General features: G+C 51.7%; 112 protein-coding genes, 4 tRNA genes, 4 rRNA genes and 1 pseudogene (1 of these 121 only partly in view). 59 read left to right on the forward strand and 62 right to left on the reverse strand.

Annotated elements, in window-relative coordinates:
- Both pheT and MCP_RS07125 read left to right on the forward strand, forming a co-directional pair.
- A protein-coding gene (gene pheT / locus MCP_RS07120; RefSeq protein ID WP_012900162.1) for a phenylalanine--tRNA ligase subunit beta crosses the window boundary here: on the forward strand, positions 1–1,503 show its 3' portion. It extends 159 nt beyond the left edge of the window; only the last 1,503 of its 1,662 coding nucleotides appear in the window; its start codon lies beyond the left edge, outside the window; it ends in the stop codon at positions 1,501–1,503.
- A gap of 41 nt (positions 1,504–1,544) precedes the next feature.
- On the forward strand, positions 1,545–1,991 hold the full coding sequence (locus MCP_RS07125) for a flavodoxin domain-containing protein (protein WP_012900163.1): 447 nt from the start codon (positions 1,545–1,547) through the stop codon (positions 1,989–1,991).
- Here MCP_RS07125 and MCP_RS07130 read toward each other — a convergent pair.
- A complete protein-coding gene (locus MCP_RS07130) occupies positions 1,988–3,625 on the reverse strand; it encodes a PAS domain-containing protein (protein WP_012900164.1) in 1,638 nt (545 codons plus the stop codon). The genes MCP_RS07125 and MCP_RS07130 overlap by 4 nt on opposite strands.
- 187 nt (positions 3,626–3,812) lie before the next feature.
- Between MCP_RS07130 and MCP_RS07135 the strand changes: the two genes are divergently transcribed.
- The 3 genes from MCP_RS07135 to MCP_RS16160 all read left to right on the forward strand — a co-directional run bounded on the left by MCP_RS07135 (position 3,813) and on the right by MCP_RS16160 (position 5,308).
- The gene (locus MCP_RS07135) at positions 3,813–4,277 is read left to right on the forward strand and encodes a flavodoxin domain-containing protein (RefSeq protein ID WP_012900165.1); all 465 of its coding nucleotides are present in this window, start codon (positions 3,813–3,815) and stop codon (positions 4,275–4,277) included.
- 76 nt (positions 4,278–4,353) lie between these two features.
- Positions 4,354–4,578, forward strand: coding sequence for an LSM domain-containing protein (locus MCP_RS07140; RefSeq protein ID WP_012900166.1), 225 nt, complete (start codon positions 4,354–4,356; stop codon positions 4,576–4,578).
- A 7-nt stretch (positions 4,579–4,585) separates the two neighbouring features.
- Complete coding sequence (locus MCP_RS16160; RefSeq protein WP_012900167.1) at positions 4,586–5,308, forward strand: helix-turn-helix transcriptional regulator; 723 nt, start codon at positions 4,586–4,588, stop codon at positions 5,306–5,308.
- Between the two features lie 5 nt (positions 5,309–5,313).
- Here MCP_RS16160 and MCP_RS07150 read toward each other — a convergent pair whose 3' ends face one another.
- Positions 5,314–6,882 (reverse strand): ATP-binding protein, encoded by a 1,569-nt coding sequence (locus MCP_RS07150; protein WP_012900168.1) that lies wholly within the window; start codon positions 6,880–6,882, stop codon positions 5,314–5,316.
- Positions 6,879–7,415, reverse strand: coding sequence for a hypothetical protein (locus MCP_RS07155; RefSeq protein ID WP_012900169.1), 537 nt, complete (start codon positions 7,413–7,415; stop codon positions 6,879–6,881). Before MCP_RS07155 ends, MCP_RS07150 begins: the two co-directional genes overlap by 4 nt.
- Positions 7,416–7,572: 157 nt before the next feature.
- Between MCP_RS07155 and MCP_RS07160 the strand changes: the two genes are divergently transcribed.
- A complete protein-coding gene (locus MCP_RS07160) occupies positions 7,573–7,932 on the forward strand; it encodes a hypothetical protein (RefSeq protein ID WP_012900170.1) in 360 nt (119 codons plus the stop codon).
- Positions 7,922–8,611: a hypothetical protein gene (locus MCP_RS07165; protein WP_012900171.1), complete on the forward strand. Its 690-nt coding sequence runs from the start codon at positions 7,922–7,924 to the stop codon at positions 8,609–8,611. The genes MCP_RS07160 and MCP_RS07165 overlap by 11 nt, the downstream gene beginning before the upstream one ends.
- 7 nt (positions 8,612–8,618) lie before the next feature.
- Here MCP_RS07165 and MCP_RS07170 read toward each other — a convergent pair whose 3' ends face one another.
- The 5 genes from MCP_RS07170 to MCP_RS07190 all read right to left on the reverse strand — a co-directional run bounded on the left by MCP_RS07170 (position 8,619) and on the right by MCP_RS07190 (position 14,658).
- Positions 8,619–9,773 (reverse strand): DNA double-strand break repair nuclease NurA, encoded by a 1,155-nt coding sequence (locus MCP_RS07170; RefSeq protein ID WP_012900172.1) that lies wholly within the window; start codon positions 9,771–9,773, stop codon positions 8,619–8,621.
- A complete protein-coding gene (locus MCP_RS07175) occupies positions 9,745–12,108 on the reverse strand; it encodes an AAA family ATPase (RefSeq protein ID WP_012900173.1) in 2,364 nt (787 codons plus the stop codon). The genes MCP_RS07170 and MCP_RS07175 overlap by 29 nt, the downstream gene beginning before the upstream one ends.
- The gene (locus MCP_RS07180; RefSeq protein WP_158301461.1) at positions 12,105–13,457 is read right to left on the reverse strand and encodes a metallophosphoesterase family protein; all 1,353 of its coding nucleotides are present in this window, start codon (positions 13,455–13,457) and stop codon (positions 12,105–12,107) included. Before MCP_RS07180 ends, MCP_RS07175 begins: the two co-directional genes overlap by 4 nt.
- 82 nt (positions 13,458–13,539) lie before the next feature.
- Positions 13,540–14,082, reverse strand: coding sequence for a hypothetical protein (locus MCP_RS07185; RefSeq protein ID WP_012900175.1), 543 nt, complete (start codon positions 14,080–14,082; stop codon positions 13,540–13,542).
- 9 nt (positions 14,083–14,091) lie between these two features.
- Entirely contained in the window at positions 14,092–14,658 is a 567-nt protein-coding gene (locus MCP_RS07190; RefSeq protein ID WP_012900176.1) for a hypothetical protein, read from the reverse strand.
- Between the two features lie 236 nt (positions 14,659–14,894).
- Between MCP_RS07190 and MCP_RS07195 the strand changes: the two genes are divergently transcribed.
- From MCP_RS07195 to thiL, 5 genes are all read left to right on the forward strand, one after another.
- Positions 14,895–16,205: a sensor histidine kinase gene (locus MCP_RS07195; RefSeq protein WP_012900177.1), complete on the forward strand. Its 1,311-nt coding sequence runs from the start codon at positions 14,895–14,897 to the stop codon at positions 16,203–16,205.
- A gap of 41 nt (positions 16,206–16,246) precedes the next feature.
- Positions 16,247–17,299 carry a hypothetical protein gene (locus MCP_RS07200; RefSeq protein WP_012900178.1) on the forward strand — a complete coding sequence of 351 codons (1,053 nt, stop codon included), beginning with the start codon at positions 16,247–16,249 and terminating at the stop codon, positions 17,297–17,299.
- A 64-nt stretch (positions 17,300–17,363) separates the two neighbouring features.
- The gene (locus tag MCP_RS07205; protein ID WP_012900179.1) at positions 17,364–17,930 is read left to right on the forward strand and encodes a flavodoxin family protein; all 567 of its coding nucleotides are present in this window, start codon (positions 17,364–17,366) and stop codon (positions 17,928–17,930) included.
- Entirely contained in the window at positions 17,903–18,856 is a 954-nt protein-coding gene (locus tag MCP_RS07210; protein WP_012900180.1) for a GNAT family N-acetyltransferase, read from the forward strand. The genes MCP_RS07205 and MCP_RS07210 overlap by 28 nt, the downstream gene beginning before the upstream one ends.
- Before the next feature lie 47 nt (positions 18,857–18,903).
- Complete coding sequence (thiL, locus tag MCP_RS07215; RefSeq protein WP_231845199.1) at positions 18,904–19,821, forward strand: thiamine-phosphate kinase; 918 nt, start codon at positions 18,904–18,906, stop codon at positions 19,819–19,821.
- Between the two features lie 3 nt (positions 19,822–19,824).
- Here thiL and MCP_RS07220 read toward each other — a convergent pair whose 3' ends face one another.
- The 3 genes from MCP_RS07220 to MCP_RS07230 all read right to left on the reverse strand — a co-directional run bounded on the left by MCP_RS07220 (position 19,825) and on the right by MCP_RS07230 (position 21,254).
- Entirely contained in the window at positions 19,825–20,151 is a 327-nt protein-coding gene (locus MCP_RS07220; RefSeq protein ID WP_012900182.1) for a hypothetical protein, read from the reverse strand.
- Positions 20,152–20,236: 85 nt separating this feature from the next.
- On the reverse strand, positions 20,237–20,689 hold the full coding sequence (locus tag MCP_RS07225) for a hypothetical protein (protein ID WP_012900183.1): 453 nt from the start codon (positions 20,687–20,689) through the stop codon (positions 20,237–20,239).
- 1 nt (position 20,690) lies between these two features.
- Positions 20,691–21,254, reverse strand: a complete 564-nt coding sequence (locus MCP_RS07230; RefSeq protein WP_012900184.1) for a nucleotidyltransferase domain-containing protein — start codon at positions 21,252–21,254, stop codon at positions 20,691–20,693.
- Between the two features lie 142 nt (positions 21,255–21,396).
- On the opposite strand from MCP_RS07230, the gene MCP_RS07235 reads away from it, so the two are divergent.
- The gene (locus MCP_RS07235) at positions 21,397–23,724 is read left to right on the forward strand and encodes a DNA polymerase domain-containing protein (RefSeq protein ID WP_128859988.1); all 2,328 of its coding nucleotides are present in this window, start codon (positions 21,397–21,399) and stop codon (positions 23,722–23,724) included.
- A gap of 6 nt (positions 23,725–23,730) precedes the next feature.
- Here the strand turns inward: MCP_RS07235 and MCP_RS07240 are convergent, their stop codons facing one another.
- Together MCP_RS07240 and MCP_RS07245 are read right to left on the reverse strand one after the other, a co-directional pair.
- Positions 23,731–25,920, reverse strand: coding sequence for a PAS domain S-box protein (locus tag MCP_RS07240; RefSeq protein ID WP_012900186.1), 2,190 nt, complete (start codon positions 25,918–25,920; stop codon positions 23,731–23,733).
- 184 nt (positions 25,921–26,104) lie between these two features.
- Positions 26,105–26,929: an ion transporter gene (locus MCP_RS07245; RefSeq protein ID WP_012900187.1), complete on the reverse strand. Its 825-nt coding sequence runs from the start codon at positions 26,927–26,929 to the stop codon at positions 26,105–26,107.
- 275 nt (positions 26,930–27,204) lie between these two features.
- On the opposite strand from MCP_RS07245, the gene MCP_RS07250 reads away from it, so the two are divergent.
- Positions 27,205–28,536, forward strand: coding sequence for a S8 family serine peptidase (locus MCP_RS07250; RefSeq protein WP_012900188.1), 1,332 nt, complete (start codon positions 27,205–27,207; stop codon positions 28,534–28,536).
- A gap of 593 nt (positions 28,537–29,129) precedes the next feature.
- Positions 29,130–29,216: pseudogene (locus MCP_RS16235) on the forward strand (nickel-responsive transcriptional regulator NikR); the annotation flags it as partial.
- Between the two features lie 72 nt (positions 29,217–29,288).
- Here the strand turns inward: MCP_RS16235 and MCP_RS07260 are convergent.
- The gene (locus MCP_RS07260; protein ID WP_012900190.1) at positions 29,289–29,789 is read right to left on the reverse strand and encodes a nitroreductase family protein; all 501 of its coding nucleotides are present in this window, start codon (positions 29,787–29,789) and stop codon (positions 29,289–29,291) included.
- Between the two features lie 40 nt (positions 29,790–29,829).
- Positions 29,830–30,744: an ATP-binding cassette domain-containing protein gene (locus MCP_RS07265; protein ID WP_012900191.1), complete on the reverse strand. Its 915-nt coding sequence runs from the start codon at positions 30,742–30,744 to the stop codon at positions 29,830–29,832.
- A gap of 141 nt (positions 30,745–30,885) precedes the next feature.
- On the opposite strand from MCP_RS07265, the gene MCP_RS07270 reads away from it, so the two are divergent.
- Positions 30,886–31,818 (forward strand): deoxyhypusine synthase, encoded by a 933-nt coding sequence (locus MCP_RS07270; protein ID WP_012900192.1) that lies wholly within the window; start codon positions 30,886–30,888, stop codon positions 31,816–31,818.
- Positions 31,819–31,828: 10 nt separating this feature from the next.
- Positions 31,829–32,215: a hypothetical protein gene (locus MCP_RS07275; RefSeq protein WP_012900193.1), complete on the forward strand. Its 387-nt coding sequence runs from the start codon at positions 31,829–31,831 to the stop codon at positions 32,213–32,215.
- A gap of 512 nt (positions 32,216–32,727) precedes the next feature.
- Here MCP_RS07275 and MCP_RS07280 read toward each other — a convergent pair.
- Both MCP_RS07280 and MCP_RS07285 read right to left on the reverse strand, forming a co-directional pair.
- Positions 32,728–34,245: a PAS domain-containing sensor histidine kinase gene (locus tag MCP_RS07280; RefSeq protein ID WP_128567091.1), complete on the reverse strand. Its 1,518-nt coding sequence runs from the start codon at positions 34,243–34,245 to the stop codon at positions 32,728–32,730.
- Positions 34,246–34,345: 100 nt separating this feature from the next.
- On the reverse strand, positions 34,346–37,306 hold the full coding sequence (locus MCP_RS07285) for a CheR family methyltransferase (protein WP_012900195.1): 2,961 nt from the start codon (positions 37,304–37,306) through the stop codon (positions 34,346–34,348).
- A gap of 189 nt (positions 37,307–37,495) precedes the next feature.
- Here MCP_RS07285 and nucS point away from each other — a divergent pair, with 189 nt between their 5' ends.
- Positions 37,496–38,248: an endonuclease NucS gene (nucS, locus tag MCP_RS07290; protein WP_012900196.1), complete on the forward strand. Its 753-nt coding sequence runs from the start codon at positions 37,496–37,498 to the stop codon at positions 38,246–38,248.
- A 725-nt stretch (positions 38,249–38,973) separates the two neighbouring features.
- Here the strand turns inward: nucS and MCP_RS07295 are convergent.
- The 11 genes from MCP_RS07295 to MCP_RS07345 all read right to left on the reverse strand — a co-directional run bounded on the left by MCP_RS07295 (position 38,974) and on the right by MCP_RS07345 (position 48,917).
- The gene (locus MCP_RS07295; RefSeq protein WP_012900197.1) at positions 38,974–39,594 is read right to left on the reverse strand and encodes a hypothetical protein; all 621 of its coding nucleotides are present in this window, start codon (positions 39,592–39,594) and stop codon (positions 38,974–38,976) included.
- A gap of 43 nt (positions 39,595–39,637) precedes the next feature.
- Positions 39,638–41,089, reverse strand: a complete 1,452-nt coding sequence (locus tag MCP_RS07300; RefSeq protein WP_012900198.1) for a hypothetical protein — start codon at positions 41,087–41,089, stop codon at positions 39,638–39,640.
- 88 nt (positions 41,090–41,177) lie between these two features.
- Positions 41,178–42,074 (reverse strand): pyridoxal 5'-phosphate synthase lyase subunit PdxS, encoded by an 897-nt coding sequence (pdxS, locus tag MCP_RS07305; protein ID WP_012900199.1) that lies wholly within the window; start codon positions 42,072–42,074, stop codon positions 41,178–41,180.
- 267 nt (positions 42,075–42,341) lie between these two features.
- Positions 42,342–42,860: a Mut7-C RNAse domain-containing protein gene (locus tag MCP_RS07310; protein WP_012900200.1), complete on the reverse strand. Its 519-nt coding sequence runs from the start codon at positions 42,858–42,860 to the stop codon at positions 42,342–42,344.
- Positions 42,861–42,893: 33 nt separating this feature from the next.
- On the reverse strand, positions 42,894–44,159 hold the full coding sequence (locus tag MCP_RS07315) for an MFS transporter (protein WP_012900201.1): 1,266 nt from the start codon (positions 44,157–44,159) through the stop codon (positions 42,894–42,896).
- A gap of 58 nt (positions 44,160–44,217) precedes the next feature.
- Positions 44,218–44,895 (reverse strand): endonuclease III domain-containing protein, encoded by a 678-nt coding sequence (nth, locus tag MCP_RS07320; RefSeq protein ID WP_012900202.1) that lies wholly within the window; start codon positions 44,893–44,895, stop codon positions 44,218–44,220.
- 70 nt (positions 44,896–44,965) lie between these two features.
- On the reverse strand, positions 44,966–46,093 hold the full coding sequence (locus MCP_RS07325) for a pyridoxal phosphate-dependent aminotransferase (protein WP_012900203.1): 1,128 nt from the start codon (positions 46,091–46,093) through the stop codon (positions 44,966–44,968).
- A gap of 17 nt (positions 46,094–46,110) precedes the next feature.
- A complete protein-coding gene (gene ribH, locus MCP_RS07330; RefSeq protein ID WP_128567271.1) occupies positions 46,111–46,542 on the reverse strand; it encodes a 6,7-dimethyl-8-ribityllumazine synthase in 432 nt (143 codons plus the stop codon).
- A 23-nt stretch (positions 46,543–46,565) separates the two neighbouring features.
- Positions 46,566–47,030, reverse strand: a complete 465-nt coding sequence (ribC, locus tag MCP_RS07335) for a riboflavin synthase (protein WP_012900205.1) — start codon at positions 47,028–47,030, stop codon at positions 46,566–46,568.
- A gap of 18 nt (positions 47,031–47,048) precedes the next feature.
- A complete protein-coding gene (locus MCP_RS07340; RefSeq protein WP_012900206.1) occupies positions 47,049–48,194 on the reverse strand; it encodes a pyridoxal-phosphate-dependent aminotransferase family protein in 1,146 nt (381 codons plus the stop codon).
- 93 nt (positions 48,195–48,287) lie between these two features.
- The gene (locus MCP_RS07345; protein WP_012900207.1) at positions 48,288–48,917 is read right to left on the reverse strand and encodes a hypothetical protein; all 630 of its coding nucleotides are present in this window, start codon (positions 48,915–48,917) and stop codon (positions 48,288–48,290) included.
- Positions 48,918–48,998: 81 nt separating this feature from the next.
- Between MCP_RS07345 and sepS the strand changes: the two genes are divergently transcribed.
- The 3 genes from sepS (at position 48,999) to MCP_RS07360 (ending at position 52,973) form a co-directional block, all read left to right on the forward strand.
- Positions 48,999–50,597 carry an O-phosphoserine--tRNA ligase gene (sepS, locus tag MCP_RS07350; protein ID WP_012900208.1) on the forward strand — a complete coding sequence of 533 codons (1,599 nt, stop codon included), beginning with the start codon at positions 48,999–49,001 and terminating at the stop codon, positions 50,595–50,597.
- A 1-nt stretch (position 50,598) separates the two neighbouring features.
- Positions 50,599–51,258 (forward strand): endonuclease V, encoded by a 660-nt coding sequence (locus MCP_RS07355; RefSeq protein ID WP_012900209.1) that lies wholly within the window; start codon positions 50,599–50,601, stop codon positions 51,256–51,258.
- Positions 51,259–51,332: 74 nt separating this feature from the next.
- Positions 51,333–52,973, forward strand: coding sequence for a hypothetical protein (locus MCP_RS07360; RefSeq protein ID WP_012900210.1), 1,641 nt, complete (start codon positions 51,333–51,335; stop codon positions 52,971–52,973).
- A 25-nt stretch (positions 52,974–52,998) separates the two neighbouring features.
- On the opposite strand, the gene MCP_RS07365 is transcribed toward MCP_RS07360, so the two are convergent.
- Both MCP_RS07365 and MCP_RS07370 read right to left on the reverse strand, forming a co-directional pair.
- Positions 52,999–53,511: a 3-isopropylmalate dehydratase gene (locus tag MCP_RS07365; protein WP_012900211.1), complete on the reverse strand. Its 513-nt coding sequence runs from the start codon at positions 53,509–53,511 to the stop codon at positions 52,999–53,001.
- Positions 53,512–54,765 (reverse strand): 3-isopropylmalate dehydratase large subunit, encoded by a 1,254-nt coding sequence (locus MCP_RS07370; protein WP_012900212.1) that lies wholly within the window; start codon positions 54,763–54,765, stop codon positions 53,512–53,514.
- Positions 54,766–55,384: 619 nt separating this feature from the next.
- On the opposite strand from MCP_RS07370, the gene MCP_RS07375 reads away from it, so the two are divergent.
- The 3 genes from MCP_RS07375 (at position 55,385) to MCP_RS07385 (ending at position 58,181) form a co-directional block, all read left to right on the forward strand.
- Entirely contained in the window at positions 55,385–56,254 is an 870-nt protein-coding gene (locus tag MCP_RS07375; protein WP_012900213.1) for a DNA integrity scanning protein DisA nucleotide-binding domain protein, read from the forward strand.
- Positions 56,255–56,351: 97 nt separating this feature from the next.
- The gene (gene metK, locus MCP_RS07380) at positions 56,352–57,500 is read left to right on the forward strand and encodes a methionine adenosyltransferase (protein WP_012900214.1); all 1,149 of its coding nucleotides are present in this window, start codon (positions 56,352–56,354) and stop codon (positions 57,498–57,500) included.
- 276 nt (positions 57,501–57,776) lie between these two features.
- The gene (locus tag MCP_RS07385; RefSeq protein ID WP_128567272.1) at positions 57,777–58,181 is read left to right on the forward strand and encodes a GxxExxY protein; all 405 of its coding nucleotides are present in this window, start codon (positions 57,777–57,779) and stop codon (positions 58,179–58,181) included.
- A gap of 195 nt (positions 58,182–58,376) precedes the next feature.
- Here MCP_RS07385 and MCP_RS07390 read toward each other — a convergent pair whose 3' ends face one another.
- Both MCP_RS07390 and MCP_RS07395 read right to left on the reverse strand, forming a co-directional pair.
- Positions 58,377–59,246, reverse strand: coding sequence for an RIO1 family regulatory kinase/ATPase (locus MCP_RS07390; protein ID WP_012900216.1), 870 nt, complete (start codon positions 59,244–59,246; stop codon positions 58,377–58,379).
- 59 nt (positions 59,247–59,305) lie between these two features.
- Complete coding sequence (locus tag MCP_RS07395; protein ID WP_012900217.1) at positions 59,306–59,632, reverse strand: DUF5611 family protein; 327 nt, start codon at positions 59,630–59,632, stop codon at positions 59,306–59,308.
- A gap of 163 nt (positions 59,633–59,795) precedes the next feature.
- Here MCP_RS07395 and MCP_RS07400 point away from each other — a divergent pair, with 163 nt between their 5' ends.
- The 7 genes from MCP_RS07400 to MCP_RS07425 all read left to right on the forward strand — a co-directional run bounded on the left by MCP_RS07400 (position 59,796) and on the right by MCP_RS07425 (position 63,601).
- A complete protein-coding gene (locus MCP_RS07400; RefSeq protein ID WP_012900218.1) occupies positions 59,796–60,530 on the forward strand; it encodes a proteasome assembly chaperone family protein in 735 nt (244 codons plus the stop codon).
- 4 nt (positions 60,531–60,534) lie between these two features.
- Positions 60,535–60,924 carry a DUF473 domain-containing protein gene (locus tag MCP_RS07405; protein ID WP_012900219.1) on the forward strand — a complete coding sequence of 130 codons (390 nt, stop codon included), beginning with the start codon at positions 60,535–60,537 and terminating at the stop codon, positions 60,922–60,924.
- The gene (locus MCP_RS07410; RefSeq protein ID WP_012900220.1) at positions 60,924–61,259 is read left to right on the forward strand and encodes a gamma-glutamylcyclotransferase family protein; all 336 of its coding nucleotides are present in this window, start codon (positions 60,924–60,926) and stop codon (positions 61,257–61,259) included. Before MCP_RS07405 ends, MCP_RS07410 begins: the two co-directional genes overlap by 1 nt.
- A gap of 87 nt (positions 61,260–61,346) precedes the next feature.
- On the forward strand, positions 61,347–62,357 hold the full coding sequence (locus MCP_RS07415) for a TIGR03557 family F420-dependent LLM class oxidoreductase (RefSeq protein ID WP_012900221.1): 1,011 nt from the start codon (positions 61,347–61,349) through the stop codon (positions 62,355–62,357).
- A 251-nt stretch (positions 62,358–62,608) separates the two neighbouring features.
- A tRNA-Arg gene (locus MCP_RS07420) sits at positions 62,609–62,683 on the forward strand.
- Between the two features lie 89 nt (positions 62,684–62,772).
- Positions 62,773–63,014: transfer RNA gene (locus MCP_RS15550), tRNA-Trp, on the forward strand.
- A 359-nt stretch (positions 63,015–63,373) separates the two neighbouring features.
- Positions 63,374–63,601 carry a hypothetical protein gene (locus MCP_RS07425; RefSeq protein ID WP_012900222.1) on the forward strand — a complete coding sequence of 76 codons (228 nt, stop codon included), beginning with the start codon at positions 63,374–63,376 and terminating at the stop codon, positions 63,599–63,601.
- A gap of 104 nt (positions 63,602–63,705) precedes the next feature.
- Here MCP_RS07425 and MCP_RS07430 read toward each other — a convergent pair whose 3' ends face one another.
- Positions 63,706–63,909 (reverse strand): YwbE family protein, encoded by a 204-nt coding sequence (locus MCP_RS07430; RefSeq protein WP_012900223.1) that lies wholly within the window; start codon positions 63,907–63,909, stop codon positions 63,706–63,708.
- A gap of 301 nt (positions 63,910–64,210) precedes the next feature.
- Between MCP_RS07430 and MCP_RS07435 the strand changes: the two genes are divergently transcribed.
- Together MCP_RS07435 and MCP_RS07440 are read left to right on the forward strand one after the other, a co-directional pair.
- Positions 64,211–64,489, forward strand: coding sequence for a hypothetical protein (locus MCP_RS07435; RefSeq protein ID WP_012900224.1), 279 nt, complete (start codon positions 64,211–64,213; stop codon positions 64,487–64,489).
- Between the two features lie 60 nt (positions 64,490–64,549).
- Positions 64,550–65,734 carry an alanyl-tRNA editing protein gene (locus MCP_RS07440; protein ID WP_128859989.1) on the forward strand — a complete coding sequence of 395 codons (1,185 nt, stop codon included), beginning with the start codon at positions 64,550–64,552 and terminating at the stop codon, positions 65,732–65,734.
- On the opposite strand, the gene MCP_RS07445 is transcribed toward MCP_RS07440, so the two are convergent.
- Positions 65,731–66,342 (reverse strand): TIGR00730 family Rossman fold protein, encoded by a 612-nt coding sequence (locus MCP_RS07445; RefSeq protein WP_012900226.1) that lies wholly within the window; start codon positions 66,340–66,342, stop codon positions 65,731–65,733. The genes MCP_RS07440 and MCP_RS07445 overlap by 4 nt on opposite strands.
- A gap of 167 nt (positions 66,343–66,509) precedes the next feature.
- A complete protein-coding gene (locus MCP_RS07450) occupies positions 66,510–67,556 on the reverse strand; it encodes a tetratricopeptide repeat protein (RefSeq protein ID WP_012900227.1) in 1,047 nt (348 codons plus the stop codon).
- A gap of 104 nt (positions 67,557–67,660) precedes the next feature.
- Here MCP_RS07450 and MCP_RS15860 point away from each other — a divergent pair, with 104 nt between their 5' ends.
- Positions 67,661–67,831 (forward strand): hypothetical protein, encoded by a 171-nt coding sequence (locus tag MCP_RS15860; RefSeq protein WP_012900228.1) that lies wholly within the window; start codon positions 67,661–67,663, stop codon positions 67,829–67,831.
- A 10-nt stretch (positions 67,832–67,841) separates the two neighbouring features.
- Here MCP_RS15860 and MCP_RS07455 read toward each other — a convergent pair whose 3' ends face one another.
- Complete coding sequence (locus tag MCP_RS07455) at positions 67,842–68,195, reverse strand: cupin domain-containing protein (RefSeq protein ID WP_128567274.1); 354 nt, start codon at positions 68,193–68,195, stop codon at positions 67,842–67,844.
- A 99-nt stretch (positions 68,196–68,294) separates the two neighbouring features.
- Between MCP_RS07455 and MCP_RS07460 the strand changes: the two genes are divergently transcribed.
- Positions 68,295–69,716: an MFS transporter gene (locus MCP_RS07460; RefSeq protein ID WP_231845032.1), complete on the forward strand. Its 1,422-nt coding sequence runs from the start codon at positions 68,295–68,297 to the stop codon at positions 69,714–69,716.
- Here MCP_RS07460 and MCP_RS07465 read toward each other — a convergent pair.
- Genes MCP_RS07465 through MCP_RS07475 form a run of 3 tightly spaced genes read right to left on the reverse strand, consistent with a single transcriptional unit; the run spans position 69,713 to position 74,458 of the window.
- Positions 69,713–70,882 carry a geranylgeranyl reductase family protein gene (locus MCP_RS07465; RefSeq protein WP_012900231.1) on the reverse strand — a complete coding sequence of 390 codons (1,170 nt, stop codon included), beginning with the start codon at positions 70,880–70,882 and terminating at the stop codon, positions 69,713–69,715. The two genes, MCP_RS07460 and MCP_RS07465, sit on opposite strands and share 4 nt — an antisense overlap.
- A 9-nt stretch (positions 70,883–70,891) precedes the next feature.
- Positions 70,892–71,800 (reverse strand): DUF7065 domain-containing protein, encoded by a 909-nt coding sequence (locus MCP_RS07470; protein ID WP_012900232.1) that lies wholly within the window; start codon positions 71,798–71,800, stop codon positions 70,892–70,894.
- 3 nt (positions 71,801–71,803) lie between these two features.
- Complete coding sequence (locus MCP_RS07475) at positions 71,804–74,458, reverse strand: PEP/pyruvate-binding domain-containing protein (protein ID WP_012900233.1); 2,655 nt, start codon at positions 74,456–74,458, stop codon at positions 71,804–71,806.
- Between the two features lie 131 nt (positions 74,459–74,589).
- Between MCP_RS07475 and MCP_RS07480 the strand changes: the two genes are divergently transcribed.
- Positions 74,590–74,919: a rhodanese-like domain-containing protein gene (locus tag MCP_RS07480; RefSeq protein ID WP_012900234.1), complete on the forward strand. Its 330-nt coding sequence runs from the start codon at positions 74,590–74,592 to the stop codon at positions 74,917–74,919.
- Here the strand turns inward: MCP_RS07480 and MCP_RS07485 are convergent.
- Both MCP_RS07485 and MCP_RS07490 read right to left on the reverse strand, forming a co-directional pair.
- The gene (locus tag MCP_RS07485; protein ID WP_012900235.1) at positions 74,909–75,652 is read right to left on the reverse strand and encodes a hypothetical protein; all 744 of its coding nucleotides are present in this window, start codon (positions 75,650–75,652) and stop codon (positions 74,909–74,911) included. The genes MCP_RS07480 and MCP_RS07485 overlap by 11 nt on opposite strands.
- Positions 75,653–75,776: 124 nt before the next feature.
- Entirely contained in the window at positions 75,777–76,382 is a 606-nt protein-coding gene (locus tag MCP_RS07490; protein ID WP_231845033.1) for a pentapeptide repeat-containing protein, read from the reverse strand.
- A 647-nt stretch (positions 76,383–77,029) separates the two neighbouring features.
- Here MCP_RS07490 and xerA point away from each other — a divergent pair.
- From xerA to MCP_RS07505, 3 genes are all read left to right on the forward strand, one after another.
- Positions 77,030–77,848, forward strand: coding sequence for a site-specific tyrosine recombinase/integron integrase (gene xerA, locus MCP_RS07495; RefSeq protein ID WP_012900237.1), 819 nt, complete (start codon positions 77,030–77,032; stop codon positions 77,846–77,848).
- 100 nt (positions 77,849–77,948) lie between these two features.
- Positions 77,949–78,512, forward strand: a complete 564-nt coding sequence (locus MCP_RS07500) for a YkgJ family cysteine cluster protein (RefSeq protein WP_012900238.1) — start codon at positions 77,949–77,951, stop codon at positions 78,510–78,512.
- A 380-nt stretch (positions 78,513–78,892) separates the two neighbouring features.
- Positions 78,893–80,116: an IS256 family transposase gene (locus tag MCP_RS07505; RefSeq protein ID WP_012900239.1), complete on the forward strand. Its 1,224-nt coding sequence runs from the start codon at positions 78,893–78,895 to the stop codon at positions 80,114–80,116.
- A gap of 334 nt (positions 80,117–80,450) precedes the next feature.
- On the opposite strand, the gene MCP_RS07510 is transcribed toward MCP_RS07505, so the two are convergent.
- Entirely contained in the window at positions 80,451–82,262 is a 1,812-nt protein-coding gene (locus MCP_RS07510) for a YgiQ family radical SAM protein (RefSeq protein ID WP_012900240.1), read from the reverse strand.
- 178 nt (positions 82,263–82,440) lie between these two features.
- On the opposite strand from MCP_RS07510, the gene MCP_RS07515 reads away from it, so the two are divergent.
- From MCP_RS07515 to MCP_RS07525, 3 genes are all read left to right on the forward strand, one after another.
- Positions 82,441–83,112, forward strand: a complete 672-nt coding sequence (locus MCP_RS07515; RefSeq protein WP_231845034.1) for a mechanosensitive ion channel domain-containing protein — start codon at positions 82,441–82,443, stop codon at positions 83,110–83,112.
- A gap of 4 nt (positions 83,113–83,116) precedes the next feature.
- On the forward strand, positions 83,117–84,925 hold the full coding sequence (locus MCP_RS07520) for a universal stress protein (protein ID WP_012900242.1): 1,809 nt from the start codon (positions 83,117–83,119) through the stop codon (positions 84,923–84,925).
- Positions 84,926–85,096: 171 nt separating this feature from the next.
- A complete protein-coding gene (locus MCP_RS07525; protein ID WP_012900243.1) occupies positions 85,097–85,348 on the forward strand; it encodes a hypothetical protein in 252 nt (83 codons plus the stop codon).
- Positions 85,349–85,542: 194 nt separating this feature from the next.
- On the opposite strand, the gene pyrF is transcribed toward MCP_RS07525, so the two are convergent.
- The 4 genes from pyrF to MCP_RS15665 are packed head-to-tail and all read right to left on the reverse strand — an operon-like array spanning position 85,543 to position 88,350.
- Positions 85,543–86,193: an orotidine-5'-phosphate decarboxylase gene (gene pyrF, locus MCP_RS07530; RefSeq protein WP_012900244.1), complete on the reverse strand. Its 651-nt coding sequence runs from the start codon at positions 86,191–86,193 to the stop codon at positions 85,543–85,545.
- A gap of 33 nt (positions 86,194–86,226) precedes the next feature.
- Entirely contained in the window at positions 86,227–87,198 is a 972-nt protein-coding gene (locus MCP_RS07535; protein WP_012900245.1) for a Clp1/GlmU family protein, read from the reverse strand.
- A 26-nt stretch (positions 87,199–87,224) separates the two neighbouring features.
- On the reverse strand, positions 87,225–88,106 hold the full coding sequence (gene sppA / locus MCP_RS07540) for a signal peptide peptidase SppA (protein WP_012900246.1): 882 nt from the start codon (positions 88,104–88,106) through the stop codon (positions 87,225–87,227).
- A gap of 46 nt (positions 88,107–88,152) precedes the next feature.
- Positions 88,153–88,350 (reverse strand): hypothetical protein, encoded by a 198-nt coding sequence (locus MCP_RS15665; protein ID WP_158301462.1) that lies wholly within the window; start codon positions 88,348–88,350, stop codon positions 88,153–88,155.
- Positions 88,351–88,712: 362 nt separating this feature from the next.
- Between MCP_RS15665 and MCP_RS07545 the strand changes: the two genes are divergently transcribed.
- Together MCP_RS07545 and MCP_RS07550 are read left to right on the forward strand one after the other, a co-directional pair.
- Positions 88,713–88,785, forward strand: a tRNA-Cys gene (locus MCP_RS07545).
- 437 nt (positions 88,786–89,222) lie between these two features.
- Complete coding sequence (locus MCP_RS07550; RefSeq protein WP_158301463.1) at positions 89,223–89,969, forward strand: matrixin family metalloprotease; 747 nt, start codon at positions 89,223–89,225, stop codon at positions 89,967–89,969.
- Between the two features lie 408 nt (positions 89,970–90,377).
- On the opposite strand, the gene MCP_RS07560 is transcribed toward MCP_RS07550, so the two are convergent.
- Positions 90,378–90,575 (reverse strand): hypothetical protein, encoded by a 198-nt coding sequence (locus MCP_RS07560; RefSeq protein ID WP_128859990.1) that lies wholly within the window; start codon positions 90,573–90,575, stop codon positions 90,378–90,380.
- A 57-nt stretch (positions 90,576–90,632) separates the two neighbouring features.
- Here MCP_RS07560 and MCP_RS07565 point away from each other — a divergent pair, with 57 nt between their 5' ends.
- A complete protein-coding gene (locus MCP_RS07565; protein ID WP_012900250.1) occupies positions 90,633–90,812 on the forward strand; it encodes a hypothetical protein in 180 nt (59 codons plus the stop codon).
- A 193-nt stretch (positions 90,813–91,005) separates the two neighbouring features.
- On the opposite strand, the gene MCP_RS07570 is transcribed toward MCP_RS07565, so the two are convergent.
- The 4 genes from MCP_RS07570 to MCP_RS07585 form a co-directional block, all read right to left on the reverse strand.
- The gene (locus tag MCP_RS07570; RefSeq protein WP_012900251.1) at positions 91,006–91,173 is read right to left on the reverse strand and encodes a KGG domain-containing protein; all 168 of its coding nucleotides are present in this window, start codon (positions 91,171–91,173) and stop codon (positions 91,006–91,008) included.
- A gap of 101 nt (positions 91,174–91,274) precedes the next feature.
- Positions 91,275–91,676: a non-histone chromosomal MC1 family protein gene (locus tag MCP_RS07575; protein ID WP_128860177.1), complete on the reverse strand. Its 402-nt coding sequence runs from the start codon at positions 91,674–91,676 to the stop codon at positions 91,275–91,277.
- A gap of 117 nt (positions 91,677–91,793) precedes the next feature.
- Positions 91,794–92,408 (reverse strand): hypothetical protein, encoded by a 615-nt coding sequence (locus MCP_RS07580; protein ID WP_012900253.1) that lies wholly within the window; start codon positions 92,406–92,408, stop codon positions 91,794–91,796.
- Positions 92,409–92,452: 44 nt separating this feature from the next.
- Positions 92,453–93,271, reverse strand: a complete 819-nt coding sequence (locus MCP_RS07585; RefSeq protein ID WP_012900254.1) for a peptidase MA family metallohydrolase — start codon at positions 93,269–93,271, stop codon at positions 92,453–92,455.
- Positions 93,272–93,410: 139 nt separating this feature from the next.
- Here MCP_RS07585 and MCP_RS07590 point away from each other — a divergent pair, with 139 nt between their 5' ends.
- The 7 genes from MCP_RS07590 (at position 93,411) to MCP_RS07620 (ending at position 97,827) form a co-directional block, all read left to right on the forward strand.
- A complete protein-coding gene (locus MCP_RS07590) occupies positions 93,411–94,004 on the forward strand; it encodes an METTL5 family protein (protein ID WP_012900255.1) in 594 nt (197 codons plus the stop codon).
- Positions 94,005–94,018: 14 nt separating this feature from the next.
- The gene (locus tag MCP_RS07595; RefSeq protein WP_012900256.1) at positions 94,019–94,585 is read left to right on the forward strand and encodes an exosome complex RNA-binding protein Csl4; all 567 of its coding nucleotides are present in this window, start codon (positions 94,019–94,021) and stop codon (positions 94,583–94,585) included.
- 10 nt (positions 94,586–94,595) lie between these two features.
- Positions 94,596–94,883: a DNA-directed RNA polymerase subunit L gene (locus MCP_RS07600; protein WP_012900257.1), complete on the forward strand. Its 288-nt coding sequence runs from the start codon at positions 94,596–94,598 to the stop codon at positions 94,881–94,883.
- Between the two features lie 36 nt (positions 94,884–94,919).
- Positions 94,920–95,453 (forward strand): tRNA (cytidine(56)-2'-O)-methyltransferase, encoded by a 534-nt coding sequence (locus MCP_RS07605; protein ID WP_012900258.1) that lies wholly within the window; start codon positions 94,920–94,922, stop codon positions 95,451–95,453.
- Positions 95,454–95,458: 5 nt separating this feature from the next.
- Positions 95,459–96,532 carry an ATP-grasp domain-containing protein gene (locus MCP_RS07610; RefSeq protein WP_012900259.1) on the forward strand — a complete coding sequence of 358 codons (1,074 nt, stop codon included), beginning with the start codon at positions 95,459–95,461 and terminating at the stop codon, positions 96,530–96,532.
- Between the two features lie 74 nt (positions 96,533–96,606).
- Positions 96,607–97,119 carry a transcription factor gene (locus MCP_RS07615; RefSeq protein ID WP_012900260.1) on the forward strand — a complete coding sequence of 171 codons (513 nt, stop codon included), beginning with the start codon at positions 96,607–96,609 and terminating at the stop codon, positions 97,117–97,119.
- Positions 97,120–97,125: 6 nt separating this feature from the next.
- Positions 97,126–97,827: a TIGR00295 family protein gene (locus MCP_RS07620; protein WP_012900261.1), complete on the forward strand. Its 702-nt coding sequence runs from the start codon at positions 97,126–97,128 to the stop codon at positions 97,825–97,827.
- Here the strand turns inward: MCP_RS07620 and MCP_RS07625 are convergent.
- The 6 genes from MCP_RS07625 to arcS form a co-directional block, all read right to left on the reverse strand.
- The gene (locus MCP_RS07625) at positions 97,814–98,119 is read right to left on the reverse strand and encodes a hypothetical protein (protein WP_012900262.1); all 306 of its coding nucleotides are present in this window, start codon (positions 98,117–98,119) and stop codon (positions 97,814–97,816) included. The two genes, MCP_RS07620 and MCP_RS07625, sit on opposite strands and share 14 nt — an antisense overlap.
- Positions 98,120–98,199: 80 nt before the next feature.
- Positions 98,200–98,802, reverse strand: coding sequence for a nitroreductase family protein (locus MCP_RS07630; RefSeq protein ID WP_012900263.1), 603 nt, complete (start codon positions 98,800–98,802; stop codon positions 98,200–98,202).
- Between the two features lie 165 nt (positions 98,803–98,967).
- A complete protein-coding gene (locus MCP_RS07635; protein WP_012900264.1) occupies positions 98,968–99,471 on the reverse strand; it encodes an amino acid-binding protein in 504 nt (167 codons plus the stop codon).
- Between the two features lie 52 nt (positions 99,472–99,523).
- Positions 99,524–100,081: a nitroreductase family protein gene (locus tag MCP_RS07640; RefSeq protein ID WP_012900265.1), complete on the reverse strand. Its 558-nt coding sequence runs from the start codon at positions 100,079–100,081 to the stop codon at positions 99,524–99,526.
- A gap of 13 nt (positions 100,082–100,094) precedes the next feature.
- Positions 100,095–101,114: an archaeosine biosynthesis radical SAM protein RaSEA gene (locus MCP_RS07645; RefSeq protein ID WP_012900266.1), complete on the reverse strand. Its 1,020-nt coding sequence runs from the start codon at positions 101,112–101,114 to the stop codon at positions 100,095–100,097.
- Positions 101,111–102,901: an archaeosine synthase subunit alpha gene (gene arcS / locus MCP_RS07650; protein ID WP_012900267.1), complete on the reverse strand. Its 1,791-nt coding sequence runs from the start codon at positions 102,899–102,901 to the stop codon at positions 101,111–101,113. Before arcS ends, MCP_RS07645 begins: the two co-directional genes overlap by 4 nt.
- Before the next feature lie 276 nt (positions 102,902–103,177).
- On the opposite strand from arcS, the gene MCP_RS07655 reads away from it, so the two are divergent.
- Positions 103,178–103,351: a hypothetical protein gene (locus MCP_RS07655; RefSeq protein ID WP_012900268.1), complete on the forward strand. Its 174-nt coding sequence runs from the start codon at positions 103,178–103,180 to the stop codon at positions 103,349–103,351.
- A 148-nt stretch (positions 103,352–103,499) separates the two neighbouring features.
- Positions 103,500–104,438, forward strand: a complete 939-nt coding sequence (locus tag MCP_RS07660) for a carboxypeptidase-like regulatory domain-containing protein (RefSeq protein WP_012900269.1) — start codon at positions 103,500–103,502, stop codon at positions 104,436–104,438.
- An 82-nt stretch (positions 104,439–104,520) separates the two neighbouring features.
- On the opposite strand, the gene rrf (MCP_RS07665) is transcribed toward MCP_RS07660, so the two are convergent.
- Positions 104,521–104,641: ribosomal RNA gene (gene rrf / locus MCP_RS07665) — 5S ribosomal RNA — on the reverse strand.
- Between the two features lie 445 nt (positions 104,642–105,086).
- On the opposite strand from rrf (MCP_RS07665), the gene MCP_RS15390 reads away from it, so the two are divergent.
- Together MCP_RS15390 and MCP_RS07670 are read left to right on the forward strand one after the other, a co-directional pair.
- Positions 105,087–105,977, forward strand: coding sequence for a hypothetical protein (locus MCP_RS15390; protein ID WP_012900270.1), 891 nt, complete (start codon positions 105,087–105,089; stop codon positions 105,975–105,977).
- 66 nt (positions 105,978–106,043) lie between these two features.
- Complete coding sequence (locus MCP_RS07670; RefSeq protein WP_012900271.1) at positions 106,044–106,763, forward strand: hypothetical protein; 720 nt, start codon at positions 106,044–106,046, stop codon at positions 106,761–106,763.
- Positions 106,764–107,065: 302 nt separating this feature from the next.
- Here MCP_RS07670 and rrf (MCP_RS07675) read toward each other — a convergent pair.
- Positions 107,066–107,186 (reverse strand): 5S ribosomal RNA (gene rrf / locus MCP_RS07675).
- Between the two features lie 295 nt (positions 107,187–107,481).
- Between rrf (MCP_RS07675) and MCP_RS07680 the strand changes: the two genes are divergently transcribed.
- The 3 genes from MCP_RS07680 (at position 107,482) to MCP_RS07690 (ending at position 109,108) form a co-directional block, all read left to right on the forward strand.
- Positions 107,482–108,057: a hypothetical protein gene (locus MCP_RS07680; protein WP_012900272.1), complete on the forward strand. Its 576-nt coding sequence runs from the start codon at positions 107,482–107,484 to the stop codon at positions 108,055–108,057.
- A gap of 27 nt (positions 108,058–108,084) precedes the next feature.
- Positions 108,085–108,474 (forward strand): hypothetical protein, encoded by a 390-nt coding sequence (locus MCP_RS07685; protein ID WP_012900273.1) that lies wholly within the window; start codon positions 108,085–108,087, stop codon positions 108,472–108,474.
- Positions 108,475–108,553: 79 nt separating this feature from the next.
- Positions 108,554–109,108, forward strand: a complete 555-nt coding sequence (locus MCP_RS07690; protein WP_012900274.1) for a hypothetical protein — start codon at positions 108,554–108,556, stop codon at positions 109,106–109,108.
- Positions 109,109–109,140: 32 nt separating this feature from the next.
- On the opposite strand, the gene rrf (MCP_RS07695) is transcribed toward MCP_RS07690, so the two are convergent.
- From rrf (MCP_RS07695) to MCP_RS07705, 3 genes are all read right to left on the reverse strand, one after another.
- Positions 109,141–109,261 (reverse strand): 5S ribosomal RNA (gene rrf / locus MCP_RS07695).
- A 165-nt stretch (positions 109,262–109,426) separates the two neighbouring features.
- Positions 109,427–112,335 (reverse strand): 23S ribosomal RNA (locus MCP_RS07700).
- 482 nt (positions 112,336–112,817) lie between these two features.
- A tRNA-Ala gene (locus tag MCP_RS07705) sits at positions 112,818–112,890 on the reverse strand.
- Between the last annotated feature and the right edge of the window lie 125 nt (positions 112,891–113,015).

Consider the following 113,015-nt stretch of genomic DNA (forward strand, 5'->3'; position numbering starts at 1 on the left):
CTGCTTTGCGAGGAGGGCATCGCCCTCATGCTGCGGGCCTACTACGGCATCAAGACGGGATTAACCATACCGCCTGTCGAGCCTTCGGATTACCGCATCATCGTGGAACGCGAGCTGGAGCATGTCAGGCCTTTCGTCACGGGCGCTATCGTTAAGGACCTCCACTTCACGGACGAATCGATCAAGTCCATCATGCACCTGCAGGAAAAGCTGCATGGTACCTTCGGCCGCCGCAGGAAAAAGGGAGCGATCGGCATCCACGACCTGTCGAAGATCAAGGGCAAGGACATCTATTATAAGGCTGTGGCCCGGGATGCGGTCAAGTTCGTCCCGCTCCAGAGCAATGAGGTCATGACGCCCGGCGAGGTGCTGGAGCGCCACGACAAGGGCAAGGACTACGCCTACGTGCTCGAGGACAAGCCGCTCGTGCCGGTCATCTACGATGCGGAGGGCCTGTTCTCGTTCCCGCCCATCATCAACTCTAAACGGACGGAAGTCACCATCGACACTCATGAGCTGCTCATCGAGCTAACGGGCGAAGACCTCGGCACGATCGATTATATGCTCAATATCGCCCTGTACGCACTCTATTTGCGCGGCGCAAAGATATACGGCCTTAAGGTCGAATACCCCGACCACACGCTCGAAAGGCCCAATCTGGAAGTGCGCACGATGCGCATCGGGCTTTCCGAGATCAACACGGTACTCGGCCTTGACCTGACGGCCATGCAGGCGAAAGACCTGCTGTTACGCATGGGCAACGGCATTGCGGAAACGGGCAGCGACTACCTGGTCGTCGAGATACCGCCATACAGGACGGATATCATTCAGCTAAGGGACATCGTGGACGACGTCGGCCGCGTTTACGGCTTCAACAACATGCCCCCGGTCTATCCCAACACGCCATCGGTCGGCCAGCTTGCGGAAAAGAACAAGCTCAACGATGCCGTAAGGGAGGTCATGATCGGCCTGGGCTGCCAGGACACGCTCAACTTCATCCTTATCGGCAAAGAGGAGACGTACACGAAGATGTGCCAGCCCGAGGACGGCAGAGCTGTCGAGCTTTCCAACCCGTACACCGACCAGTATAATATCATGCGCACATGGATCGCGCCGTCGCTCATGATTGTGCTATCGAACAACCTGCACCGCGAGTACCCGCAGAACATCTTGGAAGTAGGCACCACGGCACACCTGGACAATTTCGAGAGCACGGGCGTTAAGGAAGAAGAGCACGTTGCGTGCGCCTTATGCTATTCGAAGGCCGGCTTCAACGAGATCAAGACAAAGCTGCAGTCGCTCTGCTATAATTTCGGCCTCGCCGATAAGTTGAGGACGGCCGCCGTCGAGCATCCGTCGTTCATAACTGGCAGGTGCGCCGAGATATTCATCGGCGATAAAAAAGCCGGCATCATCGGCGAGATTCACCCTCAGGTCCTGAAGAACTGGGGCATCGAGATGCCGATAGCGCTATTCGAGATGGACGTTTCCTCGTTAAAATAAGAATAAAAAATAATTAAAAACACTTTTTTTATCTTCTTTATATGCTAGACCTATTGCTCGTGTATGTCACGAAATCGGGTAATACGAGGCTCGTAGCGGAAGCGATCGCGGACGGCGCCAGGTCGATGGGCCTAGAGGCAAGAGCCGCCGACCTCCGTGACATCGAGACCGCAGATATTTTGGGCGCGGACGTCGTAGCCATCGGATCCCCGACGTATGAGCAGCGAATGCTCCCGCTTATAGAAAAGCTCATCGACAGCCTTGATAGTAAAAAATGCAGGGGAAAGCCCGGGATAGCTTTCGGCTCATACGGCTGGAGTGGAGAAGCCCCGATCTTCATAGCAAAGCGAATGCGTGAGCTCGGGTTCGACGTGCTGGACCCGGTCATGCGAGTCCAGTATAAGCCGAACGATAAGGATATCGAAGCATGCGAGCGCCTTGGCAAAGACATTGCGCTGAAACTCAAAAGCCTTACGCGAAGGACCTAAGTGATCGCCGGCAGCATTATTACGAACTTACTGCCCTTCCCGTACTCCCCGGGCACGCGGTCCTCGGCCCATACTTTGCCGCCGAAGTCATCGATGAGCGTCTTGACCAGGTAAAGCCCGAGGCCACGGCCCCTGGCTTTCGTATCGCCGCGCTTATACCGCTCAAAAATATCCTTCTTTTTCTCGTCGGGTATGCCCGGGCCGTTGTCTTCGATGAATATCCGGTAATATTTTTTACCGTCCTCTATTACCTCCGCGTCTTCAATATTAATTAGCAAAGGCCCTGTCGAGTGTTTTATTGCATTGTCTATGATGTTTACTATAACATCCTGGAATAATTCACATGCCTTTACCATATATCCAAAAACGGGCGTATAATGGATCTTCACGTCCCGGCCCGGAATATTTTCATAAGCTTTAATGACTTCGGCGATCATGAGTCCGGTGTCTACGACCTCCGGCCTGATCATGCCGGACTTGAGACTTTGTATCTTTCTCACGTTATCGATCAGCCTTGAAATGCTCTGGAGCGTGAGATACGAAGATCGCAGTAGTTTCAAGTCTTCACCCTCGATCTTTTTACCCGTCTGTGATCGATCGAGGAATAATTCAAGGCTGCCCATGGCGATCTGGTTCATGTTGTTGATGTCATGGCTCATGAGGTCGATATATACCTCCGCCTGGGCTCTGGCTTCGGACAGGGTCTCCTCCGCCAGCTTTTGTTCGGTGATGTCGATCATCGTGACGAGCACGGCGGGCTTTCTCTCGAACATGATATTGGCCGCGTTGATATCGATCCATCGCCCATCTCCGCTCTTCGTAATGATCTTTATCTGGTATCGTGCTGGGACCGTCACCCCCTTCTGCCTTTTTATTCCCCTCTCCTTGACGAGCTCCCGGTAGTCCGGATGGGCAATATCCCAGTAGCTCATATTGATGAATTCATCCCGCGTATACCCGGTAAGCGCCTCCGCCGCCGGGTTCACGTAGCAGCAATTTTTTTCCCCGCGATAGATATAAATGGCGAAAGGTGCCCTTTCCAGCAGGTTCTGGAACTTTTTTTCACTCTTGCGAAGCGCTTCCTCCAGGCGCTTCTTCTCGATAATACTTTCCTTACACATATCTCCATAATCTTTCGATATTTCCGCCTGCGCCTTATAACGCGTCTCGAGCTCTTTATATGACGCGAGTAGTTCTGTTTCCGCCATCTTACGCCGCGTGATATCGATATGGGTAACTACAAGGTACTTGCGGCTGTTTTCCATAAAGCGCGTGGCCCGCATTAAAAACCAGCGTTTCTTATCCGGAGAATCACAGGGATATTCCAGCTCAAAATAACTGATATTGCCTTTAAGGACCGACAGTAATCCGTCCAGCGCGACGGGGGCCTCATCCGAATGCTCGCCATGGGCTTTTCGGCAGACCTCAAAATAGCTGACGCCCACGCCGACCTTATCGAGGGACTTTATGCCATTCTGTAATGCAAAACGATCCCATGAATCGTTTATATCGATGATGATGCCCGAATCGTTTAATATTGCGATGTTCGAAGTGAGCGAATCCAGTATCGAATGATAGAAAGTTTCCGGCCTATCACCGATTTTTATGTCAGTATGAATTAGTATTCCCCGCAACTGAAACTAACGAATTATTAATTTGCAAAGTGAAATATATTCGGGCAAAATAATTTTAATAATAGTCATTTATACCTTATATAACGTTTATATTACCCTGGTTCTGGTAGAAGGGCCCTATCCCGGGCATGGCCATAAGATACGCAAAAGTATTATTGCCTAATAAAATAAAATAACATTGATATTTATGGCCAGGCCTAAATTAGTCGTGGTATACCTCAGCACACAGGGTAATACGAAAAAAATGGCGGACGCGATCGCGGAAGGGGCGGAGGACAGGGGCATAGACACCCACTCGGTCAGCTTCTACGAGGCCGACATGAACGAGCTCAAGGACGCTAACGCGATAGCGCTGGGCAGCTCGACCTTCTGGTACAAGATGCACGCGCCCATGGAGCACTTCATCGAGCGCATGGGCAAGGAGCTCGGCGACGGCCTCAAGGGCAAGGTCGGTGCGGCCTTTGGGTCGTACGGATGGAGCGGCGAAGCGCCGGCCGATATAGCGAAGATGCTGCGGGCCCTCGGCATGGAAGTCGTCGACCCAGTACTGCGCGTGCAGTTCACGCCCACGGAAAAGGACATCGAGGAATGCAAGCGCCTGGGCAAGGACATCGCGAACACGGTCAAAAAGACTAAAAGAGCAGTAGGCTGAGCGATAAAAAAATACAAATACCTAATGCGTGGAATATAGACTGTCATCTTTAATTTACTAAAGGAGGATTAATTTTTTGTTCCCTAATAAAAAAGTTCAGGCACTCGTTGGCCAGAAAATTCAGGTAGAAATGAAAGGCGAGAAGAACATTCTGGAAGGTACCCTGGTCAGTGCCGACGATTATCTGAACCTTCACATGGTCGATACGACTGAGATACAGGGCGGCCAGAAGCTGAGGACCCTCGGCTCGGTAGTCCTGAGAGGCAATAACATCATCCTGTTAAACCCATTGAAGGAGTAATCGTATTTTGAGCGAGGATAGCTTAGAGGAGAAAGCGCTGGCTCTTATCAAGTCCCGCCCCAACGGCGTCCTCCAGAGCGACCTTTGGAAAGACCTCGACATCGACAGCCGTAAGTGCTCCCGCATCATCGCGAAGCTGGAGGAGGACGGCAAGATCAAGCGCACCTGGGAGACGGTAAAAGGCACTCGCACCTACCGTATCTCCTATCTGCCCCAGAAGAAGGAGGCCCCCCGGAAAGAGGTCGACTTTAGCCTTATCATCGTCGACGGCGGTATCGCCCCGTGCATCGGCTGTACGTATGAGTGCGAGCCCGATTATTGCCCGGACCTCGGTAACTGGATCGAGCTGCTTACTCGTATGCCTGAGCGGGAGGTGCCGAAGCCTGCGCCGAAACCTAAAGTTGTAGAGGTTGAGGCCCCCGTTAAGGAAGAAGTCGCCCCTGTTAAGGTGAAGAAGGGTAAGGCTGCCGCTAAGGCTCCCGCTGAAGAACCGGAGATGCCTCCCGTGAAGCCACCTGAAAAGGTTCCCGTGAAGGCCGCTAAGCCCACTAAAGCTGCTAAACCCTCTAAGGCGGAGAAGCCCGTCGAAGAGGTAAAGCCGCCGGCAAAAGCTCCTGCCCGTAAGTCTGCCGTAGGCTCGAAGAAGGCTGCTGCTGAAGAGGTAGCTCCTCCTAAGCCAGCCGCTAAAGCTAAGGCGACGACGAAAGCTAAAAGCACAAAGAAAAAATAATTTTTTTAAAATAGCTTATACTGCTGTTTTTGCGCAGGCGCCACTACCTTCGCAGCTACGGCTTTTTTCGAATATGCGACCCACTCTTCGGGCGCATCCCTGCTAATGCCGCCATGTTCCGTGAGCCTCGCACGCACCTTCACGAGCGTAGGCGTATTAATGGCAACGCCAGATATGATGGCCTCGCCCTTAGCGAGCGCAGGCAGCTCGTCCAGGATATCCTTGCTCATGGTCTCGATACTGGCGGCGATCTGGTTCTTATCGACCGGGTTGATGATCCGCATGGTGATCTGGGACATGCACTGGGACAGGCAGTCGCTGTCGAGCTTGGACGGCCTCTGGGAGACCATGCAGACGCCGATGCCGAATTTACGGCCCTCCGAGAGTATGGTCTTCAGTATATTTTTTGACTTGGCTTCGCCGTTCTGTGGGGCGAAACGGTGGGCCTCTTCGAGCACGACGAACGCCGGGTAGGGCAGGTACTTCTCATCCTTCTCGTGGTACTGTTCGTTAATGGTGCCCTGCCGTGCATCGAATAGCCGGCGTAACAATACCGCCGATATAAGCTGTTGTTCCTTCTGGGAGAGGCCGCTCAGGTCAAGGATGGAAAGCTGTCCGACGCTGAACTGGTCCTTGAGCTGCATGTGCTGGAAGTCGTCGAATATCGGGCGGCTCATGATGTTACTTTCGTAGCGCCAGACGATGCCGTCGATGGTGGACTGGTTGCTCTCGTTCCGCAGCGCCTGGATCTCGTTCAGCAGATCGGCCTTGCGGAAGTTCGCCCTGTCGGGTAATGCATAATAGGCCCGGGCGAAGAACGTCTCCATCTTGTCCGTCATTTCCAGAATGCTCATGAAGTCTTCGAGCTTGAGCTCGGTGATCTTTATCTTGATGTTCTCCTTGCGAAGGACTTTGACTGTTGGGCGATAGTCATCCTCCCTGAATTCTTTGATGTTCTGTAGTGCCGTTAGTGTTGGGTATTCTCCGTGGGGGTCAACTACGAGGACGGCTGCACGGTTGTTCGGGCGCATGAGCTCTTCGAGCAGTACGCCAACGGTATAGCTTTTTCCGCTCCCGGTGGCCGCAATGATGCTCAGGTGCTGACTGACCAGGTCCTTCACGCTTAATACGACGGGCACGTCTGTGCCGAGTACAGAGCCTATTGCGGCAGAGCCGCGCTGGCCTACTGCGGCCTTGCTCACGTCTTTCAGTAGTTCCTGCCCTGCCACGTAGACCGATTCACCATTGTCGGGCATCGTCCTGGGGTGCTTGAACTCCCCGATTGCCTCATTGAAATAGCCGACGATAGAAGCCGTTATAAGGTATTTATCATAGTCCTCAGTGTCCATGCCGCTAAACTCAAGGATCGCCTTCGGGTTCAAGTCACTATTAAATAAAAATTCATCAGGGAAGGGCTTGAGCGACTGAGCATATTTAACCCGGCACAGGATGAAGCGGTCAGGAGTTACCCAGCGGTCCTGGTAGGCGACGAAGTCGCCGTTCTTCAGCTTCATGGACGATATGAAGCTGATGTCGTTCTCCTCGACGCTCTGGACGTTGCCTATGGGCTTCATGCTTTATTCTCCGTGTGCTTTTTGAGGGCTGCCAGCATGGGCTTGCATTCGGGCACTGCCGTAGCCACGTGGTCTATGGTGCAGCATAGTGTCTCCGGGTCAACCGCCGACGATAGCTTACGATAATAGGAAAAGCTCGGCTTCCCGCCCGGTGTGTGGAAAGCCCTTATGCCTTCTTTATCCATAAGCTCGACGACGTCGTTTACAACGGGCGCATAGTCGAGGCTCTGCAAGGCTCTCGTGCCCTGCACGTTCCCGATCCCATGGATCGCAAGATAAGAGCTACGGTAGTCGTTAACATAAGGCGCAAAGACCTCCTGCTTTTCCTCAGACAGGAACGGCAGGACGTCCTCCTTTATCTCGTGTTGCACGCTGGTCACGATGCCGATGACTGAGCCCTGCGCCGTCTTTATTGAAACGAACGTGCCTGCGGGCACCTTCGATGCCGCTACATAGCCGACATTCTCATCCAGCGGCACCTTCGCGATATATTCGGAAAAGGACTTTACTTGTACGATCGACCCTACCTTCATGCCTTATACACCTATAGCTTATAGGATGGCGACGTCAAAACGTTTTCGATTATCCATAGTGAAAGAAATAATCGCTTATAATTCAACCTATTATATAACGATATTTTTTTAAACAAATAAACGCTTAAATATTAATTAAAGTCCATGGGTGATCTTCATGAGCGGCCAAATATACGAAGCAGTTCTTGCAACTAATGATCTACAAATTGATTTAACGGTAAAGGGCAATAACGGCGAAAAGGAGTCTCATTACATTTATAAAGTGTCAGGTTTTGAGCAAGCATATCGAGTAGCCAATAGTTTAAATAATCCAAAAGATGAGAACAAAGATATTGATATGCCTGGATTTGTAAAATTCCTGTTAGATGTTATCAATTACATCGATAGGTATCTAGGGTATCGTGATCCTGTGCCAAATAAAATCGGAACTTTTTCGGGATGCATATCGGATAAAAGTGGCGGGACGTTTTACCAGTTTGAATATGCCGTAAAAGAGGTGTTAAACAATGAAGACTAAGATTATTGTCGACCCTTCCGCCATAGAATTAACTAACAATGATATAGTACCTCCTTGGGAGAAGAAGTGGCTGGACTATGGGCAGGACCTGATAAAAAATTCCCCCGAACTCATGGACAGTATGGCAAAATATCTTATATCGATTATTACAACGGTCACGGGGATCTATACGGCCGCTTTAGCTTTTGTGAGCATCGATGAAAAAACGTTTACTTTCCCGGGAAATATCGCATTGTTATTACCCTATATTGTCTTTTTAATAAGCATTTATTTTTGCATAAATGTTTTAAATCCACGGTTGTTAAATTTTAAATCTGATGATATTCCGGGCATAAAAAAATCATACACGTACATTGCCCACTACAAATTTAACATGTTGAAATGTAGCGTATTTATGTTCGTTTTAGCCATATTATCGGTCGCAGTACTGGTGGTTTTTCTTCCCTTTATCGCATCTGCCATTGCCTCCTTCAACGCTCAAACGACGATGGTCCAATTCTCGGTACCTTCGAACAATATGACAGCTTTTAATGATATGGGGTTCGCCTTCGAAGAGAATACTCATATCACAAAGGCCGTAGAGCTAAAGGACGATACAGGAACGTTCTATGAAGTGAAATTAAATGGTAAAAAGGTCATCTTTAATAAAGATGTAGTCACCGCGGCTATCTATACATAAGACCGCCTCATGTGACCTTTTTATTTATTTCTTTAGCGCTCTTGTATATCTTTATCCGATTCGCTGCTGCGAAGTGGTCCAGTATGCGGCTGAACTGCTCAGCCTCATCCTGGCTGATGGCCGTATACTCGTGCGCCCGGTGGATGATATCCGGGTATCCAGGTCTTATAATACATTCCGCTCTCACGACGTCCGCTATACGATCGGCCATTCCAGCCTCATAGGCCCACTCCGGGAACTCCACCTTCGATGGCAACCCGCCTGACGATTGAATATAAAAGAAGGCGACCGAGTCACGATAGGGCCCATACAGGTCCAGGACCGACTTATTCTCCCTGCTCTTATCGTCCCGGTCGGATATGAAGGTCCGTGTACGGTCTGCCCAGTTGAGTTTTCCACGGATAAGGTGGACGTCTGAAAGGTGCGATACCGGGGGCAGGTGGAAGTATTTTTTCATCAAGGTGACTATGTCCTTATTGAGTGGCATGTCCGTATAGGCGGCCACAGGCGTTTTTGTTTCCTCGGACGTTCTCAGCACAGATACGATAGCGTCAACATAATTCATACGTATCTTCTCGTCGGCCAGCTCGTTGATGAACGATAATACCAGGGACCCGTCAAGGAATACTATGTCGCCAGGATTAGAGCGCATGAACTCGCATATTTGCTCACACTCGAGCTGGTGGCGCCGGAGGGATACGGGCGTCTCGGAAAAGGCCGACGTGCCTTTATAGGCTTCAAACTCCGAGGGCGTGATCAGGGACATTTTATAAGATGTTGAAAATCCATCGACTCCGGTATGCTTGTTAATGACGAGCCCGGCCTGGGTGAGCCCGATGGGCACCGAGTATCGCCTCGAGGCAAATACCTGGCTTCCATCCACGGCCGCCACGGTCTTACCTTTCAGCACTTCCAGGGCCCAGTCCGTAGCATCCGCCCGGTTAACGAATCTCTTCTTAAAAGGCCGAACTAAAGGTCCGTCTTCTAAAAATTTACTCCCGGAATATACCGGAAGCCTGGCATTCGCATTCTTATCGAGCGAATCCAGCATCGGGAGCTTCTCACGATACTTCTCCAGCACGTCGGAATCCTTTTGGTCAAAGTCCAGGATCTCGCTCTTCCGGTCCAGAAGCTCACGAGAGAGTAGCCTGAGGTCTAGCATTTCGCCTCCTAACCTTACTTTCGCCATTCAGCTTCTCGATCTCGATGACGTTCTCCAGGCTGGCGTTGAATGTGTCGTCGTGGGATATGATGATCATCTGTTTGAAGTCTTTGATGCGCATGATCTCCTGGGCCAGCCGTTCCCGGCGGCTCTCGTCCAGGTTCTGGGTCGGCTCGTCCAGGAACACTATGTCGCTGCTCGTGAGTATCTTCAGCACGGCAAGCCGGACGGCGAGCGCGGCGCTCATCTGCTCTCCGCCCGAAAGCTGCCTGAACGTGCGCTCCCGGCCATCCTCGATCAATATAATATCATAGTCTGCCGTCCACCTGATCTCGAAGCGATGGTCCCCTGCGATCTCGCAGTACATCCCGGTGGCCTCTCGAGAGATCAGATCGATATAGACCCGTATGACCTCAGGGCCGGCCATTCGAATTACATCACGGGCTCTCTCGATAAAGGCGAGGTAGTCGATCTCGGCTGTACGTTTCTCTTTTAACGAGGCCATCTGCTTCAGGCTTTCTTCAATATCCTCAAGGTTTTTATCGATCGCCTTAATACGGCTCTCCTCAGCATCGATCCTTGCGCCCAGCGAAGCCAGCCCTGTCCGGAGCTTTTCACAGGAAGACTTCACCGCTACATGAGCATCGGCAACGTATACTGCTTTTTTCTCCTCGAGTTCCCTTTCAAGGCCCTTCAGCTCCGCATCCTTCTTTTCAAGCGCGGCAGAAGCAATGTCAAGCTCCTTTTGCCTCTCGGCGACCTGGCCGGCGATGCGGATATTCTGCTGGTATTCATCGTAGGCGGGCTTGAGCCTGGTAAGCTCTTCATTGATCGTCTTGAACTGGTTCTCCAGCGACGAGAACGTGCTTAACTCCGAGACGAGCTTAACCTGCTCGCCCTGCTTTTCAGTCATCAGGGCCTTCAGCCGATCATGGTCGGATGTCACTTGTGCTTTCTTCTTCAGGCTTTCTTTTTTAACGTTCAGCGAAAGCTTCGGGTTCCCGAGCGCCTTTTGCTTATCGGCGATCTCCTTCTTGCCGGCTTCAAGGCCCGACTTTAACGCCATGAGCCGGGAAAGTTCAGCCTCATAATAGCTCTTGAGGTCGGTGACGCTCTTACATTCGACGCCCGACAGGACGGGGCACATATTGCCCTTTACGGTCTTCAGCGGGCTCATACGCTCCTTTAGCTGGCCAAGCTCGTGGGTGCGGGAGCTGATCTCTGACATAAAGCGCTCCATCTCCGTATCGAGCTTTTCCTGCTCCACAACGAGGGGCTCAAGTGTCTTTATCTCCGCCTCGAATTGGTCCATCTCTTTTATGGATCTCTCGCACTCGCCCAGTCTGCCTTTCATCTCGGCGATAGAATTTTTAACAAAATTTATCTTTGTTATAATGGAGTCCCTTTCGAGCCTCTGCTTTTCGAGCGCCTCTTTTTCGGCCATCTTAGAAGAGTAAAGGCGGTAAGCAGCCTCGTTCTGCTTCAGCTTCCCCATGGCCTCTTCTGACTTTTTAAGCTCGGCCTTGATACGCTCGATATATGCCCGCTTGTTCTGGGCATCGGTGAAGGTGACTTTACGCTTGCTCTCCAGGTCCCTTAGCGCGCTCTCGATCGCATCATAGCGTTCTTTTTCCTTCAACGCAAGCTGGATCTGCTCGTTCTTATCGAGCCTTTCCTTTTTTAGTAAGGATACGTGCCCGGTCAACCCCTCTTTTTCCAGTATTAGCGACTCGCGGGGCTCGCACTTGCCTTCTAAATAGCTTATTTTCTTTTCCATCTCGTCGATCGAGCCCTTCACATAGTTCTTGAGCTGGAGTAGATTCTTGTGGGCCGTATTGTATTCATCGATCCGTAAAAGGGGGTCGAATATGCTTTTCCTTTTACTGGCACTCTCGAGGAACTCTGAGACGAATGTGCCCTGCAGCACGCCTACGGCGTTCTCGAACAGGGAACGGAGCTGGCCGATGTCGGGCACGCGATAGCCCAGAATATCGCAGAGCATCGTGCCCACATACTCCTTGCCCTCCATCTGGATGCCGTTCCCGCCCCGGATAGTGTAGGATTGCGAGGAACCGCACTTCCGCGTGATGGTATACTCCAGGTCATCCATCCCGACGATGGTGACGACGATCTCGCCAGATTTTTCGCCCTTACGAACGAATTCAGACTGGTTGTAGGGCAAGGAGTCAAAAAGCGCATAGCCGATGGATTCGAGCACCGTGGACTTGCCCGCTCCGTTCAGCCCGTGGATACTCGTGATGCCCTCCTGGAACTCGATGACATCCTCCCCGTAGCTTTTGATATTTTTGAGAGCGACTTTTTTAATGATCATCATCCCTCACTCCAGTCTAGCGATACTTGCCCTGACTTTTGTGCTTTTTTTCGGGGCTTTTTAACGGGCTTCACAGGCATCTCGGGCTCAAGCTGTTTAGATACTATCTCAACCGGAGCGGGGGCAGCTTCAGGCACTACGGGGGCGTTTTTGACTTCATGATAGATCTTTCTGAACAGGCTATCCAGCGTCTTCTCGTCGGCACCCTTAACTGCCATGTCCTTAACTTCAGAAAGAGAAGCGGCGAAGAAGTCACAATTACCCGCCAGGACGCTGTCGAACCTGGCGAGCTTACGAAATACTTCCCTCTCGATGCTGGCACGGTCCAGCGCATCCGCATCTATGCTGGCGATCCTGAACTCGTCGTTCACAAGGTCGAATCGTACATCAGCATAGAGTGCGCTCGTTATCTCCTTGACCGCCTCTAAAATAGTATCTACGTTGATGTGGGACTTATCGAACCCGAGTGTCCCTTCGATGATCACATGGACGATGGGGCCGTCGTATTTCCCATATTTTATAAGCGACTCCCTGATATCGTTCAGTAATGATTCAAAGCCCTTATGGCCGTCAGCTTTTATGCGTAAGGGGATGAATTTCCTGGTGCTCATGGGGACGAGCTTCGCTCCGACATCGGTAACATGGTATATGCCCTTTTTCTCATAGGCTTCCACGATAGAGCACGTATCCGGCGAGCCCGGATTGTAGGCCCAATCGTCGATCTCGTAATTGCTATGATAGTGCCCGAGGGCAAGGTAATCGACGGCGCCCTTGAGCTGGCAGAGGTCCTCGTATGTCACTTCGCCGACGACCCCGTACTTCATTTTGCCCTGCACGCCGGCGTGCAGCATAAATATCGTTCTTTCAGGCGGAGACTGAGCGTTAATCGCAGCGATCTCCTCTTTTATCCGGGGAATAGCAGCAGACGTCATCGAGCCGGCAAAGCCCAGGCCGAATATCCTCGTCTTACCCGCGTCTACGAAACCGCCCATCAGGTCGCCATCATAATTTTTAATGACCTTGAGCAGCCCTTCCCATTCCAGCGAATCCAGCCACGACATACCGTCTTTTAAAAATCGCCGGTCATGGTTGCCCTCGATGGCGATACAGGGTATGCCCGCATTCTTAAGCAAGGACAGAACATGGACCGCCTGGATATAGGTAGGAGCATTAATGCTCCGCTTATCGAACAGGTCCCCGGAGATAAGGACAAATTCAACTTTTTGTGCGATGGCGTACTCGACGACCTGCTTGAACGTATAACCGAAATCGAGAAACCGCTCTTCAAGGCCATACTGCCTGTAGCCCAGGTGCATGTCCGCCATATGGATGAAATTCATCAGGAATACCAACCGCTTTTATGGCCCGCTCATATAAACTATTAACGAGCTAGCGCCGTGAAACTATTACACGGTTAATATCCTGCCGCGGCCTTCATGTATCTTGCGGTATAGTCTCGTGGGGCCGTATTTTAGTTTCCAGGTAGTCGAGGCGTTCCTTTGTGCGGGACAGGGCGAGCGCAATGCTCGCGCTGTTGTACCTGGCGGCCTCCTCCCCTAAAGCCGTCCAGCGGCCCGATATTTCATAAAAACGTTTAGCACGGGCTCTTTCGGACTTCTCGTCCTTGATCTCAGACTTGATATTTGTTTCCAGGCGATCGATGCTCTTCTCGAGGTTAGAGAGCTTCTTTAAGACAACCTTACCGTCAAGCAGGCCTTCGACCGACTTCAGTGACCGGGCCAATTCCTTACCCGTGCCGGTTAGCTTCACGTATTTCATCCGGCCCTCGCTGGCCATAACGATCAGCCCATAGGACTCCATATCCGACAAAATGTTCGTCGTATGGGCGAAAGTCGTGTCCGCCTCCTTCATTAAGACAGAGATATACGGCTTATCGAGACGGTAGGCGGCCAGCAGGATCTGGCAGGGCTTCTTTTGCAGGAACATCTGCTTTAGGTCTTTCGCGTCTTTCGGCATGGTATCGCCTCAGATGGTCAGGCTTTCGCGCTCTTTAGAGCAGGCCCAGTCGATGAATTTTTTAGACGGGTATTCGTGCAGCGATGCCGCGATGATGTGGCCCTTGCCATACTGTTTATGGACGAGCACGGGCCTGCCATCGTCCAGCGTCATAATAGTCTCGCCGTCGTGCTCGGTGAAATAGCCGTCGCAGTCCTTTTCCCCGGGCTCGAGAAGCAAAGCGGCCGGGCTATCGGGCTTTATCAGCCTGACGTTCCTCGTCTTGAACTGCATGTTATATTTCAGCTTCATCGGGAGCCAGTCGTACTCGTAATCATCGAGCATGGCACCGAAGGCCAGCACTATGCCCCCATTTTTTATAAACTCGGCGATCTTTTCCTTATTTCTCTTGAGGGCCGGCAGGACCTTATAGTATTTTGGGTCGGCGAATCCGGAGGGCACGATGAGAAGCTTCGAGGGCTGGCAGAACGGCGAGCCGAACGCCTGCGGGACTATTTTCTGGCAGGTGTAGCCGAACTCGTTGAAGGCGGCCTCGAAGACGTTGCCCCTGTCCGAAATAAAGGATGCGTCCGTCACGTTATTTCAGTTCTTTGGCAACGTATTTAAGATTTGTTCTCCCGGGCCTGATTGTAGCTAAATCGTCCAACTGTGGCCCGATAGTTGGATGACGCGGCGACAAATCATTTATAAGCCGGGCTTTAATCAATATATCATGGGCGGAAAACGGCAAGCACTGCGAACGAACCTCTGGAATGTCAATAGTAATAATAATATATTAATAGTACGTTAATATTCACCGGGGGTATTGATTAATGGGTAGTGCGCTATTTCCGGATCCGGATCCGGAAAAGATGGCGAGGGAAGAGCTCGTCGCTTCTTTTTACCGGCTGAAGGCATTTGCCGAACGATACCGGCGTTCCGAGGAGGCGCTACGCCTGGACGAGGCCCGGCTGGAGGCGTTACTGGCGCTGAACGATATGGCCGCCTCCCCGGAAGAGGACATTATCGCGTATTCGCTCGAAGAGGCGATACGCCTGACGGGCAGTAAGATCGGGTGGATGGGCGCCTTGAGCCAGGACGAGAAGATGCTGACCATGCACTGCTGGTCGAAGGGCACGAAAGAGGAGTGTAATATCCTGGACAGGCCTCATTCGATCTGCATCTCGGGCGGCGGCCTCTGGGTCGAGCCCATTTTACGTGGAAAGCCTGTCGTCTATAATGATCTTTCAAGCAATAAGATCCCTTACGGCCACATACCTATAAAACGATTTATGGGTATACCTGTCTATGATAGCGGGCGCATCGTAGCCGTGGCCGAAGTGGGAAATAAAGCCTCGCCCTATGATCGCTCGGACATGCGCCAGCTTACTCTGCTCATGGGCAGCGTCTGGAGGATCATCATGCGAAAGCGTGTCGGCAAAGCACTCTCCGAGTCTAAGGCCCAGGCCGAGCTTTATGTGGACTTCATGAGCCACGATATAAGTAACATGAACCAGGTCGCCATGGGCTACCTGGAGCTGGCGATGGAGAAGCTAGCCGATAAGGGCAGCCTCGATAAGGCCGACATGGTCATGCTCTCTAAGCCGATGGATACGATGAGGAATAGCGCTAAGCTTATCGATAACGTGAAGAAGCTGCAGCGGCTGCGTGACGGCATGCTTGAGCCCATGGTGCTTGACCTGGGGAAAGTGCTTCAGGACATGACCGCTGATGCAGGAAGCATACAGGGCCGTCATATCACTATCGATTATTATCCCGTCCATGGCCGTTCCGTAAAGGCGAATGAGCTTCTCCCGGACGTTTTCGCTAACATCCTGGGGAACTCGATAAAGCATTCAAGCCCCGATAAGCCTCTGGGCATCGTAGTCCGCCTATCCACCTCGGACCAGTGGCATCGTGTCACTATAGAGGATAACGGGCCGGGGATACCTGATGATCGGAAGGGCAAGATCTTTAGCCGGCTATCGCCAGGGAACATGAAGCATATGGGGACAGGGCTGGGGCTGGGGCTCGTGAAAACGCTCGTAGAAAGCTACAATGGCCGCATATGGGCCGAAGACAGGGTCCCTGGAGATTACCGGCAGGGTTGCCGCTTCGTGGTCGAGCTTCCGGAAGCCTGCTGATGACCGAAACCATTTATACGGGCGCCGCTTAACTGCTAATAATGCTCGTGACTCGCAAATGCCCGACATGCGGGAGCCTGGACTGTATACGGCCTGCCGGCGAAGTACAGCAGCAGGCGTTCTCTATGTACGTTCCCTGCGCCCGGTGCCGGGGCGATCAGCCGCTGGATAAGTTCATTCCGCTGGTCGAGCTCGGCCTCGAGCTTGATAGGGACTCGGGCCGCTGCCCGTTCTGCGGTAAGCGTCACCTCGATTATATTATGGCCAGCGTGCTTGATATTCTGATCAAGGAAGGCATTAAGGATGCGGGCGCTGCGCTAAAAGACGTCGGCACGCCCCTCGTCGCCTTCGGTGTCACGATGGTCGATGTCCCCCGGCTGCCGGCGAAAAGCTTGGTCATGGTCATCGATAACGTAAATAAGCACGTAGCAAAACGTATCCTGGATGAAGTACCCGAAGTCAAAGGCGTATTAAATCGAAAGGGCAAGCCTTCCGATAGCGTGGGCATACTGGACACCGGCTCGAAGCCGCATGTCTATCAGCTAATGGCGGGCTGTGACATGAGGGCAGACGTCATCTCATGCATGCTCGGGGACCTGTGCCTGTACCGTGGCCAGTCCGACTGCCATATAGAGTTCTGGCGGAATAACTCGGTCAAAGTGAAGGCCATAGAGAAGCTCTTCCTCGACGGCCTGCTTGACGATAGCGTCGTCGTCGACGGCCTCGCCAGCGTCGGCACGCTGGGCCTCCTTGCAGCGCTGGGCGGGGCAAAAAAGGTCGTCCTGAACGATGCCTGGCTCCCGGCCATAAGGAATCTGTTATTGAATATCGAGGTGAACCAGGATGCCCTCGGGGTCGAGATGGAGCGTATCGTGGACTTGAGCAAGCTGCCCGCAATCGGTGACGAGCCCGTGCTGGTGGCAAAAGCTTCGGGCAATGTTGAGCTTGAAGTCTATATCGGCGATTTCAGGAAGCTGGACAGCGTTGTACCATCCTGCGACGTGTGTATAATAGACACTTTCCCGGGCGTAAGCCCTGAGGAATTTGAGGCGAAGTGGCAGGGCCTGGCTACGAAAAAAATAATTGTTCTCTAAACTCGACAATAACCTTGTAAATTTAATATATCGGAAACACCTACATTTATTGAGAAATCCACTTATGTACAAGGTCATCGGCATCGTCGGAAGCCCGCGCCACGCGGGCAACACGCGTTTCCTGGTCAACGAAGCGCTGGAAACGCTGAAACAGGAAGGCATAGAGGTCGAGCTGATACCGCTCGACGATAAGCGCATCGCGCCCTGCGAGGCCTGCAACGCATGTGAAGAGCTGCTTAATTGCAACATCGAGGACGACTTCCAGGAGATCTTCGAGAAGATGACGGCGGCCGACGGCATCATCGTGGGAAGCCCCGTCTATTTCGGCTCGGCGTCGCCGCAGATAATGGCGCTGCTGGACAGGGCCGGGTTCGTCGGCATGAAGACACGTGCGTTCGAGCGCAAGGCCGGCGCGGCCATCGCCGTCGCCCGCAGGGCAGGCGCCAACTTTACCTTTGCCCAACTGAACTATTTCTTCTTCATCAACGGCATGATCGTGCCGGGCTCGACCTACTGGAACGTGGGCTATGGCCTTGACCCCGAAGACGTAAAGGACGACGAAGAAGCTGTTCGCACAGTGCGTAACCTCGCGAAGAACATGGCATGGCTCATAAAGAAGATAAAGGCATGAAGATCAGGCACGCCGGGCTGGACGATGCGGCCGGTATCTGCGATGTTCATAAGTCGCACATAGAACGATGGTATCGAAAGCTGGGCGCAGAGCACGTCGACGTGGCTTATAAGGATCTCTCGATAGGCGAGCGATGGGGGTTCGGCGGGCCCTGGATGAGCGCCGAGACCTGCTCTGTCCACCTGAATAACCTGTTATTACAGCATCAGTTCCCGTTCGTTGCCCTTGATAAAGACCGTCCGGTCGGCGAGACGGAGTTTTTCGTGGGCGATGAGGGCCCCCACTTCGGGAAAACCTTGCATATCGGTCTTCTCTACGTGTTAAAAAAGCGATCAGGCCATGGGATAGGAAGTGCCCTTGTCGATAAGGCCGTTCGGTTCGCTACCGACCAGGGGTGTGATACTGTCACGGTAGCATCGGCGATGGCGAACGTCGGGTTCTATGAGAAGTGCGGTTTTACCATTGAAGGCAGGATGGTCGAGCTGGAAGCGTCCACTAAGGAATATGATGTGGATATCGTTAAATTGCCGCCCCCTATGAGCCTGTGGGCCTTCACGCGAGGCCTGCCCATGCCGGTAGGGCGCTATCAAAGCTCTGCCTTCCACGTTTTTGAGCAGCTCGACCAGTACGCCGTCCCGGAGTTCATGGATTGCCGGCGTGACCGGGTTTTCGTAAAGATCAACGGGCATCCGTCCATGCTCGCGTTCACCAGGTACGACACGGTACCGGAAAGGGCGGACGTTTACGGCTGGTCGGAGGCCGGGGCAGAGGCGGTGGCGAAGGCCGCGCTGACGCTGCTCCACAAGGAGGGCGTCAGGTACGCAACTATATTACTGGACGGCGACGATTATTATGCGATAGCGGATAGTCTTGACGCCGCGGTCAAAGGCTCGAGGGGCTCACTATTACGAAGGTTAAGGAAGTAAAGGCTACCGATATTGGCGAGATCGGGATCATCAGGCGTATCGCGAAGATACTCGACTCCGGCTACTTAGGCGATGACTGCGCCGTTCTCGAGGACGGCGAGAATTATCTGGTCGTTACTACGGATATGCTCCACAGGACTACGGATTTTCCCGCGGAGATGTCCGGCGAGGACATCGGGTGGATGAGCGTGGCCGTGAGCCTGAGCGATGTGGCTTCCATGGGCGCTAAGCCTATCGGCGTAGTAGCCGCAATGGGCATACCGGGCGGCACGGACGTCGATTTCATCGACGGGCTTGCCCGCGGCATGAGGGACTGCGCGAAAAGATACGGCACCGATATCGTGGGCGGCGATACTGACCAGCATGCCGAGCTGACAATAGTGACCACCGCTCTCGGGCGGGTGGAGAAGGATAAGCTCAAGCTGCGGTCCGGGGCCAGGGTGGGGGACCTGCTATGTGTTACGGGCTACCTGGGCACGCCGGCGGCCGGCTATAAGGTGCTTATCGAAGGCCGTGAAGCGCCTGAACAGGACAAAAAATTGCTCATCGACCGCTTCTTCCGGCCGCAACCCCGTGTGGAAGAAGGCATGCGCCTTTCTGCTTACAAAGAGGTCACCGCCATGATGGACGTTAGCGACGGGCTTGGCAAATCGGTATACGAGCTTTCCAATTCGAGCAAAGTGGGGTTTTTGGTGGATGCGGACAGGCTTCCGTTGCTCGAGGAAACCCGGAGGATCGTAAAAAGCAGAGAAGAGCTGATCGATATGGCCGTCTGCTTCGGCGGCGAGTTCGAGCTCCTCTTCACGCTCGACCCGGCCGGGCTCGATAAAATAAATTGTGTTAAGTTCACCGTCATCGGCAAAGTCGTGGAAACCGGGCTAACGCTCGACGACCGGGGCACGATGAGGCCCATCACGTGCAAAGGCTACGAGCACCTAAAGAAAAAAAGTGATGTAGTGCATTAATACTTAAGTCTGTGGCTCGGTGCCCTTTTTGCCCGCGAGGAAATCCGCCGGGTTCTCCCGGACTTCGGGTATACAGTACCCGCAGACCTGGAAGTTCACGCCCGCGAACGGGACCGTGTCGCACCTGTCCGAGTGTTTCCGGCCGCACGCGTCGCAGACCGGGTATGACGGGTTCGTCTCGCTTAGTCGCTTAATGTCAGCCATAAAGCTCGCCGGGTTCGACCGGGCCCTCTCGGCGCAGTCGCCGCACACCTTATACTTCGTGCCCCCGATGTCCAGCATCTCTCCCCTCGCCGAGTAATCGGTACCACATACCATACAAATTGCCATGTTCTTCCCCCATCGTTTTTTGCGAATATGGATACTTAATATTCTGGAGTAAATATGGCGGAGCTACTTGTTTTAGAATAGCTGTTTATCTGTTTATTTTTGGATTTAGTATCAGGGCTGTGATCCTGACAAATTCTTCTGCACTACCCAATCCCTCATTCGCAATTACTGTGTTAACATAGCTAAAGCGGTACTTCGAATCATTGCGCGTTTTTCTATACCGGTCGAAGTCATCGACAAGCGAATCTCCAAAAACGGCCTTGTATCTATCGTTTATAAAAGCAACGCATGCTTCATGGGAATCTGTGGTGCGGTAACCATCGGCGAACATTATACTATGCGCACATTCCCTGATGACCTCATATAGATCCTCAAATATGAACGTAGCGCATTCTTCATCGATCGTCAGGGACTTAATACATTTGAGCCGCCTTTGAGCTTTCTCGAACATGGCTCGGGCTGCACCATGGTCTTTCCATGTCTCCTTAACATCGCCTCTCGTTATATAGTCCTTGAACGATATTCCATGATAAACCAAGCTAAGCCACATCCAGGTATCCTGACATTACGATGCCATTTATCAGGGTATTGATGAAATTAGCATCCTCCTGCTTCACATTACTAATTAGATGGAGGCCAATCTTTCTCTTTAGTAATTTCTCATATATAATCGTATCTGGTAAATCTTTCATACTGGTGACAATGGCAATATCAATATCGCTATCAGCAGTATCGTCGCCCCTGGAATAGCTGCCAAAAAGGATTATGCATTTAGGATACCTGTAGTAAGCTTCAATTGCCAGGAGCAGGCCGGTCGAATAGAGAGAATACAGGTTTAAAGACCTCTTTAGACCAATAAATTTCTCGTTTTCATAGTTACCCCAATAATTATTAACAACGCCAGTCGACTCGCTGCACAATAATCCACTTTGCTTCAAAGACCTCAATATTTTTTGGGCGCCACGGGGGGTCAGGCCGGAACGGCGGGCGACTTCCCTGACATGAAGCCTGACGTTCGGCCCGTCAAAGAACAATTTTAAAATTCTTATTCGATTATCTTCGTTAATATCATATGGTGGTATATTCGACTCATCAACGGGCATATGTATACTTTTGTTTACATGTGTTACATATAGTTTACTAATGTAAACTAATGTATACATTAGATATGATACACTATAATTCCATTATTTTCACGGCGCCCATGCCTCATGCCTTATGTATTGCCATGCGTTACTGTCGACTATGCAGGGCACACTCGTCGACGCCTGGCACCGGCCCTCCGCGGACGGCCGGCCCGGGGCGTACTTGCTGTGGATACGCACGGAGAAGGGCATCGTCTGCCTGGAGGACCGGGACTTCAGGCCGTCGTTCGCCGTCATACCGGAGCGTAACGTCGGTCTGGTGGAGCAGGCCGTGGGGCAGCACGAGAACGTGTATAGGATCGAGACCGTGCCGCGCTATCCATCGATTTATGCCACCGGGACGACGCCCGTAGTCCGCGCCTTCCTGCTGGATGAGCGCAAGGTCGAGGAGACCATGCGGGAGATAAGGCAGCGCTCGCCGGCCAACGTGAGCTTCGCGGAGGCGAAGATCCGCATTGACCTCCAGTGGCACTACCTGCGGGGCATCCCGCCGCATTCTGCAGTCCGGTTCACGACGGACGGCGGCGTCCTGAAGAGCATATCCGCGGCAGGCCCATGCGACACGTCGAAGCTCAGGGTGCTGGCCGTCAACTGCGCCTTTAGCACCACGGATCCGGCAAAGTGCCGCCTGCTCTCGATATCGCTGTGTGACGGCGCCGGCGAGTCCGTCTTCAGGGGCGGCGAGGCCGCCATGGTCCGGTCGCTCCAGGCGGCGCTGGACGAGCGAGACCCCGATGCCCTGGCCATGTTCGACGCGGATAATACGCAGCTTCCGCTGCTCGGGCTCAGGGCCCGTGCGAACGGTATGGCGCTTCGCCTTGGCCGCGTATCCTGGAGCACAGACCTGCACAATGCTAAAAAACAGCGGATTACGCACTGGCAGGCTGCACAGGCCCGGGCGCCCGGGCGCATCCTGCTCGACCTCTGGAAGGACGCGAGAACCGATGCCGACCTCAAGCGCACCGACCTGAGCCTTGAGTCCGTCTATGATAAGGAGTTCTCCCTGTCGGCCGAAAAGAGCGAGGCGTCCAAGGTGTACGAGCTCGCCGTGGAGCGCCTGCCCATGTTCACCTCCTGGTGCCAGAGGTGCATGATGCCGCTGGACAGCGTGTGCCGGGAGAAGCACGGCTTCATGAACGCCTCCATGGTGAACGCCGCCCTCATCGGCAGCACGGTCATACCCGATACGGCCGAGTACCCGGAGGGCTTCAAGACTCCCCTGGTGGAGAAGGTCAAGGAGAACGGCGGGCTCGTCATAACGCCCGTGGCCGGACTGCACGAGGACGTGGCCATCCTGGACTTTTCCTCTTTATTCCCGCGCATCTTCGTGAAGCACAACATCAGCCCGGAGACGATCAACTGCCGCCACGAAGAGTGCCGCGAGCACGGGGAGCAGGTGCCTTTCCTGGGCTTCCACATCTGTATGAAGCGCAAGGGCGTATACCCCGAAGTGTTCGGCAAGGTGCTGGAAGAAAGGGACCGCGTGAAGCGGGCGATGAAGGCCCTGGACCCGGGCTCGGCGGAGTACCGGAAGCTGGACGTGCTGTACCGCTCCCTTAAAATGCAGCTCGTGAGCCCGTATGGCTATATGCAGTTCGCCCTCAATAATTTCCGCACCGTGGACGGCAACCGCTCCGTTCCGGCCTTCGGCCGGTACTACCTTTTAAAGGCGAGAGACATGGCCGAGGAGGCGGGCTTTTCCGTTATTTACGCCGATACGGATTCGCTCTTTGTTCACCGTAATGACCCCTCCCTGGATTACGGGGAGTTCGGGCGGCTCGTGAGCAGGGAGTTCGACATGGAACTGAAGCTGGAGTACGTGTGCAGGTGGGTACTGTTCCTGCCGGAGCGGCAGGGCTGCTCTAAAGGCCTCAAGAAGAAGTACTTCGCCAGCGTGGACGGCGAGCCGCTGGTCCGGGGCCTGGAGGTGCGCCGGCAGGACCGGGCGCGCATCGCCAAAGACACTCAGGAGCAGGTGCTTGAGATACTGGCCGCCGCCCGCAACAAGAAGGAGTTCGTCGAGGCGATACCCTCCGCCACGGCGTATGTCAGGAAACAGGTAGGCCGGATAATGGAAGGCGACCTGAGGGCCGACGACCTCGCCATAATAAAGAAGCTGTCCCGCCGGCCGGAGGAATATAAGGCGATGACGCACCACTGCGTGGCCGCGGAAAAGCTGGCCGACGGCGGCCGCAGGGTCCGGGTGGGCGGCAAGATCGAGTACGTGGTCACGGGAAAGAACCGCGCCGTGCCGCTGGAGATGGCCCGGGAGGCGCCACTGGCCTATGACGTGGAGTCGTACGTGGATAACGTGGTGCGCCCGATATATATGCTCCTGCGGGAGTTCGGCGTCGAGTACGACGACCTGCTGCCCGGCCCCAGGCAGGCCCGGCTCGAGCGCTTCGGGCAGGTAGAATGTAAGGTGTAATATACGCTATTTTATCATGGGCCGTATAAAGAAAAAGCTATAGCCCCTGCCGTTGAACTCCGCATAGTTCTCAGTGACCTCTACCGGTATAGTCTTACCATCCTTCGACCGGTATGATCCGGTGGACTTCTCGTATCGATGCTGCTTTAGCAGTTCCCAGTGTCCTCGCCATTTAGCCTCGCTATAAGCGGGGTCGATATCGCCCATGCCGATGGCGTTCAGCTCCCGCGTCGTATAGCCCAGCAGAAGGCCGGCCGCGTCGTTCGAGTAGCTGATCTCGGCATCGGCGTTTACACGGAAAGCGGCCAGGTCGGGGTGGGTCATGGAATACGTCATGATATCCACGAGCTCTTCCATGCTCTTCCTCAGCGTAATGTCCCTCGTCACGCCGTGGAACCCCTGGAAAGCGCCTTTATTATCGTAGAACGGCATGCCGTTGACTTCCATCGAATGGATGCTGCCGTCCTTATGGAACATCCTCAAGTGCTCGAGGTTATATGGCCTGGGGCGAGCATAGATACGGCTGAAGCCGTCTGAGAATTTAGGAACGTCCTCCGCGGGCATGAACTCCATGATGACCTTGCCGAGGTAATGTTCCGGGCCATAGCCGAGTATATCCTTGATCTTAGGGTTGACGTAAGTAAATCTGGCCTGCGCGTCCATCTCCCAGGCGATGTCGTTGATGTTCTCGATCAGGTTCTGGTATCGTTCCCTGTCCTTCCGGGCAGATTCCTCGGAACAGCGGCGCTGCTCGACCTCTGCCTTCAGTGCCTCGTTGACGGCCTCGAGCTCGACCGTCCGCTCCTTTACACGCGTCTCCAGCTCAGCGCGCTCATGTTTCAGCGCCTCTTCCATCTGCTTTCGCCCGGTGATGTCGAAGAAGGTCTTGATGAGCGCCGGCCTGCCGTTGAGGGTCATCATACCGATCGAGCCATCGATCCAGCGTTCCTCCCTGTTTTTCTTCAGGATCTTGAACTCTCTGGACACTGAGCTCATCTTTTTCGTCCTTAAGGGATTTTTATATTCACGCCAGTAATCATCGACGATCCGGACGTAGTCCGGGTGTATGAAATCCTCCATTCGTTTATTTAGCAGCTCTTTCACCGAATACCCGGTGATATTCTCGGCGCCCCGGTTCGCGTAGACGATGCGGCCCTCCTGCAATATCAAAATGCCGCTCGTCGTTGTCTCAGCCAGATTACGGAACTTCTCCTCGCTCTCATAGATCGCCTTTTCGGCCTTTTTTAGATCGGTGACGTCCCGGACGATAGCGGCGAGCATGTAGCCTTTTTCCGTTTTTATGGGGAATACGTTCGTCATGACGGATATTATGGTACCGTCCTGCCTCTGGATATTAAAATTATTGTAATTTTGTTTTATGGGCGACTTGCCGGTCTTCAGGATTATTTTCATATTTTCCTCGAGGGAGGCAGGAGGCCTGTCCGTAAATTGCTCATAGCCTTTAATGAAGATCGGTATATCCCACACGTACTTCCCGATGACGTTCTCTCGAGGGAAACCCGCCAGTTTCACCATGCTTTCGTTATATTCTATCAACACGCCGTTCTCATCGCACAGCGCTATGCCCTCGGTGGACTGGCTTATCATGTCCCTGAACTTACGCTCGCTGTCCCTTATCGCGTTCTCTATGCGGCGGTGGCCGGTCACGTCCGTCATGATCAGCGTGACGCCGGTATTCCCATCGTCGAAGACGGTGGGGATGAACTTGACCGTATAATAGACTTCCTCCGAGTCCCTGGTGAAGCTCGTATCCAGTGTCAGGTCCTTGCCGCCCAGGGCTTCACGGATATGGGACATGATGGTCGAAGCGATCGATACCGGCTTTAAGAAATTTTCTATATTCCTGTTTATGCTCTTCTCGCGGATGAGCCCCATGGTCTCCAGGAACCTGTCGTTCGCGTTACGGATGAGCAGGTCCTTATCGATGATAACGATGAGATCCGATGAAAAGCTCAGCATTGCGGAGAGGGGGACTCTCTGGGATAAGTAGTAGACTTTGGACGGGCCGAACGACTTCATGTCGACGTGCCCCGCGGCGACCAGCACTTCCAGGTACTTCGCCACGGAGTGGCGGTTCATGCCGACGGCCTTCGATATTTCCGTTACCGTCATGCCGCGGGGGCTGTCTTTCAACACGTCTTTGATGTCTGAAAGTTCCTTCCTGTTAACGTCCATGGTAAGTTACCGGCCTTGGGTCAGGGCTCTATTTATCCATAATCCATATTAATATTTGTTATACTGAACCGTTATACGGTACTGTTATCCACTGACCGACAAATATAAATAACTTTAGTAGTAATAAGGTATCGATTATGCCCCCCTAGAAATTATGAGGCAGGCGCAGACTACTGTACCTGTCTCATAAATTTCGTTTTTTTCCGGCGTACATCACTGCCTTCTTTATCTTGTTCTTACCCATTTCCCTGGCCTCTTTATTCAGCTCGATCTCCAGCCCTGCAGCTATTACGCCAATAGGAAGGGCGGATACGACGACGCCGATGAATGTGAGCAGGCCGCCTACAGCTTTTCCTTCAGGGGTGACGGGAAATACGTCGCCATAGCCCACTCCTGTCATTGGTATCAGCCCCCACCACATGGCGTCGAATATCGTTGCGAACTTTTGAGGCTGGGCATCGTGCTCCAGATAGTACATGATGCCCGCCGATATCAATAAAAGGACGAACTGTATGGCGAACGTCAATAAGATATACTCTTTTTGCCTCCGCAGGACACGCTCGATTATGTCCATGGAGTCCGAGTACCGTGCCAGCTTGAAGACCCTGAACAGCCTGAATAGCCTTAGGGCCCTCAGGAATATCAGGTCGAAGGTGCCGATGAATGGCAGGTAGAACGGAAGTATTGCCAGGAGGTCGGCGATGGCCAGCACGTTCGTGGACATGTACTTGAGCCGCCCCCTTAGAGGCTGTCGATATTCAGGGTCCAGGTCACAGGACCATACTCTCAATATATATTCGATAGTGAACACTCCCACCGAAAATACCTCGAAGGCAGTAAAAAAGGACGGGTGCAAAGTGAAAATCCTCTCGAAGGTCATCAGGAAGAAAACGACGATGTTGAGGACGATGAGGGTGACAAGGAAATAGTTGGCCAGGACGGTCGCCGGGTCGTCCGGATCCTTGATGTTCAGTATATCGTAGACACGAGCCTTCAGGCCAGGCCTCATAGTCAACCCTTATTAAAATAGGGCGAACGATGTATATTATCATAAATCGCTCATTTAACGTTTATTGAGTAAATGCGGGCTATAATAATGCTATATATTGTTAATTAAACCATATATAACATTTAAAGCTAAAAACAATCAAAATATTGAACTAATAAAGCGTATAATCAAAAATAATTCGTCCATTCAGGAAAGTATTTAAAATATGCAGGGATTTCTAGGCTTACAACCACCGGGAGGAGTAATTAATTAAAAAACTATTACTAACCGCCGTTTTGATATGTACAGTACTGCTGGCAGGCGCCCTGCTCGTGAACGCGAGCTCGCCCGTTATGACGAAGAAGGCTAATACCGATGCGAATACGTATGTCGTGGTCTTCAACGATTCCAGCTCATTCGGCGCGTTAGGCGACCAGGTGACGACTTTCGCATCCGATAACAACGCGGAAGTGCTTTACGAGTATGAGACCCTGAATGGCGTCGCCTTGAAGCTGCCCGATGGCAATGCTGAAAAGCTTAAAGAATTAACGAACGTCAAGTACGTTGAAAAGGACATCACGTTTAACGTCTCGCTCGACGATGCCCCCGGCATCGTGGGCGCCCCTCAGATCTGGGATCTTGGATATACCGGTAAGGGCGTCAAAGTGGCGGTCGTCGACACGGGCATCGATGGAGGCCATCCTGACCTGAAAGGCAGAGTCATCGGATGGAAGGACATGGTCAATGGCAAGGATACGCCATATGACGACTTCGGCCATGGCACCCACTGCGCCGGCATCATCGGCGGCAGCGGCGCCGCCTCGGATGGCAAGTACAAGGGCGTAGCCCCCGAAGTCCAGTTCATCGGCGTCAAGGTGCTCGGCAAGGACGGCTCGGGAAGCCTGTCTACAATTATGGAGGGCTTAGACTATGCAGCCCGGAGCGACGCGAAGATCATTTCCATGTCGCTCGGCTCGAACGAGCACTCCCAGGCAATGGACGACCTCGTGACGAAAGCGGTTAACAATGGCAAGATCGTCGTCTGCGCTGCCGGCAACAGCGGCCCCGACGAGGGCACTGTCGGCTGTCCCGCTGACACTCCCGCCGCACTGACCGTTGGTGCCACAGACAAGAGCGATAATATGGCCTCGTTCAGCTCGAGGGGCCCCACAAAGGACGGCCGGGTCAAGCCCGATATCTGCGCTCCCGGTAAGGATATCATATCCTGTAAGGCCGCCGGCATCATGAAGAACAAGGCCATCGACACGTATTACGTGAGCATGAGCGGCACGTCCATGGCCTGCCCCATGGTCTCCGGCTCCATCGCCCTGATGGTCCAGGCGAACCCGAAGCTGACGCCGGCCCAGGCTAAGGAGATACTCGAGAAGACCGCGCTGCACGCTAAGTCGTACCCGAATAACAACTCGGGCTACGGGCGCATTAACGTGAAGTCCGCTGTCAATCTCCTGGGCGGTAAGCCGACTCCGACGCCGGTTAAGGACCCGGTCGTGACGCCGCAGCCGACGTATCCCTCGTACCCGTCGTACCCGTACCCGAGCTACCCATACCCGTCGTACCCATACTACCCGTACCCGGGCTATGTTCAGTACCCGTACGCTGAAGAGTAACGTTGTGGTATTCGGGCATTGCAAAGCCCGAATATATTCTTTTTAAAATTTTCCTGTGCCTTGCTTAGCGCTTTTCGCTAGATAGTTTGGTTTTAGACACTCCTTGTTTGGAGTTTTCTTATGTCGGGCAAGCGACGTACGCTGAACAGTTCGGTTTCAGACACGAAAACACGAAACGGTTTTTTTAGAGTTTACACTAAATACTCTAAAAACCCTATGGTTCACGGTTAATTCTCTAAATACTCAAATTCCACAATTAAGAATCGAAGGGCACCAAATACTCGGTTTAAAAACAAATAACAAATTGACTTAAGGACACGAACGCCCTCCAACTAAAAATCAAAGAGAACGATAGCACAGGCGAGCGATTGTTTGGTATGCTTCACAAACCTGGAGTAGCGTTTGATTAATTGTTTTAGTTGGTGTGCGCTCGTGCATTTAAGTCAGTTTATTAGTAAATCACAGTATATTAGAATGGCATAAAATTACTGAATAATGAATACTATAGTAAAACATTGCCATCACAATCTATTTTAACGTCAAACGTAATACTAATTAACAAAATATTATTACAAAAGACACGGGGCTTATAAATGGACCAGGAACTAATGCGCATCGGAGTGTCCCTGCCGGACAACCTCCTCGACCGGTTCGACGAGATCATCGCGAATAGAGGTTACTAGTCGAGGTTTGAAGGCATACAGGACGCTATTAGAAATTACATTATTCACTACGAGCATTGACTCGGGGATCTAGGGCTTATACATATTGTGGAATGTGACCTCTTCCAGGGACTTTTTCGTCTTTTTCGGCTGTTCCTCGGGATAGCCCGCCGGTACCATGGAGACTAGCGTGTATTGTTCGGGCACATTGAACATCTTTCGGACATCGTCGACGTATGCTTTCTTATCGCCGGCTACCCAGCAGGTGCTGATACCCTTCGCTGCACAGGCGTAGATAATGTTCATGGTGGCGGCGCAGCCGTCCTCCAGATAGTATTTCTGGTCCTTTTCGCAAAATACGACGAAGCAGGCGGCCGCTCCACGGATGAATTTGCCATGGTCCGCCGTTTCAGCGAGCTGCTGGAGAAGCGCTTTATCCGTTATGCAGCCGATGAGCCAGGGCTGGATGTTGATAGCCGTCGGCGCCAGGCGGGCACACGTCAGCACGTCATCCAGGTCTTTTTGGGGTATGGCCATATCCTGGTAACGGCGAATGCTCCGCCGGCTCTTGATAATGTCCGTGAAGTCCATGATTGAGGATTTATATTTTGTTATATACAATGATTTCCTGTCATTGTCCCGGAGACGGCTCGATCAGAGCGTGGTACATGTCCTCGAGCGACGTCATCGTCTGCCGGGCCTCGTATACCTCGGTAAATGCGGACGCCTGCCGGATGATGTTAGGTATATGCAGGTAATCGTCCACTTCCACTAAAATGTAGTCCTCGCCCACCTGAATGCGGTTGGCGTATATCTGGTGCCTGAGCACCGACTCGACTTTTTGAATGTTGATGGGGCTGACCCGGAGCATGATGCCCGGCCTGCCTATCTTCTCGCGGATGGACAGCATTGACTCGTTCATGAGCGTCATGCCGTCCTTGATGATGGTGACGCTGTCGCACACCTTATCGATGAAGTTCATGTTGTTAGCCGTGAGGACGACGGTCTTATCCCGGGTGGCCTTGAGGGAGTTCATGAACTTGACGCTGAAACCGGGGTCTAGCTCGGCCAGCGAGCCGTCCATCAGGATGACGCTGGCATCGTTTATAAGTCCCAGGCCTAATGAGACACGCCTCTTGATGCCCTTCGACGTATCCCCCACTTTCCTGTCCAGGTCGGCCGTGATGTCGAGCAGTTCCGATAGCACGTCGGTGCGGTACTTGATCTCTTCCCGGGACAGCTTTGCCGCTTTACCGGCGCTTTCCAGTATCCAGCGGGGCGTCCTGTTCTCGGGAATGGTCTGGAGCTCGGGAACGACGCTGATCATGGGCTTGAGCTCACGGACGTTGCTGACGGATATGCCGTCAATGGAAACAAAACCAGAGTCAGGCTTGATCAATAAGGAGAGAATCTTTATGACGGTGCTCTTGCCGCTGCCGTTGGGGCCGACAATGGCGTGCACTGCGTTCTTTTCCACGGACATCTCGAAATTATCCAGCGCCTTCGTGGTGCCGTAATACTTAAAGACATTATGCGCTTCGATCATCCGTCCCACTACCGACAAATCGACGTTTTACAAGCTTAAATAGCTTCTTTGGATGTAGATATAAAGATTATGTATCAATCGATTAAGCGGGGAAAAGACAAAATTGATAATCCCCTGGAACGTTATGTGTCTCGACTTACGATGATGGGTAATAGAATAAAGCCCGCGGAGATCCGCGGCACCATGACAGTTGATCAGCTTATCGGCCAGCTTGATGGCTGCGCCTTCGGCGCGGGCCGTATTGCGAGGGCTTGCGATATCTTAGAGGAAATGCAGGCGGACGACGTAACGAAATTTTTCGGTCTCTCCGGTGCGATGGTGCCGGCAGGCATGCGCAACGTCGTTTCGGACATGATCAGGGATGGATATATTGACATTCTCGTGACGACGGGCGCCAACATGGTGCACGACGTCATCGAGGCGGTCGGCGGATGCCACACGTTCGGCGCGGAGACGGTCGACGACTTCGAATTACGGAACCAGCACATTAACCGCATTTATGATGTTTACCTGGAGGACTCGTGCTTCGAGACCCTTGAGTCCAGGCTGCAGGGCATCTTCGGCGGCCTCGACCAGAATAAGACTTATTCTATCAGGGAACTGCTCACCGAGATCGGCAGGGGCCTGGACGATAAACATTCTATACTGAGGACCGCTTACGAGTGCGACGTGCCCGTCTACTGCCCCGCCATCCAGGACTCGATCATCGGCCTGCAGGCCTGGCTGTATAACCAGACGGGCAAGATGCACGTCGACGCCTTCAAGGACATGCGCGAGCTCATGGACCGCTGCTACGATGCGAAGCGCACCGGCGCCCTGCTTATAGGAGGCGGCGTGCCTAAGAACTATATCCTCCAGTGCATGCTGGTTACGCCAAAACAGGGCTACGACTATGTCATCCAGATCACCATGGACCGTGCGGAGACCGGCGGCCTGTCCGGCGCCACTCTTGAGGAGGCGCGGAGCTGGGGCAAGGTCGGTGAGAACTCCAAGACGGCGCAGGTCTACTGTGACGCTACGATCGCACTGCCTCTGATGGTGGCGGCGGTCAACGAACGCCGGCAGAAAAAGTGATGGTGATACCGTGACCGAGTACCTGAAGAAGTACGTCGACGGCTTCAAGGATGGCCTGGCGGAGGCTGCAGCTATACTCCAGAAGAACGAGCATAAGGACTGGGATATCCAGAAATATGGTGCCTTTTACGAGAATAAGTCTAACGACCTGAAGATCCGGGAGGGGACGGAGAAAGGCTACGACGAGGGCATAAAGGATGCCTATGCCACGGTCGGGCAGGACCTGCACGATAACGAGTTCAAGGAGTATTCCATCGAGGACTACGGTAAGCTATACGAAAATATCGTACGGAAGATCGGCGACTGCCTGAACTGTAAGGACATCGGCAGCGATAAGGGCTGCGAGGTCGGAAAGACCATATGGTGTACCAGGCTGCTGGAAACCCTTAAAGAATAATATTTGACTCTTCCGCGGTTTTGGGATTAACATTTTTATCCTTTTCTCGTTATGCCTTCGTTGAGTGGTCCAACCACAGGGGCACAGAGCTCACGGAGTTTCACAGAGTTATTTTTTAATAATTTGAGGACACGGAGAGCACAGAGCCCGGTTTATTGGCTTACCCGGGGCACAGAGTTTATTGGGGCACGGTTGACGAATAAACAATTACCACATGATTATTTGATAACAGTTTTCCACCTGGACCGGTTTATCGTCAGCTATGCCTCCTTCAACTCTGTGCCCCAGGCATATTATAAACCCGTCCTCCGTGCCCTCTGAGTCTCCATCTATAAGAAATCTCTGTGAACTCTGCGCTCTCCGTGCCCCTGTGGTTGAGGACACTCAACGACCGCATAACGTAAAAGAGCATGGGGATCAGCTACAACAATTACGATCCCAAAAATGCACAAGAGCTTAATATTTTAAATCTTATTTTACACAAATGGGCATTATGAATTATTTTTAAAACATTAAGTATCAGCAGCCGGAAGCATGACAACGAACTTCGCGCCTTTCGTATAGTCGCCAGGTACACGGTCTTCCATCCAGAACTTGCCCCCGAAATCGTCCACGAGCTGCTTTATGAGGTAGAGCCCGAACCCTTTACCCCTGGCCCTAGCGTTCCCGATGTTGAGGCGTTGGAGTAATTTACCCTTGTTACCATCCGATATACCTGGGCCGTTGTCTTCAACGGATACGCGACAATACTCCTTCCCCTCCTCGGTAACCTTATCCATTACGACGTTTATCAATATCGGGCCGCTCGAATGCTTGATCGAGTTCCCTATCAGGTTCACGAATATGTCCTTCAAGAGCTCGTTGGCCGCGACCATGCATTCGCAGTTACTGGTAAGCTTTATCTGGATATCCCTGCCTGCCACACTGGGATGATTATTTTTAATATCCTCGAGGACCTTAAAGATGTCAATAACGCGGTGCTCATAGTGCCCCGATCTTTCAAGCTGGACCTTCCTCACGTTCTCGATGAGCTTCGAGCTATTCAGGAGCATTTCGTATGGCTTTGATATCATGTCTCTATGGTTCTCATCGATCCGGCCATCCGTTCTCATCATATCGAGCGCCAGATCCAGGTATCCTATGGCTACCTGGTTCATGTTGTTGATGTCGTGGCTCATCAGATCGACGTAGAGCTCCGCCTGGGCTTTAGTTTCCATTAAGGCCTTATCGTTTTTTTTACGCGCGGTGATATCGCGGGCGAAGGAAGTGACGTATTCATCTCCATAATAATCCAGGTAGTTACTGGTCATTTCTACAGGGATGATGCGCCCGTCCCTGGCCCTGAAGCTCAATTCTAAGGTGCTGGAACCCCTTATTTTTAAGTCATAAACGAATTCGGCCCACTTATCGGCCGTGAATGACGGATCGATATCGATCGCCTTCAACTTTGTTAATTCTTCATTATTGTATCCCAGCAATTCACGCGAAGCCATGTTAGCGTAGATGATGTGGCCGCCGGGCATAAACCAGAAGATCATGTCCCGGGCGCGATTGACGGAAAATTCGTTCAGCCTTAATAAGCGGTTCACTAGCATTTCCGAAGTAATATCCTCCAGACGGATGAAAATGCCAAAATCAGAAGAATTCGCGGATATCTTATACCATTGATGAAGGTAGTCAGTATATTTATTGACCCAGTTTTGTTTTCCATCCAGAAGTTCTCGGATCATTTGAGGGGATAGCATGCGGCCGAGCTTTCTTGGATAAATTTCTTCAAGTGGCTTGCCTATGAGCGATTCTCTGGTATCCTCGAAAAATTTTACGGCATCATCGTTCAAGTATACGAGCCGCCACTGGCTATCGAGGACAATGAACGCCACCGGGACGGTGCTTAATAAGCCGGCGGTAAGCGCCCTCAGCTCCCCTAGCTCTTCGATCAGCTCTTCCCGGCTCATTTCAGGGTCAGGCTGTTGCTTAATGTTGGCTATCGGGCTCTCCCGCATATTATGCTTATCCGTCCGCATTTTCATGAATACATATCCTTCCGTGTATTATTATAAATCGTTTAGGATGAGCTATTACCTCAGTGCATCCGACATCACTTGCGTCAGGCACTTTATCTAATAAGCTTTAAGCCCGATCCGTCGCATCCTCGATGGACAGCAGAATTAAGCCATCACCGGCGCCAGTCTCTATCATTCTCGCGTTGAGCAGCATCACACGGCGGCCTATACTCGGAAAGTCATGCTCGACTTTAAAGTCATCGAACGATCTTTTGCCGGGAAGTATATTCTCGAGCAGCTTCTTGAGATCGGGAATGTTCCATTGACCGTTGCCAAGTTCATATAATATATGATGCTCAGTCTCTTCGGGGGAGACGTGGAACGTTTTGTAGAATGATTTATTGGCATTAATGACGTGCATCGCATTATCGAGCACCACCAGAGGCTCCCGGATGGTGGCAATAACAGCTTCCGTGTACTCTTTTGCGGCCTTCATAGACTTTTCAAGCTGTTTCATCTGAGTGACGTCATTAAACGTGATCACCACGCCATCGATGACGTTATCCACGGTCCTGTAGGGTAACACACGCATGATATACCAGTCGCCATCCTTAGTCACGATCTGCTTTTCCACAGGAACGAGCTTTTCGAGAACTCTGCGTGATTCCTGTACTATTAGACTATTGCCATTATTCGCATCCTTAATGTTCGTCGAAATATCGGTGATGGGCCGGCCCAGGTCCCCGGGGAGTAAATTGACGATCTTCGTGGCCGAGGACGTAAAGCGCGTTATCTTGAGGTTATTATTTATAAAAATGGTGGCGATGTCGGTGCTGTTGAGCAGGTTCTTCATGTCATTATTCGTGCGGGTCAGGTCGTCCAGCTTGGCCTGAAGCTCCGAGTTGACGGTCACAAGCTCTTCGTTGAGCGATTGCATCTCTTCCTTCGAGGTGGTCAGCTCCTCGTTCGTGCTCTGCAGCTCCTCGTTCGTGCTCTGCAGCTCCTCGTTCATGGACCGGAGCTCTTCCTGCGACGCGCGCATCTCCTCCATCGTGGACTGGAGCTTATCCTTGGTGTATTTGAGCTCCTCGGAAAGCTGGCGGCTCGTCTCGCTCTTCCCGGCGGTCGCGGCCTTTGACGTCCTGGCCTTAGGCGGCTTCTCAGCTTCATGGAACGATACCAAAAAGAGGCCCTTTAAGGCCTCCGGCTGCGTGATGAGCTTCACAGCAACGTCTACAGTCTGGGTATGCGCATTCGTCTGGACTTCAACGCTTTTTATGACCACATCGGCGTTGTTCCTTTTAGCCCTATCGACGGCGATCGAAAGCTCCGTGTCCAGGCCTTTTCTCGCCATGGCGAAGATGTTCATGCTCGCCTTCCCCGGAGCCGGCTCCAGGTATTTACCCGTATGTCCGTGGATATAGATGATATCGCCATTATGGTCGATTATCGCTGCCGGCGGAGATAACAGGTCCAGGAGCGCCTGGTGAGCCAGCTCGACTGTGGGCGGCCTTAATACACGGGCCTGGATGTTCATACGCTCGATCGGATTGGACGTCGCTGCCGGGATTATAGTTTGAACCTCTCTCCTGGTCGCATACTCCTTTCTCCCAAAGAGCTTCCATCGATTGTTGATCGTCGTGAATAAGTCGGAAAATTGGCCGAGGGTCTCGGAAGTGCCCAAGAATAAGATCCCCCTTGGGTTCAGGGAATATGCGAAAGATGATATGATCTTGGTCTGCGCTTCCGGCTTCAGGTATATCAGCAAATTCCTGCAGCTTATCAGGTCCATCCCGGTGAAAGGCGGGTCATGGATGACGTCCTGCTCAGCGAAAATGATCATCTCGCGGACGCGCTTTTTGACCTTGAAATAGCTGTCTTCCTTGGTGAAAAATTCCCGCAGTCGTTCCTCGGATACATCGGCCGCGATATTATCGGGATACACGCCTTTACGGGCATGCTCGATCGCTTCGCTATAGATGTCGGTAGCGAATATTTGAACCTTGTTCGGCCTGCCATCCAGGGATTCAAGCAAGACCATGGCGATGGAATACGCCTCTTCCCCCGTGGAACAGCCGGGCACCCACACCCTTATCAACGAATTCGGGGCCACTTTCTTTAACATCTGTGGAATGGCTTCCTTCTCAAGTGCGTTAAACGCTTCAGGATCCCTGAAGAAGTTGGTTACACCGATAAGCAGCTCTTTAAATAGCGAGTCGACCTCATCGGCATGACCGTTGAGATACTCGATATACCCCTTCAGGTCCTTGATCTTGTGGACGGTCATACGCCGCTCTATCCTGCGGAATACCGTGCTCGGCTTATAGGCCGTGAAATCGTGGCCCGTTCTTCGGAGAATGATCTGAAATATCTTATCTATATCCGACGGCTTCTTAGTTATCTCCGCCACGCTTTTACTCAGCAGCCGCTGGTAATTCTTTCCAAATTCGACGAGTTGCTCGGGGAGATCTGCGGCAGGCGCGACGTAATCGACCATGCCCGTATTGATGGCGCTCTGCGGCATACTATCGAATTTTGCCTCGGACGGTTCCTGCGCCATCACCGTGCCGTTCTTTTCCTTAATGGCCTTGACGCCGAGGACTCCGTCGGTGCCCATTCCGGAGAAGATGAGCGCAATGGACATTTCCCGCCTGTCGGCGGCCAGGCTCCGAAGGAACACGTCGATCGGCATCCGTACGCCTTTCGGCATGGACGGCGTGTGGAGCTTGAGAACGCCTTCTGATAACGTCATGTCATTATTCGGCGGTATGACGTAGACGTGGTTCGGTTCGATCACCATGTCATCTTCTGCCTGCACGACAGGCATCCTCGTATAACGCTGTATCAACTGGGGCATGATGTCCTTCTTGGTCGGGTCGAGATGTGTGATAAGGACATACCCTATTCCGGTATCAGGCGGCAGTTTCTTGAAAAACTCCTCGAATGCTTCGAGCCCGCCGGCGGAGCCGCATAGCCCTGCGATAAAGAATTGGCCTTCCGAATCCTCCTGCTTTCCGGGTATAACGGTCGGCTGGTCCGAGGTCGGCGTCTTCCTGTCACCCTTAATCCTTGAATTATTAGCGCTCATTGTGAATTCCAAATTTTTTTAATAAACTTATAAATTATTAGTCAATTATCAATATAATAATATTGCTGTGTGATTTTTGTACATACTCGCCCCCCCCCCGATGATTTTGGAAAATTTATTGAACTTTTTTTAGATAAAGTGAAATCATCCGCGCATCCTTTAATATCGCGAACGTATGTCTATCGAGCAATGAAGTACCTGGTCTCACCTGTCCCGGAGGAAGCCCTGGAAGCCCTGAACGAAAGTGCAAGCAATATAAAAAAGCGCATGGTGACTATCGTAGGGAACTGCAAAGTCGACTATAACGGCAGGGCCCGCTCTTTCCTTGATTACGGGGACAGGCTGGTCATCGTCAAGGCGGACGGTACAGTAATGGTCCACGGCAACGAGAAGCGCGAGCCCCTGAACTGGCAGCCGCCGGGCACTAAGGTTAAGTACACGATAAATGGCGGCCTGACCATCGAGGCAAAACGCACGAGCCCGCCCGAGTCCATGCACATACACTTTAAGAATATCGAGGCGCTCAGCATTTTTCAGCTACACGATGGCGCCGAGCTCAATATCGTCGGCGAGGAGGCCGACATTGTGGATAAGCTTGAGGCAGACCCGTCCATGATCGAGGAAGGCCTGCGGGTCATGCGCCGTGAACAGGTGACGAACTCGGGATACATCGACCTGCTATGCGAGGATAAAGATGGCACGACCGTCGTCGTCGAGGTCAAGCGCACGGCGATCACGCACAACGCTGTCTACCAGCTGGAGGCGTACCTGGTCGACTTCAAGAGGAAAAACCACAAAACGAAGGTCAGGGGAATACTGTGCGCCCCGAGAGTCACCGAAATGGCAAAAACGCTCCTCGAGGAAAAGGGGCTCGAGTACAGGCAAATAGGCTATGACTTCGAGCTTAAGGACCGAAGTCAGTCCTCGCTGGAAAATTTTTAAAAATGTTAGCTGTGTTGAATTACTATCATCTCGCCCTTGCTGTCAAAGCCCGCGAAGAGGATCAAGTCCGCGAAGACTTATTCGAGCCCAAAGACCGCTAAGTTTACGCGAAGACCGCGAAGACTCTCTTAAAGAATTAATTATGACTTTTTAGCCTTAAAAATTTAAATGTTCTTTTGAGGCAGTATCTCGATTGTTCAGTAATATTATTTTTCTTATTCTCCATCCTTTCTCTATGCCTTCGTTGAGTGTCCAATACACAGGGTCGCAAGGCCACGGAGAACTCACTAATATTTTTAATATGCGAGACACTGAGGAGACAGAGAGGGGTTTATATTTACTTGAGAGACAGAGTATTACGGGGCATGGCTTATCATAAACCGGTTATATATTATAACCATCCTATTAGTCTGTTAGCAGGTTTATTGGCAACCGAGTCTCTATATTCTCTGTCAAGTGCTTTGCGAGTCATCCGTGGCCTTGTTGCCCTGTGTATTGGACACTCCATGAAGGCATAATGTAAAAAGGAGAACGTAGTAACAGAGCCAGACTGGCAAATTACCGAAAAAGCAAGACATTGCCCTTTATATATCTTCGCGGTCTTCGCGCAAGCTTCGCGGTCTTAGGGCTCGAACAGTCTTCGCGGACTTGATCCTCTTCGCGGGCTTAAAATGGGAGCGGCTAGGATAAAAAAGGCTGATTCAACCAGCAAAAAAGCAGGATACTCAGGACGAAATGACCCGGCCCTGCTGGCCGATGAACGTCCTCATCTCAAGGGCTTCGGCCTCAGACCTGCTCTGTTTCGCGAGCGAAATATAGTAATTCGCCTGGCCCACGTAATAATTATACTTGATGGGGTTCTGCTCGGCGAAAGTGCGGGATGCCTGGTACCGGGCCTCCTGGTATGACAGGTTCATGTACTCAAATGCCTGGGTCTCGTAATAGGCAGTCTCGTTCCATTTCTCCGAGAGGGCCGTCTCGTCAGCGGTCGAAGCAAAGGCCTTCATGCTGTTGAACGCCGTGCGGGCCTGCTCCATATACGCCTTCGCCTGGGTGATCTCGGCCGTGGCGGTTTCCCAGTTCGCTGACTCATACGCGATACGGCTCTCGTTCGCCGTGACGATCGCGTTGTTATAGTTCATGAGGCCGGCGTTGAGCCGGTCCGCGTAATTATACTGCCGCTCAATGGACTGGTTGATCGGTATCGGCGTCGAAGTCACAGGAACGGTAGCGGATGGGGTAGGAGAGACGACGTTCCTGTAAGTATCCCTTACGAATCCCACGCAGCCCGAGCTTAACACGATTAGCACTAATAGCGCCACCAGTAATAGCCTGGCAAATTTCATACACGTCACCTCCGGGTGCTGACAATAGAAGTAGAGGATAGATTTAAAGCTTCCTCTCATTCCATATGACAATAAAGCCTATCGCGAGAAGCGCTGCCAGTATCCCGAATCCCGGCGTCACCGTGGACAGCGGGTTCTGGTCCCGCCACTGCTGCTCGGCAACGGACGCGTTCTCGGCAAGCTTCAGCGCCGAGTCCGCATGCAGGATGCTGTCTTTGAAATTGCTCGCGATATAGTCGCGCTGCGACTGGTTATACATCAGGCTGGCATTAGCCAGCGATCCCTTCGCTTCAGGGCTCTTCAGCTCGCCGATCGAGGTTATTTTATTCCGGGCAAGCATCATGCGGTAGCTGGCCTCATCCTCTTCGGCCTGAAGCTCGAGGCTCGTCACGACGTTCGCCGTTATAGTGGCGTTCACGTAATCCTTTTTATCGAACATGACCGTCGCGTCTCCCAGCTTATTCCTGGCATCGTCTAAAATGCTCTGTGAAGACGTGCCTGTCATGTTAGGGGCGTTATTGAGCGCCGCCTGGGCATTATCGAGCGCCGCACGGGCTTTGTTCTTCTCGGCCTCCGTCTGGTTAACCTTCAGGGAATAGTAGAACTGCTGCTGGATCGCCTTATCGGCCGCCCCGTTCGCCAGGTTCGCATAGGTCATGGCGGCAGTGAAATTCTCGGCATCGATATACTGCCTAGTGTAGTTCAGGTAGCCTTCGGCTTCGGATATCGCGCTCGCCGTCGCAGGGTCATCGGTCGAAATGACCGTCTTGAGCTTATCGTTCACCGTAGAGACGACCTTCTCGACGTCCGCGATGCTTTCCCTGTAGTTCCTTTCCTCGATCTTCGCGTTGCTCACGAGGTCGACGGCCTGCTTTGCATCATTGAGCGCCCGGGCATAGTCGCCCGAATTATAAGCGCTCCAGCCGTCATTCAAAAGCCCGGTGGCATTATTGACATTAGCGATGGCCTTTTTGCCCAGGAAACCGCTGCTTTTTGCCTCTGACAGCGTCTTGTTCGCGAACTGAAGCTCCTGAAGGGCCTCGGGCTTCAGCGGCGACTCGACGTATATGGTGCCCGGCTGGACAACGGTCTCGTTCACCCAGGTCGACGTATAGGAGTTATACCAGGTCAGCTCGATCTTATAATAGAATGAGTGGTAACCGGCGGACACGTTGCTGTCGCACTGGATCAGGAGCTGTCCGGGCGAGGTGATGCCGTTGGACTCGACCTGCACGTAGCTGCCCCCGAAATCGACGGATGAGAACAGGCTTTCGGGCATCCAGTCATAGTGGACGCCGACCGAGTATATCCGGACCGGGAAATTTTCGTTATTTTTAACCGTTACGTTCGCCGATACGATCTCTCCCTTGTAGAGGACATCGTAAGGCATCGTCGCGTTGACGAAGACGTTGACCGCCGCGCAGGCCGTACCGGCCCCTAACACGATAAATGCCATAAGGATGATCGGCAGGATGATGGTTCTCATGCCCTTCATAGGCTAAAATAGCGTCGAGTAAGCACTTATGTTTTGTGGTTTCTACTAAAGATCTAAAAAAGGTGTAATACAGGTGACCGCAGGGCTTTTACCAGCCGCGGGCCTGTATCTTCTCTTCGGTGGGCATGGTGCTGATGCCAATGCCCTTCATCGGGTTGCCCGTGCCCTTGGATATTTCGGCCAGCTTCGCCGGGTTGTCATAATTGTTGACCGCTTCGACGATAGCCCTCGCCATCTTGTCCGGGCTTTCGGACTTGAAGATGCCCGAGCCGACGAATACGCCGTCCGCTCCGAGGCGCATCATTAACGCGGCGTCTGCGGGAGTCGCCACGCCGCCTGCGGCGAAGTTCACGACGGGGATGCGCTGCAGCCGGGCCGTCTCGATGACCAGCTCGGAGGGCGCCTCGATCGTCCTTGCATATTTAACGAGCTCTTCATGCGTAAGGCCCCGGAGCTCACGGATCTGGCCCTGGATCTTCTTCATGTGGTTAACGGCCTCGGACACGTCGCCGGTGCCGGCTTCGCCCTTGGTCCTGATCATGGCCGCGCCCTCGTCGATCCGGCGGAGCGCCTCGCCCAGGTCCCGTGCGCCGCATACGAAGGGGACGGTAAATTTCGTCTTCTCGATATGATATTTACTGTCAGCCGGGGTAAGCACCTCGGACTCGTCGATCATGTCCACGCCGATGGCCTCGAGGATCTCCGCCTCGACGAAGTGGCCGATGCGGGCTTTGGCCATAACGGGTATGGTGACCGCGTTGATGATCTCCTCGACGATGGCGGGGTCGGCCATCCGTGCTACGCCGCCGGCCTTCCGGATGTCCGCCGGGACGGCCTGGAGCGCCATGACGGCGACGGCTCCGGCGTTCTCGGCGATGAGGGCCTGGTCCTTGTTGGTGACGTCCATGATGACGCCGCCCTTCTGCATCTTTGCGAACCCTCGCTTCAATAGCGTGGTGCCGTGGCGTAACTCTTCGAGCTTCATGTCTTTACCTTCTTTCTGGCTATTGTAAAATGGTTTTTAATATTTAAATACTACGATTACGGCATCAGGCTGTATTGTAGCTCATAATGCCCCGGAGATATAACAGCAGTATGATCCCTGCCGGTGGGAATATAAAAAGCCCGACTATTGCGGCTATGGAAACGATGATCGTGTGTATGTACGTGACGAATCGGTCGATAATGCGGAACGTTATTACCACCACTTATGAGGATTCGGCCATTTGTTTATATACTTGTTAGTATTGTTTTATTTGGCAGGCTTTTGGGAGTTTCGTACCTGTTCCGCCGTTTTTAATATGTTCCTCCAGTGGCTTCCCTGCCAGTATGCCTTGCCGCACTTTTCGCATACCCACAGCGTCCGCTTATCATTAAGCAGATGTTCCGGAACTTCTTCCGAATTTTTAAGCTTTTCAATGTCCTCTTCCGTGGCTTCTCGCAGAGTCGCATTGCAGACCGTGCATCTGGTCATGTTCGGGTCGATGTCGAGCCTGTAGCTTTCCATCAGCTTTTCAAGTTGCTCCCTGACGTCGTCAGAGCTTACGAGCACGGTCTGGACGCCGGCTTTCTTCGCCCTCTCTATGAGCGCCCTGTCCCGGGAGATGAGTATTCTGCCCTCTGCCTTAGCGATGTCTATCAACCGGGTGTCCTCATCCGGCGTGGGCTCCATGTCCAGCGCACTTTTGGTATCGTAGCCGAATATGCGGAGCCAGGCGATGAGGCGGCCGAGCATGCGGTCCACGAGAAAATGGTAAGCAGAGGCGTCCATCAACAGGATATTTCACCCGTGAACAGAAATAATTTAGTCCGTGTTCGCCTTACACTTATCGGCCTTCGCTGGCATATCGGCATCATCCACCATGCGCTTCTCAAAGATCCACATGAGCCCGGCCCAGAGCAGCGAGATGATGGCCAGCATTAACATAAGGGCCCGCAGCCCGTACTGGTTGACGGAGACTCCAAGTATCGTTCCCATGGAATCGTAGCCGCCATAAGATGCGATCATATAGCCGCAGATGGCGAACCATACGGCATTGGCGATATACATGCCCGTCGCAAAGATGGGGCGTCCAATGTAGGTGCGCTCCCGGAAAGTGTTCTTGATGATGTTCTGGGTGGCGAAGCCCACGGCGGCGACGCCTGCCGAGCCGATGATGCCCTCGAGTATAAAGACGACGACCGGATCGGACGTGAACATGATAAGAGCCATTTCGGCGGCGAAAATAATGATGCCCAGCGATGCGAGGACCTTTCGCGTGGTGAACTGCCAGCGGGCCAGCACGTAGTAAACGGCAATAGTGACCACGCTGACCACGATAGCCAGTAGTCCCAGCCAGTAATCGCGTATGCCCACGTTCGTGAAAAACACCTTTGACAGGGAGCTCCATGTGCTCATCGTCAGCGTGGATAATAGCATGACGAGCATGAACGTGATCAGCGTGTGTCTGTCGTCGAACACCTTTTTGAGGTCGTCTTTGATGGGATATTTGTCATATGTCTTATAATAGATCGGGTCCTTGAGCGCGAATATGATGGCCGTCGATAGCACGAGAAACGCCAGTGCCGAGAGCAGCCATATGCCATAGCCGAAATAGTGGACGATGATGCCGGCGGCCAGGGGAGTCATCGCGCCCATGATGGTCGATATGACGTTGTATTTGGACATGGCGTAGGTCGTCTGGACGCCGTGGGCGTCGATGATCTCGCATATGACCAGGAATGTAAGCGTCCAGAAGCATCCGGCGGCAAGGCCGATAAGCAGCCCGGATATTAGAAGCACTTCGGGCGTCGGGAAAAGATACAGCAGTACCTCATACATGGCCGACACGAAGCCTACCAGAATGAAAATGGTCCGGGTGTTGAACTTCCTTAACAGGAATATGAGTAAAATATTCGATACGGCCGAGCCGACGCTGACCATGGCGAAATGAAGGCTGTAATAGATCGAGGGTATGTTGTAGTCGATGGCATACTGCGGAATGAAAAGAACGACGCTCAGCCGCCCGTAATACATGAGAATGAAAGCGATGAGGAAAAGGTCGAGTACGTTTATCTTACGGGCGGACATGGACTATCTGAAAGGCCAAATGTTTGAAATACTTTTTGCGTCCATCGCGGAAGACGGCTTACTTCGGCGGCTTTTTCCTGATGCCCAGCTTGCGGGCGTAGTCGCAGACGTCAATAAGGAAGCACTCGTCGTGCTTCGGGCTCTGTGCCCTGCATATTTCGCGGCCGAACCTTATGAGGTCGACGTGCACCGAGCCTCGCTTGCCGGCGGGAACATTCTCCATTAATATGCGGTGTGTCTCCTCGTGGTCGGCCTTCTCGGGCACGATGCCCAATCGCTTAGTGACGCGGAATACGTGCGTGTCGACCGGTATGACGTCGTCGCCGCAGGCGAATAGCAGCACGCAGTCCGCCGTCTTAGGCCCGACACCCTCGATGCTCAGGAGCTCTTTCCGGGCGGCCTCCGGGTTCGCCGTGCAGACGAAGTCGATGTCTCCCCCATAATCGTCGAGTATAAGCCGGGATATCTCCTTGATACGCCTGGCCTTGATCGTATAGAGCCCGCCTATCTTGATCAGCTCGGCGATCTTATCTTCAGGGGCGTTCGCCAGCTTTTTGGGCGTATCGTAAACTGAAAAGAGCCTTTGAAAAGCCACGGACGAGTTGCGGTCGGTCGTGTTCTGAGAAAGTATCGTATTGATGAGCACTCCGAATGGCTCGCCCTTTTTACCATTATAGGTTCCGTAGTGTTCGATCAGTCGCTTAGATATTTCCGCTGTCCTCTTTTTATCGTTCATGTTCGGGCCAGATAAGTATCGGATACGTGTCTATTAATACTTTATATGATCGACTACGGCGACCCCGATATCAAGCGCCCGTCACGCACTTTTTCATGCGCTCCAGGCCCTTCTTGATATCATTCATCGAGGATGCATAAGACATGCGTATATGGTCGTCGCTGTGGGGCCCGAACGCGGAGCCCGGGGTCAGGCCCACGCCCGCCTCCAGGAACTTTTCCGCCCACTTCTCAGAGCTTCCCTTGACCTTTGGCCAGGCATAGAAGGCGCCTAAAGGCGTTTCGCACTGCAGGCCCATGTCCCTCAATCCTTTAACGACGACGTCCCGTCTCTCCTTGAACTGGCGGCACATGTTCTCGACACTGTCTTGCGGTCCATTTATAGCCTCAAGAGCGCCATACTGGACGAACGTGGTGGGGCTCGTCGCGGTGTGCTGCTGGACTTTGAGCATGTTCTGGAATACCGGCTTAGGCGCTGCCGCATAGCCTATGCGCCACCCGGCCATCGCATATGCCTTTGAAAAGCCGTTGATCGTCACCGTCTTATCCGGTATCATCGAGCCGATGCTTACCGGCTTAACGTCGTAGACGATCTTCTCATAGATCTCGTCCGACAGAACATATAAGCCATGGTCCTTAGAGAGGTCGGCGACCATCCGGATGTCCTTTGTATCAAGGACGGCACCGGACGGGTTATTCGGGCTGTTAAGAATAATGAGCTTCGTCTTCTTGTTCACGTACTTCGAGAGGTCCCTTGGCAGGGACCCATCCTCGTTCGACTTGACCCAGACCGTCTTACCGCCGCTCATCTTGATGCAGGCATCGTAGGATACCCAGCCGGGGTCGAATACGATGGCCTCGTCGCCTTCTTCCAGCAGGCTGAACGTAACGTAGAACACGGCTTGCTTGGCCCCGGGTGTGACGAGCACGTTCTTACCGGGCACATCGAGCTTATTCTCGTTCTTTAACTTAGCAGCAATAGCATCCCGTAGTTCGGGGATCCCGGCCGCAGGAGCATAGTGCGTCTTACCGGATTTAAGCGCCTTCTCGGCAGCCTCAACAATATTCGATGGAGTATTAAAATCCGGCTCACCCAGGTTAAAGCTCAGGATATCCTTGCCCTGTCTCTTCAGCTCATTCGTCAGGTCGGCAAGCCTCAGGGTCGCGGACTCTTCCACCTGGTCCAGTCTTGAGGACATAAAAGGTCAAAAAAGGATTATTTATTATATTCCTTAAGCCGGCGCACCATCTTCACGGCCGCCTCGACAGCTCTCTTGGAGTAGTCGATACGCTCGCTGGCCTCCAGTCGGGTCATGCCCGGGCCGGCGATGCCCAGCGTTATGGGCTTGTTGTATTCCAGCGCCAGGTCCGTGATCTTACGGGTAGCCTGGGCCACGACGACCTGGTCGTGATCGGTGGCGCCCTCGATGACGCTGCCGATCGTGACGACGGCGTCCAGGGACTTATCCTCGGCCATTTTTTTAACGGCGAGGGGCATGTCGTAGACGCCCGGCACGTAGATGGTCTTGGTGACCTTCGCGCCTAAGAAGGCGGCGTGCTCCTTGCCCAGTAATTCCATCTGCCACGTGAGGTCGCGGTTGAACTCTGCGACCACGAATCCGATAGTGATCTCTTTGCTTTCTGCCATATAAACCATAACCTGTATAACAATTAAATCCTGGCCGGGCCGACGTCCTCGTAGCCCTGCCGCTGGCCGGTTCCGGCCTCTTTCTCCAGTATTTTGGGCTTGAACATGAGCTTGACGACGTTCAGGGCGTGCTCCCTGGCGCGCTTTTCCATGAGCGCTGCGAGCTCCCGGGCATCGGGCGCCTCGTCCTCGTGGACGAAGACCTCGATGATGTGCCTGCCGGTCATTAGCTGGCATATTATAATCCCCATGCTGGCCTCGTGGGCGCAGGTCTTATCGACGGGCTTGCTCCCCGGCATGCCCAGGGCCATCACGATGTCGCAGTGCTGCTCGTCGAAGAGCTTCTTGCACGCGACCGGAAGGTCCTTGATACCGGGCACCGTGTAGCGCACGATCTGCGCGGAGCAATTTCTTTTTAATTCGTCGATGGCCGCCTTGCCCATGTCGAAGCGGGCGAACGTCGTGTCCGCTATCCCGATCTTTACCATTAATTCCTCAATACCCGATTAACTATTATATACCTTTCGAAAAGCGTCTACGCCGGCGTTCTTTTTGCCCTGGTCGAGCGCTTTCAGGCTGATGAGCGTCTTTTCAAGCGAGTCGAACGTCCTCACGAGGTCGGCCTCGGTGAAGGCGTTCATCGAGGGGATGCGGAATATTTTGCCCTTGAGCCTGTCCTGGCCTCCCGCGATCGCGACGCCGTCGTTAGCCTTCATGGGGCTCCTCAGGTCCTTGTCGCCTACTCCCGCGGGTAACTTGATAGCGGTGACGGTGTTGGATAATACGGTCTTTCCATCCGTAACCGGGTATAGCTCAAGGCCCAGCGCCTTAGCGGCCGACCTGATAGCCTCGGCGCCCTTCCTGTGGCGCGCGATACGCTTCTCGATCGTCTCTTCCTTGATCATGCGCATGGCTTCCGTCATGCCATAGAATAAAGTGACCGACGGCGTATACGGGGTCTCCGACCTCTCCGCTTCCGCCGACTTCTTGTACTTCTTAAGGTCCATGTAGTAGGGCGGGTTCTTGACCATCGAGTCCCAGGCTTTCTTGCTGACCGTGACCGACGAGAGGCCCGACGGCGCTCCAAGGCACTTCTGGGCTCCTGTAACGGCGATATCGATGCCCCACTTATCCACTTCGACCAGGTCTCCGCCTGCCGAGGTGATGCAGTCCATCACGAACAGTGCGTTGTACTTCTTCGCCAGCTTGCCGACCTCTTCCGCGGGATTCTTAACGCCGGCCGAGGTCTCGTTGTGGACCATCGTGATGGCTTTTGCGCCCTTCGAGAGCGCGTCCTCTACTTTTGCCAGGTCTATGGGGTTACCCCACTCGAACTCCAGGCTTTCGACGGCGCCGTAGCGGCCCGCTATGTCCCTGAAACGCTCGCCGAATTTACCATTAACGATCGATACGACTTTTTCGCCCTTGACCAGGTTCGAAATAGCGGCTTCCATGGCGCAAGAGCCCGAACCGGTGAGGACGTAAGTATCATTCTTAGTATTCAGGACGTACTGGAGAGCGTTCCTGCACTCGTCGTACATGTCGGAAAATGCCTTATCCCTGTGGTTGATCATCTGCTTCGACATTGCCTGCAATACCCTGGGGTGCAGCATAACCGGCCCCGGGATCATCAATAACGGTTCGTTCGCCATGTTTATCTCCTGTAGTAGGTACTTGTCTAAGATGGTTTAAACCATATATTTCTTTCGGGAATGGGCTGTGGGCGCCTTTTGAAAATAAAAAAGTTAGCGCCTTGCCCGGCTGGCCACGAATATGCCTGCTGCCACTAATGGTAAGGCCAGGGCGATGGCGCATGGCCCGGTGCCCGTCGTGCTCTGCCCGCCAGTGGAGGACGGCGAATTAGTGGCCGTAACTCCGGCGGTAGAAATATCGATGACCTGGTCCTGCCGGCCTTCATAGTCGTATAGAATGACCTTTACGATATTCGTGCCTTTAGGGGCCGCGGCCTCGACGAAGCGCATTTCTGAAGTACTGCCCGGAGCGATGGGATTCATCGTCGAATCGAAGAGCGTCTTATTCTTTCGGCCTTCCTGGTATATGTTGCCCTTATCGTCCATGAACGCAACGTACAGGTTGCCGTTCGCCGCTGCCGTACCTTTGTTCTCGTAAGTGAACCAGAGCTTCGGCCAGATCGAGTTGTCGGGGTCGGCCGAATAGGTATTGCCCTTATACTTATCCGTTATTTCGGCTTTTATTATGTGTACGACCATGTCGCCATACCGGTAGTCCTTGTTGATGGGTATGGTCACATCCGCCGCCGTCGCCGGCGCAACGAGGAGAGCCAGCGCGATGGCCACGACGAATAATGTGAAGGCTCGCATGCGCGATACATTATCATTTACGTATAAAGCCATTGTTCTCTCCCGGAATGATAAACACTATATATTAAAGAGGATAGAAGTAAGCTCAATCATACTTATATCGAGGCCGTTTTCATGAAATTCAACCCTGAAGAGGTCAAGCTAGAGACGCGAGAGGATTTTGATAAGGCGTGGAGCCAGAGCGGTAAGTATCTGACCCCCGTGGACCCGTCTAAAGACTATTCTATTAAGCCTGATAAGGGTAAGCCGTCCCCGGTCTATGATACGATGAACCGCCTGCGGGAGGCCTACCTGAACATGGGCTTCGACGAGATGGTCAACCCGATCATTATCGAGGACACGGATATTTTTAAGCAGTTTAACTATGAGGCGCTGGCCGTGCTGGACCGCGTTTTCTATCTGGGCGGCCTGCCCAGGCCGAACGTCGGGATCTCGGACGAGCGTTTTTTGCAGATCGAGGGTATTATAGCCAGGCCTTTATCGGACGCGGATAAGGAAACCATCCGCACGATCCTGCATAAGTACAAGAAGGGCGAGATCGAGGGCGACGACCTGGTGGCGGACCTGGCGGCCGGGCTTAAGGTGCAGGACTCGAAGATCGCCGTGGTCATCGACCACGTTTTCCCTGAATTTAAGAAGCTGGAGCCTGAGGCTTCGCATAAGACCCTGCGAAGCCACATGACGTCCGGCTGGTTCCTTACTCTTGAAGCTCTTGTTGAGCGGCGTAAGACGCCGGTTAAGCTGTTCTCCGTAGACCTGGTGTTCCGCAGGGAGCAGGAGGAGAACGCCGACCGCCTGCGGGCGTATCACTCGGCATCGTGCGTCATCATGGACCCGGACGTGAACGTGGAGCATGGCAAGGCCGTAGCCGCAGGCCTGCTGAAACAGTTCGGCTTCTCGCAGTTCAAGTTCAAGCCCGACGACAAGCGCAGCAAGTACTACACGCCGGATACCCAGATCGAGGTGTATGGCTATCACCCGGCGCTCAAGGGCAGCAATACCAAGTACAGGGACGGCTGGGTGGAGATCGCCACCTTCGGCATCTACTCCGCAACTGCGCTTTCTCAATATAATATACCCTACCCCGTCATGAACCTGGGGCTGGGCGTTGAGAGGCTGGCCATGATCCTTTACCAGGCGAAGGACATGCGTGACATGGTATACCCCCAGTTCATGCCCGAGTGGGAAATGACCGATCAGGAGCTGGCCCACATGATCTCCATCGAGCGCCTTCCGCATACGCAGGAGGGCCACGAGATGGCCATGGGCATCATCGCCACTGCAGAGAAGAATGGAAGCTCCCCGAGCCCGTGTACTTTCGAGGCATGGTCGGGCAGCATGAACGGTAAAAAACTAAAGGTCACGCTGGTCGAGAAAGAGGAGAACAAGAAGCTCTGCGGCGGAGCATACCTGAACGAGGTATACGTCTATAAGGGCGACGTGCTGGGCATTCCCCTGAACAACCCGAAATTCCAGGAAGTCCAGAATAAGGGCGTTCACGTCGGCATCCGCTACATCGACGCCATCGCCAATGCTGCCGCAAGGAACGCGGAAGAGGGTGTCTATGAGACTACGGTGAAGATGTCCCGTGCCCCGGGCGACGTGAACGTGCTCATCGACCCGGTAGGCCTGCGCTATATCCAGGGCAAAAAGCGCCGCGTGGACTTCCGCGGCCCGGTCTTTACGACTATCAAGGCCGAGCCTGTCGAGTGATATGGACGTTCACGAGCTGTATAATGAGCAAATAGAACTTTCAAAGAAAGCCATACTTACCGACTCCTTCCCGCCTATAAAAAGGGTTGGAGGAGTCGACTGTTCTTATTTAGACGATAAATTCATTATAGCCGGTCTGGTCGTTCTCGACTATGGGACTTTGAAGCCCATCTACCGGACCTTCGATATACAGAGGCTGACTTTTCCGTATATTCCAGGCTTACTTGCCTATCGAGAGGCGGAGGCCATGATGGGCGTCATTAAGAAAGCCAAAGTAAGGCCCGACCTTATCATGGTAGATGGTTTCGGTACGAATCATCCTCGCCGCTGCGGTATTGCCACCCATATCGGTATTAAGCTTGACGTTCCCGCGATCGGCGTGGGAAAGAGCTTCCTGTGCGGCGAAGTGCAGGGGCAGCGGATAATCCAGGACGGCGAAGAGACCGGCAGGCTGGTCCGGGCTATTTCCGGGCAAAAGCCTGTGTATGTATCGCCAGGCCACAAGATATCCCTGAAGACTGCGGTAAAAGTTGTTAAACATTGTATGGCAGGCCACCGCCAGCCCGAGCCCACGAGGCAAGCCCATGAATACGTCACATCGATAAAAAATAGATCTCTATTACGGGAAAATCTTAATCGCGCGAAAAACGGACCGCGTTAATTAATAATCCCTAAGGCGTATATGGACATTCGCTAAGTACATGTGCATGAACTTATTTAGAGGGGTATGTTAAAATGTTCGATAAGGCAATGAAATATTGCATATTTACTCTGGTTTTATTGACCGTGCTTATCACGATGGCCTGTACTCCTTCGATCGCGGCATCAGCCCCCGCAACGGTCCTGGAAAACCACTATGGAGGAGCCGCCGACCAGGTCGCTCATCAGGTATGGCAGACCAGCGACAAAGGCTTTATCATTGTGGGAACGGGACCGGATACGTCCGGGACGGGTAAGAATATGATCCTGGTCAAAACTGACCCGTTCAGTAACGTGGTGTGGAGCAAGAATATCGGCGGCACCTATGGCTACTCCGTCCGGCAGACCGGTGATGGCGGCTTTATCGCCACTGGCGCCCACGGGGATAACCTGTACCTGGTCAAGACAGATGCCAGCGGTAACAAGCTGTGGGAAAAGGACTTCGTGAACTCGACCGGGCAGAGCGAAGGCTTTTCTATCCAGCAGACCGGCGATGGTGGCTACATCATCGTGGGCGAGGTGACAGCAAGTACTGGAAAATGGGAGATGTACCTGCTCAAGACAGATGCCGGCGGCAAAGTACAATGGGACGCCTATTATGGCTCTGCGGATGCCGACGTCCGGACGTATTCCGTCTGGATCACGTCCGATGGCGGCTACGTTGTCGGGGGCTATATTAAGGGCGGCAATAATGAAAAGCCCTTCATACTGAAAGCCGATGCGAACGGCAACATCACATGGGCAAGGTCCTACGAAGGGCCGGGGACCCGGGACACTTTCCTCAGCGACTGGTTCGGCATCCAGCAGACCCGTGACGGCGGCTACATCTACGCCGGTGCCCGAAGCGGCTACATGTACCTGCTTAAGACCGACGCCAGCGGTAACCGGCAGTGGGACCGCAACTATGGCATCAACGGCGCGAATGCGGTCCAGCAGACGTGGGATGACGGCTACATTCTTGCCGGTTCCCATAAGGATACCGGGGGCGTGATATCGGCTTACGTAGTCCGTACGGACGCCGGCGGCAACAAGCTCTGGGATAACATGTATAAAGGCATCGGATACGCGGAGGCGAACTCCGTCATCCAGATCGGCACGGGCGCCTATGTGTTCGCCGGGTCCACGAAGGCCGACCAAAACAGCAACAATAACATCTACTTTATTGAGATCGGCAAAGACATGACGCCGGTGCCGAACGCGAAGCTCGTCTCGGACACGATCCCGGCACAGATGGAGGCCGGCCACACGTATAACGTACAGGTGACCTTCGAGAATACGGGCACGATGCCCTGGACATACCAGGATAACACGGCCTTCGGCTATTCGGGCGATGCCGCGAAGTTCGGCCTTACCGGAGCGAACCAGACCATCCAGATCGGCAGGGTCATCAGGCCCGGGCAGTCGGAGACGTTCACCTTCACGATGACGGCATCTGATGAGATAGGCACGTATAACCCGATGTTCCAGATGATGTGGGAAGGCCATAACGTGTTCGGCGCCCTGGATAATAAGACCGTCGTAGTTATGAATAGCACCGGCCCTTCGGTAACCATCCCCGCATCGGCAAAAACGTCAGATGGAAGCCTGCCATGCCTGCCCGCGCTGGCGCTGCCATTGCTGGTGGTAAGCATCGTGACCGTGAGCTGGACAATAAGGAAAAAGAAGGGAGAACAGTAATAGTGATCTCCCTATTATTTTTATATTATTTATGCTGCGCTTTGAGGTAGGGCATCAGCCCGCCCGCCTCGAGCAGCTGCTGCATGAATTCGGGTATGGGCTTCATGGGCAGTTTCTTGCCGGTGGTCAGGTTCTTGATCACGTTATTCTTAAAGTCGACTTCCAGCTCGTCGCCCTGCTTTGCTGCCTTGTAGATACCCTTGCACTCGATGAGCGGCAGGCCGATGTTGAAGCTGTTCCGGTAAAATATGCGGGCGTAGGACTCGGCGATGATGCACGAGACGCCGCATGCGAGAATAACCTGAGGGGCCTGCTCTCTTGAGGAGCCGCAGCCGAAATTGTTGGCCGCGATCAGGATAGGGTCATTTACCTTCTGAGAGTCGGCGTAGAACGTGGGGTCGATGGACTCGAATGCGTGCACGGCGAGCTTCTTCAGGTCAAGCTCGTCATACTTGTACTTGCCCGAGATGACCTCGTCCGTGTTTGTGTCGGGCGGGTAGACCCGGAGCACTTTTGACTTGATGTTCTTAAGGGCCATTTAGAGTACCTCCCTGGGGTCGGTGATCTTGCCGTATATGGCGCTGACGGCCGCGACCGGCACGTTGGATAAGTAGATCTCGGACTTGTTGTTGCCCATCCGTCCCTTGAAGTTCCGGTTCTGGGTGGACAGTACCTTCTCGCCGTCGCCCAGCGCCACGGTCCTGCCGATGCAGAACCCGCAGCCCGGTGCGCCGACAGCCGCGCCAGCCTCTACAAGAGTCTCGATGTATCCCAGCTTGATGGCCTGGGCGAGCACTTCACGGCTGGCCGGATATACGACAAGCCTCGTATCCTTGTGAGCCTTCTTGCCTTTCAGGATCCTGGCAGCGACTGCAATGTCCTCGATACGGCCGTTGGTACACGAGCCGATGCATACAGAGTCCAGGTGCATGCCGGCGACTTCAGATACAGGCTTCACGTTGTCAACTCTATGGGGCACCGCAATGTAAGGCTCCAGCTTAGCCGCGTCGACCTCAAGCTCATCCGAATAAACGGCATCCTTATCGGCGGCGATCTTCCGATACTCGTTCTCGCGGCCATGGGCCTTCAAATAAGCCTTGACTTTAGCGTCCGCGGGGCAAAGCCCGACCTTACCGCCCGCCTCGACGGCCATGTTCGACAGGACGAGCCTCGATTCCACGGACATCTTATCGACGGTAGAGCCCCTGTACTCCATGGACATGTACGTCGCTCCATCCGCCGTTATTTCTTTAACGATGTGAAGGAAGACGTCCTTGGACGTGACATATTTGGGCAGGTCGCCTTCGATGTTGAACTTAAACGATTCAGGCACTCTGAGCCAGGTCGTGCCATACGCCATTATGGCGCCAACGTCGGTAGAGCCCATGCCGGTGGCGAACGCAGTAAGCGCACCGTGGGTGCAGGTGTGGCTGTCCGCCCCGATGACGATCTTACCCGGAGCGGCGAACTTCTCGGCGACGATCTGGTGGCAGATGCCGTCGCCGTTCTCGAAGAAGTGTATGCCGTTCTCCCGGGCGAACTTGCGCATGAAAATATGAACGTTAGAGACTTGCTCGCTCGGCGAGGGCGAGGCGTGGTCGCAGACGGCCGCGACCTTCTTCGGGTCGAAGACCTTTCTGGTCCCGAGGTCCTTCTCCATCTGCTGGATCGCCAGGGGGAACGTGCCGTCCTGGCCGAAGACGAAATCGACGGGCACGGTGACAAGGTCGCCGGGCACAACGTCTTTCCCGCTCTTTTCCGAAAGTATCTTTTCCGCTAGCGTCTTCCCCATTTCTTTTCACCTTGAGGATGTATCCGCTTATGGGCTCTGGTCATAAATAAAGGTTGTCATGCCCTTTCGAGTTCACTTATAACAGGAGCCCTTGCACTTGCTTGCGATTTGCGTATGACCTTCAAGCTGGTATCGTTTTTCTTCCTTATGCCTTGTTGCCTGTGGAGCTGGATCGCTTCGGTCGGTATCACGAAACCACGAAAGACTTTTTATATCCCACGTAAAGCCCAAAAACACCAAGTTCATGCCGGGCGTTCAAAACACGAAACAACCTCCCTAAGGGCTCCAAAACATTAAAAGATAGAAACACAAGAGACGGCATGAACTCCCATGGTTATGCTTTTCTCGTGTTTCAATCCTTTCGAGAGGTTCGTATTTTAGAGAGGTTGTTTCGTGTTTTGAACCCCAAAGCATCTACCTTTGTGCATTTCGAGCCTTACGTGGGATATAAAAAGTTTCGTGTTTTCGTGATACCGACCGGAGGCGCCCGCTCCACATTAATCTGACATAACCAGAGAGTGAAATACCAATCGAATGGGCTCTAGATATAATAGAAACGAACGGAGTATCATATTATGTACGTGGATTTTATTATCATATATAATAATATAATATTTGTATGAGCATACGGGATGAGGTGGTGGCCTCTGCACTGGGGTTGGCGAGGGACCTGGACGCCGGCTCAATTATCCTTATTTCACCGGAAGCGTCGGCCATCCGTAAAGAACTGGACACGGACATTCCCATAATAATAGCACGCATTCTGGGAGGCCGTGGCGACGGCGACGACATCTTCGTCGACATCATGTCCAAGCTCCCGAAGAACATCGGCAAAAGCTCTCTATTTCTAAAAGTATCCCGTATCGAGCTCATGAGCGAGGCCGTCGAAGTCGCCTATATCAAAGGGATGATACCGAACAAGGTCACCGTGGGCATCGTAAGCATCGGCGATATCAACTCCATTGTCGTCATGGACATCAACGACATCCCGCTCATCAAAAAGATGGCCGAGCTGGCTTCCAGCATGAACTATACCGTGCTCAAGGCCGTGCTCAACCTGGCCATGGACATCGGCCGGGAAGGCCGGGAGGGCAAGAAAGTCGGCACGGCGTTCGTGGTAGGCGATACCGAGAAAGTGCTCGGCATGTCCCATCAGATCGTGCTGAACCCGTACGAGGGCCACCGTAAGAAGGACCGGGATGTCAAGGACGAGAATAGCTGGGAGACCGTCAAGGAGTTCGCCCAGCTCGACGGCATGTTCATCGTGGATGAGGCCGGGTATATCGTGGCAGCCGGGCGATATCTTGACGTTAATGCGAAGAACGTGGAGCTTCCGCCAGGCCTGGGTGGGAGGCACCTCGCCGCCGCGGCCATTTCCAAATGCACGAAGGCCATCGCCATCACCGTATCCGAATCCAGCGGCGTCGTGAGCGTCTACAAGGGTGGAAGGGACGTGTTCACAATAGACCCGAGAGTTTCTATCACTTGAAATATGAGGCGCAGAACACTTTTATAACCCGTAGTTATTTCCTAACCGACAAATATTAATGTAATAGCAAGCTATTAGAGTTGTGGGATGAATTTTAATGAGCTTAGAAAAGCACCTCTTTACCTCCGAGTCCGTCACTGAGGGCCACCCGGATAAGATGGCCGACCAGATATCTGACTCGGTCCTGGACGCCATACTGGCAAAGGACCCGCTCGGAAGGGTCGCCTGCGAGACGCTCGTAAGCACGGGCATGGCAGTCGTCGCTGGCGAGATCACGACTAACTGTTATGTGGATATTCCTAAGATCGTAAGGAATACCATCAAGGAGATCGGCTATACTCGCGCGAAGTTCGGCTTCGACTGCGAGAACTGCGCCGTTCTTACTTCTATTGACGAACAATCGCCGGACATTGCGATGGGCGTCGACGTCCAGGGCGCCGGTGACCAGGGCATGATGTTCGGCTTCGCATGTAACGAGACGCCTGAATTGATGCCCATGCCCATCATGCTGGCCCATAAGCTTGCCATGCGGCTGGCCGAGGTCAGGAAGAACAAGGTAGTTGATTACCTGAGGCCGGACGGCAAGACGCAGGTCACCATCGAGTACGAGGACGACAGGCCTCTGCGCGTTGACACGATCATCGTCTCGACCCAGCACAGCGAGAAGGTCGAGCAGCCCCAGATCAAGAGCGACGTGATCGAGCACGTCATCAAGCCAGTCATACCCGAGGGCTTCTTCGACAAGAAAACGAAGGTGCTGGTAAACCCGACCGGCCGTTTCGTGCTGGGCGGGCCGCACGCCGATACTGGCCTCACAGGCCGTAAGATCATCGTCGATACCTACGGTGGCATGGGCCGCCATGGCGGCGGCGCCTTCTCGGGCAAGGACCCGACGAAGGTGGACCGCTCTGCCTGCTATATGGCTCGCTACATCGCCAAGAATGTCGTGGCCGCCGGCCTGGCTACCCGCTGCGAGGTACAGCTTGCATACGCGATAGGCGTCGCCGAGCCGGTATCCATCATGCTGGACACGTACCGCACCAACACGATCTCCCACAAGAAGATCGTGGAATTAATAAGGGAGAACTTCCAGCTCACGCCCCAGGGCATCATCAAGTCGCTCGACCTGCGCCGGCCGATCTACAGGCAGACGGCAGCTTACGGGCACTTCGGGCGTAACAATAAGGATTTCACCTGGGAGCGGACCGATAAGGCAGAGCAGATGCGGAAGGACGCGGGCTTTTAAGCCTGCGCTTCTTTAATTTTTTGTATACTTTTTTATATCCATAAATTTTTAGTTATGCCTTAGTGGCGTGTCCTTAACCACAGGGGCACGGAGAGCGCAGAGTTCACGGAGACTTTTTTTATAGATGGAGGCTCAGAGGTCACAGAGCCCGGTTTATTGGCTTTCCTGGGGCACAGAGTTTAAAGAGGCAGGGTTGACGAATAAACAATTCATACACAATATATGATTTCAAAATATTGAAATAAAGTTTTTATGTTATTATACATATTTCCCTTTATGAGCAACGTATTGACAAGAGACCCCATACCCAATGAGATTAATAAGATCACCGGACAGATCGTTGACGCAGCGTTCGTCGTGCATACGACATTCGGGCCGGGACTGCTCGAAAGCATTTACGAGGAATGCCTGATACACGAATTAAAACTCAGAGGCATAAAGGTAGAATCACAGATTAACGTGCCTCTCGACTTCAAAGGTTTATACATTGAACGAGGCCTCATCCTGGACGTACTCGTTGAAGGCCAGGTAATCGTGGAAGTAAAATCAGTCAAAGAACTCCACCCCGTCTACGAACAACAATTACTAACATACATGAAAATAACAGGAAAACGAGTTGGATTGCTAATCAACTTTAACGCACCGCTGATAAAAAACGGCATAAAACGAATGGTCCTATAAACCATTTTTCACCACCAGTGCCTCTACAATCTCTGTGCCCCAGGAAAACAAAAATGAACCTCCGAGCTCTCCGTGCCTCAAATTATAAAAAAGTCTCCGTGAAACTCCCGTGCGCTCTGCGCCCCTGTGGTTAAGGACACGCCACGACGGCATACCAGGATAGCTTCGACATATTATGTAATAATATGATAAAGATTAACTAAATTCTTTGATTTTTTTAACAATCTCTTCAGTAAATACTCTAATCCGGTATTTACGAGAAAAATACGTCAATATGTTCCGGACATCCCTTTCCAGCAGCTGGTCGCCTATTTTTGTGCCTGTGGCGACGGCCTGGGGCCAGTCGATTATTGTAACACCGCTCTCGCTGACCATGACATTATACTCCGAAAAGTCGCCGTGGACGTAGCCATTCCTGTATGCCAGCTCGAGCTGCTCGATGATACGATCCAGGTACCACTGCGGGTCCTCTAGCTTAACTCTCGACAGCTCGTGGCCCTCGACGACCTCCATCACGACGGCATGGCGGTTCTGGTCGAAGGGCTCTGGAACACTCACTGCAGGATAGAGCTTTTTTAGCACTTCGAACTCATGCTTCGCGGCCAGTGCCGAAGCGTAAAGCCAGTTCGTGTTATGCAGATCCACGAGATGCTCGCGCTTTCTCTTGACTTGCTTAAAGGCCGTGCGCCCTTCCCGATGAAACTTTATAGCAAGAGGCATGCCGCTCCGGCCCATAGCTGCAATGACGACGGACTCCTTTCCAACGCCGACGAGCCCGCCCAGCGAATTGATCGTGTCACGCCGCAATAAAGCAGAAATGGCCAGAATATCGTAGCCATTATACTTGAGCTGGTAACCCACATAGTGGCCTGTAAAGCGCTCCAAAAGGTCCAGGTCCGTCAAATTCTTAAGGCGGTAGTCGATCTCTTTCTCGCTCAGGCCCGAGCTAGAAGCCATATCCTCGACGGACACCCATTCGTGGGTCTTCATGCCATTCTCGACAGCCCTTAATATCTTAAGCTCTTCAGGCTTCAACGATCTAAAGATTACCGCGTGATCGATCATTTTATAAAAGAAGATATGACGGCCGTGAGGCCTATATATATCTATTCATCAGAATAGACTTACTCTCCAGCGACTGCCTTCTTCGCAGCCTTAAGCCGCTCCTTGGCAGTATAGCCCGTGGCCTCCTCGAGGAAGTCCCGGAACCGCTTATTAGTATCGAGGATGAGCTTTTCATCTTTTACCGAAAGATCCGAGCTGGTCTCGACGAAGAGCTTCTTGTCCTCGACCCAGGCTTTAAGCTCTTTTATGGCGCCATATCTCAAGGTCAGCTTGCCCCCGTTCTCCGCGGGCTTGACCTCGAAGATATCTTCCATGATGCCGCGAATGCGCTCGTTTTCCGGTTTGAATCCGCGCTTGAATTTATACTCGCTGATATTTTCACCCATGCTATGTTGCTTTTTACGAGTAAAAAACATTTTCGATTTCAAGGCACGAAGTTCCGGGGGCTAACTGGGCATATTCCCGGACATCGATATATCCCGTATAGAGATTTGAGATATCCCATATATCGGGATACATTTATAGGCCTCCGGATGAAATTATTCATAGATGCCCGATAAAATGGATGATTTCGTCAAGGTCAACGTGGAAAAACTGGAGTGTAAAAACCCGACCATTATCTGCGGATTTCCCGGGATGGGCCTCGTCGGCAACATCGTGTCCCAGTTTCTCATGGACCAGTTCAAGATGATACCCTGCGGCTATGTCGAGTCCAGGCTGTTCCCTCCCGTTGCCATCGTATATGGCGGGCTCGTAAAAAACCCCGTCCGCCTCTACGAGAACCCGGAACGGGAGATCGTCATCGTCTTTTCCGATATACCTATCGACCCTGTGATAAGCGGTGAAGTGGGGAAAAGTATCGTTAACTGGGCTAAGGACGTGAATCCCAAAGACATCATCGCCATCGCCGGCCTGGCCACGACCGGAGAAGAGCACAGGGTATTTGCCGCCGGCGCAACGTCGGAAGACCTCGAAAGGATTAAGGATAATGCTCAGGTCTTCGAGGTCGGGACCATATCCGGCGTGCCCGGGGTGATCATGAACGAGTGTAAGAATCATAATATCCCGGCGGTCTGCATGCTCGGAGAGACAAGGAGCGCTAATCCCGACCCGAGGGCGGCCGCGGAATTAGTAAAAGCGCTCGCTAAGATATATAGCTGGGACATCAACGTCGACATTCTATTAAAGGAAGCCGACCAGATCGAGCAGATGATGCACAAGCTGTCGGAACAGGTAGGAGAAGCCGAGGCAAAGCCACCGAAGGACTACAGCATGTACGGGTGATGGCATGAGGCTACTAGCGTTAACCGGGCTTAGCAAGGAATCGCTAAGTGAGCTGTCTAAGCGGCACGTGCGCACCTTCGAGTTTCACAGCGCCAATAACGTCATTGCGTTCTCCCATTTGAACGTCGGCGACACGGTATTTTTATGCGAGGTCCCGCCGGCGGACCTGACGCCTGGCCTTTGCGGTGCTATCGCCACTATAAAGGGCTTCGATACTCACATGCAGCATGTGTACTATGCATCCTCGAGCCACCATGAGGAGATGGAGACAATGTCCGCCAGGGCTCAGATGGGCTTCATATCGATCGGGAAGATCAAAAAGGTGGAAATGGGAGGGCTCTATGAGCCTGTCTACGTGGAGATCATCGATGTCAAGTTCTGCGAGGCGCGCTGATGGCCGACGAGACCGTTAACTTATTTGTCTATGGCCCTCTCATGGACAAGTCCCGCCTGAACTCTCTGATCAAGAGGATCCCGGAGATGCACCCGGCGAAGGCGATGGGCTACCGGCAGATCTATGACGAAGCGTTAGGTTCCCAGAGCGCCGAGAGAGATGAGCGCTCCAGCATGAGAGGCATGCTGCTTAAAGGGATCACTCTCATGGAATTAAGGCAGCTAGACTTTTTCGAGGGCGTGGGCGAGGGCTCGTACCGCCGCGTTAAAGTGAAGGCCACGGCGCTCGATACGAGGTCGCAGGCCGAGGCGTTCATGTACGTGAAAAACCAGTAAGCGCCTTACGTACAAGTAAGTGCCCTACTTTTTCCGCGCCATCATTTTTTACATATTAACTTTCCACCGGCTTATGAGGTTATAAAAATGTTGAAGCTGGGATGGAAAGCCGGGCCTGAGCAGTATCAGCCCAACGAGCTTTTGGATTATGTCGTCGCCGCCGAGAATGCCGGTTTCGAGTCGGTCGATGTGAGCGATCATTTTCATCCGTGGTCTGAGCAGGGCCACGCGTGCTTTACCTGGTCGTGGCTGGGCGCCGCTGCCGTGAAGACGAAGAGCATCGAGTTGGGGCCGGGCGTGACGTGCCCGATCCTTCGCTATCATCCCTCTATCATTGCGCAGGCCTCCGCGACCATCGATAATTTTGCGCCAGGGAGGACTTACCTTGCAGTGGGCACGGGGGAGGCGCTGAACGAGTATTCGGCGGCCGGCATGTGGCCCGGCTACGACGAGCGCCAGTCGATGATGCTCGAGGCCATGCAGCTTATCCGCGCGCTCTGGAGCGGCGCCGAGGTGACCTTCGACGGAATTTATTATTCGACACAAAAAGCCCGCCTGTACACGCCGCCCCTGTCAAAGCTGCCCATATATGTCTCGTCTCTCGTGCCAGAGAGCGCCGCATTCGCAGGGCGCTACGGCGATGGCCTAATCACGGTCGCCAATGACCCGAATACCCTGAAGCAGATCGTTAAAAACTTCGAGGAAGGCGCCCTGGACATGGGAAAAGATCCGTCTACTATGCCAAGGCTTCTGGAGGTCAGCGTCGCCTATACTGACGACTTCGACTCTGCAGCACGCTGCTTCAAGGAGTACTGGGCCGGCGCCATGGTCCCCGCGATGTTCAACGAGCGCCTGTATACGCCCGCCCAGTCCGCCAAGAACGGCTCCGTCATCGGTAACGACATCCTGCGGCAAAAGCTCTGCATTTCCGGAGACCCCGAAGCGCACGTTAAATTTGTGCAACAGTTCATCGACATGGGCTTCACGCACCTGTACTTCCATTCCGCGGGTCCGGACCAGCGTGATTTTATCGTGGGCTATGGAAGGGACGTGCTTCCTAAGATCAGGCAGCAGCAGGCGCAGACCGTGACCGCCTAAGCCCCTCAAAAATATTCTAAGAATGCACGAAGACCGTTTCAGCCACGAAGTTACTCGAAGCGGGCCTAAAGCGACACGAAGACATAATTAATTATATAAAAATCTTAGAGAACTTAGAGCTAGCTTCGAGCCGCTTTGAGGCTGAAAGAGTCTTAGCGCATTCTTATTATTTTTAGAGGGGCTTAGCCTGATATGACCGCAATGTTTATACATTACCACTACCCTTATGAAAAAAGGTCGCAGACGGCGTTGGGCTCGTGGCTTAGTCTGGACATAGCACCGGCCTTCTAAGCCGGGGGTCGGGGGTTCAAATCCCCCCGGGCCCGCTCAAAAACGTATAAGCCAATAAAAAAGTAACCGTCTAAAACCAACAAAAACTTATAAGACCTCGCTGGTCTATAATAAACGGTATAGTGGGGCTGTGGCCAAGCCAGGTATGGCGACGGGCTCCAGCGGTGGCCGGTCCGCAAGGGCCGGCAGAAATATGATGAGCAACGGGTCACCTGAAGCTGCCCGACGGGGCGGTTTATGAGGAACCGTTGGAGCGCTGATTTCAGCGCTCTCGGTGAAATACCCACGCGGTAAAATCACCCACGGATGAAATCCTACATCATCGGAGAGACCCGTCGATCGGGAGTTCAAATCTCTCCAGCCCCACATTTTTCCCTGGTAATCGATAGCCAGAATAATAAATCATCTAATTTTAATTTGGTAAATACCTAATATAACCAATAACATCTTAACCATTAGTATAGATATACATTATATTGCTAAAGTTAACATGTTAATAGATTACTGTAGAATCTCCCAATGATAGGGGCCGCCCGCATAAACCAATATACCCACCTTGCCTACCACCAACATACCCCCCGAAAACGTATTTAAAAAGTAAGGGCGGCCCACGTGGTGGCAAGCAACATTATAAAAAATATTAGATTAGTTATTTCTGGAATAATTATCGCATGCTATATGTACTATAAGTCATAAACATATGGCAAAACAAAAGGGGGCATTAGATGAAAGGAATAGCGATAGATGAGCTTATCGCTTTGAATAGCAAGCGCCATATCGAGACGATCATGAAAAAGGCGCCTGTGCAAATAGAAAACGCCATTATGGAGCAGGATTTTGGCTTCGACGAGGTGGCGTTAATCAAGGACATAGAGTTGGACTTTGCGATGCGGGCAGAAGACCTGCTTGAGACGCTACAGTTATCGCACCTTATCACAGCGCCTAAAAAATAAGCAGGCTTAAATTTTTTTTACATTGGTCGATCATACCTCGACGTGATCAGAGCTTCTTCGGGAATGGCAAACGAGCCAATTTAGCATAAAAATTTTTAAGGCTTTTACTCTTTTGAGCCAGGGATCTCCTGGACGCGGCCCACCTGGCCGCTTACCAGCCTGACCTTTATACCATGAGGATGAAAAGATGAATTAGTCAGAATCTCTTTAACGATGCCCCGGGTCCTTTTGCCCGTTCGCTGGTCCTGCTTGAGGACGATGTCTACTTCAAGCCCGGGCCTGATGTCTTTTCTATACTGGCCGTTCATGTTCCTTCGAGCTATAATTAGGTAAAGCTGGTAAAATAGTTATTGAAAGGTTAAATGCTATGGCATTGCATCAGGCTATTTAAGTATAAATATATTATTTATATTTCGCTGTTTTTTCGCCTTTATTTTCTATAGTGTAAAAAGAATTATCGTTTTAAGAACAATTTGTTTGATTTGATAGGCTTTTTCGTTAATTTGAATGAAAATCGTCAAAGATTTACAATACTTAACATTATATCGAAATGTTTATTATCGTATATATCCAAATCAATTATTTAGCAAGTGAATATACAGGTGGCGAATGATGAAGAAGAACCTGGTCATGAGGCCCATCCTGGGCACGTTGAAAGGCTTTACTAAACACTGGAACCCGTTCAACAAACAGGTTTTTGCTCAAGTCCAGCTCGATGAGGAGGACTTTATCAATATCCCCATCGACTACAGGCAGCAACAGTTCATCATGAAGGAGCACCCGGTCGACAGCGCCGTATCTATCATTTTCTATGAGGGCAGGTGGCAGATCACCAGCGAAACTATTCTCGATCAATTCTTCACAGATACGAATACGGTATATACCTGAGCCCTTTTCTTCTTTTAATCGATACTATCAAGATGGTTGAGGCCATACCATCTTCGCAATATGGAGCATCGGCTTTATTGTGATTCGCCGTATACGACGGAGTGGACGGCGGACGTCGTCAGTATCGAGCAAAGGGAAGGGTCGGTTCGGGTCGTGCTGAGCGAGACCGCGTTCTACCCGGGTGGCGGTGGCCAGCCGTCGGACCGCGGCACCATCGACGGGATACCCGTGGACGATGTTATCGAGCAGGATGGGCACGTCGTTCATGTGCTGGGCAAAGCCCCTGCTAATAAAACGGTATCCTGTATTATTGATTTTGACAGGCGGTTCGACCTCATGCAGCAGCACAGCGGCCAGCACCTGCTCTCGGCCGTGCTATTCAAGCTGTACCAGTGTAAGACGTCGAGCCTGCACATGGGCATGGATGAGCTCTCTATTGATGTGGCTATGCCGGATATGCCCGCACAAATGCTTATGACGGTAGAGGAAGAGGTTAACGCCTATATCTATAAGGATCTGCCAGTCGTGATCAGCGTCGTGACGCCTGAAGTCGCCAGCGAGATGACATTACGGAAGACCCCTCCTAAGGAGGGTGAGGTCCGTATCGTGGAGATCACCTCTATCGACCGGTCGCCCTGCTGCGGTACCCATGTCAGGAGAACAGGCGAGATAGGTATTATAAAGATCGTTAAGACGGAGAAGCGGGGCGCCGAGACCCGCGTATACTTTAAATGCGGGAAGCGCGCCCTAAAAGACTACCAGTTTAAGCAGGATATTGTCACTGGCCTCGTTCATCTTTATCGTATGTCCGAGGGCGATGTGCTCGCGAAGACGGAAGCCCTCGCCGCACAGCTCAGGAATACTCAGAAAGAGCTTACGGAGATCAAGGATAAGATGCTCCGGGTGGAAGCGAAGGAGATCTCAGCCTCGGCTACCTCAAAAGTGATCGATAGGTCCTATGGCGATAAGAGCTTTGCCGACATCGGTACTCTTGCCAAATACCTGCTTGAGTCGGGCGAATTCGTCGTTATCCTGGCGTCCGTCCCCGATAAGCGCCTGCTCTTTGCGCACAGCGGTAAATTCGATATTAGCTGCGGTAAGATGCTCAAAGAGAATCTCGTCTCATTTAACGGCAAAGGCGGAGGAAAGGACAACTGGGCGAACGGCGGCTTCAGCACGCTTGAAGACATGGAGAGATTCAAGGCCTTCCTGAAGGACGCGCTCGCAAAAAAGGGCATCAGCTAAGTCTTCGAAATATGGTTATTCGCTAGCGCCAGCGCCCACGCCGCCTTGTCGATCGTCGGGGGCTGGTAGGCCTGGAACTTTTTTAATAATGCCATCGGGTCGTCATCTACAAGTATTAGCGACCTGCCTCCGGGACCGATGAATTGTTCTCTTACGGCGTAATCGATGAACTGGATCATCTTATCATAATAGCCGTCCACGTTCAGGAAGCCGCACGGCTTTTTGTGGATGCCAAGCTGCGCCCAAGTGAGTATCTCGAAGAATTCCTCGATCGTGCCCAGGCCGCCGGGGAGTGCGATGAATGCGTCTGATAACTGGGCCATGAGCGCCTTACGCTCGTGCATAGAATTAACTACTCGAAGGTCCGTTATCCCGGTAAAGGCTACTTCCTTTCTTACGAGATCTCCAGGTATCACGCCGATGACTTCGCCTTTAGCTTCCATAGTCGCCTCTGCCACGGCGCCCATCATTCCGACCTTGCCGCCACCGTAGACAAGCCCGATGTGGCTTTCAGCCAGCACGCGGCCCATTTCTCGGGCTTTTTCTAAATATATGGGCCTTGACCCGGGGCTCGACCCGCAGAAGATACATACACGTTTCACCGGCATACTGTCCAGAATAGGCATTTGAAAAGGATATACTTAACCATAATTCAACAACATACTGGACAAGACCGGTATATCGACAAACGCTTAATAGTTCGGTTATAGACACAAAAACACCAAACCATTGAGCGAAAGTGGCTAATAGAGACAGCTATTATTTAATAAAAAAATTAGGGCTTGTTCAACTTTTTAGCCTGAGCATTCTTCAAGTTATTCTGAGCCTCAAAGTAGCCCGGATCGATCTTCAGCGCCTGCTCGAAAACCTTGATAGCTTCATCATATTGCTCCTGGCCGTAGTACACCATGCCCAGATTATTATAGGCAACGGCAAAGTCAGGATCCAGCTTCACGGCCTCCTCGAGCTCATTGATAGCAGCCCGGGTGAACTCTTTAGCCGTATATATAACGCCCAGCATGTTGTGAGCGTCAGCGAAGGATGGGTCGGCCTTAATGGTCTCCTTTAGCTCAGTGATGGCCTCGTCGAGCCGGTTCTGTTTTGCCAGCATCGAGGCAAGGTTATACCGGGCTTCGACAAAACCCGGGTCCAGGTGGACGGCGATCTGGTACTTCTCGATGGCGTCCATGGTCAGGCCTTTTTCCGACAGCGCAAAGCCCCAGTTATAGAAGACGGAGGGCTCCTCGGGTGATATCGTTGCTGCGATGCGGTACTCCTTGATGGCGTCGTCGACCTCACCCTTATCCATGTATACGCCGGCGAGGAACAGGTGCCCGTCGAAGGAGCGCGGGTCTTTTGCGATAGCCTTCTTCAGCATCTCCTCGGCATCGTCGAGGTATCCGGCCGAGGCCAGCGCAACACCGAAGCTCGCAAAAACTTCAGCCGACTCCGGGTTCTTAGCGATCATGTCCTTGAATAAGCCAAGCGCATCGTCAGCGTTGCCCATGGCCAGGTATGCATTGGCCAGATTTAACATGGCGTCGAGATGATCTGGCTTTAAGCGTAATGTCTCATTATACTCTTTTACAGCATTGTCCAGGTCATCCATCATATTATAGGCAAGTCCGAGGTCAAAGTGGGCTTCCGGGTTCTCCGGCTTCATCTTCACCGCGGCTTCAAGCTCTTTTATCGCTTCCTGGTATTGTCCCCGGGTCCCATAAGCAAGGCCGAGCATCATGCGGGCTTCCTGGTTATTCGGGTCAGCTTCAACCATTTTTTGAAGCTTGCCGATACTCTCTTCAACGTTTGATTCCATAGGCATCAAGTAAAATATGTTCGTCCCACATTATTATAATAACGTTGTCCGCAAAAAAACGGAGAATTATATTAAACACTGCGTGCCAGGCTATGAATGGGTGAACTAAAATGCCGGAAAAGGAGTGGAGCCCTAAGCGGGAGCGCCAGTACGAGCACATAAAGAAGTCCGAGATGGAGAAAGAGGGCCGTCCGGAAGAGACGGCGAAGCGCATCGCAGCCGCTACGGTCAATAAAACCCGAAAAGAGAAGGGGGAGACAAAAGAACAAAAGAAAAAATAGGAACAGTTTTTTATTCTTTTGACCGTATCATGATCAGGAGCATCTTAAATTTTTTTAGCGCCTTGACAGAGTGAGGATGGCCCGCGGGCATGATGATCATGTCGCCGGCCTTCAGGTGATTGGGCTGATCGTCGATGGTTATCTCGACCTCGCCGTCCACGGCGACGACCATCGCATCGAACGGGGCCGAATGCGTGCTCAGTCCCTCGCCCTCGTCGAAGGCAAAGATAGTCACGGTACCGGTCGTCTTATTGATGACCTCGCGGCTCACGACCGAGCCGGGCTGGTAGCCGACCAGGTCGCTCATCTTTATGGCCTTTCCGATCAATTTTTCTTTCTCGGGTGCTTCTTTCTTTGCGGGCATATCGATCACTTACTATCATGCGCTCAAGCGTAAAAAAGCTAATTACTCGTATCTGAGTGAACGATACTATAATATGACGGCAACCAGTATTTGCTTCGAATGCCGACAATGATAACGGAAATAATAAACGAAGACACGGGCGCTTATAAAAACCGCTATATCATCATGGTCATCGTGCTCATGGGCATCATGATGTCCGTCATCGACGGCACCGTGGTGAGCATCGCCCTTCCGACCATTACTGCGTACTTCAATGTCGACGTTTCCTCCTCTCAATGGACGATCACGGCATACCTGCTTACCATGACCAGCCTGCTGCTCATTTTCGGCAGGCTTTCGGAATATTTCGGCAAGGTAAACCTGTTCATGGTAGGGTTTACCATCTTCACCCTGAGCTCTCTGGCCTGCGGCCTGTCGTCCAGCCTCATCATGCTCATTGTTTGCCGGGTGATACAGGGGTTCGGGGCGGCCATGGTCTTTTCCATAAGCGGCGCAATCCTGTTCCAGGCGTTCCCGGAGAACGAAAGGGGCAAAGCTATGGGGTTCCTGGGCTCTGCCGTTGCCATCGGCAGCATCGCCGGCCCTGTGCTCGGTGGCCTCATTGTAGATACGCTTGGGTGGGAATACATTTTCCTTATCAATGTACCCATCGGCATCATTCTGCTGGCCCTTTCCCTGAAATACCTCAATGTCAACGAGCTCAAGTCGGATAAGCTGGATATTGACTGGCCGGGCTCCGCAATTCTCATTGTATCCATGGTATCGCTAATGCTGTTCCTTGGAGACCTGGGGAAAAATGTCTCCATGAGCCCGGTAGCCACCGCACTAGCCGTATTGGCCATAGTCTCCTTTGTAGCTTTCATATACAGGGAATCACACTGTGCCGGGCCGCTTCTGGACCTATCCATATTCCGGATAAAAAAGTTCACCCTGCCCGTGCTGGCCATGATACTCACATTCATCGCCAATTTCATGCTCAGCATAGTAGGCCCGTTCTACTTCCAGGGCGTCCTGCACTATTCGGCGTCCCAGGTCGGCATACTTTACCTTGTGACGCCCATGGTCATGGTCATCGCCGCGCCCGTAACGGGCATGCTCTATGACCGCACGCGCTCAAAGTATTATGCGTGCATCGGGATGGTAATATCCGCGCTCGGATACGTTGCCATGGGCCTGCTCGTCAGGAACTTTAACGTGATGATCGCTGTCGGCATATTCATCCTATCGGGCATCGGGGGCTCCCTCTTCCAGAGCCCGAACAATACCGAAACAATGGGCTCTCTGCCCCCACGCAAGCTGGGCATCGCTTCCAGCGTCACGTCGACTATCAGGAATCTCGGCATGGCGCTGGGCGTATCCATATCGGCCATCCTGGTCACCTTCCAGCTAACCATGGCGGGATATAGCGGGCCTATACTCGAGGCGGGATCGACGCTGATACCTATCGTTAGTAACGTGATGTTCGTTTCGGCGGCACTATGTATGATAGCTGCCGCAGCGTCCCTGCTAAGGAATGTTTAATTGACCATACGGACTACTTTCATGATGGGCAGGCCATTTGTCGTGACCTCTAAAAAGATCTCTGAAACTGGGATGCTCTCCACGTTCAGTTTTTTGGCTGCGGCGATCATCAGGTTCATCTGAAGGTCGCTGGAGCCTACGATGAATTCCTTAACGCGGTAATTGCGACGGATCGCCTTACCTATGGTCGATCTGATCTCATGGTCATACGTTTTCAGCGCTTTTGCTGATACGTCTCCTGCATTTATCGCGTTGGCCGCAATGTTGCCCGCCATCCGTCCGCTGATCATGGCATTCATGATGCCCGCTCCGAGGAGCGGGTCGACGAGCCTGGCGCCGTCGCCGGCGAGCAAGAGCCCGCTCATAGATAAGCGGCCGGGTAAATTGCAAACCGGTACGGCTCCTGAGACGACCTGGATGATCTTACCGTCGGGAAAATGCTCACTTACATACCGTTCAAGGTAATCTATGGGATGTGCCCCATTTAAGCGGTCAGCCAGGTTCGCTACGCCTATATTGGCCTCATTCTTTCCCTTGGGGAATACCCAAAGATATCCTCCCGGGGATAGCTTATTACCGAAGTATAGCTCGAGGCAGTCGGGATCGATGTCGATGCCGGAGACGAGGAATTCCGCGCATGACTCCACGTCTTTTAGCCTGAGAGGGCCTAACAGGCCGGCCTGGCGGCCGATCTTCGATTCTACGCCGTCAGCGCCGATGATGACTTTTGCACGGGCTTCGAACTCCTGCCCTCTGCATTTACCCGTTATGCCTTTTACGCAGCCATCTTCTATGATCAGCCCCGTGGCCTGTGTTTTTACCTGGACTTCCGAGCCCGCATGCGCAGCCGTTTTCGCAAGCGAGCGGTCAAAGATCTTACGGTCCAGGATATATCCGGCAGTGTCCTCCTGGGAAAAGCATAACATGTTGCCATCGGGGGCATGAATACGCCCGCGGCGGACCTCGGCGCATACCCATTTAGGGTCGTATTCTATGAACTCGTCCAGTCCTGCCTTTATCACGCCCTCGGCGCAGCGGACGGGCACTCCGATCTCCTGCCGCTTCTCGATCAAAAGTACGTCGAGCCCCTTTCGTGCTGCTGTCGTAGCTGCTACGGATCCGGCGGGGCCTGCGCCGACTACGATAACATCATAGTTATTTTTCATTGTTAGAGCCTATGACTTTTTAATAAGGTATTCGGCGATGCCATAGCCCGTCTTACCATCCATACGATACCTGGCCAGGGTTTCGTACATGATGGACGATCCTTTCTTATCCGGGCTATCGAAGGGCATCATGACCTGCCGGAGTATCTCGGCATCAATGTAATACTGCTTGCCGTCCTTATCCTTCATTATCATGCGGAACGACTTCGGGCCCCCGTCAGCACCGTATTTCGTATCGATAGAAACGGCGTCCAGCGGCATGCTCATGCCGTTCAGGTGCACGAACCCCGCGTCCACCTCGCCCTGCTCGACTGCGAGCTTCGTGACGTTCAGGCCCTCTTTTTCCGAGAACTGGCATGTAAGCCATATCCACATTTTCGGCGCTGTCCATTCGCGGATGCCCCATGAATGGTCTCTTTCTCCCAGGCCGTTTATATTATAGGACCTATCCCCGATGCTGAGCGTTCCCGTGATACGGCCGAACTGCTCAAGGTGCTCGGAGACGACGCTCTTCGACATCGCCTCTTTTTCGGCGTTTACGCATGACCGGTAGTCGAACATCCGGTTCATTGCCTCGAACTCCAGGTCAAAAGTAGCGCTTACGGGCTGTGGCTGGCTGGCAAGTTTCACCATCATACCCTTAAAATCCAGCTTCCAGTGCTTCTCGGGCATAACCTTCGTGAACGTCAACCCGTTTACCGAAAGCTCAGGGCCGGAATACGGCGTATCACCCTTAAAGCCAACGATGCTGCCGTCAGGCAATAATAAAAAACAAAAAACGCTTTTCTCGTTCTTATTCGGCTTAAGCCCGATACGCATGAAGCCACAAACGTCGCTCGAACGATCATAAAAATTAAAGTAAAAGCTCTCGTTCCACTCCGTGTGGGAGCCGAACTCGTGTATGAGATCAGTATCCAACGCTTATTCCTCCAGTATGTAGATGATACCTTCGTTCCCATCGACCCGGACTTTTTGGCCGGTCTTGAGTAGATGGGTCGCGTTGCGTACGGCCGTAACCGCCGGTATCCTGTATTCTCTCGAAACGACCGCGCCGTGCGACAGGATGCCGCCGGTCTCGGTCACGAGCGCCCCGATGCGAGAAAAGACGGGCGTCCAGCCGGGGTCAGTGTTTTGCGTGACAAGTATGTCGCCATCCTCCACTGAGGAGAGCGCGCTGATCGTATCCACGATCCGGATCCTGCCGGTCGCAATGCCGGGGCTTGATGAGGTCCCGTTTATCACCCGGGTATTTTCATCGAGCGTTTGCGGGTCGTCAAAGTCGACGCCCCCTCTCAGGAACTTCGGCGGCAGAGTATCCCGGTACCTTTCGAAATCCATGCGCCTGGCCCGGATAATGCTTTTAATGCCCTTATCTCCGCTCTTCGCAAGCGCGAATATCTCCTCTTTAGAGAGGAAAAATATGTCATCCTGCCGCTCAATAAGCTTCCGTTCCACGAAGCGCCGCCCGTATTCCATAAAGAGCCGGCGCTGCCGGTAGATCTGGTGGTCGAGATAGAAGCGCTGGTTTTCCCTGAAGATCAGGTATACCTGGGCATAATTTAATACGATATTGAATACAGGGCCCTTTATGAGCCCGAGCTTTTTCGAGACCAGCTTTTGCGTCTCAAGCCGCTCCTCGAGGCGCTGCTGTTCCTGCTCCTCGATGCGGCTATCCTTCCCCTGGGCGAGCGACTTGACGATATCGACGACCAGGGACGGGTCGTTCGCCCACCGCGGGAAGAATATTTCCCTGGTGAATGAGCGGTGGCCATAGTCGGCCAGGAATTGCTCGAGTGAGGATAGGAATTTTTTATACTTCAGATCGCTTTCCAGGTTAGCCATGACGTCGCAGGATGGCGTATTCTTTAAAAGTTGCATGAGCGCCGGGTCAGCCCTGGCATCCCTCGCGAGCCGCTCCAGCGCGATATTAGTCTCGATGGTCTTATTATTGGGAAGACCAGAAATAAGCCTGGCATATAGCTCCCCCGTCCTATCATCTAACCAGTTTGTCAGCCAGCTTTTCGCGATAAGGTTGGTGCCGATGCTGTGCGTGACCATGCCGTACCTGATCAGCCGGTAATGCTTCAGCAGAGCGTTCTCCATCTTGACGAATTCCCTGTGCAGCTCTTCATCGCTAAGGCCTTTAAGGTCAAGCATGTCGAACGGCTTCATTTCGGAGAGGAATTGTTTTGCCCATTTCTTGTAGGCCTTATCCGTAAGCGGCATCGTGCCGTCCGGATCGAGAAGGGCGATCCGCACTTCCGCCAGCGCCCGGCGGAAGAGCTTTGTCGGCTCGTTAGCGATCCTGGCCTTATCCTTTTCCGGGAAATAGTTCAAGAGGTCCCGGGTCCTGGAGAATTTAGGGTTATACGTGAACACGCCTTCGAGGACTTCGGCGTTGAAATAGATGTGGCCTTTATGGATCTTGATCAGCTCTTTACCCGCTAAGTCCTTATAGCCCATGATGCTATTGCCCTCGTCCAGCACGTACTTCGAAAGATAATCGCCAAGGAGCGAGAAGAATAGTGGCGACACGACGTCGGCCCAGTACTCGTCGCCGTAGCCCCGTGTCCAGAGCGTCTGGTCGTTCTCTAGTGTCGTGATAGGCCTCGACTGGAGTAGATAGATAGTGCCCTCCTGGATGGCCCACTCGATATCCTGGGGAGCCCCATAATGCTGTTCTATCTTTTTCCCCGTCTCGGCTAGTGCATTTATCTGCACGTCGCTCAATGAGGCGGCATTTTGCTGCTTATCGTCCACGCTTGTCGCGGTGCTGCCATTATATGAGAAAAATATGCCTTTAGTTTTTTTACTTATATTCCTCTCGACAATACTTGAGGCTTTTTTATCGTAAACGAACCTGTCAGGGACGACGAGCCCTGATACGATGGATTCCCCGAGGCCCCAGCTCGATTCGATGACGATCCTGTCATTTCCGCTGACCGGGTCTTTCGTGAACATCACGCCGGATGCGGACGCGTTCACCATGCTCTGGACGACGACAGCCATTCCTGACTGCTCGATTCCGGCGTTTTGCCTGTATGCGATAGCGCGCTCGTTCCAGTAGGAAGCCCAGCAGCGCTTTACAAATTCGGGAATGTCCCCGCTTTTTACGTTCAGGAACGTGTCCTGCTGGCCTGCGAACGACGCTTCGGGAAGGTCCTCGGCCGCAGCCGATGAGCGCACCGCCCAGAGGTCACTGTTATTAAATGAGACGATTTTATCGTTAATGGCATCGATAACGCTTTGATCTATTACGCCCGATAGAATGAGCTCCCTGACTTTCGAGGCACATGAGGCGATACTGTCCTTATTAGAGACGTCGATGCCGGCCAGGCACTTCGTGATCTTTTCGCTAAGCTCATTTTTAATTATGAATTCCCTGTAGACTTCGGAAGTTATGATAAAGCCCGGAGGGACGTTAAACCCTGCTCTCAGCAGCTCCAGCAGGTTGAACGCTTTGCCTCCCGAATCTTCCAGAGACGAGGACGTGCTGCCGGATAAAGGAAGTATCCCTCGTAATACAGAAGAATCATTGCTTAGCGTTTCCCGCTGTTGTTTCGTCCTTCCATCCATTAATATCACTTTTAACAGTTCAATTTTAGTATAATCGTAAAAAGTACGGCCGGAGAGTTATAAAACGATTGCGGTATCGGCCGAAATAAACTTTTTATAAACGGGCGTAGAATTAATGTAGTGGTTTACATATGGCAGGCAACAGGATCAATATACTGGGCACGGACGAGCTCAAGGAACGCCTGAGCGATCCGAAAAAGGTAATTATCGTAGATGCCAGGGACGAAGAGGACTACAAGAAAATGCACATCCCCGGGGCCATTTCGATTCCCGTGTACGATATCGATAAAATGAGCGACACGCTGGACAAGGATAAGGAGGTCATCACCTACTGTAGTGGGGGTATGTGCGATGCCAGCACGGACGCCGCGAACATCCTTACAAAGAAGGGCTTCAAGAACGTATCCGAGTACAAAGGCGGCATTCAGGACTGGTTCGCCGGGAATAACCCTACTGAGTGACGATAGGCGACGCGTTCACGTCGAACGGGTTGGTCCTCATGGAAAGCGAATACAGGTAGGGATACCGCTTTTTCATATATTTCATATAATCGAGCCACGTGCCGATCAGCCGGGCATATACCCGCTCCATATCTTTGTCGATATGGATCAAATCACTCTGTGGAAGCGCTTTCAGGTCTTTCCTGAACTCCAGCTCCTCGGTAAGGTGGAATACGGACCGTAATAGTTCAGTGAACGATTCGTGCTCTAACAGTACGGGATTTTCCAGCAGGCGGACTGAGAACTCGCGTTTGCTTATCAGAATGTTACGCAGGTTTTCCAGGTCTACTTTATTTATATCAATATTGTGCGGATGGTCATTAAGCCGTCTTTTGACATCCTCGAACTGCCTGTCCGTCCATTTTTGGCCGACGACCAGGTCGTTCCGTATTTGTTCAATGTCCGGATCGCTTGCCGCAAATTCCTTTAGTAGCCGTGTGCCCTCTTCGCTAAAAAAGACGCCGATGACCATGTTCAGCTTTTCCATACGATCTTCTACTTCTCGAAATTCGAGAAGCTGGTCCAGTACTAGCGTCACGAAGATGACCTCGATAGGCATGAAGGCAAAATAGAATAGCGTATATTCGGATAAGAAGTGGAAGTTCTGGAATATCAGATAATGTAATATATACAATACAATAGATACGACCACTAATATCAGGCCTATGCGTATCTGCCAGTCGAGCTTTTTCATCCAATCATATTATTCACGTTACTGTTATAGATTTTTGCCATGCCATAAAACTGTTAAAACTATAGATAATTATTTATATTAATTATATTTTTAAGGATCTTCAGTGTTTAAAAACTGTTATGAACTATCCATTACCTTTCGAGATATTTTTAAGATCTACTGACCTGGACTTTCTGAACAATGCGCTGTCCAGGTCCAGCTTCGTCTCGACCATTAACATATCGTTTGTCGAGACTGTATTGAACAGGTTGTCGTAGAGCACTGAATAGTTCATTGAAGTATAATCCATCTCCACGTTATCGAACGATGAATGCGCGATAAATGATTTTTCTGCGTTCATGTGCTGGAGGTCACAGTTCTCGAAACTCGAGCCTGAAATACAGACTGTCGATATGTTGGCGCTCAGCATATTGCAGCTCTTGAACGCGCAATCGACTACCTTGGCCCCGATCATCTTTACCAGGTGCATGTCGCATTCGGAAAAAGTCAGCTTATAGAGCTTCGACTCGCTCAGGTCAGCCTGGGATAATAATGCCTTATTAAAGGCGCAATCCAGAATGTCCGACTTTCGCATGATGGAGCGCCTGAAGCTCGTGCCGTTAAAGCTGCAGCCGACGAGCTGCGAATCATAGAGGTTGGCGTTGTCCAGGATAGCCCTGTCGAACTTGACGTTCACGATCTGCATTCCGTGGAGGTCGACGCTGCTCAGGTCGACGCCGGTTAAGTCCATATTGCGGATGCCATCGTTAAAGTGATTTTCACGAAGGCTGAGAAGGTATTTTGTTTTTTTTATTTCCGCATCGGACAGCATAGTTATAGCCTGCTTTTTGTTTGGACTTGCTGATGTTAGTATATATTACGGGCGGTATAAGATATAGTTTTATCTCATTTGCCAAGGATTAATATATTATGCTGTTGTGTAATAAAGTCTATATTAAAAATGTATAATATTTATTAATTGTTATATAATAATATATTGTTATTAAATCTTTAATAACTAATAGTAATATATAAAGTTTAATTTTCATTATATTTACTAATATATGTGGTTATTTTTATTTATATTATAGCCTTTGTAATACCCTAGGTTACTTAGTGATAACATGCTATAAAATAACATACAATACATTGTATATATCATTTAAGCGATGTTAGATAAAATCGCATACTTTATTACAAAATTATGCTATAATTTAGCCCTTGAAAATTATAAGCCCCGGGAACTCAGGATAAAATACTAAAAATAAGGGCCGTGTCGATAAATAGTAATTTATCGACATAACGTATCCAAATATATTAACCAAAAGAGGCTTATAATATGAAGCCTTACTAAGTAACCATATACTAGCTGGATAAAAGAACATTTTGGTGGGATTGATGGACTACATACAGATCTTCCTGGATGAAAAGAGATTATCTTCCAGCCCCAACACTATAAAACAATATGGCCTGATACTCCACAACTTCCAGGAATTTTGTAGCAAGCCTTTAGACCAGGTAAACAGGCACGAGATTATAAGATATCTAAACCACCTGATGTTCGAACAAAATAGGTCCAAAGCATATGTTTCAAACATAATGAGCATCATTAAATCGTTCTATTCGTTCCTCGTCGAGAACGAGTATATCACAGCTAACCCTGCAAAGGGGATCAGCTCAGTGAAGATCGACAAAAAGGCCCCGATATATTTGACGCAGGACGAAATGCGGGCCCTCATTGAAACGGCCCTGGACCCACGGGATAACCTCATCGTTAAAATGCTCTATGCCACTGGAGTCAGAGTATCCGAACTCGTGAACATAAAAAAGCAGGACATAGACCTGGACAGAAACACTATTAAAGTATTTGGCAAGGGAGCAAAGGAGCGTATCGTACTGGTGCCGGACGTGCTCAAAGCGCAGCTCGAGACATACTGCGCCGGCTTCCCGGAAGGGCAAAAACTATTCGATCTCAATATCCGGACAGTCGAGCGGGATATTAAGGCACTCGCGGTAAGGGCGGGCATCAACAAAAAAGTCACGCCACACAAGCTCAGGCACAGCTTTGCCACGCACATGCTACAGAACGGGGGAAACGTGGTGGCCATACAAAAGCTCCTGGGGCACACATCGCTCAACACTACACAGATATACACCCATTACAGCGTGGACGAGCTCAAAGACATGTATGCGCATACCCACCCGATGAACAAATAAACTGTTATAAATATTGTTTTTTATATTAAAAACGTCACTTATTTCGGATAAAATTAGTCAACCTGTCGATAGCAACCATTTTAACGACCGGGATGGCCTTATGCGCTCGACAGGACTACAGCTTAACAGGGCAGAGAGCCGCTTCGAATGCAAGCGGTGCGGCGCCTGCTGCAAGGACAGGGACGTTCCCCTGACACTCGACGACATCTTTCGGCTTAGCGAATTCCTTAACATGGACCCCGACAGCTTTTACAGCCAGTATTGCGTCGAAGTGGCAAAAGGCGATAATACGATAGCTCTGCCGTATTTACGGAGGGACGACGGAGCCTGCTGTTTCCTGGAGGATAACATCTGCCAGGCCCATTTCGCCAAGCCTACGGTGTGCCTGAACACGCCGTCGACCATCTTCGGCAGTATTGAACATATAAGGGCCCGGATGCCGCCCTCATGCGCTATCCATCATACAAGGATCCCTGAATCGGCAGATAATGAGCGCAAGAGAAGGAATTATATGACGGCCATGATGCTCACGACCATATATTATAGTAAGTTCGGCACGTTCAAGTATCAGCTCTCTAAGCCGTTCATTTATCGTATACTGCTTTTCCGGCGTAACCGGGAGCAGATCTATAATTTTACCGGCAATAACATGGCGAGTAACTAGCCCTGGTAAAATCAAATCAATCGATATTTCGTGGAGAAGATTTGTTTGGTCGGTATCACGAACCTCTCCAAAGGAATTAAACCCCTAATTTTTCTTTAAGATTTTACTCACTAAAACCTAAATCTCTAAAACACCGTCAATGCCCGAACTCCCTAATACTCTGGGCATTGCACGAACGCCCGAAGCCTCAAACCCGAAAAGAAGGCTCGAAAACTCGAATACACGTTCGAAACGCTAAACGAGCCTTGCACCAACACTCTAATGCATGGCTAAATCGCCAACGACCCTAATACCCTAAATGCGGGGTAACGACCGGGCTCTTGGGAGTGTTTTGTTTTTTGCTGAAACTTCTTAACGTATGAGTGTTAAGGAGTGTTTAGATGGCAAATTTATTGAGCAAAGAGCAGATAAGGGCTTGGTTGAAGGATAACGATCTTAAAGATGGTGCGTCGATTGAGAAGGCGTTCATTGGGGAGATTAAAGGAGTATTGCAAGAGGCATTAGAAGCGGAGATGACCAATACATTGGGTTATTCGAAGTATGATTGGAAGAATAAGAGTACGGATAACATGAGGAATGGTCACTCGAAGAAGACTGTTAGAAGCCAGTTCGGGGAGGTCGAGCTCGATATCCCCAGGGATGTTAATAGAGAGTTCGAGCCGGTCATTGTTAAGAAGCATGAGAAGACCTTCTCGAACAGCCTGGAGGATATGATCATCAGCCTGTTTGCCAGTGGCATGAGTACTCGTGATATCGAAGGGCAGATGAGACGGGTGTACGGGGTGGACGTTAGTCCGGAGATGGTGACCAGGATCACTGATAAAATACTTCCAAGGGCCAAGGAGTGGCAGAACCGGGTGCTTGACTCGTTGTACCCGTTCATCTTCCTGGACGGTGTCATGTTCAACGTCAGGCAGGATGGCGTTGTGATCAAGAAGACGGCTTACGTGGTGTTCGCTATCAACGTGGAGGGCAGGAGAGAGGTGCTGGGAATCTGGATCGGCGAGGCCGAATCGAGCAAGTTCTGGATGACCGTGCTGTCCGAAATGAGGAACCGTGGAGTGGAGGACATCCTTATCGCCAGCGTTGACGGGCTCAGCGGCTTCGAGGAGGCCATCCGGGCCGTGTACCCCAGGACAGAGATACAGCGGTGTATCGTTCACCAGATCAGGAACAGCACCAGGTACGTGTATTATAAGGATCGTAAGGAGTTTTGCAACGATATGAAGCAAATTTACACGGCTCCAGGCGAGGAAGCAGGATTGTTGGCCCTAAGCCGTTTCGAGGAAAAATGGCGGGGCAAATACCATTACGCTGTAAAGAGCTGGAGAACTAATTGGCAGTGCCTGTCCACGTTCTTCAAGTACCCGCCCGAAATAAGACGGCTCATCTATACAACGAACCCGATCGAAAATTTTAATAGAAACATACGGAAAATCACAAAGACCAAGAGCAGCTTTCCCACCGATGACAGCCTGTTCAAGATATTGTACCTGATCGTCATGGACACAAGTGAAAAATGGACCTCAGCGATACCGAACTGGAGCATAATCCTGAACCAGCTCACCGGGTACTTCAAAGAACGAATCGAATCATATATCTAAAAAGGAATCGAATACAGAACAAAAGTTTCAACAAAAAACATTACGCTTCCGGGCTCTTAGAGTATTAGTGCTATGTCGTTTAGTGTTTCAAACGTGTTTTAGAGACTTAGAGACTTCTTTTCGGGTTAGCGCGTTAGAGGCTTAGAGCACTGCCCAGAGTGTTTGAGAGTTCGGGCGTTAACGGTGCTGTCGAGGCTTAGAGGCTTAGTGAGTAAAATCTTAAAGAAAAATTAGTGGTTTATTTCCTTTGGAGATGTTCGTGATACCGACCAAGCAAATCAGCGCCCATAGGTAACAGAGCATTAATGAATGCAAAGTTTGATTATTGCCGGTCCTATCGCCTTCGTCCATGAGGCCTTGTCGGCGGGATCAGGCATTTTGGGCCGTACCCGATGAGATCTTTTCTACCAGCTTTTTGCAGCGCCTTCTTTACGAGGTCATAATTAGCCGGGTCTTTATATTGTAATAGCGCGCGCTGCATCCGTCTCTCATCAACGCTTCTGGGAACGTAGACTTCCTTTTCTGTATAGGGGTTATAGCCCGTATAGTACATGCAGGTGGAAAGCGTGGAAGGCGTCGGAGTGAAATCCTGCACCTGCTCGACATAATAGCCCATATCCCGCACATACTCGGCCAGCTGGACCGCATCATTAAGCGTACACCCGGGATGGCCCGAAATAAAATAGGGAATGATATACTGCTCCTTACCTAGCTCCCGGTTGATCTCCTTATACCTCTTCACGAAACGCTCATACATCTCGATGGACGGCTTACACATGGCATCCGTGACAGCCTTCGAAACGTGCTCCGGCGCCACTTTTAGCTGCCCGCTCACGTTATGCTCGCAGATATGGTACAGGTAATCCTCGTCCTGCATCGCCAGGTCGTAGCGGATGCCCGAGCCAATGAACACGTTCTTAACCCCGGGCACCGACTCGACGGCTTTCAAAAGTTTGATGAGATCGCCATGGTCCCTCTTCAGGCTCGGGCACGCCTTCGGGTACAGGCAGAGCTTATCCTGGCAGGCGCCGTATTTCGACTGCTTCTCGCACCCCAGCATGTACATGTCGGCCGTCGGGCCCCCGATGTCAGTTATGGTCCCTTTGAACTCCGGCATCTTCACAAGCTTCTTTACTTCCTCGACGATCGACTCGATGCTGCGGCTCTGGACGATGCGACCCTGGTGGTTCGTGATGGCGCAGAAGGCGCAGCCGCCGAAACAGCCTCTGTGACTGGTTATAGAAAATCGTACGGTCCTGAGGCCCGGTATCTCTTCCTTATACGAAGGATGAGGCCTTCGAGTATAAGGCAGGCCATAGACGTGGTCGAGCTCAGCAGTGGTCATAGGCATGGGCGGCGGGTTCTGGACGACGATGGTCTTAGGGTGGCGCTGCACCACGACTCTGCCATAGAACGGGTCCTGCTCATCCGAATAGGCTTTAAAAGCCCGGGCATATGCCATCTTATCGGTAGATACGACCTTATAATCCGGAAGCTCCACGAACCCTTCGATATCCAGCTCCCGGGTCTTCGTGGACGTACCCCTAATACCTTTGATATCACCAATAGCCTTACCGGAATTTAATTGATGGACCACCTCAACGATAGGCTTCTCGGCCATACCATAGACAAGCAGGTCGGCAGGGGAATCGGCCAGGATCGACTGCCGGACCTTATCGTCCCAGTAATCATAGTGGGCAAACCGGCGCAGGCTCGCCTCGATGCCGCCGATGACAATGGGCTTCGACTTATAAGTCTCCCGGATACGGTTACAATAGACAAGGACTGCGCGGTCAGGCCTGAGGCCGCCTTTACCGCCGGGCGCATAATCGTCTTCCGTACGGATCCGCTTATTGGCCGTATAATTATTGACCATCGAGTCCACGTTGCCCGAAGAAACGCAAAAGCAGAGCCGGGGCTCGCCAAGAACATCGAACGCGCGCTTATCGCGGAAATCGGGTATGGCGATCATGCCCACACGGTATCCCGCATCCTCGAGCACACGGCCGACAAGGGCCGGGCCGAAGGCAGGATGGTCGACGTAAGCGTCCCCGCTGACAATGATCACATCAGGCTGACTCCACCCGAGGCGCCCCATCTCTTCCAGGGACATCGGCAAAAATCGGCCGGAAGACCTTTTTTTCATCAAGAGAACTAGGGGTCACAATATAGAAAAAACTTATCAGCGACAATATCCTTAATATATATGAGAGCCAAATTGTGTAAAAAATATACGAAAAGGGTATTGGTTTTATAGTATGTTCCTTGAAATACTGGGCATTTCAGCTGAATCAACATTAGTTTATATTGCGCTAATCATATTGGTGTCATTCATAGTCTGGTATGTCCTGGGCACCGCACTCAATAATCTATTCGCTTCCCTGCCGGAGGATAGCAGGGAATCCCTGCGCATGGTCTTTACCATATCAGTGGTATACGTGGGGATCTCGCTGATCGTCTTCGTGCTGACCATGAACATCTACGTCCTGCTGGGCATGTCAGCCTTACTACTGGGCGTCATCCTTTACATGATCAAGGGCTTTCTGAAAGACTTCTTTACCCGGATCAGCCTGCTTTCCGTAAAGGCGTTCGGCATCGGCGACTACATCGAGGTGGCCCACTACAAAGGCCGCGTGATAAAGATAGGCAGCCTGTACACGCTCCTCAGGAGGGACGACAATACGGTCGTCTGCATACCAAACCAGACAGTAACCCGGTCCATTGTCATCAATTATACAAAGACCGACTATATCAAGCTCCAGGAAGCCATCGTGCTCAGGGTGGCCGAAGCGGACGTCAACAAGGTATACAACCGCATCTCGGAAGAGCTGGACATATTCGGCTACAAGCGGGCTAAGATCATCCACTCCCCGACTCAGGACGGCATGCGGTTCGCGGTCACCATCAACCTGGAAGACGCAGCGTCCATTTCGAACGATACGTCAAACCTCCACAAAGCCTTGAACATCGTCAAGGGCGAATTCATCATGGACTGAGATAATGAAGCTGAACAGGAACCTGAATTTCTTCTCCGTATTCTCGATGGGCTTTGCCGACGTCGGCGCGGACATATTCATAGCGCTCGGGGTCATCGCGGCCTATGCGGCCGGGCTCACGCCCCTCGCCTTCGTTATCGGCGCCATTCTATACGTGTGTACGGCGCTCGCTTATGCCGAGCTCGGCTCCGCGTTCCCGGTCGCAGGAGGCGCGGCCACCTTTGCCCGAAAAGCGTTCGGGCGGTTCTGGAGCTTTGTCGCGGGCTGGGGCCTGATCCTGGCTTACGTCCTCGATATCGCGCTATTCTCTATCGTCGGCGCGTTCTACCTGAACCAGGTGCTCCATCTCGAGGTACAGTACGTGTACATGGTCGGAGCGACCGTTATCCTTGGGCTGATGATCATAAACATGCTGGGCATTGCCGGCAGCGCCATATTGAACAACGTCCTCATGGTCTTCTCCACGTTCCTCATCATTATCATCAGCATCCTCGCCTATTTCCTGCTATTCGACCCTGCCTTCCTGTTCGCCCAGGCCCAGACGTTCCTGGACCACGGCAGCTGGGCTAATTTCGCCTACGCCGTCGGGCTGAGCTCCATCGCGTTCATCGGCATCGAGTCTATCACCCAGGCGGCGGAGGAGACGAAGCGGCCGAGCCACACCATACCGGCGGCCATTAAAGTCGTGATCATGCTCGTGGTCATCTTCTGCCTGCTCATTTCGGTACTGTCAGTGGGCTCGGTGGGCTGGGGAGTACTGGCGGATAATAAGGAGAACGCCCTCGTGGCCTTCGCGGCCCAGATACCTACTTACGGCAACGCCCTTGTCCTGGTCACGGGCATCACCGGCTTCCTCGTCTGCGTCGTATCGGCCAATTCGGGCGTCATCGGCGCCTCAAGAGTAATGTACTCGCTTTCAAGGAACAACCTGCTCCCGCGCGCGTTAAGCTGGACTCACCCGAAGTATAAGACGCCCTGGATCACGATCTTCATCTTCTGCGCGCTCGCGCTCCCGCTCCTGGTCGTAAAAATAGATATCCTGTCCGGCATATATGCGCTAGGCGCGCTCATCGCCTATATCCTTATCAACCTGTCGTTCATCCAGTTAAAGAACGCGAAATACGATACGATGTACAAAGTGCCGCTAGTCATTCACATGAATTTCCGGAATAACGACTATAAGATCCCTATCACCGGCGTGATCGGGTTCGTCGCCTGCGTCTTTTCACTGCTGGCGGTCGTGCTTCCGCAGAGAATGACGTTAATCGTGGGCGTTTCCTGGGTGACGATAGGCATAGCCATCTATTATATAAACGGCAGGTATTCAAAAGGGCAGCCTGTCCCGGAGGAAGAATCGCTGATCGTTTCGGACGTTGATAAGAGAGATCCCACGATCCTCATCGCTTTCAAGCTCCGGCCCCATGAACGGCATATCATCGACATCGCCTCGGACCTGGCAAAAGAGTACAAGTGCGGCGTTACTATCCTGCACGTCATAGAGACGCCCATGATCATGCCCATCTGGGAGAAGCTGACGGATGAGATGACGCTGGAAAAGAAGCGTGAGATGGAGATCCTGGAAGAGTGGCTGAAGGGTACCGGCATCGATGTTAGCATCGAGTTCCATCCCGCCCGTGATGCCGTCTCGGGCATCATCGACTATATTGAGACTCATAATGTAAAGGTAGTTATCCTTGGTGAGCTGGAAGGTAAGTCGTCTCCGACGGTGGAGCAGATCAGGAGCAGTGTGGATGTGCCCATCCTGACCGTCCGGAACGTACTGGTCTCATCCTCGGTGTCTGCCTCGGGCTAAGACGATATTTTTGGCTGCGTTTCATGGCCCTGAATGCTGTAGAATCCAATTTATTGATAAGCAAGATATAAAAACTGAACTGATTATTTTTATATCGGTGGTATTATAAATATATCAAGGCGGAACGTTGAGCTTGTAAGGCAGATCGCCGGCGGGCTGCTCGTCGTATACGTGGCCATCATCGTTCTTGCTATAATGACAGCGAACGACATGCTCGATTCTCAGACCTCCGAGATCATCCAGAGTACGCTGGACCTGCCTACGGCGATCACGCTGGTCGCCTTCTGCGCCCTCTCGATAAAGCTGGAGCTTGATAAGCCTAAGTATAGGGATATTCAGAGAACGACAAACTACGATGTCATACTATTCGCGGTAGGAGCCCTGCTTATCCTGGCACTCGTATACCTGAAATACTTCGTATGACTATTGATCCTGAGTTCTATCGTATGGATAATTACTTAGTTTCGTGTACGTTCGTGCCATTAAGTCCGTTTGTTCGTGTTTTAACTGTGTAACCAGTGTACTTAGAGCATTTCGTGAATGATCAAAAAATTAGAGTTTTTGTGTCTACGCCTCAGGACTCATAGGGCTCATCACGGGTCAGAGACCTTTTATCATCATCGGCGAAGCTGCTCAATGAAGTTTACCGCTGCGGCGTATGGGTCTTCCGCGTTATATATACTTCGCCCCACGATGACGAAGTCGGCGCCGGCATCGATGGCCTTGCGCGCATCTCCGCCCTGTGCGCCTACGCCTGGCGAGAGTATTTTCATGTCACCGGCACGGCATCGTATGTCCACGAGCCGCTCTGGCCTCGTCGCGGGGGCGATGATGCCCGAAGCGCCTGCCCGGAAGGCCAGGTCGACGAGCTCGAAGGCGTGGGGCTGGAGGAAGTCCAGGGCGCCCGGGTGGCTCATCTCCGTTACAACGTAGACCTCCCGGCCGTATTTATTGGCGACGTCCACGCATGCCTTGACGCTGTCCTTACCCACGAATCCCTGGCAAATGATGGCATCGGCTCCGGCCTCGAATGTCTCCCGGCAAATGAGCGAATTCGTGTTCGGGATGTCGGCGACCTTAAAATCGGCGATAACGTTCGCGTATTTTTTAATGTCCTTGATGATGCCCAGGCCGCATACGAGCACCAGCGGGTAATTGACCTTTATAGCATCAACGGCGCCGCCCAGCTTTTCGGCGATGGACAGCGCTTCAGTACGGTCGGTCACGTCGAGAGCGATAATAAGCCTGGACTTAGGGGTCAGCGTCATTCAACAAAATAATGTCCATGCGACTATTTATGCTTAAGCACGATAGACATGGCCGGAAAAAGAGCCCCGGTAGTTAAAGTCCTTCGGGTCGAGCTTGATAGAGCCGAACTGGATGACACTAAAGGAGCGGGCTGGTGTCAGCAGGCTGATCTCCTCATTCTTAAAGTCGATAAGATTTATAATGCCCAGGCCGGCGAATTTTCCTTCACTGTCTACAAGCCCTACAAGGACATTGGTGAAGTCCTCAGGCGAATAAACCTGCATGGCTTTGATATTTCTCAATTTTATGAAGGCTTTGGGGTCCCAGCTTTTGTCCGCGACGACGGCTAAGGCTTCCCCGTCAGAAATATCCGCATGCAATATCATTTCACCGTCTTTGAAGCTTGTCCCGTTTAAAAATAAGGACCGCTCTACCGAGAAACTATCGAAAGAGCGACATACCGTCACTGCATTTTCAAAGTGCTCCTTGAATTTACTTTGTCGTATCGTTTTCCGCTCAGAAGGTGTCTTTCGCTGTACAGCAGGATAAACGGGCAGATGTATGACGGAGGCGCCGGCCCGTGCGAATGCATCCAGATATTCAAGCCCGCCACCAAGGCCAATGATAACGTCCGGCCGTAGAGCGTTGATCTTTTCCGTCTTAAGCATCCGCCCAACTTCGCCGGTCGCAAGGCCCGTCGTATTTACGAGAACTGGCCCGCGCTTTACTCGCCCGGCCATTCTCGCCATGCCGGCGATGAGTTGCAAAAAATGCTTTGCAGGGGTCGTCGAGCCGCAAAAATAGCCGTCGACCATATGGTAACTTTTATCATTGCGCTCGCCAAGGGAAACCACGGTCGGCGGGCCTATATCGCTCTGGCCTATATCGGCATCGATAATGGAGACGTCGACGACATCGGCGATGCGCTTGATCAGCGTTGATTTTCCAGTATCGTTTCGGCCGATGAATATTGCCATTTGGGAGCCGGAGATCTCATCGAGGATCCCGGCGATCGTGTCGTCCATAAAAAAAGGCCCTTTCGGGCCTGATATTATTTCACCGTAGGCTCATTCATGTACACGATGGTGACCTTTCCCTTCGTATTACTCATGTTCCTGGCGATGGAGACAGCGTCATAGAGGCCCCCGATGTCATCGACCAGGCCCATGCCCTTAGCAGTGGTCCCCGTAAATATCCGGCCGTCGGCGATCTCCTTGACCTTATCGACGGACATATTCCTGCCTTTAGCGACATTAGTGACGAAACGGTCATAGCTCTCGTTGATAATGGCGTTCACGTAGCTCTTCTCGTTTTCTGTCAGGCCTCTCCACTCCGAGCCCATGTCCTTGAAGTTGCCCGATTTTGCCACGTAGACCGTGACTCCCAGCTCATCATAAGCTTTAGATTTATTTTTAAAGGTCCAGATGACGCCAATACTCCCCGTAAAAGTATCGGGGTTGGCCACGATGCGGTTAGCCTGAGAAGATATGTAATAGGCAGCGGACGTGGCCATATCGCCCATGGAGATGACGACAGGCTTCACGGCCTTTGTCCTGTTGATCTGCGAGATGATCTCCTCCGCGGCTACAGGTGTGCCGCCCGGCGAGTTCACTCGAAGCACAATTGCCTTCACTTCGGGGTCGTCCGTTGCAGCGCGCATGCATTTCACGATGTCGCTGGAGAATGCGGAGCCTTTCGCGGCATCCTCGCTCTTGTCCGCGACCATCTGGCCTTCCACGTATATGACGGCCACCTTCTGCGTTTTTCCACCGCCGAAAGCCTTAGCGATACTGCCCGGTATGACCTGCTGGTGGGTGATGCCGGCATAAGCCGACCACAGCACGGTAACGGCCAGAAGCCCTATCACGACGAACACAGCGGCAAGCAACCATCGATTTTTATGAGGAGAAACGAGCAACTTATCATTATCCAATGAACCACCCCATAAAAATAATTGCCAACATATATAATAAATGTTTTTATAAATTTAGCTGGGCAAGGGCCCTGTCATCCCTGGCCATCATGGCCCCGCACTTCGGGCAATTGGCAGGGAAAGAAAAATAGGGTACCTTCGATATGCCGCGCTCGGGGCCGTTCATCTGCCCTAGGCGGAGGGTTAAAAGCCCACATTCTTCGCACCTCAGAGGAACGATAACAGGCAATTGATCGAGCGACATAACAATATTCGATATCTGTCCAGTAACGTATATATAACTGGCTTATTCCTCCCCAAAAATATTAAATTCCGGCTAACACGATGCGAGGGCGGTGCGATAAAAGGGCCGTATATACAGCCCCGATGGCTACTGGTAGTGGTCGCATTTTTCATCAGGCCGATTCAAGAACATGTTGGCGCCAATAAAAACGACGCGAGCTCGCGAAAAACGAATTTACATATTTTTTATCGAGCCTGAATAGCTAATGCCATACCGCTATAAGCCCGTTTTTACTGCCCCGCCAGTCATTACCCAAAGCAAAATATATATCGGGCAACAGGGCATATACGAATGTGCCCGCCTCAGGGCGTTTAATGAAAAGCGCAGGGATGGCAGAGCGGCTAATGCGGCAGACTGCAGATCTGTTTTTTGGGAGTTCAACTCTCCCTCCCTGCACTCATTGAGGTGGGAGTTGATTGGGTTAGCAGCTTTGAAGGCAGCCCTCGACTTCAAGGCCGTTACATAACTATGGCTAACATAATGTATCAAAATTTATGCCTTAAGATCAATGGTGTTTTTACTTATTTATCATATTAGAATTTGAAAGACGACAATCATGGATGCCCATGATCGATTTCCCGGGGGCTGCCCGCCAGTTTTAGAAATGATAAATAAGGCGCCTTCGATGGGAGGGCAGTGGTGTTATCCGAATTCTCAGATAAATCGCGCATATTTTGTAATTGCTCCGTTACAGGTCTGAATCTCAGTATTTAACCCATATAAATCGTGGAGGGACTTATTGTATAGGTATTAATATGACCACTATCAATGTTACTATTTGTGGTTATATGACAAATGTAAAAACTATACTACTTGCGCTAGCCATCGTGCTTATGGTACTCGTTCCGCCGGTTCTGGCCATGCCGGCAGCGACCGCAGATGATGAAGATAAGTACAAACTCAAAGATGAATGGAAAAATAAGAACATGGTCGTGGAACAGCACGGTGAATTGACGCAGGTTGTATACTTCCTCACCGAAATAGGTGACCCGGATGCTAACGGTGCTCAGGATGCATATGAATGGGATGGCCTTAAATGGTACTCTTATCCGGTGCAATATACGATAAACCCGGCCACCCCTGTTAAGAAGTACGCGCTCACCCAGACTGCTGTTGTTCAAGCGGTGAAAAATTCCTTTGAGGCCTGGGATGGAAATATCGGCAACATCCTCTTCTCTGATTCTCCCACGGTGAACAGTAAGGCAAGGGCTAGCATGGGGAGACCGGACTATAAGAACGTCGTTACATGGGGTGCCATCTCCGATAACAATGTTATTGCTATGACCACGATCTGGTATTACACCAGTAATAAGCAAATCGTCGACACGGATATGGTATTCAACACCTACTACAAGTGGGGGATTGACAAAGACGGCGAGGATAGGAAATACAGTCTTCCCGGCGCCACCTTCGACATCCAGAACATCGGTACGCACGAGGCTGGCCACGCCTACGGTCTCAGCGATATTTACGACTCTAAATACTCCGCCATGACGATGTATGGTTATGCATCCCATGGGGAAGTATACAAGAGATCCCTGGAGGCCGGAGATATAGCGGGAGTCCGGACGATTTATTAAGTGCAAAAATCGTCCGGGGATTGTTCCTTACCCCCGGCCTGGTCTCCATATTTTTTTTAAACACCAAGAAAGTTTAGGCTTAAAACTACTAATCGAGTGAGGGGCGGCCCTTGGTAGAGCCGCCCCCTATCCTTCTGGAAGGGTCCGGACTTGGCGTTATACATAATCTTCATATGATATACGTTACATCCCCAAAGTTTGCGCTCTCATGATCAGTCATAACATCGTTAAATTTCGAAAGGACCTCCGTCGCCTTGGAGATAACGGCCTGCTGCTCCTTTATGACCATAAGGCATTCCCGATTCTGAGCCAGGAGATTGTCCACTAACGCGGACACCTTCTCTAACTCGTCATCCCTGGTGGAATGGCGGGGCCATTTGAAGTGGCCCCAAAAACTCGCCATACCCCTCAGACCACGAGCTGGAAGGCCACGTAGACGTTCTTCTGGCATCCCGAGCACTTCTGCTGTAACTCCTGGAAGCCCTTACCACGGAGGATAATGCCGATGATGCCCTCCTGCCGGTTAAGGCCGATCTTCCACCACGCCGTCGCCCGGTAGTCGAGCACGTCCGGGGAGGACTGCAGATCTGTTTTGTGGGTGTTCAACTCACCCTCCATGCACTCAGCTTTTTTATCCCCGAAAACAATATATTAACGATACTTATGGCCGAGAAATGCCCGCAGGTAGAGCCCGAAGAGCGCTTCGTGGCCGTCAGCTTCCCGGAGTATGTCCGGGAGTATCTCGAAAACGAAAGCGAGGAGACGGGCCTGACTGTTAGCGCGATAGTCAGCAAGATCGTCACGGATCACGTCCGAGAAGAGAAGAAGAGCCGCTGCGGATAATAGTGGAGGTGGGGCCCGTTCAATCGGTACGGTGGGTATATGCAAAATAGGGTGTGGTCTCCCGGGCCCCGGGCGATTAGCCCTTAAGCGGAATATACACTACTACATATTTAATACTTTCTATTATGTAATTATTCATTAAAAAAAGAATAATGGATTACCGGAGGCACAATGGCCCCCGATGTAGAAGCGATTACTTCTCAGAGGCTTTGCCGCGCTCGATCAGTTCCCTGACCTTCTGGCCGCCCTTGTGCCCGATCTCCCGGTAAAACTCGGGGCCGTGGCGTTCCTTGGTGGTCGTGCCACCGCGTCTTCCTGCCTCTCTAACACTAATGTCTCCTTTGGTTTCTCTCTTTGCCATAGATAATCACTAACAGGAAATCTATCAGCGTGTTTATAACAATATGCCAAATTAAACAAGAGAAAATAAAAAAAAGGAAAAAGAAATGTACGATTTATGTATTATTTTTTGGAAATCTTGGACTTGGGAAGCTTGAACATTTCCCTGGGATTCCGCTCAAGTTCGCTGTATTCCAGGTTAGTGGTGCCAAGCTTCTCGACATTGGCCTTGTAGATCTTTCCGCCCTTGTCCTTTGCGGCTTCTTTGATCCAGGCCGGAGCGCTGGCGGGAACGGATACGAGCTCTCTCTTCCCCTGGAAATAGTGCAGCTTCTTGGTGCCCTTCTCCCTCAGGACGATGCTGGTGATGCCGCGATTGGCGACCTTCAGGGCCGCGTCCCGGGGCTGGGCGCCGCTGTAGGTACCGATCTCTTCGCCTTTCTCATTGATCAATCCAAAATTCTTCTTCTCTCTGTCTGCCGTAATCTTGGCCTCCTCTAAAGCATACGTATGAAACCGGCTAATATATAACGGTTTTTGTCTTCTGGCTGAAAAAATGCCCGAATAACGCCGAAAAATCGCAACAGCAAAGGCATGGCGCCTGTTTTCCAACGGCCTACGCCAGGTTAGACCAAAAAACTTTTATTCGGGCTTGCTTCGGTCGTCCGGGAACTCTCCAGTGACCCAGCAGGCGTTGTTTTTTCTGAACGTGATCTCTTCCCGGCGAAGCAATTCTTCAGTCATATCGCCGCCCAGCCCCATCTTTTTATATTCGGCCTGCAGCTGCCCTTTTCTTCGCTCCCATCGTGCGCTGATGTTCGCCAGGTCCGCGTAGGCCTTTTCCTGCAAAGCCGCCGTGTTACAGCCCGAAGCGTCCCGCAGCCCAGCCCGTACGAATATGTCCTTAGACTTCACGGGCGTTTTTGGCTCCTTTTTTACAGGCGTTGACGGAGGCCGCACCGCCGTGGCGCCGCCGCGGATGAATTGTCCGCCGAGCGCAGTACACTTCGCCTCGAACTCCTTGATGAAATCCTCATTGTCAGAATCGACGAAAAGAGTCATTGGCTGGTCTTCCGAAAAGGAGTCGTCCATGATCATCTCGATCACGCTCTTATCGATAAAGACGCCGTCCCCGGTGGCCTCGTTCACCCAGCCGCTCTTCTTATCGTCCCAGGACATGCCGTACTTCTTGATGATCTGCTTGATCTTCAGCTTGTTATCGGAATAGGTCCTGTGGGGAAAAATGACGGTTATCATGGGAATTGCACCAGTTTCAAAGACGTGCAACCCCATATAGTTTTTCAGGCCAGGAATTCCGAAAGGTCCATATCGTTCCGGATGTACGGGTAGAAGCTCCAGGCGGACGATGTCTGGCTGCCCGATGCGGCGGTCTTCACGTGAGACTGCCACTGGGCGTAGAACGTGCCGAAGTCGGTCCCCGTAGACTCTATGAACGCCTTCTCGAAGTTCGTATGTCCCGACTTGTACATGTCGACCACGGCGTCCGGGCCGTATTTTTTCACCATGAACTTGATAAGGCTGTATGACTGCATGTAGCCATTCTTGGTAATATTATAGTTCTCGTTATTCACGGCGTCAGCGATCTCCTTTGGCGTCATAAAACCCTTGCTGAGGATGTATTTCGACACCTTCGCATCGCTGAAAGGCTCCTGGGAGAAGACCATGCAGGTACCCTCTTCCATCCACGAGAACTCCTTCGAGTCCTTCGTGGCGAGGATGTTGTTGAGGCCCAAATGGCATATCTCGTGACCCGATACGACCTTCAGCGATTTCTTGTCGTTTATTGTTTCTTGCCTGAGCACGATGGCGCTGGATTTGTTATTCCACGCCGAGAAAGCCTCGACGTGCTCCCCGACCTGGTCCATCGTCTTTTTGCCCACGACGAGCACTTTGATATGTGGGGGGCACGTGCCCAGGTACTTGTTTATGTCCCCATATGCGCTCTCAAGAGTCTGCCCCACTCCGTCGGAGCTGCCGGCCGTTGACGGGTCCGCGAAATAAATGTCAAAATGCCTTGTCGTCTCCCCGATGCTCATAGCGCCTGCGGTCCCCGCGAGCAGGGCTAATATGATACAGGTAACTGCCATCCACCCCTTCATGATAAGCCATAAGACCTCGATTTATATATCCTGTTATACAAAATTCAGCGGACGCAAGATCATGCCGACTCCGCAGTATGGCAAACGCCGGATGAGAAAAATAAAAATAGGAGTAATATATTCAGGACTACGGGCGCACATGAAAAAAAGAAAGCTGGAAATGGTGCTGGAACAGGTCAAGGGCTTCGAGTCCCCGGACGTACGGCGGGAGCAGTACGCCACGCCGGCGGTCGTAGCGGCCGAGCTCCTGTATTTCGCCTACATGAACGGCGATCTCCAGGGGAGCGTCGCGGACCTGGGATGCGGCACGGGCGTGCTGGCCATCGGCGCCGGCCTGCTCGGAACAAAAAAGATTATAGGCATTGACAGTGATATACGTGCGCTAGAAATAGCGAAGAAAAACGCGAGCCAGCTCGACGTGGACATAGCATGGGTTTGCTGCGACGTGAGAGACTTTTGCGGACGTTTCGACACGGTGGTCATGAACCCGCCCTTTGGAGCGCAAGAAAAAGGGAATGATAGGCCCTTTTTGGAGAAAGCCCTGGAAATCGGCACCGCCATTTACACCATACACAATGCGGGCTCCGCCGATTTTGTCAGGGGCTTCATTGCAGGCAGGGGTACCATAACCGATATCGTCACACTCAAGTTCCCCATCCGGCACACCTTTAAATTTCATACAAAAGAGATCGCGTATATAGACGTCGAGCTATACAGGATATTAAGCAAGTAAAGCAGGGAAAGAACATGCCAGAAATTGGAGATTTTGTAATACCCGGCGACATGATAGGCACATCAGAGGAGTTCCTGCCGGGAAAGGGCACTTACGAGGATAGAGGCAACATCTATGCCATCATGACAGGCCGCCTGACCTATGATAAAAAGGAGAGAAGCGTATCCGTGGACCCGGTCACCAACATTCCGCCCACCCCGAAAGAGGGCGATATTGTCATCGGCCGCGTGACGGACATCAAGGGTTCCGTGGCGCTGGTGGAGCTGTCCCGAATCAAGGGCCACCTCGACCGCGAAATAGCAGGGAACACCCAGGCAGCGATACACATCTCGAACGTGAAAGACTCGTACGTGCAGGACCTGGCCAGGGAGTTCGGCTACCAGGACATCGTCAAGGCGAAGGTCATCGACACCCGGAACATGCGCCTGTCCACCGTGGACAAGAACCTGGGCGTGCTGACATCGCAGTGCCCCCGCTGTAAGGTGAACCTCGTCTTCGAGAACGGTAAGCTTAAATGCCCGAAGTGCGAGAAGAGGGAGTCCAGGAAATTATCCTCGGACTATGGCAAGGGCATCATTTAAGGTGAATCTAATGGAGATCAAGGTATTAAATAAGACGGACACGGAGATCGAGGTCGAGATCAAGGGCGAGGACCACACGCTGATGAACGCGCTCAAGTCCGCCCTGTTAAGGGATAAGGCCGTCAAGGTCGCCACGTACGATATCGTGTACCCGGGCATAAGTAACCCGATCCTTTATATCAGGACGAGCAAGTCCGAGGACCCGATCGACGCCCTGAAGAAGGCCTCGAAGGACCTCGCGGACGAGTGCGAGACGTTCATCGACCTGTTCAATAAGAAGGCAAAGGCAAGGGCGTAACTTTTTCGCCTCTTTTTTCTTTATATTCTTTTATTTATGAGCGATATTGTAGTATTACGGCTGGGCCACAGGCCTGAAAGGGACGCCCGCGTGACCACGCACGTCGGGCTCACGTCCCGGGCGCTGGGCGCCGCCGGCATGCTGCTGACCTCGGACGATAAGTCGGTCGCGGAGAGCATCGAGCGTGTCGATAAGAGCTGGGGCGGCGGGTTCTGGGTGCGCATCGGCGTCGGCTATCGCTCGGAGATCCGTAAGTGGAAGGAGTCCGGCGGCATCGTCGTCCACATGACCATGTATGGCATTAACATGCCTGACTGTATCGAGCACATCCGGGACGAGTTCAAAACGAAAGGCGTCATGGTCGTCGTAGGTGCCGAAAAAGTGCCCGGCGACGTGTATCAGCTCGCAGATTATAATATCGCGGTGGGCAACCAGCCGCATTCGGAGATAGCTGCGCTGGCCCTGTTCCTGGACTGGCTACAGCAGGGCAGGGAATTCGGGAAGACGTTCAGCGACGGCGAGCTCAGGATAATACCCTGCGAGCACGGGAAGAACGTGGAAAGGACGTAGGCAGCATGAAGTCGGTCTTAATCGTCGGCTATAATGCCAGGGTCATGGCGTGCCCTGCCCATCGAGCTGGTTATAAGGCTTATTCGCTTAGTCATTACGATGATATGGACCTCGTACAGTGCGTCGAAAAAAACTTTACGTTTAGCGGCGACCTGCCCCGGGATATCAGGCCATGGCTTCAGCAGACCCATGCGGAAAAAGTCGTCCTGGGCTCGGGCTTCGAAGACATCGACCTGCCGGCGTCGCTGGTGCTCGGCAACGACCCGAAGATCGCCCGCAACGTGGTCAATAAGGTCTGGCTGGCCGAAAAGCTGAGGAAGCTCGGCATGCCGCACCCTCACATTTATAAGAATAAGAAGGACGTGACGTTCCCTTGCGTCGCCAAGCCCATCAAAGGCGGCGGAGGCATTAAGAACTACCTGGTCAAGGATGCATCGATGCTTCCCGAAGGCGACGAGTACTTCTTCCAGGAGTACGTGACCGGAAAACCCCTGAGCGTATCCGTGCTTTCGACGGGAAGTGAGGCCATGCCCATATGCGTGAACGAGATCCTCGTGGGAAAGAAGTGGCTGGGACAGGATAAGGAATTCGGGTACTGCGGTAACGTGACACCGTACAGGACCCGCTTTGAAAAGCAGATGTTCGACATCGCTCGTGAGCTGATACCGGCGCTGGGCCTGGTCGGGCACAATGGCATCGACTTCATCGTGAATAAAGACGGCCCCAGGATCCTGGAGATCAACCCCCGGTTTACCGGCGCCGTCGACTCGGCCGAGCTTGCTATCGAGGATAATCTCTTTAAGGCGCACGTTGATGCCATCGACGGTAAGCTCCATGAGTATAAAATAAAGCGCTATGGAGTAAAGGCCATCATGTTTGCCCGTAAGCACACAGTAGTCAGGGGTAACCTTCTCAAGCCCATGATCGCCGACGTGCCCCGGAAAGGTAACGTTTACGAGAACGGCGAGGCGATCTGTACCATAATGGGCGCCGGAAAAACCCGGGGAGATGCGGTCGGCCGCCTGAAAGAGCGCCTCAGCTATGTCAAGAAAAACCTGGACATATCCCGTTCCGGGTAACGTATATAAGCCATCAAAGAAATATTATTAGCAAATATCACGATATTTTATGATCATGCCGTAAGGGTGAAAATGTGTCCGTTTTAGATAATGAAGCGATCAGAGGCTATATAAAGAAGCTTGTAGGGGACGATGGAATGAAGATCGTCGAGAAGATGATCGAGAACGTTCCGGATAAGGAGGTCACGGACGAGAAGGTACAGGAGATCAGCGGCATCAACCTGAACCTGGTCCGCAAGACGCTCTACATATTGTATGAAAATCACCTCGCGGAGTACAGGCGGGAAAGGGACAAGGACAGCGGCTGGCTGACTTACCTGTGGAAGCTCGACCTGGACAACGCCGAGAACATGCTCAAGAACGAGACGAGGAAGCTGATCAAGAAGCTGGAAAGGCGCCTTGAGTTCGAGAACAACGAGTTCTATGTCTGCGAGGATGACGAGCATCACCGCATCCTGTTCGACTATGCCATGGACGCGAACTTCACCTGCCCGGTGGACGGCTCGCCGATGGTCTACTACGATAACAATGAGGAAAAGCAGGCGCTGCAGGAACGGATCGAGAAGCTCAAGATCGCGATGAAGTAAAGTACGATGCCTTCCTTGAAAAAACAGGACGCTCTTGCTCTTTTAAAAAAATACGGTGCCGACAGGCGGGTCATGGAGCACATCCTCGCTGTACGTGACTACGCCATGGAGATAGCCGGTAAGGTCGACTGCGACCGGGACCTTGTTGAAGCCGGCGCTCTTTTACACGATATCGGCCGCACGAAGTCCCATGGCATGGACCATGCCATTATCGGCGCTGAGATCCTGAGAAAAGAAGGCTTGGACGAAAGGATCGTCAATATCGTGGAGCGCCATATCGGCGCCGGCCTGACGGCCGAGGAGGCGGAAAAGCTGGGCCTGCCGCCTAAGGACTACGTGCCGAAGACCATCGAGGAAAAGATCGTCTGCCATGCCGACAATCTTATCGGAAGCACGGAACGCGTGTCCATCCAGGATACGGTCGCGATGGCGAAGAAGAAGTGGTTCCCTGAGTCCGTAGAACGGCTTATTAGCATGCATTTTGAGGTGTTCAGGCCTGATATCGTCATTCTCAGTGAAAATGCGTCTGGCGGCGATCTGGAGCGTTTGAGACGTATAGCGGATAAGTATCTGAAGAGTTTCGACCTGCTCTATAAGTTAAATGTTGATAATGGTATAGCCCGGCTGGCGCTTTATGGCCAGGATAGCGCAAAGGCTGCCAGGTACCTTATTTCTAAAGGTATAGCCGATCCCGCTAACACTTCTTAGCCTGCTTCCGCAAGTCCTCGACGCGGCCTTCGGTCATGGAGTTATTGTATCGTAGCGTTGCCAGGTACTCGGCATCGTCCACCACAAAGAGAATGTCCTGCGTCTTATGGTCGCCCTGGCTCTGAATAGGCGTAAATCGCTTAATACTCTCCTTCCCCGCTATGGACCGTATTTTATCCAGGATGCGGTCGCGGATCGCCAGCCGCTCTTCGCCGCGGCCCTGGTCATCCATAGACGGATGAGGCTTTTCTTGTATTACGATACCCTCGATCTCTTCCAATTTGCCGAACATACAGATCCAGCATATAATAAATCGGCAGGGAAATAAAATTTTACTGCGAATATCATCTAATGGGCAGATTTTCCGATGATTTAGAAGAACACCTCGTCTTTAGTGAAGCGTACTTTTTTCAGCGGCTTATCCGCGGCATATCCCAGGGCGACGAGCAGGGTTGGGACGAGGCCTGGCGGAAGCTCGAGTATGCGGGCCAGCTCTTTAGCGTTGAATCCGCCGAAGAGCGATGAGTCAAAGCCCAGGGACCTGGCCCCGTTTACCGCGTTACCGACCGCCAGGAACACATCCCATTGCGAACGGCTAAGCCTCTCCTGTGGCTCCCGGGCCATGATCATCTTTGCCACCGTCGCCATGTGCTCGATGACGTCTTCCGGATACCCGGCAGCCTTCATTTTTTCATCAAGGCGTTTCCAGTGATCGTTAAGTTCCTTATTCGCACAGAAAACGAGAAGGTGAGAGCAGGTCTTTACCTTTTCATGGTTGAATGGCATTATGGCGGGCAGGAGCTTTTCTTTAACGGCCGGGTCGGATATGACCTTGATCTTCCACGGCTGAAGGTTATCGGCGGACGGTGCATATCTTACTACATCGAATAGCTCAGTGAGCTTCGCTTCGTCGATCTTTCTCCCGTCGAACTTTTTAACATTATAACGCTGCTGGACCAGGTCCTTGAAATCCATGTTCTATATCTCCCCGACGATCGGACAATGCTATATATAAATATTATATATTTATTATATTTATATGGCACGTATTAGAGGCATATAAATAACTAGCAGTTCCATTCCAGGCCGGTATGGTCTAGTTAAAAACTATATCTATAAATAAAAAAGAGCCTACGCCGCTCACTGAATCGTAACGCTCTTGACGCTCTTCAGCTTCCGCAGCTCGCTCACGAGCTCGCCCGGGATCACGTCGTTCGTGATGACGGTCATCTTAGGCTCGTCGGTGAAGAACGGGTCGTCGGTGACAGCCTGGCGGATGCTCAGGTTGAACATGGATATGACGGAAGTGACATCGTTCAGGATCCCGATGTTCTGTGCGTTATCGGGAGTTATGATGATCACGCCGAGGCCCAGAAGCGGGGCCACATCCTTAAAGGAGGCGATGGAATGAATGTTCATGAAAACGCGCTTCAATATATCGTCCTTGAGGATCATCTCGGTCGTCGCGTCCACGACGCGCCGGTCCACACCTACTTCCCTGGCGATCTGCGTGTGCGGTATCTCGATCCTGCCCGAAACTACATGGCCCTGCCCGTCGACCTGAAAGCCCCGCTCAAGTAAGAGCCTTACCACTTTTTCCTGGGAAGGCATGCCCTTGAACTTTCCGATGATCTCGCTCCACATAACCTCAGTCCTTCTTCGTCATATTTGCATCCGATACTAAATAAAGGTTATTTTATTTGAGCTGGCGGCCGTACTTGTTCCTGAACACGGTCTCAGTTATCGGCTTCCGCGAGTCGGCGCGGATGGCGGACCTCATGGCCGAGCCCACTAAGCTTTTTAGCGGATTTTCCTCCGGATACCCGAGCGGCGTGACCGCTACTACTCTCATGTTTTCCGGTATATCCAGCGCCCTCTTAACGGAGTCTTCGTCGAACATGCCGCCTATCCAGCAGGTGCCGAGTCCTTCGGCCGCTGCGGCAAGAATGAGGTGCTCCATGGATATGCCCGCGTCGAGCATATAATAGTCCTTGCCACCCTTGTGTCCCGAGTTCGACGGGTCGGCGCAGGTGATGATGAGCATGGGCGCGCCCCACCCTACAACTATGCCTGATACGATATTCGGGAACAGAGCCGGGTCATCGACGACCACATATCGTGTACATTGCCTGTTCGCCCAGCTAGGCGCCCACCGGGCTGCCTCGAGAATCCTTTCGAGCACGTCTTCCGGCACCTTTTTAGCCGTGTATTTCCTGATACTCTTCCTGTTCTTTATAACTTCGTAGAATTCCATGCCCGTTACCTCGCTAATAGATCAACGGTGAACCGAACGTCCAGCCCTCGAGCTCCAGCGTCTTTTCCCATAGCAGGCGGCAGTCGCACTTCAGTCCGTCGAACGACCTGATGTCCTGGGTCATCGAATATTTTCTAATTGCGTCCGCAAATTCGTAGTCGCACACGTGGCAATTGTGAGGCCCGCGTGCCTGGCCTGCCGCAAGCGGATCGGACATGATCACGGAGTTCGTCTTTCCGTGCACGCGCTTAATGATTTCGACGATGGTCCAGAGCCATGGCGGCCTGTAGGCGTTCTTCCTGAACAGTTCGTCAACGATGGTGCCCCGCTGCACGTTGCACAGGTTAATTGATATCGTGCCGGCGTATGGCGCAGCATCAAGCACGGACTTAATCATGTCCTCCATCGCGTCCTTCTCCGTGAGGAACGGCGGCTTCAGTAGAAGGTAGGCCTTCGTGGTTATACCGTACTTTGCGGCCGTCTCGCTCGCTTTAACGAAATCCTTGAACAGGAAATTTTTATTGATACAGTCGATGCGGACCTTATCGTTAGATGTCTCCAGGCCGATGGCCACTTCAAGACGGACGCCATGCTTTTTCGCGTCCTCCATTGCCTTGTCAGTGACGAACTCGGGCCTGGTCTCGATGATGACCTTCGATGCCTTCTTCGACAGGCCGGAAAGTATCTCGTCCCTCGCCTTTTCCGGCACCTCGCTTTTATCGAAAAAGCTGCCGGAGGTGAAAAGCTTGACCACGCTGCCGTCGATCCTTTCTTCTACGGAGCGGTATTGGGCTAAAATGTCCTCGACGGTAGGCGGGGTGATTGCGGCGTCATAGGTATAACCGCACATCGTGCAGCCTCCTTTTTGCGCCCAGTAGCAGCCCTTTGTCCTGAATATGATGGTGTTGGACTTCACCGCCTTACCGTCCAGCAGGTCCTCGCCGGTCCAGAAGCCCACCGGCTCCGTAGGCGGATAAGGCTTGATGCGCTGTCTCTTCCTTATGTCCTGCATCACGTCGCTTAACTGAGTCATGATAATTTCTCCACATGCCTGAGCTCCACGGCCATACCCCTCGTGGACAATGTCATCTCATATCCGCTCATTTTCGCCTTGCCGACTGCAATAGCCTTAGGCCCTTTTACCAGGACGTCGTCGCCCGGCCTGATCTGCATGCTCGCTCCGATGACGCCGGGCGCCAGTACGCTGCCCTTCGGGATGAAGTCGCCGATCTCTACGACGTAGTCCGGCTCGAGCCTCATGCGCCTTGCCCCTTCCAGCGTTAGCGACAGCGAGCCGAAGTCGGGCGATATGGAGCACAATTGCTCTTTACCGTCAAAAAGGACAAACCTCGGGAACTTGCCCCGGACCATTCCATTATCAGGAACCAGCAGCCTGCCTTTGCCGGCGCCGAACTCATAGTCGGCCATGCCGCGGAACATGTCCAGCATCGTCTCTTTCATGCCCCTCGGCCTCGTGCCAAGCTCCGAAGCTGCAGCGCCGATGGCTTCTACCAGGCTCGCCAGCGACTCGTCGCTTGTGATGCGCCCTTTCGATGTGAATACCATGTCACAGCCCGTTTGTTTGCAGACCTCCACGTATGGGCCCTCAACGTGGGCTATGACCTTCTTAAAGTGATGCGTGTCTATGTAGTCCCGAAGGCAGGTCGAGACCCACTGCCGCTCTTCCAGGTCCCACACGCCTGTGACCGTAACATCATAGTGTGCGGCCGGATAGACCAGTTCCAGTTCCCTTGGTACGACACCCATGGGCGATGTCAATATCAGCTCGTGCACGTAGCTCCGGTACTTGCCTAGCGCCCTGGCCAGGGCCATGTGAGATTGAGAAGTCGAATATGGCTTCCTCGCCGAGCAGGGAATAATAAGGAGAATGTCACCTTCGGCCTGGAACCGTCCCATGACACGCTCCGCAAAGCGCCTCACTTCGACACGGTTCTGGGATTCGGCCGAGCAGGCCAGAAGCTCCGAGGACCGGTAGGTGGGCGTGCGCTGTTCAAGGTAATTATACTGGGCGTCGGCCAGCCTGAGCAGTCCGGTAAGCCATGGCCGGGAGCGGCACTGCTTTTCCACGTACTCCCGCAGCATGCCCCGGCGGATATGGAGCCTTACGCGTTTTAGCTCCTCCTCGAGCTTCAGGTAATTATGCCGGGCCAGGAGCGCATAGCGTTCGGCCGCAGGCAGCGACTTCAAGCCATCGGCCGCGCGGCTACGACAGATCTCGCATGTGCAGGGCAGGTCCGATAGCTCATCGAGCTTGAACTCGCCATCCTCAGTCAAGTAAAGGCCCTGGTAGGCCTTCGCCGTGATCAGCACATCGTCGACGACGTCAGCGCCCATATAAATTAATAAGGAGAGGTTCTCTGGGGTGGCCAGCGCGGGCACGTAAAGGGCAGTATCGGGCATCGCCGAAGCCCTGATCTTGATAAAGCTCTCCAGAAGCGAACGCGAGTCGCCCTCGATGGCACGGGCGCCCGCCATAACGTACATATCGGCACCTTCAACTAACCAGTCAGGGTGAACGACCGCCCCCCTGGGCGCCTCTTTACAGGCATTCTCCCGGACGGGTGGCGTGAATAGCTGCACGAACTCACTGCCGACACGATAAGGAAGCCCCACATGCGGAGGCACATTAAAAGCATCGATGGCGCAGGAAACGGTTTCATTGAGCAGGGCACTCCCGCCATTCATTATTATACCCTCGGGCGGCCGCTCGATGTAAGGAGTCTCTATGCCGCCCCTGACCAGGAGCCTTCCCAGTCTCGCGGCGCCGTCCCTGTGCGTGACCTCGAAAAAACGCGTCAAATGTCTCTACCTTCGAGCCATACATCATCCTATGGGATTAAATAACCTTTTCGCAATACGGCCCTTTCCGCCGGGGCATCGTGGAAGGGTAATTAGGCTAAATAACCTGATCAAAGGGCTAATTAATCAAAGCTTCGTCAAATTAGTGCTGAATATTGATAAAAATTTTATTTTGGTATCATATGCGCCATTGATTGCTAAAAAAGCCTATTTTCGCTATTTACATGGAGAACATACAATAGAATATGCGCTTAGTTAATATTTAGGTGTGACCCTATGGCACGAAAAGAAACCAAAGGAGAGATGACAGTAAAAGAAGCTGGAAGAAAGGGTGGTAATACCACCAAGCAGCGTTACGGCGAGGGCTACTACGAGAATATCGGTAAGAAGGGTGGCCAGAAAGTCCGTGAGCTGATCAAGAGGGGAAAAGAAGCGATGTCGAGGAAGTAGGCCCTCTTTCCCTACTTTCTCTATTATATGAAAAACGAAAAACGTTATACTGCTTTTTGTTCAATTAGCTTATCTTTGGTTTACAGATCATTATAAAACCTATTTATAATCGTGTAATTTTATTTGGTATATAGGCACTTGTGGTCGGATGTCATTGAGGATAATGAGGATTAGCTATATCGTCGTGCTGTTGGCCTGTATATCCTGCCTTGCCATTCAGTTAGCATCAAACACAGGATATGCAAAGAAGGTGCCGGGAGCGTATGTCGTCGGCTACGTGCTAGACGAGGAGGGAAAGCCGGTGCCGGGTGCTACGGTCACGCTGTGGCAGGACGGCGAGCTATGGTATTCGAATTACCAGTATGGTAACTGGCATAACCCCCAGCTATCAAGGATCGCCTATTCTAATGATTATGTAGGCGGCAATCTTAGAGAAGGTGGCTTCATGTTCGGCTTTATGTATCCTGGTAATTATACGTTGACAGCCGAAAAGGATGGATACAAGGTCAACTCCACGAGCTTTTACGTTAATGAAAGTTCGATGAGCGAGCTCGTCAGTAATCCGGTACCTATCCCGGTAAATGTTACGTTGAAAGGGTATCACGTCCCCACGCTCACACCTCAGCAACAGGCCTATACCGGAGCTATTGTGGGAGAAATTCGAACTGCGCATGGCTATAATACATCAGGCGTGAACGTATCGCTCTGGCAGTACGGCCATATGGTGGACCTGCCGGATAATCCTCAGGCCTCGTTAGGGCGAAATTATTCTGGCCGGAAGGTCGATTATCTATTCGAGCACCTGGCTCCTGGAAACTATACCGTTATGGCCCAGGATTTTGAAAGCAATGAATCCGTAACAGTGGGAGTAGGCGATCATCCGATGAGGGCGGATATAGTCCTGACGCGTTCGCTTCATCAGCCATACGGTTGGGCTGATGTTAGTTTTTCACCCACAGTGGGTGAGTTTTTGCCGTCAGCTTTCCCGCCTTCGAACAGCAATAAGCCAGCTCCCACAATACCCTTGCTTATGGTGCTTTTTACGATCGGGGTTGTGGCATATATTATACAAAAGAATAAGCATTAATTATTTTTTTAGTTTACCTAAATAGTGGTCACTCTATGAGTTTTAATCGTTTTAAAATAGTTATTAGGTGTCGTGTGTGGGTGGTTGGCGGCGTTCCAGGTTTCCCGGGGACTCGCGTACCTCAGTACTGGCTGGGACGTGGGCGGGCTTAACTTCCGGGTTCGAAAAGGGACCGGGTGTGCCCCGCCGCTGTGGCCGCCAAAACCACCAAACCGATAAGCGATTTTTAAACGATAAATTCGTAATTGTTTAAAAATTAATTACTAATTAAACTTATTTTCAGCTTTTAGTGGCTTATTCTCATAGTTGATGGATGATGACAGAATTTATTTATATCCACCAAAATAAATGCTTGTATAATAAGCGTCGCCTAATCCTGCGCCCGGCCATCCGTCCAGAGAAGACCGGACACAGGTGCCAAAAGGCAATGAGAGGTTAGATTTTATTATAGATAAAGTCTCGTCTGGAGCCTCCCGAAGGCGGCGCTAAGGGAGGTTGATATTGTGAGACATAATAGATTAATGTATAAAACAATGATTATAACCATTGTTATAATCGTTGCGATGGTATTAGTGCCATTAGTTTATGCAATTAGTAATGAGTCATCGTTGATAAAAAAACTCACAGTATGATTTTGAAGACCCTGTCATGAAGAAAGTAATAGAGCTGAGATCGAAAGGTTTGAATGATACTGAGGTAGTTAAAGAATTAGAAAAAGAAAATATGTTTTTCGATCCCTTGACTGGAGATAGGGGAATTGGAAGACGTCCAACGCCTGAAGAATTAAAATATTTGCCAAATCGACTTAATCGGTCAATTTATCAAACGCCATATTCCGAATTAAATAACAATACAATTAATGGATATGCAGGTAATATGGGGATTCTTGGACATACGACGGGAACACAAACTAATGTAGTATTTAGTACATCACAACGCTATCGACAAATCGAAGGATGGATGAAGCCGGGGTCATTGGCAGTAATGCGTGGAGGGACATATAGACATTTAATTACAACTCATGCAACTGAAGAGAATTATGCAGGTGATTGGGAGGAAGCAGGAATCGTAAGCTGGGCTAATGAAGATGGATCAACCACTAATTACATGTTGTTCACTTATACCAATATAGGCGACAGCTGGGCTTTTCATGGAACAGTAAGCTCGACATCGGATGTCAAATTAAGGATTGAAATTGGAGTATACGATTTCTACTACCAGGGATATCCATACAGGGTATACTTTAATGATAATTGGTTTAGGACTGTGTATATCAATAGGTATAACGCAATATTTGACCAATCTAATGAGGCATGGAGGTCTAGTGAATGGGACCCATATACAGTTGATACAAGCCATTCGATATTCCATGGCTCCTATCTGAAGACGACGGATGGAACGATAATACCGTGGAATAACCAGATAGATGACTACAGTTACTGGGCCCCGTACTTTAATTGCCCAATGGGTTCAAGCTGGAGGGAAGACCAACCAGGTCCAACGTGGACTTTTGAAAGTTGGGTAAATCCAAATAATTAAGCTTTGATGCCATACATATCCGATATGTATGGCATTATAATTTAATAATATAATATATGTGATTATATGAATAAACTCATAAAGTATATTATGATTATAATACTATTGTTAATTATTATAGGTATATTATCATATTTGTTTTTAACTGGTCGAGTCGGCACTTTTGGGAATGAAAAATTAAAAGCCGAAAGAATAGCTACTTCAAATTGGACTGTTATTAATTATATAATATTTAAAGATTATAAGGTAGGTGATGTAGGTGTAGTTAGTATTAATAGAACAGATTGGTACTATAATTCAGGATATATAAACGATTCAAAATATTATATAGTACCTATAGCTGCTGGTGAAAAACCAACGAGTAGCAATTTAATAGTTATTGTCGATGTGATGAAAAATAGTGTGTTAAGTATAGATCAATACAGCGCTCACGGTAAACGTTTACCTATGAGTGGTTTTGCTATCATACCTCCTGGTTCATTTTGGTATCATGAAATTGATGGATATAAACCAATGGCCCTCGTAACTCAGATTAAGCCCAATGAATCGAATTGGAATTCAATTATATTAAGTAATGAAAGTTTTACTGACTTGTATAATAAAATAAAAAATAATCAATCAATAAGCCCTTATGATACTAGTCAAAATGTTTATGAACTTAATGTGATTGAAAATAAACAATATTATAAAATATTTAATGAATCTATTAAATATTTAGTTGTTAGGAATAATTGCGTAGATAAAGAAATATCAATATATTATCATATTGAACCAATGTTAGATTAATATAGGGAGTTATTGCGTTATTATTGTCTGTAAGTAAGAAAAATGGTAAACGTTGTATTATACTTACTCGTGGTTCGGATTTTATCCGTTTGCCTAAGGTGATCATAATTGGGGGGTCCGCGATGCATCGCGCGGAGCGTCCTTTAAATCGGAGCGTTGGCGTAGTCCTCTTTAGCCTCAGCAGAAAAAAACGGGGTGCCTAACCATCCTTGTGGTTCAAGCTGGTTTTTTTATCGTTGATCATGTATACTATTGTTTGTGTTATGCTGTTAAAATGGTTTAAAAGTGTGTCGTGTGTGGGTGGTTGGCGGCGTTCCAGGTTTCCCGGGGACTCGCGTACCTCAGTACTGGCTGGGACGTGGGCGGGCTTAACTTCCGGGTTCGAAAAGGGACCGGGTGTGCCCCGCCGCTGTGGCCGCCAAACCCCTCAAAGGGCTATTTAAACGGTAAATTTGTAATTATTTAATAATTAGTAGCTATATTAACTTATTTTCAACGTTTAACCGCTTATTGTCATAGTTGACAGATCGTTAGAGATTCTATTTATATGGCTCCAAATAAATGCTTGTTTAGCAAGCGCCGCTTAATCCTGCGCCCGGCCCCCGTGGAAAGAAGACCGGGAACAGGCGCCCGAAGGCAATGAGAGGATGAACTTTTTCATAGATAAAGTCTCGCCTTGAGCCTCCCCCTGGCGGCGCTTCTGAAAGGGAGGAATCAAATGAAGACTAATATAAAGTTTGGAGCGCTGTTCATATTGGCTATTTTCATACTAGCGATAACAGCGCTTGGAATGGCTGGTGCACGATCCCAGACAGAGGGATTGGCAGATACAGATTCAGGGTATGGTGAACATGCGGAACTCATTAAGGCAATTAGAGATTACCTAACTGGTAAATCTGATAGACTTCCGCCTTATAATGAATATAAAAATTCCGAGGAGAATAAAATAAAACCAACATATAGAGAAGCCCCTAGACCATTAATATATAATGACACGTATAATAAAGATAATATAAGCAGTATGTCAATAAGTACTATACCGACAAGGGTATATAGTCCACATTGGTCGAATACCTATATCGGATTCGGTAATAAAGATGGTGGACCAAGAGCATGGTTTGAGGATGGCGTAGTCGATTGGTTATACAATCTGGAGAACAATGGCAAAGAAGAATTTGTAATGCACCAGTGGGGGGATGGTGACGCTGAAAATTGTATCCAGATGACGAGATACGATAATACTATAACATTCACAATTTATAGTAAAGCATTTGCATATCCATGGATAGACTGATGCTATTTCCCCTCGACCCACGATTTTATGATCTATGTCAGACCAGTAGGCATAGACGGTAATGGCAATTACAATAGAGTGGAATACTGTGTATATGACTTGGATACGAGCACTGCATATGTCAAGACATTCACACTACCTAGAGCTGAGCACATAAAAGATGTCGATATTGCACTTGAAAAATATTACGAGGACGGAGAGCCCAGACCTGGCATGGTCAACTCGTGGAAGTATGTAAGGGACTTCCATGCCTATGACCTATCCGGGTCAATGTTGAATCTGCCTAACAACGAGCATATATTTGAATATTACACGGATAATGTAGCGAATTATTACTACAGGGACCTGTACGGGTATTATGGAAATATATACATAACGAGATATGATCCAAGATACTCCCCTCCGCCACATCCTTGATAAACTATTGCCCCCTTTGCCAGGGGGCATATACTTTTAAATTGAATGTATATAATTCGTAAATATGAATGGTGATTAGATGGTAAAGACATCATTGGAGGTTATATTTTTTATTTTATTAACGTGCACGATTTTATTTGGTGGTTGTATAGTGGGCGATAATAAACAGAATGAATTACCAACTAATAAATATATTGCCGTGGAGGAAATTCAGTGGGATCACGGTGTAGTGGTCGAAGGTTATTTTGAGCATATAAGAGAAGCCGTGCCAGCCACTATTGTTGAGTATGACAGTGCAGGAAAATATGTAGAGAATAACAATAGCCTCAAAATATTGTATGGTTTCTATCATTCCTACGACATGCCTGAGGGAATGTGGAGGGATTTAAATATAAGCGGAATATATGAATATCCTTATCAACTAGAATCAGGGGCAAAAATAATTGGAACAAACCGTAATGGCACAATAATATTATCTTATAACAATGAAACCATCCCTCTAGACGTCGGGAAAAAATGGGAATCACCTAATGTTGAGACGCGGTTTGAGGATCGGAGTTATCCAAATGGTGCCTATAAGGTAAAAATTACAACTACGTGGACGATTGAAAATAAGGGGATATACAATAAATAAACTGATGTATTATCAAATGTGTCTTGGTGGGTGGTTGGCGGCGTTCCAGGTTTCCCGGGGACTCGCGTACCTCAGTACTGGCTGGGACGTGGGCGGGCTTAACTTCCGGGTTCGGTATGGGACCGGGTGTGCCCCGCCGCTGTGGCCGCCAAAACCACCACACATATGACTGTGAGGGCCGAATATTGGCCTGTTTGGCTCGTTCGGGCTTGTTGTGCTGCGTCTTTGTGCTCTTTGGATTTCGCTTTGGATTGTAATAGCACCTTTACGGTGTGTCACCCCTTTACGGTGTTTTCGGTGTCCAAATGTGCTAATTTGTGTTTTGGTGGGTCGAGTGTTTAGTGGTTGCGGGTTGAGCACCTCGTTGCCTTGGTGCGTACGCCCCAACTCTATCAAACCAGTCTTCTACTGGCACTCGGTGGCAGTCTCGTTTCAGGGTGTTTTTCGGGCTTAGATGCTTTCAGCCCTTACAACTTAGCGCGTGGCTGCACGGCCCGCCCTGTCGGACGACCGTTAGACTAGCGGCGCCGTTGCCTTGTTCCTCTCGTACTAAAAGCAACTTTCCCTCAGACTGCTTTGCACCCCTAACAGATAGTAACCGACCTGTCTCACGACGGTCTAAACCCAGCTCACGATCTCCTTTAATAGGCGAACAACCTCACCCTTGGCCGCTGCTGCACGGCCAGGATGGAAAGAACCGACATCGAGGTAGCAAGCCGCCGGGTCGATATGTACTCTTGCCGGCGACGACTCTGTTATCCCCGGGGTAGCTTTTCTGACATCAATGTCCCCCACATTGGGGGAGCATTGGTTCGTTAAGCCCGACTTTCGTCTCACGAAACCTTGTTGTGCGGTTGCGTGTCAAGCCAACTTATGCCTTTACACTCTTCACCGAGTTTCTGACTCGGTTGAGTTGACCTTAGGGCGCCATCGATACCTTTTCGAGGGCGTGCCGCCCCAGCCAAACTGCCCGCCTATCGATGTCCCAAGTTAGGTTAGGGTCGCAGTCACCAAAGGATAGTGTCTCATTGTCCCCTCCCCCCAGACTGGCGCCTGGGGCTCGACGGGTCCTATCTACTCTGCACAATGGTGGCCGCAACCCAACGACAGGTTGCAGTAAAGCTCCACGGGGTCTTCACTTCCCATTAGGGGTCCCTAGACTCTGCACTAGGATGTAATGTTCACCGGCGCCTGGCCAGGGACAGTAGAGCGCTCGTTGATCCATTCATGCAAGCCGCCAATTAAGCGGCAAGGTACTACGCTACCTTAAGAGGGTTATAGTTACCCCCGCCGTTGACGGGCCCTTCTTCCCCTTGTACGAGGTTTTCAGGTACCCGCACTGGGCAGGATTCACTGATCGTACTAGATCTTACGATTTGGCGATCAGCTATGTTGTTATTAGACAGTCAGCGCTCCCTCGTCACTGCGACCTGCTCCTCACGGAGCAGGCACCCCTTATCCCGAAGTTACGGGGCTAATTTGCCGAATTCCCTTGGCCAGGGTGTGCCGACACGCCTTAGTCTTCTAAACTAGGGGCACCTGTGTCGGATCTTGGTACGGATCCTCTGTTCCCTTTTCACGGGTTCCCCGCGTGACACTGCTTACGTCATCACATATTACACGCTTTCTCACCATTACGGTTCTCCAGCATGCTATTAGCTTGAACAGGCTGACAGGCCTGCCAGCGCTAGCGGGAAACGTCAGTTTTAGCACAGAGAAGTACAGGAATATTAACCTGTTTCCCTTTTGACCAGCTCCGGTTGAGGCTGGTCTTAGGACCGACTAACCCTCGGCTGACGATCATGGCCGAGGAAACCTAGCCCTTTCGGCGGCACGGATTCTCACCGTGCTATGCTGCTACTAATGCCAAGATTTTCTTACCCGCGCGCTCCACAGGACCTTACAGCCCTGCTTCCACGCCCGCGGATTGCCTCCCTACGAAATCACCTTGCGGTGTTCCAGGGTCTCGGTTGTCGACTTGAGCCCCGTCCATTTTCAGGGCCCCAAACCTCGACTGGTAAGCTGTTACGCTATTTTTAAAGGGTAGCTGCTTCTAAGCTCACCTCCCAGTTGTCTAGGGCTTGGGACGCCTTTCAGTGTTTACACTTAGTCGACAATTAAGGACCTTAACCCTGGTCTGGGTTGTCTCCCTTACGGACTAGAAGCTTACCCCCCAGCCCGGACTTCCCACCATCTACAACGAGAGCGACTTTGGAGTTTGACAAGGGGACGAGCAGTTTCCCGCCCGGCTCCCCTAATCAGTGCTCTACCTCGCCCACAATCTCCGGTGAGGTCATACTTCGATATGTTTCGGGAGGAACCAGCTGTTTCCAAGTTCGATTGGACTTTCACCCCTAGACACAGGTCACGCGAACGATTTGCATATCAGTACCGCTAACGATCCTCCACGTAACTTTCGTTACGCTTCGATCTGCCCACGCCTAGATCACCTGGTTCCGGGTCGTGGCCCAATGACTCCGCGCGAACCCACGCCGCCCCTCGAAAAACTGCGGGCTTGTTGCTTTCGCTACGGCTTCCCCAATAATGGGTTAGCCTCGCCATTGGACCCCACTCCTTGGCCCGTTCTTCAAAACGTACGACAGGACACTGGCAACCGCTCTCGTACAACACCCTCGCGAGTGCTTCCTTCGAGCGGAAGATCCTTTCATGCCCATGTCGCTCCATCGCCGTCCGATTTCAGGCTCTTTTAACCTCCCTATTCAGGGTGCTTTTCAGCTTTCGATCACTCTACTATTGCGCTATCGGTCTCGAGATATATTTAGCCTTGGAGGAATGTGTCCCCCAGTTTCCCGCGAGATATCCGACCCACGGTACTCAAGAACTCGCCACATCCTACTCGCTACGAACACGGGGCTATCACCCTCTACGGCCCCCCGTTCCAGGGGAGTCATTCTCACGAGTGTCGGACTAAAAGGCGGTCTTACAACACCACATCTCCTTGCCCTCTCGGGCAGGATTCGGTTTAGGCTCTGCTGTGTTCACTCGCCGTTACTAACAGCATCTCAAATTGATTTCTCTTCCAGCCCCTACGCAGATGTTTCAACTCAGGGCGTTCCCAACCCTTATCGGGTCATACGAGAAGTCTCATTAGGAAATCCCGGGCTCAAAGGCTCCATGCGCCTCCCCCGGGCTTATCGCAGCTTGGCACGTCCCTCATCGGTCCTCGAGCCAAGCCATCCACCGGACGGCACAGCAACACCAAAACAATTTGATCATCAAAACCCCTATTTCGGAGCGTTGACGATTTGCTAGTTATGCCCTTTCGGGCGTTAGCACACCCTTGACTTTTACATCAAGGACTTATTTGGCCACTGTGACAAATTTACCTACGATCTATGTTTGCGAATTCGTTTGTAAACTCAGAACCCTTTCGAGTCCCTCCATTACAATCCAATTCAGCGTCCAAAGACACACATATACACAGCATCACTTGCAAGACTAAACCAATGACATTAACCTGTGAAGTGGAATACGCCTTACCGGGAGCGTACTTACGAACGTCCCCGCCTGAAGCGTACTGTCACGGCTTTTGCCTGTGCATCAACCCCTTCCCCACCCACACTCTTGTGAGTAGGTGCACCGAGCACGATTATCATTACGTTTTATATTGACGTTTTTTTCCTCTTTCGAGGCTCATACATTGATGAGAGTGAGATCCGCTAAAACTCCGCAGAGCATTAGTGGATAGTGGACTTGCTGGGATTTGAACCCAGGGCCTCCGCCTTGCAAAGGCGGCGATCTTCCAGCTGATCTACAAGCCCCTCTGAAGGCAGACCTTTGGCCTGTCCATATTAGATTCGTTCAGTCGGTTGTTTTTCGAGTTTTCCCGGCCCGTGCGTCCTTACGGACGTTGCAAGGCAAATGTTTTTTTGTTTTACGTGAGTTC

Origin of the sequence: Methanocella paludicola SANAE, assembly GCF_000011005.1 — an archaeon.
GTDB lineage: Archaea > Halobacteriota > Methanocellia > Methanocellales > Methanocellaceae > Methanocella > Methanocella paludicola.

Coding starts and splice junctions, on each gene's coding strand:
- MCP_RS07125 (WP_012900163.1), top strand. CDS start 1,545: ATGCTAGACCTATTGCTCGTGTATGTCACGAAATCGGGTAATACGAGG.
- MCP_RS07135 (WP_012900165.1), top strand. CDS start 3,813: ATGGCCAGGCCTAAATTAGTCGTGGTATACCTCAGCACACAGGGTAAT.
- MCP_RS07150 (WP_012900168.1), bottom strand. CDS start 6,882: ATGAAGCCCATAGGCAACGTCCAGAGCGTCGAGGAGAACGACATCAGC.
- MCP_RS07155 (WP_012900169.1), bottom strand. CDS start 7,415: ATGAAGGTAGGGTCGATCGTACAAGTAAAGTCCTTTTCCGAATATATC.
- MCP_RS07160 (WP_012900170.1), top strand. CDS start 7,573: ATGAGCGGCCAAATATACGAAGCAGTTCTTGCAACTAATGATCTACAA.
- MCP_RS07165 (WP_012900171.1), top strand. CDS start 7,922: ATGAAGACTAAGATTATTGTCGACCCTTCCGCCATAGAATTAACTAAC.
- MCP_RS07170 (WP_012900172.1), bottom strand. CDS start 9,773: ATGCTAGACCTCAGGCTACTCTCTCGTGAGCTTCTGGACCGGAAGAGC.
- MCP_RS07175 (WP_012900173.1), bottom strand. CDS start 12,108: ATGATGATCATTAAAAAAGTCGCTCTCAAAAATATCAAAAGCTACGGG.
- MCP_RS07185 (WP_012900175.1), bottom strand. CDS start 14,082: ATGCCGAAAGACGCGAAAGACCTAAAGCAGATGTTCCTGCAAAAGAAG.
- MCP_RS07195 (WP_012900177.1), top strand. CDS start 14,895: ATGGGTAGTGCGCTATTTCCGGATCCGGATCCGGAAAAGATGGCGAGG.
- MCP_RS07200 (WP_012900178.1), top strand. CDS start 16,247: ATGCTCGTGACTCGCAAATGCCCGACATGCGGGAGCCTGGACTGTATA.
- MCP_RS07205 (WP_012900179.1), top strand. CDS start 17,364: ATGTACAAGGTCATCGGCATCGTCGGAAGCCCGCGCCACGCGGGCAAC.
- MCP_RS07210 (WP_012900180.1), top strand. CDS start 17,903: ATGGCTCATAAAGAAGATAAAGGCATGAAGATCAGGCACGCCGGGCTG.
- MCP_RS07220 (WP_012900182.1), bottom strand. CDS start 20,151: ATGGCAATTTGTATGGTATGTGGTACCGATTACTCGGCGAGGGGAGAG.
- MCP_RS07230 (WP_012900184.1), bottom strand. CDS start 21,254: ATGCCCGTTGATGAGTCGAATATACCACCATATGATATTAACGAAGAT.
- MCP_RS07235 (WP_128859988.1), top strand. CDS start 21,397: ATGCAGGGCACACTCGTCGACGCCTGGCACCGGCCCTCCGCGGACGGC.
- MCP_RS07240 (WP_012900186.1), bottom strand. CDS start 25,920: ATGGACGTTAACAGGAAGGAACTTTCAGACATCAAAGACGTGTTGAAA.
- MCP_RS07245 (WP_012900187.1), bottom strand. CDS start 26,929: ATGAGGCCTGGCCTGAAGGCTCGTGTCTACGATATACTGAACATCAAG.
- MCP_RS07260 (WP_012900190.1), bottom strand. CDS start 29,789: ATGGACTTCACGGACATTATCAAGAGCCGGCGGAGCATTCGCCGTTAC.
- MCP_RS07265 (WP_012900191.1), bottom strand. CDS start 30,744: ATGATCGAAGCGCATAATGTCTTTAAGTATTACGGCACCACGAAGGCG.
- MCP_RS07270 (WP_012900192.1), top strand. CDS start 30,886: ATGATGGGTAATAGAATAAAGCCCGCGGAGATCCGCGGCACCATGACA.
- MCP_RS07280 (WP_128567091.1), bottom strand. CDS start 34,245: ATGAAAATGCGGACGGATAAGCATAATATGCGGGAGAGCCCGATAGCC.
- MCP_RS07285 (WP_012900195.1), bottom strand. CDS start 37,306: ATGAGCGCTAATAATTCAAGGATTAAGGGTGACAGGAAGACGCCGACC.
- nucS (WP_012900196.1), top strand. CDS start 37,496: ATGAAGTACCTGGTCTCACCTGTCCCGGAGGAAGCCCTGGAAGCCCTG.
- MCP_RS07295 (WP_012900197.1), bottom strand. CDS start 39,594: ATGAAATTTGCCAGGCTATTACTGGTGGCGCTATTAGTGCTAATCGTG.
- MCP_RS07300 (WP_012900198.1), bottom strand. CDS start 41,089: ATGAAGGGCATGAGAACCATCATCCTGCCGATCATCCTTATGGCATTT.
- pdxS (WP_012900199.1), bottom strand. CDS start 42,074: ATGAAGCTCGAAGAGTTACGCCACGGCACCACGCTATTGAAGCGAGGG.
- MCP_RS07310 (WP_012900200.1), bottom strand. CDS start 42,860: ATGGACGCCTCTGCTTACCATTTTCTCGTGGACCGCATGCTCGGCCGC.
- MCP_RS07315 (WP_012900201.1), bottom strand. CDS start 44,159: ATGTCCGCCCGTAAGATAAACGTACTCGACCTTTTCCTCATCGCTTTC.
- nth (WP_012900202.1), bottom strand. CDS start 44,895: ATGAACGATAAAAAGAGGACAGCGGAAATATCTAAGCGACTGATCGAA.
- MCP_RS07325 (WP_012900203.1), bottom strand. CDS start 46,093: ATGTCCTCAAGACTGGACCAGGTGGAAGAGTCCGCGACCCTGAGGCTT.
- ribH (WP_128567271.1), bottom strand. CDS start 46,542: ATGGCAGAAAGCAAAGAGATCACTATCGGATTCGTGGTCGCAGAGTTC.
- ribC (WP_012900205.1), bottom strand. CDS start 47,030: ATGGTAAAGATCGGGATAGCGGACACGACGTTCGCCCGCTTCGACATG.
- MCP_RS07340 (WP_012900206.1), bottom strand. CDS start 48,194: ATGGCGAACGAACCGTTATTGATGATCCCGGGGCCGGTTATGCTGCAC.
- MCP_RS07345 (WP_012900207.1), bottom strand. CDS start 48,917: ATGGCTTTATACGTAAATGATAATGTATCGCGCATGCGAGCCTTCACA.
- sepS (WP_012900208.1), top strand. CDS start 48,999: ATGAAATTCAACCCTGAAGAGGTCAAGCTAGAGACGCGAGAGGATTTT.
- MCP_RS07355 (WP_012900209.1), top strand. CDS start 50,599: ATGGACGTTCACGAGCTGTATAATGAGCAAATAGAACTTTCAAAGAAA.
- MCP_RS07360 (WP_012900210.1), top strand. CDS start 51,333: ATGTTCGATAAGGCAATGAAATATTGCATATTTACTCTGGTTTTATTG.
- MCP_RS07365 (WP_012900211.1), bottom strand. CDS start 53,511: ATGGCCCTTAAGAACATCAAGTCAAAAGTGCTCCGGGTCTACCCGCCC.
- MCP_RS07370 (WP_012900212.1), bottom strand. CDS start 54,765: ATGGGGAAGACGCTAGCGGAAAAGATACTTTCGGAAAAGAGCGGGAAA.
- MCP_RS07375 (WP_012900213.1), top strand. CDS start 55,385: ATGAGCATACGGGATGAGGTGGTGGCCTCTGCACTGGGGTTGGCGAGG.
- metK (WP_012900214.1), top strand. CDS start 56,352: ATGAGCTTAGAAAAGCACCTCTTTACCTCCGAGTCCGTCACTGAGGGC.
- MCP_RS07385 (WP_128567272.1), top strand. CDS start 57,777: ATGAGCAACGTATTGACAAGAGACCCCATACCCAATGAGATTAATAAG.
- MCP_RS07390 (WP_012900216.1), bottom strand. CDS start 59,246: ATGATCGATCACGCGGTAATCTTTAGATCGTTGAAGCCTGAAGAGCTT.
- MCP_RS07395 (WP_012900217.1), bottom strand. CDS start 59,632: ATGGGTGAAAATATCAGCGAGTATAAATTCAAGCGCGGATTCAAACCG.
- MCP_RS07400 (WP_012900218.1), top strand. CDS start 59,796: ATGCCCGATAAAATGGATGATTTCGTCAAGGTCAACGTGGAAAAACTG.
- MCP_RS07405 (WP_012900219.1), top strand. CDS start 60,535: ATGAGGCTACTAGCGTTAACCGGGCTTAGCAAGGAATCGCTAAGTGAG.
- MCP_RS07410 (WP_012900220.1), top strand. CDS start 60,924: ATGGCCGACGAGACCGTTAACTTATTTGTCTATGGCCCTCTCATGGAC.
- MCP_RS07415 (WP_012900221.1), top strand. CDS start 61,347: ATGTTGAAGCTGGGATGGAAAGCCGGGCCTGAGCAGTATCAGCCCAAC.
- MCP_RS07425 (WP_012900222.1), top strand. CDS start 63,374: ATGAAAGGAATAGCGATAGATGAGCTTATCGCTTTGAATAGCAAGCGC.
- MCP_RS07430 (WP_012900223.1), bottom strand. CDS start 63,909: ATGAACGGCCAGTATAGAAAAGACATCAGGCCCGGGCTTGAAGTAGAC.
- MCP_RS07435 (WP_012900224.1), top strand. CDS start 64,211: ATGATGAAGAAGAACCTGGTCATGAGGCCCATCCTGGGCACGTTGAAA.
- MCP_RS07440 (WP_128859989.1), top strand. CDS start 64,550: ATGGAGCATCGGCTTTATTGTGATTCGCCGTATACGACGGAGTGGACG.
- MCP_RS07445 (WP_012900226.1), bottom strand. CDS start 66,342: ATGCCGGTGAAACGTGTATGTATCTTCTGCGGGTCGAGCCCCGGGTCA.
- MCP_RS07450 (WP_012900227.1), bottom strand. CDS start 67,556: ATGCCTATGGAATCAAACGTTGAAGAGAGTATCGGCAAGCTTCAAAAA.
- MCP_RS15860 (WP_012900228.1), top strand. CDS start 67,661: ATGCCGGAAAAGGAGTGGAGCCCTAAGCGGGAGCGCCAGTACGAGCAC.
- MCP_RS07455 (WP_128567274.1), bottom strand. CDS start 68,195: ATGCCCGCAAAGAAAGAAGCACCCGAGAAAGAAAAATTGATCGGAAAG.
- MCP_RS07460 (WP_231845032.1), top strand. CDS start 68,295: ATGCCGACAATGATAACGGAAATAATAAACGAAGACACGGGCGCTTAT.
- MCP_RS07465 (WP_012900231.1), bottom strand. CDS start 70,882: ATGAAAAATAACTATGATGTTATCGTAGTCGGCGCAGGCCCCGCCGGA.
- MCP_RS07475 (WP_012900233.1), bottom strand. CDS start 74,458: ATGGATGGAAGGACGAAACAACAGCGGGAAACGCTAAGCAATGATTCT.
- MCP_RS07480 (WP_012900234.1), top strand. CDS start 74,590: ATGGCAGGCAACAGGATCAATATACTGGGCACGGACGAGCTCAAGGAA.
- MCP_RS07485 (WP_012900235.1), bottom strand. CDS start 75,652: ATGAAAAAGCTCGACTGGCAGATACGCATAGGCCTGATATTAGTGGTC.
- MCP_RS07490 (WP_231845033.1), bottom strand. CDS start 76,382: ATGGACTTAACCGGCGTCGACCTGAGCAGCGTCGACCTCCACGGAATG.
- xerA (WP_012900237.1), top strand. CDS start 77,030: ATGGACTACATACAGATCTTCCTGGATGAAAAGAGATTATCTTCCAGC.
- MCP_RS07500 (WP_012900238.1), top strand. CDS start 77,949: ATGCGCTCGACAGGACTACAGCTTAACAGGGCAGAGAGCCGCTTCGAA.
- MCP_RS07505 (WP_012900239.1), top strand. CDS start 78,893: ATGGCAAATTTATTGAGCAAAGAGCAGATAAGGGCTTGGTTGAAGGAT.
- MCP_RS07510 (WP_012900240.1), bottom strand. CDS start 82,262: ATGAAAAAAAGGTCTTCCGGCCGATTTTTGCCGATGTCCCTGGAAGAG.
- MCP_RS07520 (WP_012900242.1), top strand. CDS start 83,117: ATGAAGCTGAACAGGAACCTGAATTTCTTCTCCGTATTCTCGATGGGC.
- pyrF (WP_012900244.1), bottom strand. CDS start 86,193: ATGACGCTGACCCCTAAGTCCAGGCTTATTATCGCTCTCGACGTGACC.
- MCP_RS07535 (WP_012900245.1), bottom strand. CDS start 87,198: ATGGACGACACGATCGCCGGGATCCTCGATGAGATCTCCGGCTCCCAA.
- MCP_RS15665 (WP_158301462.1), bottom strand. CDS start 88,350: ATGTCGCTCGATCAATTGCCTGTTATCGTTCCTCTGAGGTGCGAAGAA.
- MCP_RS07550 (WP_158301463.1), top strand. CDS start 89,223: ATGGTACTCGTTCCGCCGGTTCTGGCCATGCCGGCAGCGACCGCAGAT.
- MCP_RS07565 (WP_012900250.1), top strand. CDS start 90,633: ATGGCCGAGAAATGCCCGCAGGTAGAGCCCGAAGAGCGCTTCGTGGCC.
- MCP_RS07570 (WP_012900251.1), bottom strand. CDS start 91,173: ATGGCAAAGAGAGAAACCAAAGGAGACATTAGTGTTAGAGAGGCAGGA.
- MCP_RS07580 (WP_012900253.1), bottom strand. CDS start 92,408: ATGATAACCGTCATTTTTCCCCACAGGACCTATTCCGATAACAAGCTG.
- MCP_RS07585 (WP_012900254.1), bottom strand. CDS start 93,271: ATGAAGGGGTGGATGGCAGTTACCTGTATCATATTAGCCCTGCTCGCG.
- MCP_RS07590 (WP_012900255.1), top strand. CDS start 93,411: ATGAAAAAAAGAAAGCTGGAAATGGTGCTGGAACAGGTCAAGGGCTTC.
- MCP_RS07595 (WP_012900256.1), top strand. CDS start 94,019: ATGCCAGAAATTGGAGATTTTGTAATACCCGGCGACATGATAGGCACA.
- MCP_RS07600 (WP_012900257.1), top strand. CDS start 94,596: ATGGAGATCAAGGTATTAAATAAGACGGACACGGAGATCGAGGTCGAG.
- MCP_RS07605 (WP_012900258.1), top strand. CDS start 94,920: ATGAGCGATATTGTAGTATTACGGCTGGGCCACAGGCCTGAAAGGGAC.
- MCP_RS07610 (WP_012900259.1), top strand. CDS start 95,459: ATGAAGTCGGTCTTAATCGTCGGCTATAATGCCAGGGTCATGGCGTGC.
- MCP_RS07620 (WP_012900261.1), top strand. CDS start 97,126: ATGCCTTCCTTGAAAAAACAGGACGCTCTTGCTCTTTTAAAAAAATAC.
- MCP_RS07625 (WP_012900262.1), bottom strand. CDS start 98,119: ATGTTCGGCAAATTGGAAGAGATCGAGGGTATCGTAATACAAGAAAAG.
- MCP_RS07630 (WP_012900263.1), bottom strand. CDS start 98,802: ATGGATTTCAAGGACCTGGTCCAGCAGCGTTATAATGTTAAAAAGTTC.
- MCP_RS07635 (WP_012900264.1), bottom strand. CDS start 99,471: ATGTGGAGCGAGATCATCGGAAAGTTCAAGGGCATGCCTTCCCAGGAA.
- MCP_RS07640 (WP_012900265.1), bottom strand. CDS start 100,081: ATGGAATTCTACGAAGTTATAAAGAACAGGAAGAGTATCAGGAAATAC.
- MCP_RS07645 (WP_012900266.1), bottom strand. CDS start 101,114: ATGACTCAGTTAAGCGACGTGATGCAGGACATAAGGAAGAGACAGCGC.
- MCP_RS07655 (WP_012900268.1), top strand. CDS start 103,178: ATGGCACGAAAAGAAACCAAAGGAGAGATGACAGTAAAAGAAGCTGGA.
- MCP_RS07660 (WP_012900269.1), top strand. CDS start 103,500: ATGTCATTGAGGATAATGAGGATTAGCTATATCGTCGTGCTGTTGGCC.
- MCP_RS15390 (WP_012900270.1), top strand. CDS start 105,087: ATGAAGAAAGTAATAGAGCTGAGATCGAAAGGTTTGAATGATACTGAG.
- MCP_RS07670 (WP_012900271.1), top strand. CDS start 106,044: ATGAATAAACTCATAAAGTATATTATGATTATAATACTATTGTTAATT.
- MCP_RS07680 (WP_012900272.1), top strand. CDS start 107,482: ATGAAGACTAATATAAAGTTTGGAGCGCTGTTCATATTGGCTATTTTC.
- MCP_RS07685 (WP_012900273.1), top strand. CDS start 108,085: ATGATCTATGTCAGACCAGTAGGCATAGACGGTAATGGCAATTACAAT.
- MCP_RS07690 (WP_012900274.1), top strand. CDS start 108,554: ATGGTAAAGACATCATTGGAGGTTATATTTTTTATTTTATTAACGTGC.